Source organism: Variovorax sp. GW460-12-1-14-LB1, from assembly GCF_059423605.1.
Genome location: NZ_JBWKYF010000001.1, coordinates 109,757 through 221,555, shown reverse-complemented (window position 1 = coordinate 221,555; position 111,799 = coordinate 109,757). Strand labels below are relative to the sequence as shown.

Here is a 111,799-nt window from a genome sequence, read left to right as displayed (position 1 = left end):
AGCAGCGCCAGCACGTGGCGCAGGCCCGCGCCCACGGCGCGCAGCACGGCGAGCTCGCGGCGGCGTTCGTTCAGGCCCGCCATCACCACCGACACCAGCCCCGCGAGGCTCACGAGCGCGACCAGTGCCGACATCAGCAGCAGCGCGTTCTCGCCGATGCCGATCACGCTCCACAATTCGTCGAGCGCCACGCCGGGCAGGATGGCCATGAGCGGTTCGCCGGTGTAGGTGGAGATCCAGCGCTGCACGCCGAACACGGCGGCGCGGTTCTTCAGGCCCACGAGCGCGGCCGTCACGTTCTTGGGCGTGAGGTCGAACTTGCGCACCTGCTCGGCGGGAATCTTCACGCCCGGCATCGGCGCGCCGCCCACCCATTCGAGGTGGATGGCTTCCATGGCCGCCAGGCCGATGTGCACCGTGCGGTCGACCGGCGTGCCGGTGCGCGCGAGCACGCCCACCACGGTGAAGGGCTTGTCGGCATGCTCGGCCACGTTGAGTTCGCCGCTGCCGTGCGCCAGCGTGATCTTCTGGCCCACGTGGTAGCCCAGCTTGTCGGCCACCTCGGCGCCGACCACGGCATCGAACAGCGCGTCGAAGGGTTTGCCTTCGCGCAGCTTCAAGGTCTGGCGGTCGCCGTAGCGGAAGTGCGTGAAGTAATCGGGCGTGGTCGCGAGCACCGAGAAGCCGCGGTGCGAGTCGCCCAGGGACAGCGGCACCACCCAGTCGACGCCGGGGTGGGCCTGCAGTGCCTGCACGCTCTTCCACGAGATGTTGTTGGTGGCCGCGCCGATGCGGAACACCGAGTACAGCAGGAGCTGCGTGGAGCCGGTGCGCGCGCCCACGATGAGGTCGGTGCCCGAGACCGACGACGCGAAGTTCTCGCGCAGCTCGGTGCGGATGCGCTCGACGCCCAGCAGCAGGAAGGTCGACAGCGCGATTGAGAACACCGTCAGCGCGAGCGTGAAGCGGCGGTTCCAGGCGCTGCGCCATGCGATCGAAAAAAGTGCTCTCATGCGTCCACCGCCATCGCGCTCGATGCCGCACGGTTGATCTCCGGCAGCAGCACGTGCCGCGCGAAGCGTGGTGCGATGCGCTGGTCGTGGCTCACGAACACGAGCGCGCTGTGGTTCACGGCGCAGGCCGTGAGCAGCACGTCGAGAAAGGCTTCGCGCCGGTCTTCGTCGAGCGCGGAGGTGGGCTCGTCGGCGATGACGACCTCGGGCTGGCCGATGAGCGCGCGCGCCGCGGCCACGCGCTGCTGCTGGCCCACGGAGAGCTGCAGCGCCTGGCGCTTCGACAGCGCGCGGTCCAGGCCCATCTGGTCGAGCAGGTGCTCGGCCTCGTCGCGCGAGCTGCCGCTGCGCGCGGCCTGCGCCTCGCGCCGCGCCGAGAAGCGGCAGGGCAGCAGCACGTTGTCGAGCACGCTCAGGTAGGGCAGCAGGTTGAACTGCTGGAAGATGTAGCCCACGTGCGCCACGCGGGCGCGGTCGCGCTGCGTGCCCGAGAGCTTGGCCCAGTCGTGGCCCAGCAGCGTGACGCGGCCTTCGTCGGCCACCAGCACGCCGGCCAGCAGCGACAGCAGCGTGCTCTTGCCGCAGCCGCTCGGGCCGTGCAGGAACACGGATTCACCCGCCGTGATGCGCAGGGCCTCGATGTCGATGCAGGGTGTCTTCACGCCGGGCCAGGTGAAGCGCAGGGCTTCGGCGGCGAGCACGACGCGCAAGTGCGTGGTCTCGGCCTGCGGGAGGGTGCTCACGCTGTCACTTGCCCAGCGTCAGGCGGGAAGGCTGCGCGGCCTGCGCGCCGCTCGGGCGCTTCAGCTGGCGCTTGAACTGGCCTTGCGCGCTGGCGATCTGCACGTCGATCTGGCGTGCGCCCTTGAAGGCCGAGAACAGGTTCAGGTCGATGAACTTCGCGGCGGCGGCCTGGGTGCAGTTGAAGGAGAAAGAGGCGTCGAGGTCCGCGTGGCCGCTCGATTCGGCCGGGTCGGGGTTGCCCAGGCCGAGCGCGCCGGAGCGCAGGTCGACGGGGCCGAGCTTGCAGTTGGCGGCGGGGTCGATGGTGAAGAGCTTGTCGGCCGCGCGCAGCTGGGCGATGGCGGCTTCGACGGTCTTCTTCTCGGCGTCGGTCTTGGGGGCGCGTTCGAAGCCGACGATGTTGTCCAGCGGCGATTCCATGGCGATCACGATGGTGGGCCCGTCGATGGCCACGTCGAGCTTGAGCTGGCCGTGCACATGCGCGTGCTGTTGCTGGGCCTGTGCGGGAAGGATGGCGGCCGCGAACAGCGCGGCGGCGGTCAGTGCGAAGCCGGAGGACGTGCGTCGAAGTCGGGTGTGCAGGGTGTGCATCATGGTTCTGCGCCTTGCCGGGTCGGCAGCCCCGGCGTGTTGCTCCATTCGCTCCAGCTGCCGGCATAGAGCGCGGTCGTCCCGAACCCCGCGATCTGCATCGCGAGCAGGTTGGGCACGGCGCTCACGCCGCTGCCGCACTGGTGGACGACGGTCGCCGCATCGCGCCCCGCGAGCAGCGCTTCGAACTCGGCGCGCAGTTGCGCGGCGGGCTTGAACTTGCCATCGGGACCGATGTTGTCGGCGAAGGGCCGGTTCAGGGCCCCGGGGATGTGACCCGCGATCGGGTCCAGAGGTTCCACCTCGCCGCGGTAACGTGCACCGGCACGCGCGTCGATCAGGTTCTGGTCAGGCTGGCCGAGCCGGCGCACCACGGTGTCGGTGGTCACGAGCCTGGCGATCGGCTCGCCCTGTACGAAATTCGACTGGAAGCGCGCGGGCTCCTCGCGGTCGGTCACTTCGCCGCCCGCGGCCTGCCAGGCCTGCAGGCCGCCGTCGAGCACGGCCACGGCGTCGTGGCCCATCCACTTGAGCATCCACCACAGGCGCCCGCAGTAGTTGGCGCCGTTGCGGTCGTACACCACGGCCTGCATCGTGTTGGAGAAGCCCACGGACGAGAGCCAGGCCGCGAATTTCTCGCGGCTGGGCAGCGGATGGCGCCCGCCCGAGGCGGGCACGCCGTCGTCCTGCGCCACCACCACGTCGCCGCGCGCGCCGGGCAGGCCATGCTTGGCGCTGAGGTCGGTGTCCAGGTTGGCGTACTGCGCGCCCGGGATGTGCGCGGCGGCATACAGCTGCGCGCCGGCCTCGGGCTTCATGAGGTCGAAGCTGCAGTCGAACACCATGAGGGGCGAGTCGCCCTCGCGCAGTTGCCTGAGTTGTTCGACGGAGATGAGGGTGGTGTACATGGCGGAAGCTCCTTCGAAAAATGGTTCGGCGATGGGTGCCGTGGCTGCTGCGTTCAGTGTTCCTCGGCCGGCGCCTTCGGCACGGCCCGCTGGCGCAGCACGGTGGCCGCGATGCCGCTGGCGATGATCAGCGCCATGCCGGCCCAGCCGGCGGCGTCGATGCGGTCGTCGAACAGCACCACGCTGTAGAAGGCCGCGAACACGATGCCCGAATATTGCAGATTCGCCACCACCAGTGTGCCGGCCTGGGTCTTGGCGGTGGCGTAGGCGCGGGTCATGCACAGCTGTCCGAGGGCGGCCAGCAGGCCGATCGGCAGCAGCCACAGCGCATGCTGCCACGTCCACGAACTGCCGCCCGAAAACCCGGTCGCGGCCGTGGCGAAGGCGCCGGCCACGGCCGAGCCGACCGCGAAGTAGAAGACCGTGCGCAGCTCGGGCTCGCCGATGCGCGACAGCGCCACCACCTGCATGTAGGCAAAGGCGGCCGTGACGCCCGACAGCAGGCCCAGCATGCCCGCGAAGCCGTCGCCGCCGCCCACGGTGGGCTTGAGCATGAGCACCACGCCGGCAAAGCCCGCGAGCACCGTCATCACCAGCGGGCCCTGCAGCGGCGGGCGCTCGATGCGGCCGTCGCGCCCGGGCACCGGCACCCAGGCCAGCAGCGCGCCGCCGACCAGGAAGGCCGCGACCCACACGCTGCTCATGTAGTTGAGCGTGACGGCCGTGGCCAGCGGCATGTGGGCGATGGCGTAGAACCACGCGCCCAGCGACACCACGCCGATGGTGCTGCGCCAGGCGTGCATGCCGGGGTATTTGGTGGCCAGCGAGGTGCTGCGGTTGCGCGCCAGCAGCCAGAGAAACACGATGCCGATGAGGCCGCGCCCCAGGACCATCTCACCGCTGTTGAACCATTGCGAGGCCACCTTCACGACCACGCTCATGGTGGCGAACAGAAAGGCCCCGAGCACCATCCACAGCGCTTGCATCGATTGACATCCAGATCAGAAAAAAGAAAGCCCCGGCGGGTGCGGGGCGGGGCGGCGTTCAGGCGCGTGGTTGTTGCATCGCGTTGCGGTACCACTCGTGGAACTGCTGCATGCCGTCTTCCATGGGGCTCTGGTAGGGGCCGGTCTCGTTGTCGCCGCGCAGCATGAGCGCGCGGCGGCCGGCGTCCATGCGCTCGGCGATCTCGTCGTCCTCCACGCAGGTTTCCATGTAGGCGGCCTGCTGGGCCTCGACGAACTCGCGCTCGAAGGCGACGATTTCCTCGGGGTAGAAGAACTCGACCATGTTGAGCGTCTTGGTCGGGCTCACCGGGTGCAGCGTCGACACGGTGAGCACGTGCGGGTACCACTCGATCATCACGTGCGGGTAGTAGGTGAGCCAGATCGCGCCGTACTTCGGCGGCTTGCCGTCGCGGTACTTGAGCAGCTGCTCCTGCCACTTCTGGTAGACCGGGCTGCCCGCGCGGCCCAGGCGGTTGGCCACGCCAACGGTCTGCACCGAGAACTCGGGCTTGAACTCCCACCGCAGGTCGTCGCAGGTGACGAAGCTGCCCAGGCCGGGATGAAACGGGCCGACGTGGTAGTCCTCGAGGTAGACCTCGATGAAGGTCTTCCAGTTGTAGTTGCACTCGTGCAGCTCGACGCGGTCGAGCGCGTAGCCCGAGAAGTCGAGGTCGGCCTGCGGGCCCAGGCCTGCCATGTCGGCCGCCACGTCACGGCCGCTGCCGTCGGCGTTCTTCTCGAACAGAAGGCCGTTCCATTCGGTGAGCGGGTAGTTGTGCAGGTTCAGGCACGGGTCCTGGTCGAAATGCGGGGCGCCGATCAGCGTGCCGGTGGTGCGCGCGTCTTTGGCGGCGTAGGTCCAGCGGTGCAGCGGGCAGACGATGTTGCCGCCGGTCTGGGCGTCGAGCTGGCCCCGGCCCTGCAGGATCAGGGCCTGGCGGTGGCGGCAGACGTTCGAGATGAGCTCCACGCCCTTGGGCGTGTGGACCAGCGCGCGGCCCTGGTGTTCTTGCGGCAGGGTATGGAAGTCACCCGGCTCGGGCACGGCCAGTCGGTGCCCGACGTAGCGGGGCCCTCGCGCGAAAAGGTTCTGCATTTCGCGGGCGTACAGGGCCTCGTCGAAATACGCGGTAACTGGAAGTTGGCTCGCGGCCTGCTGCAGTTGAAGACTTAAATCAGACATGGAGGACCTGACCAAGCTCCCCACAGGGAGAAAAAAAGAAAAAACGGAAGGCGCCGTCTGCAAGGGTGACGGCCCGAAGAGGTGTGCCGGTGCGACCGGCGGGGGAAGCGAGGATTGTACCCGGGGGGCATTTTTGCGCCCGCCGGGTTTTGGCCTCGCATGGCCGGGCGTCATACAGGGTGTTGCAAAGGGTCGCGCGCGCGTGCGCGGGCTGCCCGGCGGTTCGTTGCGCCCCCGCCCTAAAATGTTCCGTTTCATCCACGATTCGTTGCATGCCCAAGGTGCCTTCTCCTTCCACGACCAGCCCGGCGGCCACGCCCGACACCGGGCCGTTGCCCGCCAGCTACGAAGCCGGGCTCCAGGAACTGGAACAACTGGTTGCAGAACTCGAATCGGGCCAGCTCCCGCTGGACCAGCTGCTGGGCAGCTACCAGCGCGGCGCCGCATTGCTCGGCTTCTGCCGCGACAAGCTGCAGGCGGTCGAGGACCAGATCAAGGTGCTCGACGCCGGCAGCCTCAAGCCCTGGACGGCCGAATGAGCGCCGTCCCGATGACTTCCACCGCCACCACTCCCTGGGACGCGAAGACGCTGGCCGGCTGGGCCGAGCCCCACTTGGCCACGGTCGAAGCGGCGCTGTCGCGCTGGGTCGGCGTCGATGCGCCGGTGCTGCTGGGCGACGCCATGCGCTATGCCGTGCTCGACGGCGGCAAGCGGCTGCGGCCGCTGCTGGTGCTCGCGGCCAATGAAGCGGTCGGCGGCAATGCCCACGCCGCGCTGCGTGCGGCCTGCGCCACCGAACTCATCCACGCCTATTCGCTGGTGCACGACGACCTGCCGTGCATGGACAACGACGTGCTGCGCCGCGGCAAGCCCACCGTGCACGTGAAGTTCGGCGAAGCCGATGCGCTGCTCGCGGGCGACGCGCTGCAGGCGCTGGCCTTCGAACTGCTCGCGCCCGAGGGCGACGAGGTGCCCGCGGCCATGCAGGCCCTGCTGTGCCGCCTGCTGGCGCGCGCCGCCGGCAGCCAGGGCATGGCCGGCGGCCAGGCCATCGACCTGGCCAGCGTCGGCATCGCACTGAACGAAACCCAGCTGCGCGAAATGCACCGCCTGAAGACCGGCGCGCTGCTGCAGGGCAGCGTCGAGATGGGCGCCGCCTGCGGCACCGTGTCGCCGGCCGCGCTGGCGGCGCTGCGCGACTACGGCGCCGCCATCGGCCTGGCGTTCCAGGTGGTCGACGACATCCTCGACGTCACCGCCGACTCGCAAACCCTGGGCAAGACCGCCGGCAAGGACGCCGCGGCCGACAAGCCCACCTACGTGTCGCTGCTCGGCCTGGACGGCGCGCGCGCGCAGGCGAGCCAGCTTCTTGCCGATGCCATCGCCGCGCTGAACAAGAGCGGCCTGCCCGACACTGCCGCATTGCGCGCCTTGGCCCACATGGTGGTCGACCGAGACCGCTGAGAAGAAAAAAGAACCCACCTCCATGGCTCCGCTGCTTCCCACTCTCCACGACCCTTCGCCGATCCGCCAGTACGACCGGGCCCAGCTCAAGCAGCTGTCCGACGAGGTGCGCGCCTGCGTGCTCGACAACGTCTCGCGCACCGGCGGCCACCTGAGCTCCAACCTCGGCACGGTCGAGCTGACGGTGGCGCTGCACCATGTGTTCAACACGCCGCACGACCGGCTGGTGTGGGATGTGGGTCACCAGACCTACCCGCACAAGATCCTCACGGGCCGGCGCGAGCGCATGCCCACGCTGCGCCAGCTCGGCGGCATCTCGGGCTTTCCGCAGCGCACCGAGAGCGAGTACGACACCTTCGGCACCGCCCACTCTTCGACCAGCATCTCGGCCGCGCTCGGCATGGCCATGGCCGCCAAGCAGAAGGGCGAGAAGCGCCATGCCGTGGCCATCATCGGCGACGGCGCGCTCACGGCCGGCATGGCCTTCGAGGCGCTCAACAACGCTGGCGTGTGCGACTGCAAGCTGCTGGTCATCCTGAACGACAACGACATGTCGATCAGCCCACCGGTGGGCGCGCTCAACCGCTACCTCGCGCAGCTCATGAGCGGCAACTTCTACGCCGCCGCCAAGAGCGTCGGCAAGAGCGTGCTGCGCAATGCGCCGCCGCTGTTCGAGCTGGCCAAGCGGCTGGAGCAGCATGCCAAGGGCATGGTCGTGCCGGCCACGCTGTTCGAGCAGTTCGGCTTCAACTACGTCGGCCCCATCGACGGCCACGACATCGACTCGCTGGTGCCCACGCTCGAGAACCTCAAGCACCTGGACGGCCCGCAGTTCCTGCACGTCGTCACGAAGAAGGGGCAGGGCTACAAGCTCGCCGAGGCCGACCCGGTGGCCTACCACGGCCCGGGCAAGTTCGATCCGCAGGTGGGCCTGGTCAAGTCGACCACGGCCGCCAAGCAGACCTTCACGCAGGTCTTCGGCCAGTGGCTGTGCGACACGGCCGCGCACGATGGCCGCCTCGTGGGCATCACGCCCGCGATGCGCGAAGGCTCGGGGCTCGTGGAGTTCGAGAAGCGCTTCCCCGACCGCTACTACGACGTCGGCATCGCCGAGCAGCACGCGGTCACCTTCGCGGCCGGCCTCGCCTGCGAGGGCCTCAAGCCCGTGGTCGCGATCTACTCGACCTTCCTGCAGCGCGCCTACGACCAGCTGATCCACGACGTGGCGATCCAGAACCTGCCCGTGGTGTTCGCGCTCGACCGCGCGGGCCTCGTGGGTGCCGACGGCGCCACGCACGCGGGCGCGTACGACATCCCGTTCCTGCGCTGCATTCCCAACATGAGCATCGCCTGCCCGGCCGACGAGCGCGAGTGCCGCCAGCTGCTGACGAGCGCCTACGAACAGAACCATCCGGTGGCCGTGCGCTACCCGCGCGGCGCGGGCGCCGGCACCACGCCGCACCTCACGCTCGACGCGCTGCCTTTCGGCAAGGGCGAGGTCCGCCGCGAAGGCCAGCGCATCGCCATCCTCGCGTTCGGCACCTTGCTGTACCCGGCGCTCACCGCGGCCGAGTCGCTCGATGCCACCGTGGTCAACATGCGCTGGGCCAAGCCGCTCGACGTCGAGTTGCTGTTGCAGGTGGCGGGCACGCACGACGCGCTCGTCACGCTTGAAGAGGGCGCCATCATGGGCGGTGCGGGCAGTGCGGTGGTCGAGGTCCTGCAGGCGGCCGGCGTGCAGAAGCCGGTGCTGCAGCTGGGCCTGCCCGACCGCTTCATCGAGCACGGCGATCCGGCCAAGCTGCTCGCATCGATCGGCCTCGATGCCGACGGCATTGCCGCCGCGATCAAGAAACGCTTCGTTTGACAAGAGGTCGCAGGGTAAACCCCCGCCGGCCACCTGTAAGCGCGTTTTTACAATCAAAAGGACTCACAAAAGTCCCTGACGCGGTCACAAGCCGCGTTTTGTTTTTTCCAAAGCACTCGGAGTGAATTCAATGGATCGTCGTTCCCTCATCAAAAACGCCGGCATCGCGGGCGTTCTGGCTGCCGGCATCGCGCCCGCGGTTCACGCGCAAGCCACCGTTCGCTGGCGTCTCGCATCGAGCTTTCCCAAGTCGCTGGACACCATCTTCGGCACCGCCGAGGTGTTCTCGAAGAGCGTGAGCGACATGACGGGCGGCAAGTTCCAGATCTCCGTGCACGCGGGCGGCGAGCTGATGCCCGCCTTCGGCGTGGTCGACGGCATCCAGAGCGGCGCGGTCGAAATGGCGCACACGGCGCCTTACTACTTCTACGGCAAGGACCCGACCTTCTGCCTGGGTTGCGCCGTGCCTTTCGGCATGAACACCCGCCAGCAGAACGCCTGGATGTACGAAGGCAACGGCCTGAAGCTGATGCGCGCCTTCTACGCCAAGTACAACATCATCAACCTGCCGGGCGGCAACACGGGCGCGCAGATGGGCGGCTGGTTCCGCAAGGAAATCAAGTCGGTCGCCGACCTGAAGGGCCTGAAGTTCCGCACCAACCCGTTCGCCGGCAAGGTGCTCGAGCCCTTCGGCGTGATCCCGCAATCGATTCCCGGCGCCGACCTGTACCCCGCGCTCGAAAAAGGCACGCTCGACGGCCTGGAGTGGGTCGGCCCGTACGACGACCAGAAGCTGGGCTTCAACAAGATCGCCCCGTTCTACTACTACCCCGGCTGGTGGGAAGGCGGCCCCGAGCTCGACTTCTACATCAACACCAAGGCATGGGAAAGCCTGTCGGCCGATTTCAAGGCCGTGGTCGAAGCGGCTGCCGCGCACGCCAACATCACGATGACGGCCAAGTACGACGCCAAGAACCCGATCGCGCTCAAGCAGCTCGTGGGCTCGGGTACCAAGCTGCGTCCGTTCTCGCAGGACGTGATGAACGCGGCCTTCAAGTCGGCCCAGCAGATCTACTCGGACCTGAACAACAGCAACCCCGAGTGGAAGAAGATCTACAGCGACTGGTCCAAGTTCCTGGCCGACCAGAACGCCTGGTTCCGCTACACCGAAGGCACCTTCGACCGCTTCATGCAACAGCAGAAGCTGTAAGGCACGCGGCGCCGCAACCCGGCGCTTCGCACCTCACAAGAAAAAAAGCCCCGCCGGTTTCGGCGGGGCTTTTTTCATTTGGACGCGGGGTCGGGTTCGGGAGAGGGCGGTGGCGCGGACGGCAGCGTGCGCATTGCCACCTGTTCGCCGAACGCGATCAGCACCTGCGGGTCGTAGGCATGGAACCAGGTGATGCCGCCGAAGCGCCGGCGCACCAGCAGGCGCGGCGCGATCACGCGCTCGAGCATGCGGATGTGCACCAGCTTGAGCTGCGCCACGTCCTGCGCGCTCACGCGCTTGTTCCACAGCCAGGTCTGCGTCAGCACGTCGCCTTCGAGGCGGGTGCGGCTGTAGACGATCCAGTAGCCGACCCAGATCACGCACAGGCCCGCCACACCGAAGACGAACAGGCTGGTGGCCGACCAGCTGGTGGTGCGCAGCGACGGCAGGCTCCACAGCGCGAAGGCGAAGAGATCGACCACCAGCACCACTGCCAGCGTGCGCAGCAGCGGCGGGAAGGCGGCGCTTTCGAGCGGGCCGCCTTCTGTCGTCGCGGGGTGGTCGTTCGGGGCGTCGCCGGGGCGGGCGTCGCTCACGGTTTGGAGGCTTCGCCCGCCGCCGGGGCCGCCGGCGCCGGCGTTTCCTCGGGCGTCTTCTGGTTGCCGAACGGGTCTTCCATGTTCACGCCGTTGTCGGTGGCGGGCGGCGCGTTCGGGTCGACCGGCATGTCGAGGTTGACCTTCTCGATGTCGACGACCTTTTCCTTCTCGAGGAACACGGTCACCGTCTGCGGGAAGAAGATCACGATGGCCACCAGCAGCAGCTGCATCACGACCCAGGGCACGGCGCCCAGGTAGATGTCGCGCGACTCCACCTTCTTGGGCAACGCCCCGTTCTTGAACAGGGTGTCGGCGATGCCCCGTAAATAGAACAGCGCGAAGCCGAAGGGCGGGTGCATGAACGAGGTCTGCATGTTCACGCACAGCAGCACGCCGAACCACACCATGTCGATGCCCAGCTTGTGGGCCACGGGGCCCAGCAGCGGCAGGATGATGAAGGCGATCTCGAAGAAGTCGAGGAAGAACGCCAGGAAGAACACGAAGATGTTGACCGCGATCAGGAAGCCGATCTGGCCGCCCGGCAGGCCCGAGAGCATGTGCTCGATCCACTTGGCGCCGTCCACGCCCTGGAACACCAGCGAGAACACGCGCGAGCCGATCAGGATGAACACCACCATCGCCGTGAGGCGCATGGTGCCTTCCATCGCGTCCTTCATCAGCGCCCAGTTCAGGCGCCGGTGAATGAGCGCCAGCACCAGCGCGCCCACCGCGCCCATGGCGCCGGCCTCGGTCGGCGTGGCGATGGCCTTGTCCATGAAGGGCAGGCCGCCCATCGAGCCGAGCACCGCGAAGATCAGGATGGCCGAGGGAATGATGCCGCGCAGGCACTTGCCCCACAGCGCCCAGCCGTGCAGCGTGCGCGCCGTGGCGGGCAGGCCGGGCACGTAGTGCGGGCGGATGCGCGAGACCAGGAAGGTGTAGATCGCAAAGATCACCACCTGCAGGATCGACGGGCCCCAGGCGCCCTTGTACATCTGGCCGACGTCGGTGCCGAGCTGGTCGGCCATGACGATCAGCACCAGCGAGGGCGGCACCAGCTGCGTGATGGTTCCCGAGGCGGCGAGCACGCCGGTCGAGTAACGCATGTTGTAGCCGTAGCGCATCATGACCGGCAGCGAGATCATCGCCATCGCGATCACCTGGCCGGCCACCGTGCCGGTGATGGCGCCGAGGATGAAGCCCACGATGATCACCGAGTAGCCCAGGCCGCCGCGGATCGGGCCGAAGAGCTGGCCCATCGAGTCGAGCATGTCCTCGGCGAGCCCGCATTTCTCTAACACCGCTCCCATGAGCGTGAAGAACGGAATGGCCAGCAGCGTCTCGTTCGACAGGATGCCGAACACGTTGAGCGGCAGGTTGGCCATGAAGCCGGCCGGGAACCAGCCCATCTCGATGGCGAAGAAGCCGCAGATCAGGCCGAGGGCCGAGAGCGAAAACGCGACCGGAAACCCGATCAGCATGATCACCACGAGCCCCGCGAACATGATCGGGGCGAAATTTTCCATGTGCATGATGTCTACTTGTCCTGCGGTGCGGGCGGTGTCGGGGCGGTCTGGCGAAGCGCGACGAACGCCATCACTGCACCGGCTTCTCGTAGTGCGTGTTCATCTCGATCAGTCCGCGCAGGTAGGCGATGCGCTTGATGATCTCGGCGACACCTTGCAGGAACATCGTGCAGAAACCCACGGGCATCAGCAGCGCGGCGGGCCAGCGGATCAGCCCGCCGATGTTGCCCGACATCTCGCCCGACACCCAGGTGTTCCAGAAGAACGGCCAGGTGAGGTAGGTCAGCAGGCCCATCACCGGCAGCAGGAAGAAGGTCAGGCCGAACAGGTCGACATACACCGGCCCGTGGCCTTTGAGCTTGCCGTAGATGATGTCCACGCGCACGTGCTCGTTGAAGCGCAGCACCACCGGCGCACCGAGCATCACGGTGGCGGCGAACAAGTACCACTGGATCTCGAGGAAGGCGTTGTTGCTGAAGTCGAAGCCGTACCGGACGAAGGCGTTGGCGGCCGAGATGAGCGACGCGGCCAGAACCGCATAGCCGGCAAATTTGCCGAGTTTTTCGCTGACCCAGTCCATGACGGCCGCGAATTTGAGGAATACAGACAAGGGGTGTCTCCCGCGAAGCCCAAGGTGAAGCGCCGGCCCCTGGTGGGGGCTGCGCGCAAAGCCCGCAATGGTATCTCGGTGAACCTTAGTATTGCCTTGACACAAACTCGGGTTTACCCGGAATCCGCGTCGCCAGAGGGCCTGTCGGGCGGTCGCCATAATGGCCCATGTCTTCGAGCCCGCCGCCTTCGACGCCCTTCGGTGCGGCGAGCCCGCCCCTGTCGATCGACTCGCCCGACATGCGCCGCGCCGGCCGCGACCTGCTCTCGCTGGCCCTCATCGACGCGCGCAACCACACGCTGCACCTGCTGTCCCTGTTCGAACAGGCGCTGGGCGAAGCCATGCGCGTGCCGCCGCAGCCGGGCGTGGTGCCGCCGGTCTGGCTGGCGGGCCACATCGGCTGGTTCGCCGAATGGTGGATCGGGCGCAACACCCAGCGCGCCTTCGGCATCGACTGCCCCGTGCGGCCCACGCGGCTGGCCGCCATCGACCCCGACGCCGACGACTGGTGGAACCCTGCCCAGGGCGCGGCCGATCGCTGCTGGTCGCCCGACCTGCCGGGCCTGGGCCAGACCAAGGCCTACCTGCTCGAAACCCTCGAGAGCACGCTCGAGCTGCTCGAGAACGCCGCCGAGACCGATGCCGGCCTGTACTTCTACCGGCTCGCGCTCTTCCATGAAGACCTGCGCGGCGAACAGCTCGTGGTGCTGGCGCAGACGCTGGGCCTGCCGCTGAACATCGAGCAGCCGCCCACCGCCGTCACGCGCGAGCCGCTGCTGCTGCCGGCCACGCGCTGGGAGCTCGGCCTGCCCGAGCACAGCGGCTTCCTGTTCGCGCAAGAGGGCGCAGCGCACCGCGTCGACGTGCCCGAGTTCGAGATCGACGCCCAGCCCGTCACCTGGGACCAGTACATCGAGTTCGTCGACGACGGCGGCTACGACCGCGAGGAACTGTGGCACAGCGACGGCTGGCGCTGGCTCGCCGCGCAGACCGAAGGCCGGCGCGGGCCGCGCCATGTGGAGCAGATCGGCGTGTCGCGCAACGGCACGGGTGGCTCGGTGCTGCAGCAGCGCTTCGGCGTCACCGTGCGCGCGGCCGGGCACCACAGCGCCGTGCACCTGAGCTGGTGGGAGGCCGACGCCTGGGCGCGCTGGGCCGGCCGGCGCATCGCGACCGAGATCGAATGGGAAATCGCCGCCCACACGGCCGCGCGGCGGGGCTTTCGCTGGGCCGACGTGCACGAGTGGACGGCAGGCACGCTGCAGCCCTGGCCGGGCTTCCGGGCCGATCCGTGGAGCGCCGGTGGCGAGTTCGATCCGGTGGCCGCCTTCGGCCGCGCGCGCGTGCTGCGCGGCGCCTCGTTCGCGACCCGTGCGCGCCTGCGTTCGCCGCGCCGCCGCGGCTTTGCGCTGCCCGACAGCGACGACGGCTTCTTCGGCTTCCGCACCTGCGCGCTGTAGCCGCCTTCAGGGCCGCTCGCCGCCGGCTTCCGACGACAGCGGCGGCGCCACTTCCTCCAGCGGCTTGCGCTCCGCATCGGCCGCATGGCGCAACGCCAGCAGCCCCGCGACGATGACCAGCACGGCGCCGATCAGGTAGCCCACCATCACCGCGCCGCGGCTGCCGGTCTCGATCAGCATCCCGAACAGCACCGGCGCCGCGAAGCCGCCCGCGCCCATGCCGATGGCGTAGAAGATCGCGATGGCCATGGCGCGCATCTCCAGCGGGAACACCTCGCTCACCGTCAGGTAGGCCGAGCTGGCCGCGGCCGACGCAAGAAAGAAAACTGCCGACCAGCACAGCGCCTGGCTGCGCGCGTCGAGCCAGCCCTGCATGAAGGCCCAGCCCGTGAGCGCCAGGCCCACGCCGGCCAGCACATAGGTCAGCGCGATCATCTTGCGTCGGCCCACGCTGTCGAACAGCGGACCCAGCAGCAGCGGCCCGAGCACGTTGCCCAGCGCGAACGGAAAGATGTACAGCGCCACGCGGCCTTCGGCCACGCCGTAGAAGCGCGTGAGCACCAGCGCGTAGGTGAAGAAGATCGCGTTGTAGAAAAAGGCCTGCGACACCATCAGCGCCGTCGCCACCACGCTGCGCGCCGGGTAGCGCCGCAGCAGCACGCGCGCCACCTCGCGCATCGGCGGGCTGTTCTGGCGCGCGGCGGTGTACACGACGTGGCCTTGCGCGGTGGGCAGCGGGCCGTGCTGCACTTCGACTTCGCGCTCAATGTCCGCGACGATGCGCTCGGCCTCATCCGCGCGTCCGTGCGCGATGAGCCAGCGCGGGCTCTCGGGCACATGGCGCCGCACCAGCAGGATGGCCACCGCCAGCACCGCGCCCAGCGCGAAGCCCGCGCGCCAGCCCCACACGGGGCCGATCACGCGCGCATCGAGCAGCACCAGGCTCAGCGCCGCACCGAGCGCCGCACCGATCCAGAAGCTGCCGTTGATCGCGAGGTTGACGCGCCCGCGCACGCGCGCCGGAATGAGTTCGTCGATGGCCGAGTTGATGGCCGCGTACTCGCCGCCGATGCCCAGCCCGGTGACGAAGCGGCACAGCGCAAAGAAGGCGAAGTTGGGGGAGAAGGCCGTGGCCAGCGTGCCCAGCGTGTAGACCACGAGCGTGAGCAGGAAGAGCTTCTTGCGACCGAGCCGGTCGGTGAGCCGACCGAAGACCAGCGCGCCGATCACCGCGCCCGCGATATAGATCGAGCCCGACCAGCCGATTTCTGAGGCCGTGAGTCCGAGCGTGTCGGGCCGCTCCAGCACCGCGCCGATGGAGCCCACCAGCGTGACCTCGAGGCCGTCGAGGATCCAGGCCACGCCCAGCGCGATCACCACGCGCCAGTGCCAGCGCGACCACGGCAGGCGGTCCAGGCGGGCAGGGATGTCGCTGCGCAGAACCGTCATGCGGGGCATTATGCGAAGCGCATCACCCCCGCGTTGTAGGACCGGCGCTGCAATGCGCCGGTCCGCTCACAGGTGCTTCAGGCCGCGACGGCCGCCGTCACCTGCCGGATGCCCATCGCTTTCAGCGTGTCGGCAATGGCCGCCACCGCGCCCGGAATGCCCGCGTCGCCGAAGTGCCCCATGCAGCCCACGCGGAAGGTCTCGACCTGCGTCAGCTTGCCGGGGTAGAGGATGTAGCCGCGCTTCTTCACCTCCTGGTAGAAGGTCTTGAAGTCGTAGTTGGCATCGTCGGGTGCGTGGAAGGTGACGATGATCGGTGCCTGGATGGCCGGGTCGAGAAAGGGCCGGAAGCCCAGCGTGGCGAGGCCGTCGACCAGCGCCTTGCAGTTGCGCGTGTAGCGCCCGCCACGCGCGGGCAGGCCGCCTTCCTCGATGTACTGCGCGATGGCGGTGTCGAGCGCGGCCACCACGTGCGTGGGCGGCGTGAAGCGCCACTGCGTGGTCTTCTCCATGTAGACCCACTGGTCGTACAGGTCCATGCTCAGCGAGTGGCAGTTGCCTTCGCACTTCTCGAGCGTGCTGCGCTTGATGACGACGAAGCCCATGCCCGGCACGCCTTCGAGGCACTTGCCCGAGGCGGCGACCACGGCATCGAAGGGCGTCTTGCGTGCGTCGATCTCCAGCGCGCCGAAGGAGCTCATCGCATCGATGATCAGGCCGCGCCCATGCTTGGCGACCACCAGCGCGATCTCGTGCAGCGGGTTGAGCACGCCGGCGCCGGTTTCGCAGTGCACCACCGCGACGTGCGTGATGCTCGGGTCGGCCGCGAGGGCGCGGTCGACGTCGGCGGGCGAGACCTGCTTCTCTTCGGTGTAGTCGATGGTGGTGAGCTTGCGGCCCAGCACCTTGCAGATCTTGGCCAGGCGCTGGCAGTAGGCGCCGTTGCTCGGCACCAGCACATGGCCGTTGCGCGGCACGATGGTGCCGATGACCGCTTCGACCGAGAAGGTGCCGCTGCCTTGCAGGGGCACGCATTCGTGCGTGCCCGTGCCGTGCACGATGTTGAGCACTTCCTTGCGGATGCGCGCCGTGATCTGGTTGAAGTCGGCGTCCCATGAACCCCAGTCGCGCAGCATCGCTTGGCGGGTGCGGTCCGAGGTGGTCAGGGGGCCGGGCGTGAGCAGGATGGGGTGGGCGGCTTGACTCATGGTGTCTCCAGGCAGGGAAAGGGAATGAGGGGCGAGAGGTAGGGTGTTCGTTCAGCCACGGGCGAGGTTGCGCCAGGCCTGCGTGCGTGCGAGCAGCACGCGGGTGAGCAGTGCGTAGGCGATGCATACCAGCGTCGAGGTGACGACGATCAGGCTGGCCAGCGCGGCGGCCGGGCCGATGTCGCCGGCGTCGTCCAGGTGCATGATCGCGACCGACGCGAGGATGGTCTCCGGCGTGTACAGGAAGATGGCGCACGACAGGCTGGCCATCGACACCACGAAGAAGTAGCGCCCGATGTCCAGGATGGCCGGCAGGCACACCGGCACCGTCACGCGCAGGAAGGTCTTGAAGAACGGCACCTTGAGCGAGGCCGACACGGCCTCGAACTCGTTGTCGATCTGCTTGAGCGCCGTCACCGCCGTGAGGTGGCTCGAGGTGTAGTAGTGCACCACCATCGAGATGACCAGGATCGCCATCGTCTGGTACAAAAAGTTCAGCGGGTTGGCCGGATGGTTGAAGAACATCACGTAGCCCAGGCCCAGCACCAGGCCCGGCACCGCCATCGACAGCACCGCCATCAGGTGCATGCCCTTGCGCATGAGGCCCAGGTTGCGTGTCTTCTCGATCAGGTAGGCGCCCACGAACACGATGAGCGAGCCGGCCACCGCGGTGACCATGGCCACGAGCAGGCTGTTGCCATAGGCGGCGGCCATGTCGCTTTCCACCAGCACGAAGTGGTAGTGCTTGAGCGTGAACGACAGGTCGTAGGGCCACAGCGAGATCGCCGAGGTGTAGATCGCCATGCCGATGGTGGCCAGCAGCAGGCTGCAGACCACGGTGCAGAACAGCGTGAGCAGCGCATCGGCCACCTTGCGGGGCTTGGGCGTGTAGGGCACCGAGCGCGCCGTGAGCTGCGCCTTCAGCTTGCGCCGCACCACGTAGTCGATCACGAAGGAAATGATCGACGGAATGAGCAGCAGCATGCCCACCACCGCGCCGATGGAGAAGTTGTGCTGCCCCACCACCTGCTTGAACACGTCGACCGACAGCACGTTGAAGTTGCCGCCGATGACCTTGGGCGCGCCGAAGTCGCTCACCACGTAGGTGAAGACCACGGTGGCCGCGCTGATCAGGCCGTACTTGCACGAGGGCAGGGTGATCGTCATGAACTGGCGCAGGGGCCGCGTGCGCAGGGCAGTGGCCGCTTCGTACAGCCGGCCGTCGGCCAGCGACAGCGCGGTGACCAGGATCATCAGCGCGTGCGGAAAGGTGTTGTAGACCTCGGCCAGGATGATCCCGGGCGCACCGTAGATCGAGGCGCCGCCCAGCAGGAACTTGAGCGCGCCCTGGTTGCCGAACCACTGCACGAACGAGATGGCCGACAGCAGCGAGGGCGCGAGCAGCGGAATGAGCGCGATGAGGCGGAACACCGCCTTCAGCGGCGCCGGCATGCGGCTGCGCGTGAGCGCATAGGCGAACACGAAGGCCGTGGGCACCGAGATCATCACCACCGCGGCCGACACCCACACCGAGTTCCAGGCCGCGCGCAGCAGGCTCGGCGTCTGGAAGTAGGTGATGAAGTGGGCCAGGCCGACGAATCGGCCGTTCTTGTCCTGCACCGCATGGGCCAGGATGGTCAGCAGCGGCGCGATGAGGAACACGAACAGCATCGCCATCACCACGAACAGGATGGCGCGCGCGATGGTCTCGTCGCGGCTCCAGCGCAGGGCGGGGCGTGCAGCGAGCACCGGGCGGGGATGTGCCAGCGTGTTCATGGCTTCGACGTGCGCGCGGCAAAGGCGCGGATGCGGTTGGCGCGCAGGGCGATGTCGATCGTGTTGCCCTCGCGGATGTCCAGGTCGTGCAGCTGGTTCAGCGAGAAGTGCAGGCCCAGCGTCTGGCCGTGCAGCGCGTCGGCCGTCACTTCGGCAATGCACAGGCCGCCCAGGAACTCGACCTTCGTGACCTTGGCCTGCAGGCGGTTGGGCGTGTCGTCGCGCAGGTGTTCCACCGCACGGTCTTCGGGCCGCAGGTACAGGTTGACCGCGTCGCCGGGCTCGAAGGCGCCGTCGCAGGCGTCGCATTGCAGTTCCATGTCGCCGACCTGGAAGCGCTGGTTGCCCAGCGCCATCGCGCGCAGCACATTCACCTTGCCCACGAAGTCGGCCACGAAGGGCGTGGCCGGCTGCTCGTAGATTTCCATCGGCGTGCCGACCTGCTCGATCACGCCGTGGTTCATCACCACGATGCGGTCGGCCATCGAGAGCGCTTCTTCCTGGTCGTGCGTGACCATGATGGTCGTGATGCCGACCTGCTTCTGCAGCCGGCGGATCTCGCCGCGCAGGCGAATGCGCTCCAGCGCGTCGAGCGCCGACAGCGGCTCGTCCAGCAACAGCAGGCCCGGCCGCGTGGCCAGCGCACGGGCCAGGGCCACGCGCTGTTGCTGGCCACCGGAGAGCTGGCTCGGGTACTTGGCGCCCGAGGTCGGCAGGCCGACCAGCTTCAGCAGCTCGTCGACGCGCGCCTTGATCTCGCCCCGCTTCGCACGGCTGTTGACGAGGCCGTAGCCCACGTTCTCGGCGATCGACAGGTTGGGAAAGAGCGCGTACGACTGGAACACGATGCCGTAGTCGCGCTTGTCCGGCGAGAGCCACGAGACGTCCTTGCCGTTCTGCAGGATCTGCCCGGCGGTCTGCGTCTCCAGGCCCGCGATGATGCGCAGCAGCGTGGTCTTGCCGCAGCCCGAGGGGCCCAGAAAGCACAGCATCTCGCCCGGGTTCACGCGCAGGTGCACGTCGCGCAGCGCGCTGAAGGTCTCGAAGTCCTTGCGAACGCCGACGATCTCGAGGGCCGCGGGCGGGGCCGAGGTGGGAGTCAACTGGCTGGCGATGAAGCGGGTGTCGGTCATGTCCATTTTTCGCACTCGTCGTTGGAGGGCGTCACCAGCTGCGGCGGCACCCTTGAATTGAAAACAGGGGGATGCCTTCGGGCTTATTTGGGCTCAGCCTTGCCCTCGTAGCGCTTGCTCCATTCAGCCAGGATGCGTTCGCGATTCTTCGCGGCCCAGTTCAGGTCGTTCTTGGCCAGCAGCTTCTCGTAGTTGTCCGGAATGCCTTCCAGCTTGGAGACCACACCCGGGTAGGCCACCACGGCCCACCAGCGCGCGCTGATCTGGTTGGCTTCCTTGCTCGCCATCCAGTCGGCAAAGCGCTTGCCCTGCGCCAGCTTCGTGCTGGTCTTCATGAGGCTGGTGGCCTCGATGTCCCAGCCCAGGCCTTCCTTGGGGAAGATCAGGTCGACCGGCGCGCCCGACTTCTTCACCTGGTGCGCGCGGAACTCGAACGAGATGCCGATGGGGAACTCGCCCGCGCCCGCCTGCTTGCAGGGCTTGGAGCCCGAGTGCACGTACTGCGCGATGTTCTGGTGCAGCGCGTCCATGTACTTCCAGCCTTCGGCGTCGCCCATGTTCTGCAGCCAGTACGACACGTCGAGGTAGCCCGTGCCGCTGGAGGCGGGGTGCGGCATCGAGATCGTGCCCTTGTAGACGGGCTTGGTCAGGTCCTTCCAGCTCTCGGGCTTGGGCAGGCCGAGCTTCTTGGCCTCGACCGTGTTGAAGCAGATGGTGGCGGCCCACACGTCCATGCCAACCCAGGCGGGCGGGCGCGCGGCGTCGGAGTACGCGGGGTTCAGCTCCTTGAAGCCCTTGGGCTCATAAGGCAGCAGCATGCCTTCCTGCTGCAGCAGCGCCAGGCTGCTGGCGGCCAGGCCGGCCACCACGTCGGCCTGCGGGTTGGCTTTTTCGGCCAGCAGCTTGGCGGTGACGATGCCGGTGGAGTCGCGCACCCACTTCACCTCGATGTCGGGGTTGGCCTTCTCGAACGCGTCCTTGTAGAGCTTCATGGCGTCGGTCTCGAGCGCCGTGTAGACCAGGAGCGGCGTCTTTTGCGCCCACGCACTGCCGGACATGAGGCCGAGGGCCGCAACACACAGGGCGGCCGTGAGACGGCGCGTGCTTTGTTTCATCGTCATCTGTTTCTCCTGAAAGGCTGGCTGTCACTGAAGAAGGGTGAGGGCTGGCGCCGGCGCGAGGGTGGGCAACGCCATCCGGTGTTTGCAATGTAGGTTGCTGATTGATGACTGTCAATAAAAAATTGTTGACAGTTGACGATCCTTCGGGAAAATACGCCCCATGGTCACCAGCAATCACTCCGCCGCCCTCGCGTTCCTCCAGTCCAGCTCGCTGCCGATGCTGATGCAGGAAGAAATCGAGCGTTTGATCATGACGGGCGAGCTCCCCGTGGGCAGCCGCATCAACGAGAGCGAGCTCTCGCAGCGCTTCAACACCAGCCGCGGCCCGATCCGCGAGGCGTTGCGTGCCCTGGAAGAAGCCGGCCTCGTGCGCAACGAGAAGAACCGCGGTGTCTTCGTGCGCGAGATCGCGTTCGAGGAAGCCGACGAGATCTACGAACTGCGCGAGGCGCTGGAAGAAATCATCGGCCGGCGCGTGGCCCTGGCCATCCAGCCCGACGCCGTGGAGCGCCTGCGCGCCATGGTCGACGCGATGCGCTCGGCGGCCCAGGCGCAGGACGTGGAGCAGTACGCGCAGCTCAACCTGCAGTTCCACGAGATCCTGCTCGACACCGCCGGCAGCAAGAAGCTCACCGAAACCTACAAGCGGCTCGTCAAGGAGCTGCACCTTTTCAGAATGCGCGCGCTCGACAGCGGCGGCGGCCTGCGGGTCTCGGCCGACGAGCACAGCCACATCGTCGACGCCATCGCCAGCGGCAACCCCGACACGGCAGGGCGCGCACTGCGCGAACACGTGGCCGGCAGCCGCGCACGCATGCACAAGGCCTTCGGCCGCATCGACGCCGATGCGGCCACTTCCAGCAACACCACCGCTACCCCGAACCACCCACCCCAAAAGGAAGTCTGAAATGACACCGGAGACACTTGAAGTCAATGCCAGGAGCTATCGCTGGATGGCGCGTCCGATCGTGGTCGTGTGCGTGGACGGCTGCGAGCCGGCCTACCTCGACGCGGCCATCGAAGCCGGCGTGGCGCCCTACATCGCCCGCATGCGCAAGGACGGTGCCGACCTGCTCGCCGACTGCGTCGTGCCCTCGTTCACCAACCCCAACAACCTGTCGATCGTGACCGGCGCACCGCCGGCCGTGCACGGCATCTGCGGCAACTACTTCTTCGACCGCGAGTTGGGCCAGGAAGTGATGATGAACGACCCCAAGTACCTGCGCGCCGGCACCGTGCTGGCTGCGTTTGCCGACGCGGGCGCGAAGCTCGCGGTGGTCACGGCCAAGGACAAGCTGCGCAAGCTGCTGGGTCACAAGATGAAGGGCATCTGCTTCTCGTCCGAGAAGTCGGACCAGGTGACGATGGAAGAGAACGGCATCGACAACGTGCTCGACATGGTCGGCATGCCCGTGCCTTCGGTGTACAGCGCGGAGCTGTCGGAGTTCGTGTTCGCCGCCGGCGTGAAGCTGATGGAGTCGCAGCGTCCCGACCTGATGTACCTGTCGACCACCGACTACGTGCAGCACAAGGCCGCACCGGGCAGCCCTGCCGCCAACGCGTTCTATCAAATGATGGACGGCTACCTCGCGCAGCTCGATGCGCTGGGCGCCACCATCGTGCTCACGGCCGACCACGGCATGAACGACAAGCACGGCGCGGACGGTTCGCCCAACGTGATCTACCTGCAGGACGTGCTCGACGGCTGGTACGGCGCCGAAAAGGCTCGCGTGATCCTGCCGATCACCGACCCCTACGTGGTGCACCACGGCGCGCTCGGTTCCTTCGCCACCGTGTACGCGCCCGATGAAGCCAGCGTGCCGGGCTGGATCGAACGCATCAAGGGCATCCCTGGCATGGAGCTCGTGCTCTCGCGCGCCGAGGCTGCCAAGCGCTTCGAGCTGCCGCCGGACCGCATCGGCGACATCGTGGTGGTGAGCGAGCAGAGCACCGTCATCGGCACCGCCGCCAGCCGCCACGACCTGTCGGCGCTCGAAGTGCCGCTGCGCTCGCACGGTGGTGTGTCCGAACAGAAGGTGCCGCTGATCTGCAACCGCCCGGTCGAAGGCATCGCCCCCGGCCGCCGGCTGCGCAACTTCGATGCGCTCGACCTCGCGCTGAACCACGCACGCTGAAGCCACACGGAGCAAGCACCCATGAGCCAAGCCATCCTGAAGCCAGGCACCGTCCACCGCGAAGCGCTGCGCATCGCGGGCGAAAGAGTCCACCGCGACCGCACCATCGAGGTCACCTACCCGTACACCGGCGAGGTGATCGCCACCGTGCCCAAGGCCACGCTGGACGACGTGCGCAACGCCCTGCGCATCGCCCGCGACTACAAGCCCACGCTCACGCGCTACGAGCGCTACAAGATCCTCATGCGCGCCGGCGAGATCATCGCTTCGCGCCTCGATGAGATGTCGCGCACCATCACCCTCGAATCGGGCCTGTCGCGCAAGGACTCGCTGTACGAAGTGGGCCGCGCCTCCGACGTGCTGCTGTTCGCCGCCAACCAGGCGCTGGTGGACGACGGCCAGGTGTTCTCCTGCGACCTCACGCACCACGGCAAGAGTCGCAAGGTCTACACGATGCGCGAGCCGCTCTTGGGCGCCATCACCGCCATCACGCCGTTCAACCATCCGCTGAACCAGGTGATCCACAAGGTGGCGCCGGCCATTGCGACCAACAACCGCATCGTCTTGAAACCCAGCGAGAAGACGCCGCTCACGGCCTTCCTGCTGGCCGACATCCTGTACGAAGCCGGCCTGCCGCCGCAGATGCTGTCGGTGCTCACGGGCGACCCGAAGGAGATCGCCGACGAGCTGCTGACCAATGCCGACGTCGACCTGGTCACCTTCACCGGCGGCGTGCCCATTGGCAAGTACATCGCGGGCAAGGCCACCTACAAGCGCCAGATCCTGGAGCTGGGCGGCAACGACCCGATCATCGTGATGGAAGACGCGGACATCGAAGAGGCGGCGACGCTGGCTGCCAACGGGTCTTACAAGAACTCGGGGCAGCGCTGCACGGCCGTGAAACGGATGCTGGTGCACGAAGCCGTGGCTGATCGCTTCGTCGAGCTGCTGGTGCAGAAGACCAAAGCGCTGAAGTACGGCGACCCGATGGACCCCGACACCGACATGGGCACCGTGATCGATGAGGCCGCTGCGAAGCAATTCGAAGCCGTGGTCAACGAAGCCATCGCAGCCGGCGCCAAGCTCCTGTACGGCAACGAGCGCCGCGGTGCGCTGTACTCGCCCACCGTGCTCGACCACGTCGACCCCGAGATGACCGTCGCCAAGCACGAGACCTTCGGCCCCGTGTCGCCGGTGATCCGCTTCAGGAACATCGACGAGGCGATCCGCATCTCCAATGGCACGGCCTACGGCCTGTCGTCCTCGATCTGCACCAACCGCCTGGACTACATCACGCGCTTCATCCGCGAGCTGAACGTGGGCAGTGTCAATGTGCGCGAGGTGCCGGGCTACCGCCTGGAGCTCACGCCCTTCGGCGGCATCAAGGACTCGGGCCTGGGCTACAAGGAAGGCGTGCTCGAGGCGATGAAGAGCTTCACCAACACCAAGACCTACTCGCTGCCCTGGTAACCATGAGCCTCAGCATCCCCGACATCGTCGGCCTCTTCGAGACCAAGGGCCATGCGCAGTACGACGGCGAGCCGGTCACGCAGCTCGAACATGCGCTGCAGTCCGCGCACCTGGCCGAGCAGGAGGGGGCGGACAGCGCGCTGATCGCCGCCGCCCTGCTGCACGACCTGGGCCACCTGCTGCACGACTTCGGCGGCACGCCGACGCAGCAGGGCCTGGACGACCTGCACCAGTACCGCTGCCTGCCGTTCCTGCGCGCGCTGTTCGGGCCGGCCACGCTGGAGCCGATCCGGTTGCATGTGGACGCCAAGCGCTTCCTGTGCGCGCGCGTGCCGGGCTACTTGGAGGCGCTGTCGCCCGACTCGAAGCGCAGCCTGCAACTGCAGGGCGGCGTCTTCGACGAGGCACAGGCCAAGGCTTTCGAGACGCTGCCGTATGCGATGGACGCAGTGCGCCTGCGGCAGTGGGACGACACGGCCAAGCTGGCCGATGCCGACATGCCCGGCCTCGCGCACTTCGTGCGCCACCTCGAGAGCAGTTCCGCCGAACACCGGCAAGCCCTCACCACCGCCTAAGGCACACGGATGCGCCCCTTCTGGATCGAACAAGCGCTCTTCAACGACGGCGATCTGGCCCCGGCGCTGCAAGGTGAAACCAGCGCCGACGTCTGCATCGTCGGCGGCGGCTTCACCGGTCTGTGGACGGCCATCCAGGCCAAGCTGCAGGCGCCCGCGCTGGACATCGTCATCCTCGAAAGCGACCTGTGCGGCGCCGGCGCCAGCGGGCGCAACGGCGGTTGCCTGCTCACCTGGTCGGCCAAGTTCCTGACCCTGCGGCGGCTGTTCGGCGAAGACGAGGCGGTGCGCCTCGTGAAGGCGTCGGAAGCGGCGGTAGGGCACATCGCCGACTTCTGCGCGGCGCACGGCATCGACGCCGAGCTGCGGCGCGACGGCACGCTCTACACCGCGACCTCGCAGGCGCAGATCGGCACGCTCGATCCGATGATGCAGGCGCTGGAGGCGCGCGGCATCCATTCGTACCACGCGCTGCCGCCCGACGAGGTGGCGCGGCGCTCGGGCTCGGCGCGCAACCTGGCCGGCGTGTACTCGCCGATCGCCGCCACCGTGCACCCGGGCAAGCTGGTGCGCGGGCTGCGGCGCGTGGCGCTGGCCATGGGCATCCGCATCCACGAGCGCACGCCGATGATTGACTTCAGCACCGACCAGCCTGTGCTGGTGCACACGCCCACCGGTCGCGTGCGCGCGAAGAAACTGGTGCTGGCGATGAACGCGTGGATGGCCAGCCGCTTCCCGCAGTTCGAGCGGACCATCGCCATCGTGTCGAGCGACATGATCATCACCGAGCGCTGCCCCGAGCTGCTGCAGCAGATCGGGCTGACCGACGGCGTGTCGGTGCTCGACTCGCGCACCTTCGTTTACTACTACCGCAGCACGGTCGACGGCCGCATCATGCTGGGCAAGGGCGGCAACACCTTCGCGTGGGGCGGGCGCATGGCCAAGGTGTTCGACGAGCGCTCGCCCTACGAGGGCGAGCTCACGCAGGCCCTGCATTCCTTCTTCCCGGCATTGCGCGACACGCCGATCACCGCGAGCTGGAACGGCCCGTCCGACCGCTCGGTGACGGGCTTTCCGTTCTTCGGCAAGCTCGACGGGGCGCCGCACATCTACTACGGCTTCGGCTACTCGGGCAATGGGGTGGGGCCGACCTACATGGGCGGGCAGATCCTGTCGTCGCTGGTGCTCGACCAGGACAACGCATGGACGCGCAGCCCGATCACGGGCGGGCCGCTGGGCTACTTTCCGCCGGAGCCGATGCGCTATGTGGGCTCGATCGTCGTGCGCAACGCGATCCGCCGCAAGGAACGCGCTGAGGATGAGGACCGCCAGCCGTGGCTGGTGGACCGCATGCTCAGCAAGCTCGCGAACGCCGCAGGCAAGGCTGATAAAGCCTGACCTGCGGAGACCGCATCAACGATTCGAGGGGAACGAGAACATCGTCCCTTCACGCACGCCGGCCGAAGGCCAACGCTGCGTGACGGTCTTGCGCTTGGTGTAGAAGCGCACGGCGTCGGGGCCGTAGGCGTGCAGGTCGCCGAACAGCGAGCGCTTCCAGCCGCCGAACGAGTGGTAGGCCACGGGCACCGGCAGCGGCACGTTGATGCCGACCATGCCGACCTGGATGTTGTCGCTGAACCAGCGCGCGGCCTCGCCGTCGCGCGTGAAGATGCAGGTGCCGTTGCCGTACTCGTGCGCGTCGATCAGGTCCATCGCCTCTTGCAGCGTCTTCACGCGCACCACGCCGAGCACCGGGCCGAAGATTTCTTCCTGGTAGATCGTCATGCCGGGCTTGACGTGATCGAACAGGCAGGCGCCCAGGTAGTAGCCGCCTTCGTGGCCTTCGACCTGGATGCCGCGGCCGTCGACCACCAGCTTGGCGCCGGCGGCCACGCCCGCGTCGACGAACGCCTTGACCTTCTCGAAATGCGGCTGGGTCACCAGCGGGCCCATGTCGTTGCCGTTGTCGGTGCCGGGGCCGACCTTCATCTTGGCGATCTCGACCTTCAGGCCCTCGACCACCGCGTCGGCCGTGGCGTCGCCCACGGCCACCACCAGCGGGATCGCCATGCAGCGCTCGCCGCACGAGCCGTAGGCCGCGCCCATGAGCGCGCTCACGGCGTTGCCGATGTCGGCGTCGGGCATCACCACCGCGTGGTTCTTGGCGCCGCCGAGCGCCTGCACGCGCTTGCCGTGGGCCGTGCCCGTGGTGTAGATGTATTCGGCGATGGGCGTGGAGCCCACGAAGCTCACGGCCTTCACGCGGCGGTCGGTCAGCAGCGTGTCGACCGCTTCCTTGTCGCCGTTGACCACGTTCAGCACGCCCGGTGGCAGGCCGGCCTGCAGCGCGAGTTCGGCCATGAACAGCGTGGAGGAGGGCGTGCGTTCCGAGGGCTTGAGCACGAAGGTGTTGCCGCAGGCCACGGCCATCGGCCACATCCACAGCGGCACCATGACGGGGAAGTTGAACGGCGTGATGCCAGCCGCCACGCCCATCGCCTGGAACTCGCTCCACGAGTCGATCGACGGGCCCACGTTCTTGCTGTGCTCGCCCTTGAGCAGCTCGGGCACGTAGCTGGCGTACTCGACGTTCTCGATGCCGCGCTGCAGCTCGCCGTGCGCGTCGGCCAGCACTTTGCCGTGCTCGGCGGTGATGAGGGCGGCGATGGTGTCGGCGTTTTCCTCGAGCAGCGTCTTCAGGCGGCTCATCACGCGGGCGCGCTTCAGCGGCGGCGTGTTGCGCCAGGCCGGGAAGGCGGCCTGCGCCGAGGCGATGGCCTGCTCGACCGTGAGCTTGTCGGCGAGCGCGACGCTCTTGGCCGACAGGCCGGTGGCGGGGTCGAACACCGGCTGCACGCGGCTGCCGCCGCCGACGTGCTTGCCGTCGATGAAGTGGCCGATGGTGGCGGTGACGTTCTTGTCGTGTTGCATGTCTTCAGGTCTCGAAAGGGGATCAGTTGGTTTCGGCCAGAGCGTCGGCGAGGGCATTGACCATGCGGTCGATCTCGGCCTTCTCGGCGATGAAGGGCGGTGCGAGCTGGATCGTGTCGCCGCCGTAGCGCACGTAGAAGCCCTTCTTCCAGCAGTTCATCGCGATCTCGTAGGGGCGGCGTGCGGGCTCGCCCGGCAGCGCGGCGATGGTGATGCCGGCGGCCAGGCCGTAGTTGCGGATGTCGGCGACGTGCTTGCTGCCCTTCAGGCTGTGCACGGCGTTCTCGAAGTGCGGGGCCAGCGTCTGCACGCGGCCGATCATGTCTTCCTTCTGCAGCACGTCGAGCGCCGCGATGCCGGCGGCGCAGGCCACGGGGTGCGCGCCGTAGGTGTAGCCGTGCGGGAACTCGAGCATGTACTCGGGGCCGCCGGCGGCCATGAAGGTGTCGTAGATGTCCTTGCTGGCCACCACGGCGCCCAGCGGCTGCGCGCCGTTGGTGACCTGCTTGGCGATGTTCATGATGTCGGGCGTGACGCCGAAGGCATCGGCGCCCGTGAGCGCGCCGCAGCGGCCGAACCCGGTGATCACTTCGTCGAAGATCAGCAGGATGTTGTTGGCCGTGCAGATGTCGCGCAGACGCTTCAGGTAGCCCTTGGGCGGAATCACCACGCCGGCTGAACCCGCGAAGGGCTCCACGATCACGGCCGCGATGGTCGAGGCGTCGTGCAGCGCGATCAGGTCGAGCAGGCGGTCGGCCAGCTCGGCGCCGCTTTCGGGCATGCCGCGCGAGAAGGCATTGCTGGCCAGCTGCGTGTGCGGCAGGTGGTCGGCCTCGACGCCCTGGCCGAACAGCTTGCGGTTGGCCGCGATGCCGCCCACCGAGATGCCGCCGTAGTTCACGCCGTGGTAGCCCTTCTCGCGGCCGATCAGGCGCGTCTTGCTCGCCTGGCCCTTGGTGCGCCAGTAGGCGCGCGCCATCTTCAGCGAGGTGTCGGCGGCTTCGGAGCCCGAGCCGGTGAAGAACACGTAGTCCAGGCCGGCGGGCGTCAGTTCCTTGATCTTGTTGGCCAGCTCGAACGAGAGCGGGTGGCCGAACTGGAAGGCGGGCGAGTAGTCGAGCTTGGCGATCTGGCGGCTCACTGCCTCGGTGATCTCGGGGCGGCCGTGGCCCAGGCCCGAGCACCACAGGCCCGACAGGCCGTCGAAGATCTTGCGGCCGTCGTTGTCGGTGAAGTAGGCGCCCTTGGCCTCCACGATGATCCGCGGATCGGCCTTGAAGTTGCGGTTGCCGGTGTAGGGCATCCAGTGCGCCTCGAGCCAGGCGGCGTCGGTGCGCGCGGTGGGCGTGGGTTCGATGGCGGGTGTGGCGAGGGTCATGGCGCATCCCGCGCAGGGCGGGCTCCGGGGGTGAAGGGATGCGCCGATTGTTCGCAACGCCTTCAGTGTGGAGAATGGCGCAATATCAATGTTCACTTGACGATCCATGCAAGTAAAGACCAAGGCCTCGCCCGCCGACGAAAACGCTGCCCAGGGCACCCGCAACCGCGCCGTGCTGGGGCAGCTCAGCGACATGGACCTGCGCCTGCTCAAGGTGTTCAAGAGCGTGGTCGACTGCGGCGGCATGGCGGCGGCCGAGCTGGAGCTGAACATCGGCACCTCGACCGTGAGCCGCCACGTGAAAGACCTGGAAACGCGCCTGGGCCTCGTGCTGTGCCGGCGCGGCCGGGCGGGCTTTGCGCTCACCGCCGAGGGCCAGCGCGTGTATGACGAGACGCTGCGCCTGCTGGCCTCGGTCGACGCCTTCCGCGGCAGCATCGACGACATCCACAACCGCATGGGCGGGCAGCTCGACGTGGCGCTGTTCGACAAGACCGCGACCAACCCGAAGGCGCGCATCGGCGAGGCCATTGCGCGCTTCACCGAGATCGCGCCCGAGGTGAACCTGGCGGTGCACGTGGGTTCCATCAACGCCATCGAGCAGGGCGTGCTGGAGGGCAACTTCCAGATCGGCATCATCCCGGCGCACCGCAGCTCGAAGAGCCTCGTCTACGCCGACCTGTTTGATGAAACCATGCTGCTGTACTGCGGCCAGGGGCATCCGCTGTTCGACAGCCCGCACGGCAAGCTCACGTGGTCGAAGCTGGGCGAGCACCATTTCGCGGGGCTGGGGTATCACTCGCCGAACATGGAGCTGAGTCATCGGGCGAGGTTGTCGCGCAAGGCGACCGGGTTCGACCAGGAGGCGATTGCGACGCTGATCCTGTCGGGGCGCTTTCTTGGGTTCTTGCCCGACCACTACGCGCAGGTGTTCGAGCAGCGCGGATTGATGAAGGCGGTGCTGCCGGCGCGCTTCAACTATGCGTGCCGGTTCGTGAGCCTGCTGCGGCGCTCGCCGAAGCCTTCGCGGGCGGTGCTGGCGTTTCAGGCGTGTCTGGAGCAGGCGCATGGCGGTGCGAAGATCTGAAGGCACCGAAACCACCCCAGATGACCGAAACACCACTGCGTATTCGCCCTGCACTTGCGTCGGAACACCGGGCACTCGAAGACTTGCAGCGGCGCGCATCGCTCGCGAACCCTGGCGATCGCGAGGCGATTCAGTCCGACCCGGACGCCATCGAACTGCCTCTCGCCCAGATCGTCGATGGCCGGGTGTTCGTGGCAGAGATCCATGGCGTGACGGCGGGGTTCGCTGTCGTGCTGCCCAACGATGACGGCAGTGCCGAACTCGATGGATTGTTCGTCGAGCCCGAGGCATGGCGTCGCGGCATCGGCAAGGCATTGGTCGCGCACTGTGTCGAGCTTTCCCGGCGCCAGGGTGCGTCGGCACTCCACGTCACCGGCAATCCGCACGCCGGGTCGTTCTACCTTCGATGCGGATTCGAGGCGAACGGCACTGTCGCCGTGCGCTTCGGCAGGGCCGAGCGGTTCCGCAAGGTCTTCTAGACCTTTGTGATGCTATCGCTGTCCGCTGGGCAGCAACAAGTGCTTCGCCCCGATGTGCGCTTCCATCTCATGCATATGGTGCTCCGCATCCACCATGTGCTCCACCATCAACCGCCGCACCTCGTCCGCATCTTCCTTGCGGTAGGCCGCCAGCAGCTGCGTGTGGTAGTCCACGTTGGTCTCGCCGAAGTGGTGGTGGTCCAGCGCCTTCTTGTAGACGACGAGGTCGCGCAGCAGGTCGTTGAGAAAGCGGCACATGAAGGACAGCACCGGATTGGGGCAGGCCTCGGCCAGCATCGTGTGAAAGGCCAGCTCGGCCTCGCGCTGCGTGCGCAGCTCGTCCTCGTTCGTGGGCTCGACGGTGCACAGGCGCACGTTGTCTTCGAGCCGCGCGAACTGCTCGGGCGTGAGCCGCCCGACCACGCTCACGGCCAGTTCGGGCTCCAGCGCCTTGCGCAGCTGGTAGATGTGGTGGCCGTCCAGGTGGTGAAAGTGCAGGAAGTTGCGCAGCGGCTCCGACGCATGGTCGACCGACACCTGCTGCAGGTACGCGCCGCCGCCCGGGCCGGTGCGGATCGAGATCAGCCCGCGCACCTCGAGCGCCTTCAGCGCCTCGCGCACTGTGCTCTTCGAATAGCCGAAGAGCTCGATCAGTTCCTTCTCGTTCGGTAGCCGGTCGCCGGGCTGTTTGCGCTCGGCAACGATCCATCGCTTGACGTCTTCGACGATGACGTCCGAGAGCTTTTGCCGCTTCGGAGGGTTGTGCCCCACTCTCATCAAAACGCTCCATCCATGCACATCGGGAGATGCGCGGGATGCGCAACAGCGCGCGATCTTAACGGCGTCATCGGCAGGGTCGGGTTGAGTTTGGGCACGGGGCTTGCTAACGGGTTTTTACCAACATATTAATCCTATTTATCCGCTTAAATTGCCGGCGATCGCAGGCACTGTGTTTTCTTCCCCACTTTCCACACCACGACCGGAGAACCCCATGCAACGCAGACAACTCCTTCAGCTGGCCGCCCTGTCGGCCGCCCCGGCTTCGCTCCTGATGAGCCGCTCGGTCTTCGCCCAGGCCACCGACGCGATCCGATTCGGTGCGCCGGTGCCCATGTCGGGTGCCTTCGCGGCCAACGGCAAGTTCGCCGACCTGGGCACCAAGCTGGCGATCGAGCAGTACGGCAAGGTGCTGAACCGGCCGCTGGCCTACACGGTGCTCGACACCGAGGGCAAGCCGGCCACGGCCGTGCGCAAGGTGCAGGAAGCCTCGCAGCAGCAGGGCGCGAAGTTCTTCGTCGGCGGCATCCTGTCGTCGGAAGCGCTGGCCATGGGCAAGGAGGCCGAGAAGGCCGGCGGCCTGTTCATCACCACCGCGGGCGCCGACGAAATCACGGGCAAGGACTGCAACCCCGCCACCTTCCGCTGGTCGGTGCCCACCTTCGGTGCCATCGAGCAGACGGTGCGCCCGCTGATCGCGTCCATGCCCAAGGCCAAGCGCTGGTACACGATCACGCCGCAATACGTCTTCGGCGACGGCCTCCTGAGCGCGGCCAAGACCATCTTCCAGGAGAAGGGCATCGAGCACGTGGGCAACAGCTACCACTCGCTCAACGACAAGGAGTTCAGCGGCTACCTCACCAACGCGATGGCCGCCAAGCCCGACGTGCTGCTGCTGCTGAACTTCGGCGCGCAGTCGTCCGCCGCGCTGCGCCAGGCGGTGAGCTTCGGCATGCACAAGAACATGACGATCCTCATGGCCTGGGCCTCGGGCCTGGAGCAGTTCGACGAGCTGGGCGCCGACCTGTGCGACGGCGTCTACTTCGGTGCGCAGTACTGGCACACGGTCGACACGCCGCTCAACAAGGACCTGGTGAAGCGCACCGCCGACAAGCTGAAGATCGTGCCCAACTACAGCCTGGCCGGCTCGTACATCTGCACCAAGATCCTCATCGACGGCATCGTCAAGGCCGGCACGGTCGACCCGAAGGCGGTGGTCGCGGCGCTCGAAGGCATGAAGTTCGACGGCCTCACGGGCGTGGAAGAAATCCGCAAGGCCGACCACCAGGTCATCAAGGACTACTACTTGCTCAAGGGCAAGGCGAAGTCGAAGATGGCCAACCCGGCCGACTACGTGGACGTCGTCAGTTCCGGCAAGTCCTTCCTGCCCGTCGACAAGACCGGCTGCAAGCTGGCCTGACGCCGCCCGGCTTCGCGCCGCGCCCGCGCCGTTTTTGGGCGCGGGCAGGGCGCGTGCCGCCTGCACGTTTGCCACCCCCACGACACCTATGTCCGTCTACCTGCTCCAGACCATCAACGGAATCGGCATCGGCATGCTGTATTTCCTGCTGGCCGTTGGCTTGTCCATCGTGTTCGGCCTGCTGCGCTTCGTGAACTTCGCGCACGGCGCTTTCTACCTGCTGGGCGCCTACCTGTGCTTCCAGGCCATGCAGTGGGGGCTCAATTTCTGGGCCGCGCTCGTGCTGGTGCCGCTGTTCGTCGGCGCGCTCGGCTGGCTGGCCGAGAAGCTGCTGCTGCGCCGCGTGTACGCCAAGCCGCACGAGTTCCACATCCTCGTGACCGTGGGCCTGGCGCTCGCGGTGCAGGAGATCGTCATCGTGTTCTGGGGCCCGCTGGGCAACAGCGTGCCCACGCCCGACCTGCTGCAGGGCGTGGTGATGTGGGGCAGCTTCGTCTACCCGAAGTACCGGCTCTTCGTGATCGGTTTCACCGCCGTGCTTGCGGTGGGGCTGTGGTGGGTGCTCGAGGGCACGCGCCTGGGCAGCGCGGTGCGTGCGGGCAGCGAATCGACCGAGATGGTCTCGCTGCTGGGCATCAACGTGTTCCGCGTGTTCAGCCTGGTGTTCGCGCTCGGCGCGGCCACGGCGGCGCTGGCCGGCGTGCTCGCTGCGCCCATCCGCGGGGCCGAGCCCTTCATGGGCGTCGAGGCGCTGGGCGTGGCCTTCGTGGTCGTGGTGATCGGCGGGCTCGGCAGCTTCAGCGGGGCGCTGGTCGGCGGCGTGCTGATCGGCATCGTGCAAAGCCTCATGAGCACCATCTGGCCGCCGGGGGCGAGCCTGATGATCTACATCGCGATGGGCGCCGTGCTGCTGCTGCGCCCGCATGGCCTGCTCGGCCGCAGAGGATGAACGCGCCATGCCAAAGAAATACACCTTCCTGCTGGCGCTGATCGTCGCGCTCGCGCTGCCGCCGTTCATGCGCTCGGGCTCGCTCGCGAGCGAAGTGCTCATCTACGCGCTTGCGGCCCTGGGCTGCAACCTGCTGCTGGGCTACACGGGGTTGCTCTCGTTCGGTCAGGGCATCTTCTTCGGGCTGGGCAGCTACACCATCGCGATCCTGCTCACGCGGCTGCAACTGCCGATGCCACTCGCCTTGCTCGCCGCCATCGGCATGGGCGCGCTGGGCGCAGCGGTGGTCGGCTGGGTCGCCATCCGCCAGCGCGGCACCTACTTCGTGATGCTCACGCTGGCCTTCGCGCAGATGTTCTATTTCATCGCCTACACGGCCTCGGGGCTCACGGGCGGCGACAACGGCCTGCTCGACGTGCCGCGCCCGGCCTTCATGGACACGCCGTGGAAGTACTACGCCTTCGTGGCGGTGATCTTCCTGGCCGCGTTCGCGCTGCTGCTGAAGGTGACAGACTCGGTCTTCGGCCGCACGCTGCTCGCCATCCGCGACAACGAGGACCGCGCCGCCGCCGTGGGCTACGACCTCAAGCGCTTCAAGCTGTTGGCCTTCGTGATCTCGGGCGCCGTCACCGGCCTGGCCGGCGGCCTGCACGCGATGATGACCGGCATCGCGCCGCTGTCGAACGCCGAGTACCACACGAGCGAGATGATCCTGGTCATCACCGTCATCGGCGGCACCGGCAACCTCTTCGCCTCGGTGCTGGGCTCGGCCTTCTACGTGCTGCTGGCCGACTGGCTTTCTACGTTGTGGCCGCGCTGGCTGCTGCTGCTGGGCCTGCTGCTGATCGGCGTGAGCATCGGCATGCAACGTGGGCTCTGGGGCCTGGGTGAAAGCGCCTGGCGACGGGTGTTCCGCAAGACGGCGGCCGCGACCGAGGCGCCGCTGGCACAGGGAGAAAAAGCATGAGCGACATCCTCATCGAAGCCATCGGCGTCACCAAGCACTACGGCAAGTTCGCCGCGCTCGGCGGGGTCGACCTGAAGATCAGGCGCAACACCGTGCACTCGGTGATCGGGCCCAACGGCGCGGGCAAGACCACGCTGTTCCACATGCTCACGGGCACCGGCACCACCACGGGCGGGCGCATCCTGTTCGACGGCCACGACGTGACGCGCGAGCCCGACCACCAGCGCGTGCAGCGCGGCATGGCGCGCTCGTTCCAGGTCACGAGCCTGTTCCCCAGCCTGTCGGTGCGCGAGAACCTGCGCGTGGCGGCGCAGGGCATCGCGCCGCGCCAGGCCATGAACTGCTGGCGCGCACCCATCGGCGAGCGTGCCTGCGCCGACACGGTGGCCGAGGTGCTCGCGCGCGTCGGTCTCGAACGGCTGGCCGACACGCCCGCCAGCGTGCTCTCGCACGGCCAGCAGCGCCGCCTCGAAGTGGGCATGGCGCTGGCTGCGAAGCCCAAGGCCATCTTCCTGGACGAGCCGACCTCGGGCATGGGCATCGACGACCTCGACGACATGAAGCATCTCATCCGTGGCCTGCGCGACGCGCACACCGTGGTGCTGATCGAGCACAACATGAACATCGTGATGGACATCTCCGACACCGTGACCGTCATGCAGCTGGGCCGCGTGCTGGCCGAGGGGCTGCCGGGCGACATCCGTTCGGACGCGCGCGTGCGCACGGCCTACCTGGGCAACATGATCACGGGAGGCAAGGCATGAGCAACATCCTCGAAGTCGAAGGCCTGCACGCGCACTACGGCAAGAGCCATGTGCTGCAGGGCGTGTCGCTCACGGTGGGCGAGGCCGAACTGGTCACGCTGCTGGGCCGCAACGGCGCGGGCAAGTCGACCACGCTCAAGAGCATTGCCGGCGCCGTCACGCCCACGAAAGGGCGCGTGCGCTTCCAGGGCGCGGACATCGCGGGCCAGCCGCCGCACCGCATCGCCACGCGCGGCGTGTGCCTGGTGCCGGAGCACCGCGGCATCTTCAAGCTGCTCACGGTGGAAGAGAACCTGCTGCTCGGCCTGCGGCGCGATTCGCCCTGGCAGCTGGCCGACATCTACCGCATCTTTCCGCGCCTGAAGGAGCGCCGGCGCAACGGTGGCGGGCAGCTGTCGGGCGGCGAGCAGCAGATGCTGGCCATCGGCCGCGCGCTCATGAACCACCCGCGCCTGCTGATCCTCGACGAGCCCGTGGAAGGCCTGGCGCCGGTGATCGTGGAAGAGATCGTCGCGCAACTCAAGACCATCAAGGCCGCGGGCGTGGCCATCCTGCTGGTCGAGCAGAACCTCGAGGTCTGCGTGCAGCTGGCCGATCGCCACTACATCGTGGAGCAGGGCGTGATCGTGCACGAGGCCGGCAACGCGGCCTTCATGGCCGACCACGACGTGAAAGACCGCTATCTGGGTGTTGGCCTTGCCTGAACCCACCCTTCATTCGTCGCAAAAAACCATGAACACAACGAACGAACTTTCCACCGCGCCCGACGTGCGCGCCCTGCGCGTGAACGGCCAGCGCCTCTGGGACTCGCTGATGCAGCTCGCGCAGCTCGGTGCCACCGAGAAGGGCGGCGTGTGTCGCATCGCGCTCACCGACCTGGACCGCCAGGGCCGCGACCTCTTCACGCGCTGGGCGCGCGAGGCCGGCTGCGAGGTGCGCGTGGACGCCATCGGCAACATCTTTGCGCGCCGCGCGGGCCGCAACAACGCGCTGCCACCCATCACCACCGGCAGCCACATCGACACGCAGCCCACGGGCGGCAAGTTCGACGGCAACTACGGCGTGCTCGCGGGGCTCGAGGTGCTGCGCGCGCTGAACGATGCGGGCATCGAAACCGAGGCTCCGCTCGAAGTGGCGGTGTGGACCAACGAGGAAGGCTCGCGCTTCGTGCCCGTGATGATGGGCTCGGGCGTGTTCGCCGGCGCCTTCACGCTGGAGCATGCGCTTGCGCAGCGCGACACCGAAGGCGTGAGCGTGGCCGAGGCGCTGTCCGCCATCGGTTACGCGGGCGCCGTGCCCGCCTCGGCGGTGGCGTCGCCGGTCGGCGCTTACTTCGAGGCGCACATCGAACAGGGCCCGGTGCTCGAAGCCAATGAGCGCGTCATCGGCGTGGTCGAGGGTGCGCTGGGCCAGCGCTGGTATGACGTGGTGGTGCAGGGCATGGAAGCCCACGCCGGCCCCACGCCGATGGAGCTGCGCAAGGACGCGCTGCTGGCCGCCGCCGAACTCGTGGTCGAGGTGAACCGCATCGCGCTCGCGCACGCGCCGCACGGGCGCGGCACGGTCGGCTGGATCGACAACTACCCGAACTCGCGCAACGTGATCCCGGGCCGCGTGAAGCTCAGCGTCGACCTGCGCGCGGCCGACGACGTGGTGCTGTCGGCCATGGACGCGGCACTGAAAGAAGCCGTGCAGCGCATCGCCACCAAAGGCAAGGTCGAGGCGACGGCCGAGCAGGTCGTGTACTTCCCGCCGCAGCCGTTCACGCCCGCGCTGGTGACGGCCGTGCGCGAGGCCGCGCAGGACCAGGGCATGACGTGGATGAACGTGATCAGCGGCGCCGGCCACGACGCGGTGTACCTCGCGCGCGTGTGCCCCGCGGCGATGATCTTCGTGCCCTGCCTGGACGGCATCAGCCACAACGAGATCGAGGACGCGCAGCCCGATCACCTCGAAGCCGGCTGCAACGTGCTGCTGCAGGCGATGCTGCAGAGCGCGGGAGTGGCCGCGTGAAAGCGGCGCTTCGCCGCGTCGGCCTTCACTGCGTGCTGGCGATGGGCCTGGTCGCGGCGTCGACGGCGGCCCTGGCGGCCGGAGAACCGATCTTGGTCGGCCAGTCCGCGGTGCTCACCGGCCCGTTCACGCCGAACAGCCTCGCGTTCATGGAAGGCCAGACGCTGTTCCTCGACCAGCTGAACAAGGCGGGCGGCGTCGGTGGCCGGCCCGTCAAGATGATCACCTACGACGACGCCTACATCCCCGAGAAGGCCGCGGCCAACGCCGAGAAGCTGCTCGGCACGGACCGCGTCGTCTGCCTGTTCGCCACCATGGGCACGGGCATCGGCGCGGCCATGGTGCCGGTGGCGGCGAAGTACGACAGCTTCATCTTCGGCGGGCTGACCGGCGCGGCGGTGCTGCGCGGGCCGAAGGTGCCGATCTACCACGTGCGGGAGTCGTATGCCGACGAGGTCTCGCGTGTGATGAACCATCTGACGACCATCGGCGTGACGCGCATCGCCATCGTCTCCAGCGACGACGCCTACGGCAAGGGCATCGAGAAGGACGCGGTGGCCGCGCTCGAGAAGAACAGGCAGCCGGCCCTGCTGTCGCTGCGCTTCGATCCAAAGGAAAAGGACCATCCCGCCATCGCGCAGCAGGTCATCGCGAGCGGGGCGCAGGCGGTGTACGTCATCGCGGCGGGCACGCCGGCGATCAACATCATCCGCTCGCTGGTGGCCGCGCCCATCCATCCGCAGATCTACACGAACTCGGTGGCGAGCTCGTTCCTTCTGTACAAGGAACTCGGCGATAAGAGCCGCGGCATCGTGCTGTCGCAGGTGGTGCCGCCGTTTTGGAAGACACGCTTTCCCATCGTCGACGAATACCAGCGCGCGAGGAAGGCCGCGGGCAGCGAAGGCGAAGGCTCCTACCTGGGGCTGGAGGGCTACATCACGGCCAAGGCCTTTGCGGAATCGCTGCAGCGCGTGAAGGGGCCGATCACCACCGAATCGCTGCGCCGCAGCATCGAGAACTCGCCGCCCATGAACCTGAATGGCTTCACGGTCGCGTTCCGTCCCGACAACCGCAACGGCTCCAGCTTCGGCGACATCACCATGCTGGGCAGCGCCGGAAAGTTTGCCCAATGAAAGTCCTGATCGCACGTCTCAACCACGAGACCAACACCTTCTCGCCCGTGCCCACGCCGCTCGCGGCCTTCGGGCCCGACGGCCCGACCTTCGGTGCGCAGGCCTACGCCGACAACGAGGGCATGCGCACCGCGATGTCGGCCTTCATCGACCTGGCCGAAGCGGCCGGTGCGCAACTCGTCACGCCGGTGTCGGCTTCGGCCAACCCGAGCGGTCCGGTCGATGCGCAGGCCTACACCACGCTCACGCAATGCATCGTCGATGCGGCGCCGGGCTGCGACGCCATCCTGCTCGACCTGCACGGCGCGATGGTGGCGCAGAACAGCACCGACGGCGAAGGCGACCTGCTGGTGCGCCTGCGCGCCGCCGCGCCCGGCGTGCCCATCGGCGTGGCGCTGGACCTGCATGCCAACGTGACGCCCGCGATGGTGGAGAACGCCGACGTGATCGTCGGCTTCAAGACCTACCCGCACGTCGACATGTACGAGACCGGCGAGCACGCCGGCCGCCTGCTGTTCGACCTGCTGGCCGGGCGCAGCCAGCCGCACATGCGCTGGCGGCAGCTGCCGCTGATGGCGCACACGCTGCGCAGCGCCTCGTTCACCGGCGCGATGCAGCGGGCCATCGAGGCGGCGCGCGCGGCGGAAGCCTCCGAGTCGCTGGCGGTGTCGATCCTCGCCGGCTTCTCGCTGTCGGACATCACGGCGCCGTGCATGAGCGTGATCGTGGTCGATGCGCAATCGCCCGCGCGCGCGCAGGCCACGGCCGACCGCATCGCGGCGCAGATGTGGGCCGAGCGCGAAGCCTTCATCTACCGCAGCGAGCCGCTGGCCGAATCGGTCGCGCGCGCGAAGCTCATCGCCGGCGGCGCCACGCGCCCGGTGCTGCTGCTCGACCACGGCGACAACTGCATGTCGGGCGGCAGCTGCGACACCATGGACGTGCTGCAGGAAGCGCTGGCGCAGGGCCTGGACGGCATCGGCGTCGGGCCGCTGTGCGACCCCGAGGCGGTGGCCGCGCTGGTCGCGGCGGGCGAGGGCGCCGAAGTGACGGTGGCGCTGGGCAACAAGGTGTCGCTGGAAGGCATCGGCCTCGCGAAGACGCCCGTCCAGCTGACCGGCGTCGTGCGAACGGTCAGCGACGGCGAGTACGTGATCACCGGCCCCACCTATACCGGCCAGCGCAGCAGCATGGGCCGCACCGTGCTGTTCGACATCGGCGCGGCGCGCATCGTCGTCACCGAGCGCACGCAGGAGCCGTGGGACATCGGCGTGTTCGAGTGCGCCGGGCTCGACCCACGCAAGGAGCGCTTCCTGCTGCTGAAGTCGCGCATGTACTGCCGGCCGGTGTTCGAGCCGCTGTCGGCGGCGCTGGTGGAGTGCGACAGTCCGGGCGTGACCAGCTCGGACTACAGCCTGTTCCCGTTCAGCCAGGTGCGCCGGCCGGTGTTTCCGCTCGATGCGAACGCGGCGATGGACGCGCCGGCATAACCTGCCACGTCATCGACGCGCGGCGCGTGCCCCGCGACCATTCCTTCACCCCGCGCTGTTGCGGGTCGAACCCTCGAAAGGAACAGTCGCCATGAACACCGCCGCCCACGACGCCCATGCCATCGCCACGGGCTACATCGCCGTCTGGAACGAGACCGACGCCGCGCGCCGCGCCGCGCTCATCGACGCCGGCTGGACCGCCGACGCCCGCTATGTCGACCCGATGGCGCAGGCCAGCGGCCACGAGCAGATCAGCGCGCTGGTCGGCGCGGTGCACCAGCGCTACCCGGGCTTTCGCTTCCATCTGCTGGGCAAGGCCGAGGCGCACGGCGACAACCTGCGCTTCTCGTGGACCCTGGGCCCGAGCGGTGCCGACGACCTGATCCAGGGCACTGACTTCGCCCAGCTCGATGCGGGCAAGCTGCGCGCGGTGACGGGTTTTCTCGACCGCGTGCCCGTGGGCGCCTGAAAGGGTGGGGTCAGTCGCCCGCCGGCCGACCGCGCCAGAGCTTGCGGTAGACCGTGGCGCGGCTGATGCCCAGCGTGCGCGCCGCCTCGGCCACGTTGCCGCGCGCGTCGGTCACCGCCTTGCGGATCAGGGCGGTTTCCACGTCGCGCAGGCGGGGGCGGCCATCGGTGGCGTCGCCGGGCATGCCCGGGACGCCGCCATGCTCGCTGCCGCCGCGCTGGGCCCGCACCTGCACCCGCAGGCCCGACCACAGCGGCACCTCGAGCATGGCGTCGCCGCGCCGGGCGGCGTCGAACATCATGTGCAGCGGCAGCGCGAACAGGTCGTTGAAATGCAGGCCGCCGGCGTGGCAGACCAGCGGCTGGTGCAGCATCTGCCGCGCCGCCGCGTTGGCGCCGGTGACATGGCCGGCGGCGTCGATGCACAGCAGGCCCTCGGTGGCCTCGCTGCTCGGGCAGCCGGGCCAGAGCAGGCGCAGCAGCAGCTCGCAGGGCTCGCGCTGCACCAGCAGGTTCTCGATGCTGCGCGCCGACAGCGTGGCCAGGTGGCGCAGCTCGGGCCGCTCGACCACCTGCACGCCCGTGAGGTCGAGCATGCCGATGCAGTCGCCCCGGGGCCCGAAGAGCGGGGCGCCGGCGCAGCTGTACACACTGGTGTCGTCAAAAAAGTGCTCACCCCGGTGCAGCCACACCGATTCCTGCTCGGCCAGCGCCGTGCCGATGGCGCTGGTGCCGATGGCGCTTTCGGACAGGTCGACGCCGATGCGCCCGATGTCGCGCGCATAGCGGGCGGCGGGGTCGGTGCCGTCGGGCAAGGTACCCACGTCGACCACGATGCCGCGGGCGTCGGTCAGGATGGCGAAATAGCGGGTGTCGGCGATGGCGCGCGAGAGCCGTTCGATCACCGGACGCGCCGCCGTGACCAGGGCCCGGTTGCATTCCGTGACCTCGCGGCTGGCGGTGCGGCTCACGGGCTCGAAGCTCACGCGCTGCTGGGGCCGGCGGCCGGCCTCCAGGCAGCGCTGCCAGGAGCGCGTGATGCCCGGGTCGACCCGCACGCTGCCGCGCGGGCGGGGGCCGTCGCCGTCGATCAGCTCGCGGCGCGCCTGCGCAATGGCCAGCGAGCGCTCAGCAGGAGGGGGGACGGCGGAAGCGGACATCATCGTGAAAGTTCTTCTTCGCGCGGGGAGGGCTGCTTTTGCGGGCCGGCCGGTTGGCAAGCTGTTTCATTTTGAGAATTTCCCGCGCTCTGTGCAAGTGTCAAGGGTTTTTGCCTAGGATAGTGCGAAAGGGCGGCATCCAAGATGCCTCGCTGAACCAGCCATCACCTTTCACGGAGACAGCCACATGCAGGTCGCTTTCAAGGTCAACGGCCGGCCGGTCACGGTCGACGCCCCACCCAACACCTTCCTTGTGCACGCGATCCGCGAGCACCTCCACCTCACCGGCACCCACGTCGGCTGCGACACCGCCCAGTGCGGCGCCTGCACGGTCCACCTGAACGGTCGCGCGGTCAAGTCGTGCAACATCCTGGTCGCGCAGGCGGCCGGCGCCGACGTCACCACCATCGAGGGCGTGGCCGCCGCCGACGGCACCATGCACCCCATGCAGGCGGCCTTCAAGGAATGCCACGGCCTGCAGTGCGGTTTCTGCACCCCGGGCATGGTCATGAGCGCCATCGACCTGTGCACCCACCACCCCAAGTCGAGCGAATCGGAGATCCGCGAGCTGCTCGAGGGCAACCTGTGCCGGTGCACGGGCTACCAGAACATCGTCAAGGCCGTGAAGATGGGCGGCGAGGCCATGGCATCGGGCAATCCGGTGCCGACCCAGCAAACCACGGTCACGGCCTGAGGAGAGCGACATGGGCGCTTCCGACTTCTCCAACCTGCCGCACATCGGCGAGGCATTGCGGCGCAAGGAAGACTATCGCTTCCTGACCGGCGCGGGCAACTACACCGACGACATCACGCTGGCCAACCAGAGCCATGCGGTCTTCGTGCGCTCGCCGCACGCGCATGCCGTCATCAAGTCGATCGACATCGCCGAGGCCTCGAAGATGCCCGGCGTGGTCGGCATCTTCAGCGGCAAGGACATCGAAGGAAAGATGGGCGGGCTGCCCTGCGGCTGGCTCATCAACAACCCCGACGGCACCCCGATGAAGGAGCCGATGCACCCGATCCTGGCGATCAACAAGGTGCGCTACGTGGGTGACCACGTCGCCATGGTGGTGGCCGAGACGGTCGAGCAGGCCAAGAACGCGGCCGAAGCCGTGGTGGTCGACTACGACGTGCTGCCCGCCCTGGTGAGCGTGGCCGACGCCGCGAAGAAAACCGGCAGCACCACGCTGCACGACGAAGCGCCCGACAACCAGTGCTACAAGTGGGTGTTGGGCGACAAGGCGGCGGTCGACAACGTGTTCACCACGGCGGCGCACGTCACCAAGCTCGACCTCGTCAACAACCGCCTGATTCCCAACCCGATCGAGCCGCGCGTGGCCATCGGCAGCTACAGCCGCGGCACCGACGACTACACGCTCTACGTGTCGAACCAGAACCCGCACGTCGAGCGCCTCCTGATGACGGCCTTCGTGCTGGGCCTGCCCGAGCACAAGGTGCGCGTGATCGCGCCCGACGTGGGCGGCGGCTTCGGCTCCAAGATCTTCCTGTACGCCGAAGACGTGTGCCTGACCTGGGCCGCCAAGCAGCTCAACCGCAACATCAAGTGGACGGCGGAGCGCTCGGAGTGCTTCCTGTCGGATGCGCACGGTCGCGACCACGTGAGCCACGCCGAGATGGCGATGGACAAGGACGGCAAGTTCCTCGCGATGCGCGTGCACACCGACGCCAACCTGGGCGCCTACCTGTCGACCTTCTCGACCGCGGTGCCGACCATCCTGTACGCCACGCTGCTGGCGGGCCAGTACACGACGCCGCAGATCTACGTCGAGGTCGATGCCTGGTTCACCAACACCTCGCCGGTCGATGCGTACCGCGGGGCCGGGCGGCCCGAGGCCACCTACCTGCTGGAGCGCCTGGTGTCGCGCTGCGCCTGGGAAATGAACCTGGGCCAGGACGAGATCCGCAAGCGCAACTTCATCACCAGCTTCCCGTACCAGACGCCCGTGGCGCTGCAGTACGACACCGGCGACTTCCATGCCTGCATGGACAAGGCGCGGGTGCTGGCCGAGGTCGACGGTTATGCCGCGCGCAAGGCGGCGACCGAAGCCAAGGGCAAGCTGCGCGGCATGGGTTATTCGAGCTACATCGAGGCCTGCGGCATCGCGCCGTCGAACATCGCGGGGGCGCTCGGCGCACGCGCGGGCCTGTTCGAATGCGGCGAGATCCGCGTGCACCCGACCGGCAGCGTGACGGTGTTCACCGGCTCGCACAGCCACGGGCAAGGCCATGAAACCACCTTCGCGCAGGTCGTGGCCGCGCGCCTGGGCATTCCGGTCGAGAACGTCGACGTGGTGCACGGCGACACCGGTCGCGTGCCCTTCGGCATGGGCACCTACGGCTCGCGCTCCATTTCGGTGGGCGGCGCGGCCATCATGAAGGCGCTCGACAAGATCGAGACCAAGGCCAAGAAGATCGCCGCGCACCTCATGGAGGCGAGCGACGCCGACATCGAGTTCGCCAATGGCGAGTTCACGGTCAAGGGCACCGACAAGAAGATCCCGTTCGGCCAGGTGGCGCTCACGGCCTACGTGCCGCACAACTACCCGCTCGACAAGCTCGAGCCGGGCCTGAACGAAACCGCCTTCTACGACCCGACCAACTTCACCTTCCCGGGCGGCACCTACATCTGCGAGGTCGAGATCGACAAAGAGACCGGCGAAGTGAAGGTCGACCGCTTCACCGCGGTGGACGACTTCGGCACCATCATCAACCCGATGATCGTCGAGGGTCAGGTGCACGGCGGGCTGGTGCAGGGCATCGGCCAGGCGCTGCTCGAGAACTGCGTCTACGACAACGAAACCGGCCAGCTGCTCACCGGCAGCTTCATGGACTACGCCATGCCGCGCGCCGGCGACTTCCCGCAGTTCAAGCTCGACACCGTCTGCACCCCCTGCACGCACAACCCGCTGGGCACCAAGGGCTGCGGCGAGGCGGGCGCCATCGGGTCGCCGCCGGCCGTCATCAACGCCGTGCTCGACGCGCTGGCGCCGCTGGGCGTCAAGGATTTCGACATGCCCGCTTCGTCCAGCCGCGTCTGGGAAGCGATGCAGGCCGCCGCCAAGCCCTGAACGACACAAGAAATAACAGAGAAGGAATCACCCCATGTATGCCTTCACACTCGAACGGCCCGCCAGCGTGGCGGACGCCGCCCGGCTCATCGCCGCGGGCGGCAAGCCACTGGCCGGCGGACAGACCCTGCTGGCCTCGATGAAGCTGCGGCTCTCGGCGCCCGAGCAGCTCGTCGACCTCGGCGGCATCAAGGAACTCACCGGCATCAAGAAGGATGGCGGCGCGATCACCCTCGGCGCCATGTCGCGCCACCTCGACGTGGCGAACAACGCCGACGTGAAGGCCGCGTACCCCGCGCTGGCCGACCTCGCGTCGCGCATCGGCGACCGGCAGGTGCGCGCGATGGGCACCGTCGGCGGCTCGGTGGCCAACAACGACCCGGCGGCGTGCTACCCGAGCGCGGTGCTGGCCTCGGGCGCGACCATCGTCACCTCGAAGCGCGAGATTGCGGCCGACGACTTCTTCCAGGGCCTGTTCACCACGGCGCTCGAAGAAGACGAGCTGATCGTCGCCATCCGCTTCCCGATTCCGAAGCGCGCGGTGTACGAGAAGCTGCGCCAGAAGGCCTCGAACTTCCCGCTGGTCGGCATCTTCCTGGCGCAGTACGACAGCGGCGTGCGCGTGGCCGTCACCGGCGCGGGCAACGGCGTGTTCCGTCATGCCGGGCTCGAAGATGCGCTCAACAAGAGCTTCACCGCAGCGGCGGCTGCCGCCGTGAAGATCGACGCGAGCGACCTGAACAGCGACCTGCATGCCTCGGCCGCCTACCGCGCGAACCTGATCAGCGTGCTGACGCAGCGCGCCGTGACCAAAGCACTCGGCTGAAGCAGCCAGGCGCCGCCGCCCACCGGAAGGCGCGACGCCCTCGCGTCTTCCGCTACGCTTGCCCATGATCTTCCCGACCATCGACGCCCTTTCCGACGGCTTGCGGCAGGCCGGCTACTTTGCCGACCGCCGCCTGGCCACCGCGGTGTTCCTCGCGCTCAAGCTGCAGCGCCCGCTGCTGCTCGAAGGCGAGCCGGGCGTCGGCAAGACCGAGCTGGCCAAGGCGCTGTCGACGGCCCTGAACCGTGAGTTGCTGCGCCTGCAGTGCTACGACGGCATGGAGCAGCGCGAGGCGCTCTATGAATGGAACTACGCCGCGCAGCTGCTGCACATGCGTGCGGCCGAAGCCACGGGGGCTGCACGCGACGTGGAGGCCGAGGTCTACCAGCCGCACTACCTGATCCGCCGCCCGCTGCTGCAGGCGCTGCAGACGCCGGCGCCCGGCTCGGTGCTGCTGATCGACGAGGTCGACCGCGCCGACGAGCCCTTCGAAGCCTTCCTGCTCGAGTACCTGGGCGAGTACCAGGTCAGCATTCCCGAGCTGGGCACCGTGCGCGCCGTGGTGCCGCCCGTCACCTTGCTCACCAGCAACCGCACGCGCGAGCTGAACGATGCCGTGAAGCGGCGCTGCCTCTACCACTGGCTCGATTACCCCGAGCGCGAGCGCGAGCTCGCCATCGTGCGCGCGCAGGTGCCGCAGGCCGGCGAGGTGCTGTCGGCGCAGGTGGCGGCCTTTGTCGCGCGGCTGCGTTCGGCGCCGTTCGTCAACGCCTTCCAGCGCGCGCCCGGCATCGCCGAAAGCGTGGAGTGGGCGCGGGCGCTCATCGCGCTCGACACCGTCGAACTCGACCCCGAAGTGGTCGTCGACACCGCCGGCATCCTGTTCAAGCAGCGCGACGACGTGGCGGCGCTGACGCACGAGCTGGCCTCCGACCTGCTGAGGCCCGAGGAACCGCTCGCCACCTGAGAAGGTGTGAACGAACCCGCCATGGCCGGCATCCAGCAACTCGGCGACGTCCGCAGCGGCAAGCTGGCGGGCAACATCGCCGCCTTCGGCCGCGCACTGCGCCGCGCCGGCGTGCGCACCGACGCCATGCGCATCGCACTCGCGACCGAGGCGGTCACCCTGGTCGGTGTCGAAGACAAGCTCGACCTGGGCGCCGCCATGGAAGCCGTGATGGTCAGCCGCGAGCAGGACCGGCTGGTGTTCCGTGAACTCTTCGATGCGTGGTTCCGCGACCCCGAGCTGGCCAACAAGCTGCTCGCCCAGATGCTGCCCAGCGCCGAGGGCAAGGCCGAGCCCTCCAAGCGCCGCCCGCGCGTGCGCGAGGCACTGAGCCCGCCGCGCGATGCCGTGAAGCCCGCAGCACCGACCAAGCCCGACGAAGAGATCAAGTTCGACGCCGCCATGACGGCCAGTGACCGCCAGCGGCTGCAGCATGCGGACTTCAACGCGCTGGGCGCGGCCGAGTACCGGTTGGTCGAGCGACTGGCGCGCGACATCACGCTGCCGGTACCCCGGCTGCCCACGCGCCGCCTGCGCCCGGCCGGCGACGCGGGCAGCGCGCACGCCCGCATGCACTGGCCCGGCGTGCTGCACGAGGCGGCCCGTACTGGCGGCGAGATCCTGCGCTTGCCCCGTCTGGCACGGCGCGAACAGCCCCTGCCGCTGCTGGTGCTGGTCGACGTGTCGGGCTCGATGGAGCGCTATGCGCGCCTGCTGCTGGCCTTTCTGCATGCCGCCACGCGGCGCGCCGGCCGGCGCGACGTGTTCGCCTTCGGCACGCGGCTGACCGACCTCACGCCGGCCTTCCGGCTGGCCGACACCGACGCCATGCTGGGCGCCGCCAGCCTGGCCATCGACGACTTCGCGGGCGGCACGCGGCTGGGCGGCTCGCTGGCCGAGCTGCACCAGTCGCATGCGCGCCGGCTCATCGGCCGGCGCACGCTGGTGCTGGTGATCAGCGACGGCCTCGACACGGGCGAGCCCGCCTTGCTCGAGACCGAGCTGCAGTGGCTGAAGCGCCATTCGCGCCGGCTGCTGTGGCTCAACCCGCTGCTGCGCTTCGAGGGCTACGCCCCTCTGGCGCGTGGGGCTGCCGTGCTGCACCGCCATGCGGACGCGATGCTGGCGGTCCACAATCTGAATGCACTCGAACAGCTGGCCGCCAGCCTGGCTGCGCTGATGCGCGCCAGCCGATAGCGCGGATCTCAGGAAGGAACAAAGGAAACCCACCATGGAAATGCTCGGAAACCGCCGCCTCGGCGTCACCCAACAACAGGCCTGGGACGCGCTCAACGATCCCGAGACGCTCAAGAAGTGCATCCCCGGCTGCGACAAGTTCGAGCTCACGGGCGACAACACCTACAGCGTGGCGTTGGCCGTGAAGATCGGCCCGGTGTCGGCCAAGTTCAGCGGCAAGGTGATGCTGTCGGACATCGTCGCGCCCGACGGCTACAAGCTCACCTTCGAGGGGCAGGGCGGCGTGGCGGGGTTTGCCAAGGGCTCGTCGAGCGTGTCGCTCAAGCCGGTGGCCGGCGCATCGGACGCAGCGCCTGTCGCGGCCGTGGCCGACAGCGCACCCGTCGCCGAAGCCGCCCCCGTGGCTCCGACTCCTGCCGGCTGCGAACTCGACTACACCGTGCAGGCCCAGGTCGGCGGCAAGATCGCCCAGCTCGGCCAGCGCCTGATCGACGGCGCGGCCAAGTCCACCGCCGACGATTTCTTCAAGCGCTTCGAGGCCGAGATGCAAAGCCGCTACGGCCCGCCGCCCGCACCGCCCGCGGAAGCGGCGGCCGAGGCGCCCGCCGAGAAGGCCGGCGTGATGTCGGGCCTCATGAAGAAGATGGGCTTCGGCAAGAAGGACGGCGAGGACGCCAAGGACGCCGCTACCCCGGGCGACGCCGCCTGACGCACAAGGTCCTGCCATGGAAAACCTCGACGTCATGGTGCTGCGCACGCTGCGCGACTGGCGGCGTGCCGGCAAGCGCGCGCTGCTGACCACCGTGGTGCGCACCTGGGGCTCGTCGCCGCGGCCCGTGGGCTCGATCATGGCGCTGGCCGAGGACGGCGCGGTGGTCGGCTCGGTCTCGGGCGGCTGCATCGAGGACGACCTGATCGCGCGCTACAGCCACGCCCACGGCAAGGGCGAAGACGTGCCGCTGGGCGCGCCGCCCGCGCTGGTCAAGTACGGCATCACGGCCGACGAGGCACACCGCTTCGGCTTGCCCTGTGGCGGCACGCTCGAGCTGTTGCTCGAATACGCGCCCGACGCCGACGCGCTCGACATGCTGGTCGCCGAACTCGAACGCGGCAAGCTCATGCGCCGCACGGTGACGCTGGCCACCGGCGCGGTGCGGCTGGCCGAGGCGACCGCGCCCGACGAGCTCACGGTGAACGACACCGAGCTCACCAACACCTTCGGCCCCGAGTACCGCATGCTGCTGATCGGCGCCGGCCAGCTCGCCGAGTACCTGGCGACCATGGCCAAGTTCAGCGGCTTCGCCGTGACGCTGTGCGACCCGCGCGCCGAGTACCGCACCGCGTGGACGCTGTCCGGCGTGACGATCACCACCGAGATGCCTGACGACGCCGTGCTGGCCTTCAAGCCCGACCGCCGCAGCTGCGTGGTCGCGCTCACGCACGACCCCAAGCTGGACGACCTCGCGCTGCTCGAAGCGCTGCAAAGCGAGGCCTTCTACGTAGGCGCCATCGGTTCGCGCCGCAATGCCGATGCGCGGCGTGACCGCATGATCGAACACTTCGACCAGACGGCCGAGTCGCTCGCACGTCTGCGCGGGCCCATCGGCATCTTCATCGGCAGCAAGACGCCGCCGGAGATCGCGGTGAGCGTGATGGCGGAAATCCTGGCGGTGAAGAACGCGGTGACCTTGCCGCGCGAAGTGGAAGTGGCGCGCGCCAAGGAAATCCAGCAGCTGCAGCCCAGCTGAGTTGAACCGACCTGCTGCGCGGGGCTCAGTCCACGCCCAGCAGGTCGTAGATGCGGCGCACGTACTCGCCGAACTCCGGACTGGTCTTCACGTGCAGCTTGCGCGGCTCGGGCAGATTGATGCGAAAGAAGTCGGCCATGCGTGCCGGCCCGGCCGTGAGCACGGCGCAGTGCGAGCCCAGGAACACCGCCTCCTGGATGCTGTGCGTGACCACGATGAAGGTCTTGCGGCTGCGCTCCCAGATGCGCAGCATCTCCAGGTTCATCTTCTCGCGCGTGAGCGCATCGAGCGCGCCGAAGGGTTCGTCCATGAGCACCAGCTTCGGGTCGTGGATGAGCGCGCGTGCGATGGCGGCGCGCTGCTGCATGCCGCCCGAGAGTTCGTAGGGCAGCTTGTCGGCGAAGCCCGTGAGGCCGACCATGTCGAGCAGCTCGTGCGCGCGCGCTTTGGCGGCCTTGCGGTCCAGCCCGAGGATGTCGGCGGGCAGCAGCACGTTCTCGAGAATGGTGCGCCACTTCAGCAGCAGCGGCTGCTGGAACACCATGCCGACGTCGCGGCCCGGATTGAAGCCCGTGCCACCGGGGCCGCCGATTTCGAGCGTGCCGCCGTCGTGGCCGTGCAGGCCCGACAGGATCTTCAGCAGCGTCGACTTGCCGCAGCCCGAGGGACCGACCAGCGAGATCATGTCGCCCGCATGCACGTCCATCGTGACGTCGGAGACGGCGAGGAATTCTTCGTTGCGCTTGCGGTAGACCTTGCGCAGCTGCCGCATGCGGATCAGCGGCATCGACTCCTGCGGTTGCAGCACGGCGCTCATGCGAGCCACCGCGCCAGGTTGTCGCGCACGAAGGCGTCGTCGGCCAGGTCGCCGTGCTGGCGGTAGACGCGGTCGATTTCCGCCGACTGGCCCTTGCCCAAGCCTTCTTCCGGATCGAGGCACCAGATGCCTTCGAGCAGGCCCTGGCGCCGCAGCACCTCGTGGCAGCCCGCGATGCAGCCGTGGAAGTTGTTCGCCACGTCGAAGAAGGCGGCGTTGCAGTCGGTCACGCGCGAGTCGAGCGCGAGCAGGGCGGGGCTCAGCGCGCCGCCGCTGGCGGCCAGCTCGGCCTTGATCTGCTGCAGCTGGTGCACCGCGCTCGACGTCCACACCGACCAGTGGCCCAGCAGGCCGCCGCGAAAGCGCACCTGCACGGGCGCGCCGTCGCGCATCGCGGCAAAGGGCAGCGCGAGGTCGAGCACGATGTGGTCGTCATTGCCGGTGTAGAGGAACACGCGCTTCTCGGCACGCGCATCGACCAGCCCGCGCACCACGTCGATGCTGCGGTAGCGGTTGAAGGGCGCGACCTTGATCGCCAGCGCGTTGGGAATGAGCGCGAAGCGGCGCCAGAAGTCGCTCGACAGGATCGGGCCGCCGACCACGGTCTGCAGGTAGAAACCGATCAGCGGGATCTCCTGCGCCACCGCCTCGCAGTGGGCGATGAGCGCGTCTTCCGACGCGCCGGCCAGCGCCGCCAGGCTCAGCAGCCCCGCGTGATAGCCCAGCGAGACGGCGGTGCGCGCCTCTGCCTGCGCCTGCGCGGTCGGGCCGCACAGGCCGGCGATCATCGCCATCGGGCGGTCGTTCCAGGCCAGGCGGTCCTGCATCGCGGCCTCGAGCACGGTGGCGTACAGGCCGCGCTCGCGGATCGCGAACTGCGTGGTGTGCACGCCCACCGCGAGGCCGCCCACGCCGGCATCGACGTAGTAGCGCGTGAGCGCGCGCTGGCGCTGGCGGTCGAACTGGCGATCGGCGTCGAGCGCGAGCGGGTGCGCCGGGATGACGGTGCCTTGCGACAGCAGCGCAAGCACGTCGGCGGGAAGGTCGGAGCGGTTCAGTGGCATGGGCGAAGGTCCTCAGGCGAACTCGGGGCCGGCGATGGCGTGGATGAAGGCGGGGTGTCCGGTGGGCGGCTGCACGCCCTCGCGCGTGGCCAGTGCCATGCGTGCGAAGCCGCGCTGCGGTGTGAAGCCGGCAGCGCGCAGTGCGGTGGTCATGGCCTTGCGGTCGTCGGGCACGTCGATGTAGATGCGTCCGTCGATGCTGCGTGCGGCCTGCGTCAGCAGCGCGGCGGCCGTGGCCTCGTCGGACGACAGCAACGGTCCGATGTGGTGCGCGGTGCGGCCTGCACGCACGAGGCCGAAGCCCAGGCCGTTGCGCACGCAGCGGCTGTCGTCGCGCCCGAGCAGGTCGGCGAGCACGGCGGGGCGCGCGAAGCCCAGCGCCTGCGCGTCGAGCGCCGCCAGGTTGTCGAGAGCCGGTTTGTCCGTGGCAAGCGATGCGGTGGCGGGCGCGGGCTCGCGCTGCCAGCGCGTGAGCCGCCACAGCGGCGTGAAGCCGAAGCTCGCGTAGAGCGGCTCGCCCTGCGGCGTGGCGTCGAGCATCGCGACGAGGCCGGCGGCTTTCACTTGCTCAAGGCAGCGCGCGAACACCGCGCGGCCCAGGCCTTGCCCGCGTGCGGCCGGCATCACGAGGATCATGCTGATCCAGGCCACGTCGTCCATCGGCAGCACTGCGCCGCTGGCGACGAGCTGGCCCTCGCCATCGCGCACGCCATGCAACGTGCCGAGCCGCTCGAACAGCCGCCAGTCGTGCGCGGTCTGGTTCCAGCCGCTCGCGGCGACCAGCGCGTCGAGCATCGGGGCGATGCCGGGCGTGATCGATGCAAGGGTGTCGACGGCGGGCATGGTCATGGGCTCAGTACTTGCCGTCGCGCGATTCGAATTTCGTTGGCTTGCCGTACTGACGCTGCTCGCGCGAGATCCAGTCAGCCACCCAACGGATCTGCTGCGCCAGCGGCACGCGCGGGTAGCCGAAGAGGCGCTCGGCCTCGCCGGTGTTCATGAGCCAGGCGGTCGGGGCCTCTTGCCCCGCGATCGTCACGGGCTTGCCGAACTGGCGTGCGAACTCTTCAGCAAGCCAGCGGATCGACGTGGTCTCGGGCCCGCTCACGTTGAGCGGCGAGGTCGGCACGGTGGCCGCCGCGAGGCAGCGCAGCGCCTGCGCGTTCGCGTCGCCCTGCCAGATCACGTTGACGTGGCCCATGGTCACGTCGACCGGCTCGCCGCGCCACACCTTGAGCGCCACGTCGGCCAGCACGCCGTAGCGCAGGTCGATGGCGTAGCTCAGGCGGAACAGGCGCCCCGGCGTGCCGTGGCGCTGCGAGAAGTACTCGAACATGCGCTCGCGGCCTACGCACGAGTTGGCGTACTCGCCGGGCGGGTTGGGCGCGTCGCTCTCGCTCGCGCCCTGGCTGGTCACGGGCACGAAGGGGTACACGCAGGCGGTCGAGAAGGCGACGATGCGCGAGGCATGGAAGTGCTCGGCCACCAGCGCCGGCACGTGCGCGTTCATGGCCCAGGTCAGCGGGTTGTCGGCGTCGGCGCCGAACTTGCGCCCGGCCATGAACACCACGTTGGCGCACGGCGGCAGCGCGGCGATGGCGGCGCGGTCGAGCAGGTCGCAGGCGATGGTCTCGATGCCGTGCGCCTCGAGCGCTTCGCGCACGCCGGCTTCGCTGAAGCGGGCGACGGCGATCACGCGGCGACCGGGCATGGCGTTCTTCGCGAGGCGGGCCAGCGTGGGGCCCATCTTGCCGCCCACGCCGAGGATCATCAGGTCGCCGTCGAGGCGGGCCATGTCGCGCACGAGGTCGCGCGAGGGCGTGGCCAGGTAGTCTTCAAGCGCGGCTTCGCTCTCGAAGCGCTCGGGAAAGGGCAGGTCGTCGAGGACAGGCGTGGAGGTCATTGGATTCTTGCGTCCTGGGTGATGAAGAGGCGCTCCAGCAGAAGCACCAGCAGATAGAGCAGCACGCCCAGGCCCGTGATGAGCAGCACGGCCATGAAGACCGCGGGCGTGTCCAGCGAGGCCTGGACCTGGATCATCAGATAGCCCAGGCCTCGTTCCGAGGCGATGAACTCGCCCACCACCGCGCCCGCCACGGCGAGGATGGTGGCGACCTTCATGCCCGAGAACACGTACGGCAGCGAGCCCGGCAGCTGGATGTAGCGAAACAGCTGCCAGCGCGAACCCTTGAGCGCGCGCACGAGGTCGAGCAGCTCGGGCTCGGTCTCGTTCAGGCCGCGGATGGTGGTCAGCAGGATCGGGAAGAAGCACAGGCTGAACGTGATCAGGATGTTCGGCCCGATGCCGTAGCTGAACCACACGATCACCAGCGGCCCCATCGCCACCTTCGGGATCATGTTGAGCGTGACCAGCAGCGGGAACACCAGCAGCATCAGCCGCTTGCTGGTGATGAAGAGCAGCGCGCAAAGAATGCCGAGCACCAGCCCCAGCGCGTAGCCGCCGAACACTTCGAGCGCGGTGACGCCGGTGTTCTTGAGCCAGCTGTAGTTCGGGTTGGCCAGCGTGGCCAGCACCTTCGAGGGCGCCGGCAGGATGAAGGGCTGGATCGCGAAGACCCGCACCGCCAGCTCCCACAGCGCGATGCCCGCCAGATGCACCGCGACCACGAGGGCCCAGCGCTGCCATTCGGGGCGCTCGCCCGACAGGGGCGTGGAAGCGAGGGGCGCCAGCGCGCCGTCGGGTGCCGTCATGTCTGTTCCTGGGTCAGGGAAGAAGCAATGCGGCGAATCATAGGAGTCGCCACGACCCGAGTCAACCAACTAGTTGATAATTTTCATGCGGCAGCCTTGTCGGGGCGCAAGGCGTTGAGCGCGAACTCGATCACGTGCCGGCGCCGCTGCAGCAGCGCGCCGCGCGCGTCGAGCGGCTTGCCGAAGATGGCCGACAGCGTGTGGTTGTTGGAGAAGAAGAAATACGAGATGCCGGCGATCGAGATGTAGAGGTTGATCGCGTCGAAGTCGGGCCGGAACACGCCCGCGGCCACGCCGCGCTCGAGCGTGGCCTCCAGCATCTCGATGAAGGGCGAGTGCATCTTCTGCAGCCGCTCCGACTCGCGCAGGTGCGCGCCGTGGTTGCGGTTCTCGTCGGCCAGCAGCGCGATGAACTCGGGGTGCTCGGCCAGGTAGTCGAACGAGAAGGCCACCAGCTGCTTCATGGCTTCGAGCGGCTCGAGCGCGTCGAGCGTGAGCTTCTGTTCCTTCTCGCGGATCTCGGCGTAGACCGATTCGAGTGCGACCAGGTACAGCCCCTGCTTGCTGTCGAAGTAGTGGTACACGAGCTGCTTGTTGACGCCGGCGTTGGCGGCGATCTCGTCGACGCGCGCGCCTGCGAAGCCCTTGGTGGCGAACTCGGCCACCGCGGCAGAGATGAGTGCCTGCTTGGCGGCGACGGGGTCGCGCTCGCGTTTCGTGGAAACGGTGCTGCGGGCGGTGCGGGTAGGGCTGGTGGCGGTCATGGTGTTTTGATTCTCCCGGCAGTGGCTACGCGGTCTGGATGATCTGGATTGCTTGTCAACCAAACAGTTGGTAATATAAATTTCAGGACCTGTTTTTACCTTCTTTTGGAGTGATCCGCATGAAAAAGCTGTTGTCGGCCGCCGGCGCCACCGCCCTGCTGATGGCCTCGGCCCCTGCCGCGTTCGCGGCCGATGCCATGAGCCTGATGCTCAACTGGACACCCACGGCCGATCATGCGCCGATCTATTTCGCGAAGGCCAAGGGCTGGTACACCGAGGCGGGCATCGACCTGAACATCGAGGCCGGCAAGGGCTCGGCCGTGTCGGCGCAGCGCGTGGGCACCGGCGGCAGCGAACTGGGCATTTCCGACCTGCCCACCACGATCCAGGCCAAGGGCAAGGGCGCCGACGTGAAGGCCGTGATGGTCATCTACGCCAACAGCCCGCAGGGCTTCTACTGGCTCAAGTCCTCGGGCATCAACGGGCCCAAGGACTTCGCGGGCCGCAAGATCGGCAACCCGCCCGGCGACGCCGCGCGCCTCATGTGGCCGGCCTTCGCCAAGAAGGTGGGGCTCGACCCGGTCAGCGTGACCTTCGTCAACGTGAGCCCGCAGGCCAAGGTGGCGGCGCTGAAGAGCAAGTCGGTCGACATCATCAGCGACTTCTACAACGAGCACGACCTGAAGGCGCGCGAGTTCGGCGCCGACCTGGGCTTTCAGCCGTGGCGCGACGCGGGCGTGAACGTGTACGGCAACTCGCTGATCGTGAACGGCCCGTACCTCGCGAAGAACCCGGGCCAGGTGAAGAAGTTCGTGGCCGTGACCCAGCGCGCCTACGACGCCTGCGTGAAGAGCTTCGAGCCCTGCCTGCAGGCGCTGCAGGCCAGCGTGAGCGGCCTCACGCCCGACAACCAGCGCGACCAGTGGAATCGCATCAAGCAGCTGATGCGCGACGACACCACCACCAAGGTGGCGCTCGGTGCCTTCGACGGTGCGCGCGTGAAGGCCGACTACGAACTCGTGTCTTCGCTGATCGGCATCGACAAGGCCTACGACCCCGCGACGCTCTTTACCAACGAGTTCCTCGACAAGGGCGTGCGCATGGCGCCCAACTGATGGGAAGACGCCGCTTCAGCGCGACTCGGAGGAGGGCGGCACCTTCGTGTTGCCCTTCTGCCGTTCGCGGAAGAGGGCGGCGCGCATCAGAAAGATGGTGGTGATCGGCGCCGTCAGCACGATGAACAGCACGATCAGCACCGCGTGCAGGAACAGGCTGAAGCCCTGCACCGAGAAGTAGGCGATGGTGGCCACCGTCAGGCACCAGGCGCCCACCGTGGCGCCCAGCGTGGGCGCATGGATGCGCCGGAAAAACGTGGGCATGCGCACCAGGCCGAAGGAGCCGATGGCCGCGAAGGCCGCGCCGAGCACCGCGAACACGGCGGTGATGATCTCGGCCCAAAGAGGAAGTGCCGTGGCGCTCATTCGATCACCTCCCCGCGCAGCAAGAACTTGGCGATCGAGGTCGATCCCACGAAGCCGAACAGCGCCACCAGCATCGCCGCCTCGAAGTACACGCTGCTCGCGTAGTTGATGCCCAGCACCAGCATCATCAGCATGCCGTTGATGTACAGGCAGTCGAGCGCCATCACGCGGTCCTGCGCGGACGGGCCGGCCAGCAGGCGAAAGAGCGCGCACAGCATCGCCACGGCCAGCAGGAAGAGCGCGGCCTTCAGGGCCCAGAAGAGAACAGGCGTCATGATTCGAAAATCTCCATCAGCGGACGTTCGTAGCGGGTCTTGATCAGGGCGATGAAGGCCGCCTCGTCCTCGAGGTCGAACACGTGGATCAGCAGCGTGGTGCGGTCGAACGACACCTCGCCCCAGGCCGTGCCGGGCGTGAGGCACATGATCATCGCGAGCACGGCGAGGCCGTTGGGGTCGCGCATGTCCAGCGGAATCTGCACGAAGCGCGCCGAGATGTCGGCGGTGCGGCGCGTGAGCAGCAGCCGCGCCACGTCGTACGCCGACTTCAGCATGTCGAAGGTGACGAGGAACGACAGCCGCAGCGCCACGCCGGGCCGGCGCATGCGCACGGTGGCGGGGCGCAGGCCCTTGGTGATCAGCGGCACGGCAATGGCGAGCAGCGCGGCCGACAGCAGCGTGGCCGCTTCGAGCGACTGGTTGAGCAGCAGCCAGATGACGAACAGCGCGAACGACAGCGGCGGGGACGGCATCAGGCGCTTCATGGCTTCGCCTCCGCTTTCGCGGGCACCGGGTTGGGCACCTGCTTGGCGCCGAGCACGGCGTTGCGGTACGCGGTGGGCGTGCGCAGGCCGCCGGCGGTGGCTTGCGCGTGCTGCATCACGGGCTCGGCCCAGACCGTCAGCGCCACGCAGGCTGCGAGCAGGGCGGCCACCGGCAGCACCTCGAGCGCGGGCAGCGAGGGCATGGTGGCGTGGGGCTGCGTCCAGAAATGGCGGATGCCGGTGCGGCTCAGCGCGATCAGCGAGAGAAAGCCCGAGACGATCAGCAGGCCCAGGAAGGTCCAGCCGGCCGAGGCCACTGCCCTGCCGTCGAGCAGGCCCGAGAGCATCGCGAACTTGCCGACAAAGCCCGACAGCGGCGGCAGGCCCGCCAGCAGCAGGGTACAGAGCATGAAGCTCAGGCCCAGGAAGGCCACGCCGGCCGGGATGGCGCGGCCGTAGAGCGCCTGGGCGTCGTCGTCGAGGTTCACGTCGTCGAGCGCGCGCAGGTCTTCGGCCAGGAAGGGTGCGTTGCCCGCCGCCTCGTGCGGCGCGACGCTCATGCCCGCGTTGCGCCAGCGCTCGATCATGTCGATCAGCAGGAAGAAGGCCGCCACCGCGAGCGTCGAGCTCAGCATGTAGTACAGCGCGCCCGCCCACACGGCGGGGTCGCCCAGCCCCACGGCGGCCAGCAGCGTGCCCGCCGACACCAGCACGCTGAAGCCCGCGAGGTTCGACAGCCGCTGCGTGCCGACGATGCCGATGGCGCCGACGAACAGCGTCGCCAGCCCCACGCCCACCAGTGCAGCCTGCCCGAAGGCGGCCGAGGCGCCGGTGTCGGGCGCGAACAGCACGGTCCACAGGCGCAGCACGGTGTACACGCCGAGCTTGGTCAGGAGCGCAAACACCGCGCCCACCGGCGACACGGCCGCGCTGTAGGCCGGCACCAGCCAGAAGTTGAGCGGCCACGCGCCCGCCTTGGCAAAGAACGCGGTGGCCAGGATGGCCGCGGCCGCGTGCACCAGGCCGCGGTCGCCCGGCGCCAGCTCGGCGATGCGCGCACCCAGGTCGGCCATGTTGAGCGTGCCGGTCACGCCGTACAGGATGGCCGCGCCGATCAGGAACAGCGACGAGGCCGCGAGGTTGATCGCGATGTAGTGCAGCCCGGCGCGCACGCGCAACCGGCCCGAGCCGTGCAGCAGCAGGCCGTACGAGGCGGCCAGCATCACCTCGAAGAACACGAACAGGTTGAACAGGTCGCCCGTGAGGAAGGCGCCGTTCAGGCCCATGAGCTGCAGCTGCAGCAGCGGATGAAAGTGCACGCCCGCGCGGTCCCAGCGCGAGGTGGAATAGATCGAGGCCGCGAAGGCCACCACGCCCGTGAGCGCGACCATCATGGTCGAGAGCCGGTCGGCCACCAGCGTGATGCCGAAGGGCGCGCGCCAGTTGCCCGGCAGGTACACGCCGATGGAGCCCGGGCCGCCACCGGTGTCGGCCGCGTTCACCCAGCGCAGCAGCGCCAGCGCGGCCAGCAGGCCGACCAGGCCCGAGACCACGCTGAGGAAGGACTTGGTGCGCCGGTGGTTCTCGTTCATCAGCAGCATCAGCGCCGCCGTGAGCATGGGCACGAGGATCGGCACTGCCACCAGGTGCGGCATGCTGAACTCGAGGAAGCGGTCGAGCAGGTGCAGGAGGTCGTTCATTCGACGGCCTCCCGCTCTTCACCGTCCACGTGGTCGGTGCCCGACAGGCCACGCGAGGCGAGCATCACGACGAGGAACAGCGCCGTCATCGCGAAGCCGATCACGATGGCCGTGAGCACCAGCGCCTGCGGCATCGGGTCGGCCGTGTTGGCCAGCGTGGCCTTGAAGCCTTCGACCAGCACCGGCTCGCTGTCGACCTTGAGCCGGCCCATGCTGAAGATGAACAGGTTGACCGCGTACGAGATGAGCGTGAGGCCCATGATGACCTGGAAGGTGCGCGGACGCAGCAGCAGGTACACGCCCGAGCCAGTGAGCACGCCGATGGCGATGGCCAGCACGATTTCCATCAGCGGGCCCCTCCGGTGGCGGCGGCAGCCTCTTCGGCTTCGGCGGCCGCGCGGGCCTGCGCTTCTTTCTCTTCTTGTTCGTCGGCCCAGCGGTGGCTTCGGATGGACTGGTGGGCCAGCGCGGTCAGGATCAGCATGGTGGCGCCGAGCACCAGCGCGAACACGCCGATGTCGAAGAAGAGGGCACTGGGCACGTGCATGTCGCCCAGCAGCGGCACGTGCACGTGCGCGGTGTGCGTGGTCAGGAACGGGTAGCCGAACACGATCGCGCCGCCGCCGGTGGCCAGCGCGAACAGCAGGCCGATGGCGATCCAGCGGCGCGGGTAGATGCGCAGGTGTTCTTCGACCCACTCGGTGCCCGAGACGATGAACTGCAGCACCAGCGCGACCGACATCACCAGCCCCGCGACGAAGCCGCCGCCGGGCGCGTTGTGGCCGCGCATGAAGAAGTACACCGACACCAGCACGGCCACCGGCAGCACGAGGCGCACCAGCACGGCCGGCACCATCAGGTAGCCGATGGCGGAGTCGGTGGCGCGGCGCGGGTTCAGCAGGTCGCTGCTGCCGTCGTCGACCTGCAGCCGTTGCTGAATGGGCAGCGCCATCGATTCGATCGCCGGGCGGAAGCGCCGCAGCAGCGCATACACGGTGAGCGCCACGATGCCCAGCACCGTGATCTCGCCGAAGGTGTCGAAGCCGCGGAAGTCGACCAGCATCACGTTGACCACGTTGGTGCCGCCGCCTTCGGTGAGCGCGCGCTCGAGGAAGAAGGGCGAGATGCTCTGCGGGAAGGTGCGCGTCATCATCGCCCAGGCCAGTGCCGCCATGCCGCAGCCGGCGATGGTGGCCACCAGCAGGTCGCGCCCGCGGCGGCCCCAGGGGCGCAGCCGCATGCGCGCGGGCTGCACCACGTCCTTGCTGCGCATCGGCAGCCAGCGCAGGCCCAGCAGGATGAGCACGGTGGTCACGGCCTCGACCACCAGCTGCGTCAGCGCCAGGTCGGGCGCCGAGAACCAGATGTAGGTGACGCACGAGACCAGCCCGGCGCCCGCGGCCAGCATCAGCGCCGCGAGCCGGTGGAACTTGGCCTGCCAAGCGGCGGCCACGGCGCAGGTGCAGCCGATGAGCCAGGTCATCGCGAACATCGGCGAGAAGGGCAGCAGCTCGCGCGTGCCACGGTCGGCCGGCGTGGCCCACAGCGACGCCGCGGCGCCGGCCACGGCCACCACCACCAGCCACAGCAGCTGCCACTGCAGGCGGCGCGTGCCGAAGAGGCGGCGGCTGCGCCGGCCGGTTTCGCTCAGCAGTGCGATCAGGTGTTCGAAGATGACCTGCCCGTCGAAGCGGTGCAGCAGCGGCGTGTGCTCCAGGCGCCCGCTGCCCAGCGGGCGACGCAGCAGCAGGTAGAGCACGGCGCCGCCTGCCAGTGCGACGAAGCTCATCATCAGCGGCAGGTTGAAGCCGTGCCACACGGCCAGGCTGTAGACGGGCAGCGTGCCGCCGACCACCGGCGTGGCCGCGGCCGCGAGCATCGGGCCGACCGACCAGGCCGGCGCCACGCCCACCACCAAGCACACCAGCACCAGCAGCTCGACCGGCACGCGCATCCAGTGCGGCGGCTCGTGCGGGGGCTTGGGCACGTCGGGGCCGCAGGGCGGGCCGAAGAACACGTCGAACACGAAGCGCGCCGAATACGCCACGCTGAAGATGCCCGCGAGCGTGGCGATGACCGGCAGGCTGAAGTCGATCCAGGGCGTGGCCTGGATGAAGACGGTCTCGGCGAAGAACATCTCCTTCGAGAGGAAACCGTTGAGCAGCGGCACGCCGGCCATCGAGGCGCTGGCGATGATGGCCAGCGTGCCCGTGATGGGCATGAGGCGCATCAGGCCGCTGAGCTTGCGGATGTCGCGCGTGCCGGTCTCGTGGTCGATGATGCCGGCCGCCATGAACAGCGAGGCCTTGAAGGTCGCGTGGTTCATGACGTGGAAGACGGCCGCCACCGCCGCCAGCGGGCTGTTCAGGCCCAGCAGCAGCGTGATGAGGCCCAGGTGCGAGATGGTCGAGTAGGCCAGCAGCGCCTTCAGGTCGCGCTGGAACATGGCCGCGAAGCCGCCCAGCAGCAGCGTGATCGCGCCCGCGCCACCGACCATCCAGAACCACTGCTCGGTGCCCGAGAGCACGGGCCACAGCCGCGCCATCAGGAACACGCCCAGCTTCACCATGGTGGCCGAGTGCAGGTAGGCCGACACCGGCGTGGGCGCGGCCATGGCGCGCGGCAGCCAGAAGTGGAACGGGAACTGCGCGCTCTTGGTGAACGCGCCGAGCAGGATCAGCACCAGCGCCACCGGGTACAGCGCGTGCGCGCGGATGATGTCGCCCGAGGCCAGCACGATGTCGAGCTCGTAGCTGCCGACGATGCGGCCCAGCACGAGCACGCCGGCCAAGAGGCACAGCCCGCCCGCGCCGGTGACGGTGAGCGCCATGCGCGCGCCGCGCCGCGCGTCGCGCCGGTGGTGCCAGTAGCCGATGAGCAGGAAGGAGAAGAGGCTGGTGAGCTCCCAGAACAGCACCATCTGGATCAGGTTGCCCGAGAGCACCACGCCCATCATCGCGCCCATGAACGCGAGGAAGAACGAGAAGAAGCGCGGCACCGGGTCGGAGGCCGACATGTAGTAGCGCGCATAGAGCACCACCAACGCGCCGATGCCCAGCACCAGCATGCAGAACAGCCACGCGAAGCCGTCGAGGCGGAACACGAGGTTCAGGCCGAGGGCGGGCAGCCACTCGATCTCCTGGCGCAGCACGTTGCCGTGCGCGATCTGCGGAAAGAGCCAGGCGACCTGGATCGCGCAGCCCAATGCGACGAGCCCTGCGAGGGTCGACTCCCGGTTGCGCGCGTTGGACGGCATCAACGCGGCCAGCACGCTGGCAAGAAAGGGGAGTGCGACGAGAAGGGCGAGGGGCATCGGGGGTCGATTCTATCGACCGACCCTCTGGAGAGCCCCTGTCTATAACCGCAGGAGCACGGGCAGTTTTTTCGCTGTCACGCAGCCAGCACGAGCTGCACGCTGCGGATGCCCAGCCAGGTCAGCACCAGCGAGCCGCACAGGTGCAGCAGGCCGGTGCCCAGCGCCAGCAGCGGCCGTCCGCCGAGCAGCAGTGCGACCACTTCGGCCGAGAAGCTCGAGAAGGTCGTGAGCCCGCCGAGGAAGCCGGTGATGAGCAGCAGCCGCCACACCGGGTCGAGCTGCGGCAGCGCCTGGAAGACGGCCACCGCCACGCCGACGAGGTAGCCGCCCACGAGGTTGGCGGCCAGCGTGCCGTAGGGCACGGGGCCGCCGGTGTTGAGCCACAGGCCCAGGCCCCAGCGGGCGAGGGCGCCGCACGAGGCGCCCACGCAGATCGCTAGAACCGGCAGTAGAGGCGGCATCCGTTCCCTTGTCGTCGTCGCACTGTCATTTCTCCTTGCCCATCACCAGGTCGGGCAGGATCGTGACGATACCCGGGAACAGCGTGATCAGCGCGATGCACAGCACGAGGCAGAAGAAGAACGGAATGGCCGCCCTGGCGATCACGTTGCTGTCCTTGCCTGTCATGTTCTGCAGCACGAACAGGTTGAAGCCCACCGGCGGCGTGACCTCGGCGATCTCGACCAGCAGCACCACGAAGATGCCGAACCAGACGAGGTCGAAGCCTGCCTTCTGGATCATCGGCAGCACCACCGCGCTGGTCAGCACGATCATCGAGATGCCGTCCAGCGCCGTGCCCAGCACCAGGTACACCACCACCAGCGCGCCGATCAGCGCATAGGGCGACAGGTGCATGCTGTCGACCCACTCGGCCAGCTCGCGCGGGATGCCGGTGAAGGCCATGGTCTTGGTCAGGAACGCAGCCCCGGCCAGGATGAACATGATCATGCAGCTGGTGCGCGTGGCGCCCATGATCCCGTCCTTGAAGTTCTGCCAGGTCAGGCTCTTGCCGTAGGCCGCGATGGCCAGCGAGCCCAGCACGCCGAAGGCCGCGCACTCGGTGGCCGTGGCCCAACCGGCCACCAGCACCCAGACGATGAACACGATCAGCAGCGCGCAGGGAATGAGGTTGCCCGACAGCCGGATCTTCTCCATGAAGGTGGTCGGCGGATCGGCCGGCGGCACCTGGTCGGGGTGGCGCAGGCTCCACCAGCCGATGTAGCCCGAGAACAGCAGCATCAGCAAAAAGCCCGGCAGGAAGCCCGCCAGGAAGATGCGGATGATCGAGGCGTCGGCCGCCACCGCGTACACCACCATGGTGATCGACGGCGGAATCAGGATGCCCAGCGTGCCGGCCGTGGCCAGCGAGCCGATGGCCAGCTTCTCGTTGTAGCCGCGGCGCTTGAGCTCGGGCAGCGCCACCTTGGCGATGGTCGCGCAGGTGGCGGCCGAGGAGCCCGAGACCGAGCCGAACACGCCGCAGCCGAGGATGGTGGTGTGCATGAGCCGACCGGGCACGCGGTTCAGCCACGGCCGCAGGCCTTCGAACATCTCCTCGCTGAGCTTGGTTCTGAAGAGGATCTCACCCATCCAGATGAACAGCGGCAGCGCCGCCAGCTCCCAGCTCGCGTTGCTCTCCCAGAAGGCCGAGAACAGGTTCTTGCCGGGCAGCGTGTTGGTGAAGAAGGCCTGGCCGACCCAGCCGACGATGGCCAGGGTCATGGCGATCCAGACGCCGCCGGCGAGCAGCAACAGCATGATGCCGAGCAGCAGCGCGCCCATCAGAAGGGTTTCGAGCATCGGTGTCTTTGTTGTTGTCGTTGTCGTTCAGACGTCGGAAGAGAAGTCGCCCGCCGCGTGGCGCTCCTCGACGGCGCGCTGGTAGCTGGGTTTTTCGCCGCGCACCACGCCGACGAGCTCGTCGACCATGGCGATCAAGAGCAGCCAGCAGCCGATCACGAAGCTCGATTGCGGAATCCAGATCGGGATCACGAGCAGGCCCGTGGCCATTTCCTTGAACTCGTAGCTCTCGTACGTGAAGCTGGTGGCCCAGTAGGTCAGGTAGGCCACCGACACGGCGGCGATCAGCAGGCAGGCCACGTCGAGCACGCGGCGCACCTTGGGCGGCACGGCATCGAGCAGCAGCGTGACGCGCACGAAGTCGCCGTGGCGAAAGGCGTGCGCCATCGCGAAGAAGGCCGCCGCCGCGCACAGCCAGGCCACCGCGTCGTTGAGCCCGCTCACGTGCCAGTTCATCTGGCGGCCTACGCCCGCCACGATCATCAGCACGAAGATCAGAAACACGCAGAATGCGCCGAGCGCGCCGGCACCGTTGTACAGGCGGTCGAGGAAGCGCCTCACGGCTTACTTCTTCTTGTAGGCGTCGACGATCGCCGCGCCGTCGGTACCGGCCGCCTTGAGCCAGTCGGCCTGCATGATGCCGCCGACCTGGCGCATGTCGGTGTCCAGCTTGGGCGAGGGCTTGTGGATCTTCATGCCGCGCTCGGCCAGGAGGCGCTTGTACTCGTCGTTCTTCTCCTGCGCGACCTTCCAGCCGCGTGCCTCGGCATCGGCTGCGGCCTTGGTCACGGCGGCCTTGCCGGCGGCGTCGAGTGCATCGAAGGCCTTGGCGTTCACGAGGATCGCGTTCTTCGGAATCCAGGCCTGCGTGTCGTAGAAGTTTTTGATGTGCTCGAAGGTCTTGGTGTCGTAGCCGGTGGAGCCCGAGCTCATGTAGCTCTCGATCACGCCGGTCGCCATGGCGGCGCTCAGTTCAGCCTGCTGGATCTGCACGGGCTGCGCGCCGATGAGCTCGGCGATCTTGGCCGTGGCCGGGCTGTAGGCGCGCCACTTGATGCCGCGCAGGTCGGCCACCGAGCCGATCTCCTTCTTGGTGTAGATGCCCTGCGGCGCCCAGGGCACCACGAACAGCACCTTGATGCCTTGGGCGGCCAGCAGCTTGTCCATCGCGGGCTTGGAGGCGTCGTAGAGCTTGCGGGCCTCGGGATAGGTCGTCGCCAGGAAGGGCACGCCGTCCAGTGCGTAGATCGGGTTCTCGTTGGCGTAGTTGGCCAGCAGGATCTCACCGGCCTGGGCCTGGCCGCTTTGCACGGCGCGCTTGATCTCGGGCGCCTTGAACAGCGACGCGTTGGCGTGCACCGTGATCTTCAGCTTGCCGCCGGTGGCCGCGTCCACGTCCTTCGCGAACTGCGTGATGTTCTCGGTGTGGTAGTTGGTCGCGGGGTAGGCGGTGGGCAGGTCCCACTTGGTTTGCGCGAAGGCGGCGGCGCCAAGGGTGAGGCCCGCCAGGGCAATGCCGAACTTGTGATTCATGGACGCGCTCCGGAATGTAGTCAAAGCTGAATGAAAGAAAAGCATACGTGCAAATTCCGGGCCATTCGCTGAGGCATTTCCCTGCCATGTGGTGTCGATGCGGCACCCGGCGCGGGCATGAAAAAACCGCCTCGGGGGCGGTTTCTTCGGTTCAGGTTGGCGTCACTGCTTGGCGGGTTTCGCCTCGGCCACCTTGCCGGCCTTGCTTGCCTTGGCCGGGGCCGCCGCGCCGTTGAAGCTCTGGCCGTTGACCGTCAGGCCCTCGGCCGACAGCTTGGCCGCGCTCTTTTCCTTCACGCCCTTCACGCGCTGCATGAGGTCGGGCCAGTCCTTGAACTCGCCTTCCTTGCGCGCGTCGAGGATGCGCTTGGACAGCGACGGGCCGACGCCCTTGAGGCCGTCGAGGTCGGCGGCGCTGCCCTTGTTGGCGTCGACGGCAGCGAACGAGACGGCCGCGAAGCACATGGCGAGCGTGGCGATGACTTTCTTGAACATGGTGAAAACTCCCTCTTCAATCGTTGGTATGGCTATGCCGACAGGAATATCGGCTTCGGCTCAACGAGAGGGCGCGCGCGGCAGTTGACGTGAAAACGGGGCCAGAGGCCCCGTGTGACGATTGTTCTGAACCGTGGTCAGAGTTCTTCCACGCGCCGCGGTGGATAGCTGTCCCAGGCCTGGCAGCCGGGGCAGTGCCAGAAGTACTGGTGCGCCTCGAAGCCGCAGGCCGCGCAGCGGTAGCGCATGAGCGGACGGGTCGCCTGGTCGAGCGCGCGTTGCACCTGCGGGTGGAACTGCTCGTGCTCGAAGCGCTCGCCGGCGAGCCAGCGCGACGCCGCGACCAGCGAGGGCTGGTGTGCGAGGTGGGCGATGTAGCTGTCGCGCGGCGTAGGGGCGGGTGCTTCTTCGGCGGGCGCGTCCGATGCCGTGCGGGCCGGCGTGCCGCCGAGCGCGATCAGCGCCTCGAGCACGTCGATCGACGGCGACTCGGCATAGCGCCGCTGCAGCAACGCCAGCGCCTCGCCTTCGCGCTGCGCGGCCACGGCGGCTTTCTGCAGCGATGCGGCATACAGCGGCAGCGCCAGCGGTGCCGTGTCGCTGAGCCCTTCGAGCGTGTCGAAGGCCGCGGCGGCTTCGCCGTTGCGCAGCTGCAGGGTGGCGGTGTCGATGGCCGGGCGCGGTGCCTGCGGCGCCAGGGCGCGGGCCTGCGTGAGCAGGTCGCCGGCGCCCTGCAGGTCACCGGCCGCGACGCGTTCGTTGGCCTGCTCGCACAGGTGGTGGGCGCGGCGCGTGCTGTAGCTGGCCTGGTCGGACTCGTCGAGCTTTTGTGCCACGTCGGCGGCCTGCGCCCATTCGCGCGAGCGTTCGTAGATGGCCAACAGCGCGAGGCGGGCCTCGTTCTCGTAGCGCGTACCTTCGAGCTTCTGCAGCGCCGCTTCGGCGCGGTCGAGCAGGCCGGCGCGCAGGAAGTCTTGCGCCAGCGCATGCTGGGCGCGCTCGCGGTCGGCACGGCTCAGGTCGCCGCGGCCCAGCAGGTGCTCGTGCACGCGCACCGCGCGCTGGTACTCGCCGCGGCGGCGGAACAGGTTGCCGAGCGCGAAGTGCAGCTCCTGCGTATCGGGGTCGTTCTGCACGGCCTCGATGAAGGCGTCGATGGCCTGGTCCTGCTGCTCGTTGAGCAGGAAGTTCAGGCCGCGAAAGTAGGCCTTGGGCGCCTGCCGGTTCTCGAGCTTGAGCTGGCGGATGTCGAAGCGCGATGCGAGCCAGCCCAGCACGAAGGCGACGGGCAGGCCGATCAGCAGCCAGCTGGGATCAAAGTCCATGTTGACGTACGGCGGGAAGGTCGGTGGCGGAGATGGACGGCGTTGCCGCGGAGGCGGTCGCAGTGGCCAGCGGTGCGGGCGAGGGGGCTTCGGTGGTCGCAGGCACTTGCGCCGCGGCGGAGCGGTGTTTCCACCAGCCGGGCAGCATGCCCAGCGCGCCGACCACGAGCCCGCCGGCAAAGGCCGCGAGCACGACGAGCACCAGCGGCGCGCGCCAGTGGGTTCCGAAGAAGAAGTAGACGGTCGCGTCGTGCTGGTTGTTCAGCGCGAAGGCGAAGAGCGTAAAAAAAATGGCTGCCTTGAGCAGCCACAGGAGGTACTTCATAGCTGTTCCCGTTGCCGGGAGCATTCTACGTTTGCATTCATTTGCATCAGGCCTTGCGGCCGGCGGCTTCCTTGCCTGCATCGAGCTCGGCGGTCTTCGCGTCGACGGCCTCGCGCAGTGCCTTGCCCGGCTTGAAGTGCGGCACGCGCTTCTCGGGAATCTGCACGCTCTCGCCCGAACGCGGGTTGCGGCCGATGCGCGGCGGACGGCGGTTGACCGAGAAGCTGCCGAAGCCACGGATCTCGATGCGATGGCCGCGCACCAGCGCGTCGCTCATGGCGTCCAGGATGGTCTTGACGGCGTATTCGGCATCGCGGTGCGTGAGCTGCGCGAAACGGGCTGCGAGTTCTTCGACGAGGTCTGAGCGGGTCATAGGCCAAACATAAACGAAAAACGTGGACGAAAAAAAAGACAGAGCGGCCCCGGGGGCCTGCCTCTGTCTTCGGACTCAGCTTACTTGTTGTCGCTGTTGTCGAGCTTGGCGCGCAGCAGGGCGCCCAGGCTGGTCGTGCCCGCGTTTTCGCGTGCCGACTGCTGGCTCAGGCTGGCCATGGCGCCTTGTTCGTCGACCATGTCCTTCTGCTTGATCGACAGCTGGATGTTGCGGGTCTTGCGATCCACATTCACCACGATGGCCGTGACCTCGTCGCCTTCCTTGAGCACGTTGCGGGCATCTTCGACGCGGTCGCGCGAGATTTCCGAAGCACGCAGGTAGCCGATGATGTCTTCGCCGAGGTCGATTTCAGCGCCACGGGCGTCCACGGTCTTGACCTTGCCGGTCACGATCTGGCCCTTGTCGTTCACGGTGGTGAACGTGGTGAACGGATCGCTGTCGAGCTGCTTGATGCCCAGCGAGATGCGTTCGCGGTCGACGTCGACAGCCAGCACGATCGCTTCGACTTCCTGGCCCTTCTTGTAGTTGCGAACGGCGGTTTCGCCGGTTTCGTTCCACGAGAGGTCCGAGAGGTGAACCAGGCCGTCGATGCCGGCAGCCAGACCCACGAACACGCCGAAGTCGGTGATCGACTTGATCGGGCCCTTGACGCGGTCGCCGCGCTTCGTGTTCTGAGCGAACTCTTGCCACGGGTTGGCCTTGCACTGCTTCATGCCCAGGCTGATGCGGCGCTTGTCTTCGTCGATTTCCAGGACCATGACTTCGACTTCGTCGCCCAGCGAGACGATCTTGTTCGGAGCGATGTTCTTGTTGGTCCAGTCCATTTCGGAGACGTGCACCAGGCCTTCGATGCCGGGTTCGAGTTCGACGAACGCGCCGTAGTCGGCAATGTTCGTGACCTTGCCGAACAGGCGGGTCGATTGCGGGTAGCGGCGCGAAACGCCCATCCACGGGTCGTCACCCATTTGCTTGAGACCCAGCGAGACACGGTTCTTTTCGGTGTCGAACTTGAGGATCTTGGCGGTGATTTCCTGGCCGGCCTGAACGACTTCGCTCGGGTGGCGAACACGGCGCCATGCCATGTCGGTGATGTGCAGCAGGCCGTCGATGCCGCCGAGGTCCACGAACGCACCGTATTCGGTGATGTTCTTGACCACGCCGCGCACGACTGCGCCTTCCTTCAGGGTTTCCATCAGCTTGGCGCGTTCTTCGCCCATGCTGGCTTCGACCACGGCACGGCGCGACAGCACGACGTTGTTGCGCTTGCGATCGAGCTTGATGACCTTGAATTCGAGGGTCTTGTTTTCGTACGGGGTCAGGTCCTTGATCGGACGCGTGTCGATCAGCGAGCCCGGCAGGAATGCGCGGATGCCGTTGACCAGGACGGTGAGACCGCCCTTGACCTTGCCGCTGGTGGTGCCGGTGACGAAGTCGCCCGATTCCAGGGCCTTCTCGAGGGCGAGCCACGAAGCCAGACGCTTGGCGGTGTCGCGCGAGAGGATGGTGTCGCCGTAGCCGTTTTCAACGCTGCCGATGGCAACGGAAACGAAATCGCCGGCCTGGACTTCGAGTTCGCCCTTGTCGTTCTTGAACTCTTCGATCGGCACATACGCTTCGGACTTCAGACCGGCGTTGACGACGACGTGGTTGTGTTCGACACGCACGACTTCGGCGGTGATGACCTCGCCGCTGCGCATTTCGGAACGCTTCAGGGACTCTTCGAATAGGTCGGCAAAAGATTCAGACATTTATGGTTCCTTCCGTCAGGCAGGGTTGGCAGGCGCTCTTGCGAAATTGCGTGCGGCTGCTGGAGGTCTGTAGACGGCGGTTAGGTTGTGGGCGTGAGCCCGGTTGGTTGAACAACCAGCAGGCCGGTGCGCTGTCGCGCGGAAGGAGCCTGCTGGAGCGGTAGGCGCCACCCGGAACACCCGGGAGACGCAAGCCTTTCAAGCGGACTTGAAAGGCTGCACTTCAATCCGCTCAAGCGGACTTGAACGGTTGAATTTCTTGCCACCAGTTCAACACCGTGTCGATCGAGCGTTCGATGGACAGCTGGGAGTTGTCGAGGTGGCGAGCGTCCTGCGCCGGCTTCAGAGGTGCAACGCTGCGGGAAGAGTCCCGGGCGTCACGTGCTTCCAAGTCGGAGCGAAGACTGTCGAGTGTAGTCGAAATACCCTTTGAAATCAACTGCTTATGCCGCCGTTCGGCGCGCTGGGCGGCACCCGCCGTGAGGAACACCTTGAGCGCTGCGTCGGGGAAGATCACGGTGCCCATGTCGCGCCCGTCGGCCACCAGGCCGGGCAGGCGGCGAAAGCGGTGCTGCAGGTCCTGCAGCGCCTCGCGCACGGCCGGCAGCGCGGAGACGCGCGAGGCGTCCATGCCGGCGGCTTCGGTGCGGATGTCGTCGCTCACGTCTTCGCCGGCCAGCAGCACCTTGCCCTCGGTGAACTGCAGGGGCAGGGCGGCGGCGAGGGCGGCGATCTGCGCTTCGTTCGCGGCGTTGGCCTCCAGGCCGGCGCGGCGGGCGGCAAGCCCGGTCACGCGGTAGAGCGAGCCCGAATCGAGGTAGTGGTAGCCCAGCAGGCGCCCCACCTCGGCGGCCAACGTGCCCTTGCCCGAGGCGGTCGGGCCGTCGATGCAGATCACGGGCACATCGGCGGCCTCGGCCACAGAGAACAGGGTTTCGAAGTAGTCGGGGAAGGTCTTGGCGACGCAGTGCGGCTCGAGGATGCGCACCGGCACGCCGGCCGGGTTGAAGGCCGCGAGCGAGAAGCACATGGCGACCCGGTGGTCGTCGTAGGTGCGGATGCTGGCGGGCCGCCAGCCGGCGGCGGGCAGGGGGTGGACGCGGATGAAGTCGGGGCCGGCCTCAACCGTCGCGCCGAGCTTTTGCAGCTCGTTCGCCATGGCGTCGATGCGGTCGGTTTCCTTCACGCGCCAGCTTGCGATGTTGCGCAGCGTGGTGGGGCCGTCGGCGTACAGCGCCATGACGGCCAGCGTCATGGCGGCGTCGGGGATGTGGTTCGCGTCGAGGTCGATGGCCTTCAGGGGCCAGGCGCCGCGGCGGATTTCGAGCCAGTTCGGGCCGCTGTCGACCCGTGCGCCCATCTGTTGGGCGGCGTCGATGAAGCGGATGTCGCCCTGGATCGAGGCTGCACCGACGCCTTCGATGCGGATGCCGTTTTGCCCCGAAACGCCCGTCGCAATAGCACCGAGTGCTATGAAATAGCTAGCAGAAGAGGCGTCCGCCTCGACGTGGATCTCGCCCGGCGAGCTGTAGCGGCTGCCGGCGGGGATGGTGAAGCGCTCCCAGCCGTCGCGCTGCACCGTGATGCCGAAGCGCGCCAGCAGGTTCAGCGTGATCTCGATGTAGGGCTTGGAGATCAGCTCGCCGACCACCTCGATCACGATGTCGTCGGCCGCCGCCAGTGGCAGCGCCAGCAGCAGGGCGGTCAGGAACTGGCTGGACACGTCGCCGCGCACGCGGATCGGTGCGCCGAGCGCCAGTTCGTCATGGGACACCGGGTGGATGCGCAGCGGCGGGTAGCCGGGGTTGCCGAGGTAGTCGATGCGGCAGCCGAGTTGCGTGAGGGCGTCGACCAGGTCGCCGATCGGGCGCTCGTGCATGCGCGGCACGCCGCTGAGTTCGAATTCGCCGCCGAGCAGCGACAGCGCCGCCGTCAGCGGACGCATGGCCGTGCCGGCGTTGCCCAGGAACAGCGGCAGCAGCGTCGCACCCAGCGAAGGCGGCAGCTGGCCGCCCAGGCCCGTGATGCGTAGCGAGGCGCCAGCCGGCTCGATGCCGCAGCCCAGCGCGCGCAGGGCGTCGAGCATCACGCGCGTGTCGTCGGAATCGAGCAGGTCGTGGATCGTGGTGGTGCCGCTGGCGAGCGCAGCCAGCAGCAGCACGCGGTTGGAGATGCTCTTGGAGCCCGGCAGCCGGACCGTGCCGGCGGCGCCCGCGAGGGGGGGGAGGTCGAGGAAGGCGGTCGAGAACATGTCAGCTGTCCTGCTGGGCCAGAGCGTCGGTGCTCGAATTCGGCCGCCAGGCGGCGCGCGCCTTGCTGGCAGCGGCGATGGATTGCTCCAGCCCCTGCAGGTCGCCGGCGGTCATCAGCGCCTCGAGGTCTTCCAGCGCCTTGCGGAAGGCCTGCGACTGCTGCAGCACCTGCTCGCGGTTGGCGAGCAGCACGTCGCGCCACATGACAGGGTCGCTGGCGGCGATGCGCGAGAAGTCGCGAAAGCCCGGCCCCGCCAGGCTCAGGAAGCGGTCGCCCTGCGGCTGGCCGGTGAGTGCGTTGGTGTAAGCAAAGGCCAGCAGGTGCGGCAGGTGGCTCACGGCGGCGAAGGCGGCGTCGTGCTCTTCGTGCGTCATGGTGACGACGTTGGCGCCGATGCCGCTCCACACCTGCGAGGCGCGCTGCACGTTGGAGCGCAGCGTGGTCTTGACGGGGGTCAGCACGACCTGGCGGCCGGTGAAGAGCGAGGCTTCGGCATGCTCGATGCCGGAGACTTCCTTGCCGGCGATCGGATGGGCCGGCACGAAGTTCGCGAACTGCTTTTGCAGGCCGTTGCGCGCGGCCTCGATCACGTCGCCCTTGGTCGAGCCGACGTCCATCACCAGCGTGTCGGCCGAGATGCCGTGGCGGATCGCCTTGAAGGTGGCTTCCGAGGCGGCCACCGGCACGGCCAGCAGCACGATGTCGGCACCCGACACCGCCAGCAGCGCCGAGGGCGCCGCCACGTCGATCACGCCGAGCTGGCGCGCCCGCTCGGTGGTGGAGGGCGACTTGCTGTAGCCCACCACGCGTTTCACCAGCTTCGCGCGCTTGAGCGCGAGCGCAAAGGAGCCGCCCATGAGGCCGCAGCCGATCAATCCCAGTTGCTCGAACATCGCGTCGGTCCGTTCGGCTCAGGCTTTGATCGGGTAGGCGCCGAGCACCTTGTAGAAGGCGCAGAGGCCGCGCAGTTCGGCCAGCGCCGCGGCCACGTTGGGCTGCGAAGGGTGGCCGTCGAGGTCGATGTAGAAGTAGTACTCCCACTGGCCGGTGCGTGCGGGGCGCGACTCGAAGCGCGTCATCGAGACGTTGTTGGCCTTGAGAGGCACCAGCAGGTCGTGCACCGCGCCGGGGCGGTTGGGCACCGAGACGATCAGGCTCGTGCAGTCCTTGCCCGAGGCCGGCGGCATGGCCAGCGTCTGCGGCAGGCAGATCACCGAGAAGCGGGTGCGGTTGTACGAATCGTCCTGGATGGCGTGCGCCACGATGTGCAGGCCGAAGCGGGTGGCGGCGCGTTCGCCGGCCAATGCGGCCCAGGCCGGGTTGGTGGCCGCGAGGCGCGCGCCCTCGGCGTTGCTCGACACGGCGCGCCGCTCGGCGTTGGGCAGGTGCTTGGACAGCCAGGTCTGGCACTGCGCCAGTGCCTGCGGGTGGGCCAGCACGGCCTCGACGCCTTCGAGCGAATTGCTGCTGCGCATCAGGTGGTGGCGCACCAGCAGGCTGACTTCGCCGACGACATGGGTGGGCGAGTGCAGGAACAGGTCGAGCGAGCGCGTGACCACGCCTTCGGTGGAGTTCTCGACGCCGACCACGCCGTACTGGGCGCTGCCCGCGGCGGTGGCGTGGAACACCTCGTCGAAGCTGGCGCAGTAGATCAGGTCGGCGGCGCCGCCGAAGTACTCGATGGCGGCCTGTTCGCAGAAGGTGCCCTCGGGGCCGAGCACGGCCACGCGCTGGGGCGACTCGAGGGCCAGGCAGGCCGACATGATCTCGCGCCAGATGGCTGCGACATGGAGGTCCTTGAGCGGACCGCCATTGCTTTTCTGCATCTTGTCGATGACCGCGGCGACGCGGTCGGGGCGGAAGAAGGGCGTGCCTTCGCGCTTCTTGACCTCGCCGACCAGCTCGGCCACATGGGCGCGCTCATTGAGCAGGCTCAGCAGCCGTTGGTCGAGGGAGTCGATCTGCACGCGCAGACCGGCCAGGCTTTCGGAATTGTCGGGGGTGGTGGGTGGTGTGGGGGCAGAGGCGGTCATCGGTGCGAGCAACAGGGCATGCGCCTACGCATGCGATCGCTCGAATTCTCTCATGTAGGCCACCAAGGCCTGCACCCCTGCCAACGGCATGGCGTTGTAGATGCTCGCGCGCATGCCACCGACCGACTTGTGGCCCTTGAGTTGCAGCAGCCCGGCTTCGCGCGCGCCGGCCAGGAAGGCCTCGTTGCGCCCTTCGTCGGCCAGGAAGAACGGCACGTTCATGCGCGAACGGCAGTTGGCGTCGATGCGGTTGGCGTAGAAGTCGGAGCCGTCGATGAAGTCGTACAGCAGCTTCGCCTTCTCGACATTGCGCTGCTCCATGGCGGCGATGCCGGTGAGCGCGCCCTCGGTCTGCTGCAGCAGCCACTGGAACGTGAGCCCCGCCATGTAGATGCCCCAGGTCGGCGGGGTGTTGTACATGGAGTGGTTGTCGGCCACGGTCTTGTAGTTAAACGCGCTCGGGCAGATCTCGAGCGCGTGGCCCAGCAGGTCGTCGCGCACGACCACGATGGTCAGGCCGGCGGGGCCGAGGTTCTTCTGGGCGCCGCCGAAGGCCAGGCCGACGCGGGTCCAGTCGACGCTGCGCGAAGCCACGTGGGAAGAAAAATCGATGACCAGCGGCGCCTTGCTGCCGAGCGCGGCCAGGTCGGGTAGTTGCTGGAACTCGATGCCGTTGATGGTCTCGTTGCTGCACACGTGCACGTACGAGGCATCGGCGGACAGCTGCCAGCTGGCGGGATCGGGCAGCTGTGTGTGCTGGTTGTCGGCGTTGCTGGCCGCCACGCGGGCGGTGCAATAGCGCTGCGCTTCCTTGTGCGACTTGGCGCTCCAGCTGCCGGTGACGACGAAGTCGGCAACGCCGCCGCGCGACAGGTTCAGCGGCACGATGGCGTTTTCGCCAAGGCCGCCACCCTGCATGAACAGGATGTGAAAGTGCGAGGGGATGGCCAGCAGCGTGCGGATGTCGGCTTCGGCCTGGGTGCAGATGGCCCCGAATTCCTTGCCGCGATGGCTCATCTCCATCACGCTCATGCCGCTGCCCTGCCAATCGAGCATCTCGGAAGCGGCGCGTTGCAGCACCGCCTCCGGCATGGCAGCCGGACCGGCCGAAAAGTTGTAGGGGCGCTTGCCGGCCGGCGTCTGCTGCTGGGTCACGTTGCTTTACTTCTTGGCGGGAGCCTTGGCGGCGGGCGCCTTGGCGGGAGCTGCTGCACCGTCGGTCGGAGCACCGAGGGCCTTGGCGACGTTGGTGTCGAGTGCGCGCATCTTGGGTTCGATGGTGGCGCGGGTTTCGGTCACCAGCTTTTCCGTCAGGGCGGTCTGCATCTTCGGGTTCAGTTCCTGGTACTTCTTGCTCAGGGGCGAGTTGATCCAGGCCAGCAGCTGCTTGAGTTCGTCTTCGCTGAAGTTCTGCTCGAGGATGGGCGTGAGGGCGCCAGGGGCGATCTGCACGGCCTTGTCGCGCACCAGCGGGTAGGCGTCGTCGAAGTACTTCTTCAGCTCGGCGTCGGCGGCCTTGGCGGCGGATTCGCGCTTGGCTTCGGGCACCTGGGTCTGCAGGTACTGCGAACCGGCTTGCGCGATGGGGGCGCTCGACTGCTCGATCAGGCCGCGTGCCAGCGACTCGATGCCGGGGCGCTGGATCTCGATGAACTGCTTGATCAGCGTGGCCTTGTCCTGGGCCATGGCGGCCATGGACGAGCCGGCGAGGGCAGCGGTCAGGAGTGCGAGCTTGAGTTGTTTTTTCACTGAGGATTCTCCGTTGAAGATGTGGAAGTGTCGTCTGCGTCCGGCTCACCTTCGCCGTTCGCGTCGTTTTCGACGATGCGTTGAAGCCCGCTGAGTTTGGCGCCTTCGTCGAGCCCGATCAGCGTGACGCCTTGCGTCGCCCGACCCAGTTCGCGAATCTCGGCCACACGGGTGCGCACGAGCACACCCTTGTCGGTGATGAGCATGATCTCATCGTCCGCATGAACGAGCGTGGCGGCAACGACCTTGCCGTTGCGCTCACTCTGTTGAATCGCGATCATGCCTTTGGTTCCGCGACCATGACGCGTGTATTCGGTAATGCTTGTGCGTTTTCCGTAACCATTTTCGGTGGCGGTGAGCACGCTCTGCTGCTCGTCCTCGGCCACCAACATGGCGATCACGCCCTGGCCGGGCTCCAGCGACATGCCGCGCACGCCGCGGGCGTTGCGGCCCAGCGGGCGGACGTCTTCCTCGTCGAAGCGCACGGCCTTGCCGTTGTCGCTGAAGAGCATCACGTCGTGCTTGCCGTCGGTCAGCGCCGCGCCGATGAGGTAGTCGCCTTCATCGAGGTTCACGGCAATGATGCCGCCCTTGCGCGGGTTGCTGAATTCGTCGAGCGCCGTCTTCTTGACCGTGCCCATCGAGGTCGCCATGAACACGTACTGGTCGGCCGGGAAGTTGCGCTTCTCGCCGGTGAGGGCGAGCGCGACGTTGATCTTCTCGCCTTCCTGCAGCGGGAACATGTTGACGATGGGGCGTCCGCGCGAACCGCGCGAACCCGCCGGCACTTCCCACACCTTGAGCCAGTACAGCCGGCCGCGGTTGGAGAAGCACAGGATGTAGTCGTGCGTGTTGGCGATGAAGAGCTGATCGATCCAGTCGTCGTCCTTGGTGGACGTGGCCTGCTTGCCACGCCCGCCGCGCTTTTGCGCGCGGTACTCGCCCAGTGGCTGGCTCTTGATGTAGCCGCTGTGCGAGAGCGTGACCACCATGTCGGTCGGCGTGATCAGGTCTTCGGTCGAGAGGTCGTAGGCACTGTGCTCGACCAGACTGCGGCGGGCGCCGATCTTCGACTGGCCGAACTCCTGCTTGATCTCGCCGAGTTCGTCGCCAATGATGATCGAGACGCGCTCGGGCTTGGCCAGGATGTCGAGCAGGTCGTCGATCTCGGCCATGACGTCCTTGTACTCGGCAACGATCTTGTCCTGCTCCAGGCCGGTCAGGCGCTGCAGGCGCATCTGCAGGATTTCCTGCGCTTGCGTTTCCGACAGGCGGTACAGGCCGTCGCCGCCCATGCCGTACTCGCGCTCGAGGCCTTCGGGGCGGTAGTCGTCGGCGTTGATCACGCCGCCGTCGGCGCGCGAACGCGTGAGCATTTCGCGCACCAGCTTGCTGTCCCAGCTGCGGGTCATGAGCTCGGCCTTGGCGACCGGCGGGGTGGGCGACTCGCGGATGATGCGGATGAACTCGTCGATGTTGGCCAGCGCCACCGCCAGGCCTTCGAGCACGTGGCCGCGTTCGCGGGCCTTGCGCAGCGTGAAGACGGTGCGGCGCGTGACCACTTCGCGGCGGTGCTGCAGGAAGACCTCGATCAGGTCCTTCAGGTTGCACAGCTTGGGCTGGCCGTCGACCAGCGCCACCATGTTGATGCCGAAGGTGTCCTGCAGCTGGGTCTGCTTGTAGAGGTTGTTGAGCACCACCTCGGGCACTTCGCCGCGCTTGAGCTCGATCACCAGGCGCATGCCCGACTTGTCGGATTCGTCCTGGATGTGGCTGATGCCTTCGATCTTCTTCTCGTGCACCAGCTCGGCCATGCGCTCCTGCAGCGTCTTCTTGTTGACCTGGTAGGGGAGCTCGTCGACGATGATCGCCTGGCGCTGGCCACGGTCGATGTCCTCGAAGTGGCACTTGGCGCGCATCACGACCTTGCCGCGGCCGGTGCGGTAGCCGTCCTTCACGCCGTTGATGCCGTAGATGATGCCGGCGGTGGGGAAGTCGGGCGCCGGCACGATTTCCATCAGCTCGTCGATGCTCGCCTGCGGATTGCGCAGCAGATACAGGCAGGCATCCACCACTTCATTCAGGTTGTGCGGCGGGATATTGGTGGCCATGCCGACCGCAATACCGCCGGAGCCATTGACCAGCAAATTCGGCAGCTGGCTGGGCAAAACTTTCGGTTCTTTTTCGGAGCCGTCGTAATTGTCCTGAAAGTCGACAGTTTCCTTGTCGATATCGGCCAGCATTTCGTGCGCAATTTTGGCCAGCCGGATTTCCGTATAACGCATTGCGGCGGCGTTGTCGCCGTCGACCGACCCGAAGTTGCCCTGGCCGTCGACCAGCATGTGGCGCATCGAGAAGTCCTGGGCCAGCCGGACGATGGTGTCGTAGACCGACTGGTCGCCGTGCGGGTGGTACTTACCGATCACGTCACCGACGATACGGGCCGACTTCTTGTAGGGCCGGTTCCAGTCGTTGTTGAGCTCGTGCATCGCGTACAGCACGCGCCGGTGCACCGGCTTGAGGCCGTCGCGGGCGTCGGGAAGCGCCCGGCCGACGATCACGCTCATGGCGTAATCGAGGTAGCTGCTGCGCATTTCCTCTTCGAGACTGATGGGCAGGGTTTCTTTGGCGAAGGAGGTCATGAGCAAGAGGCTGGCGGCAGGAAGGCGAAATTTTACGCTGTGAGGGGTGTCGCACCGCCGCAACACAAGGGCTCTATTCCGCCTCCGTCCTACGCTTCAGGGGCGTCCAGCGGCCTGTTTGCCAAAGACCCTATGGCACAATCGTCTCAACGTTTTGGGTGGTGGTCACTTAAAGCGTCCTTGATTCGCAGCGCGGCTGCGGCTTTTTCCCCAAGAGGAGAACCATGAAGAAACTGAATAAAGTGGCGATGATGTTTGCAGTCGCTGCGCTCGCCACTGCCGCCGGCGCGCAGACCCGTGTCACCGCTGCGAACGGCGGTCCTACGATCGACAACTGGCAAAACGGCACCGGCGAACTGGTCTGGAAGAACGGCACGAACGAACTGTGCTGGCGCGATGCCAACTGGACGCCCGCAACGGCTGCCGCCGGTTGCGACGGCGCTCTGGTTCCGGCTGCTCCGGCTGCTGTGGCTCCCACGCCTGGCGCTCCGGTCGCTCCGCCTGCCGCACAAGTCGCTGCTTCGAAGGTCACCTTCGCTGCTGACGCCTTCTTCGACTTCGACAAGTCGGTGCTGAAGCCCGAAGGTCGCGCCAAGCTTACCGACCTGGTCGAGAAGATCCGTGGCGTGAACCTCGAAGTCATCATCGCTGTGGGTCACACCGACTCCATCGGTACCGACGCCTACAACCAGCGTCTGTCGGTGCGTCGCGCCGAAGCCGTCAAGGCCTTCCTGGTCTCGAAGGGCATCGAACGCAACCGCGTCTACACCGAAGGCAAGGGCGAGAAGCAGCCTGTGGCTGACAACCGCACCAAGGAAGGCCGCGCCAAGAACCGTCGCGTGGAAATCGAAGTGGTTGGCACCCGCGCCAACTGATCGATCGATTCCGTCGACGAATGAAAACCCCGCCTCGGCGGGGTTTTTTTATGCCTGCCGTATTTGCGGCCGTGCCCGATGCAGGCCCATTGCTTTCGAGCCGGGCTTTGCTCGCTTCATAATTGCCCCATGACAGAAAACGTGAATGCAGACCCGGCCGAACTGGCCAAGTTTTCGGAACTCGCACACCGGTGGTGGGATTTGGAGAGCGAATTCCGCCCGCTGCACGAAATCAATCCATTGCGGCTGGAATGGATTGACGGTATTGCGCCTATTTCGGGCCAGCGCGTGGTCGATATCGGCTGCGGCGGCGGCATCCTGGCCGATTCGATGGCGCGCAAGGGCGCCGACGTGCTGGGCGTCGACCTCGCGACCAAGGCGCTCAAGGTCGCTCAACTGCACGCCCTCGAAGCCGGGACGCGCGGCGTCAAGTACCGCGAAGTCAGTGCCGAGGCGCTGGCAGCCGAGCAGCCCGGCAGCTTCGATGTGGTCACCTGCATGGAAATGCTGGAGCACGTGCCCGATCCGGCATCGGTGATCCAGGCCTGCGCCACGCTGGTGAAGCCGGGCGGCTGGGTGTTCTTCTCGACCATCAACCGCAACCTGAAATCCTTCATGCTGGCGATCGTGGGCGCCGAGTACGTCCTGGGCATGCTGCCGCGCGGCACGCACGAGTACCCCAAGCTGATCCGTCCCAGCGAACTGGCCGGCTACTGCCGCGCTGCCCGCCTGGACCTGCGCCACACCCGGGGCATGGAATACAACCCGCTGACCCGCCGCTATTGGCTCAGCGCCGACACCAGCGTCAACTACCTCTTCGCGACCCAGAAGCCGGCGCTGCCGGAGGCGCAGGGATGATGAAGATCGGGAGCACGACCACACAGGCCATCCTGTTCGACCTCGACGGCACGCTGATCGACAGCGCGCCCGACCTGGGCGCGGCGGCCGACAAGATGCGCACCGACCGCGGCCTAGCGCCTTACCCGCTGGAGCGCTACCGCCCGATGGCCGGCGCCGGCGCGCGCGGCATGCTCGGCATCGCCTTCGGCATCACGCCCGAGGCGCCGGAGTTCGACGCTCTGCGCGAGGAGTTCTACGTCGGCTACGAGCGCCGCATGCTGCTCAACACCCTGGTGTTCGACGGCGTGGCGCCGCTGATCGAGGCGATCCGCGAGCGCGGCCTGCGCTGGGGCGTGGTCACCAACAAGTCGGCCCGCTTCACCGAACCGCTGACGGCTGCGATGCCGCTCTTCGCGAGCGCGGGCGCGATCGTGAGCGGCGACACCACACCATTCGCCAAGCCGCACCCCGAGCCGCTGCACGAGGCGGCGCGCCGTCTCGGCGTGGCGCCCGAGGCCTGCATCTACGTGGGAGACGACGAGCGCGACATCATCGCGGGCCGCGCCGCGGGCATGGGAACCGTGGCCGCGACCTACGGCTACATGGGTTCGCAGGCCGATGCGGCGCTCTGGGAGGCCGATGCTTCAATCTCTTCACCCCTTGAGCTCTTGAAGTTACTCAATAGTGCCTAAAATGGGTCACTTGGGGCTGCACTGGTTTCGACGTGGGTTCGGAGTCGCAGCGGGGCATGTCGAGCTGAATGCGCTCGTAAAACAGATTCAAACAAACTAACTGCAAACGACGAACGTTTCGCACTCGCTGCTTAATTGCCAGTGAGCTTTGCAACAGCAGGCCGATGGGCTGGGCAAGGGGGTGACAGAGCAATCTGAATCCTCCCGGCTGCAAAGATAATTACATGGGCTGGCTCCGATCCGGGTACCTTGGGTCGGGGCGAGAAAATAGGGTGCTGGCGTCCGGTTTAGCGTGTGACTGCGCGGCTCCGGAAGCGAGACTTAAATCAGATCACTACACATGTAGAACTGCGCGATGAAGGCTTGCGGACGGGGGTTCAAATCCCCCCAGCTCCACCATCACACTGTCCAAAGGCGTCCATCGGCATCCGATGGACGCCTTTTTTCTTTGAAAATCAACAACTTACTGTCCAAATGAGTGTGATGCAGTCCGACTGCATCCAGAGGGAAGTGGGGGTGCGGGTGGGGGTATGGTGAGGAAAAAACCGTAAAATTTCCTCTCTATACCCCCTAAACCGCCTCAATCCCCGCTGGGAGCACGTTTGGCCCTCTGGTCCCCAGGTCGTACCCCCGCTTGTTTCGGAGTTCTGTGCCCCATGTTGACCGATGTCCGATGCCGCAACGCCACGTGTCCGCCTGATCGTAAACAGGCGCGCTTTGCCGATGCGGGCGGGCTGTATCTCCAAGTTAGCCCGCAGGGCTCAAAGCGCTGGTTTCTGAAGTACCGGGTCGATGGGAAGGAAAAGCAGCTGGCGCTCGGCAGTTATCCGACTGTCACACTGACGGCTGCCCGTCAAGCCCGAGATGCGGCCAAGATGCAGAGAGCTGCTGGCGTGGATCCCATCCAGGCTCGCAAACTCGAGAAGCTCAAGGGGTGGTGTGAAGGAGGGGACACGTTCAAGGCCGTCGCTCTGGAATGGCACTACAAGCAGGTTGGCAATTGGAGTCCGGGCCACGCCGAGCGGATGAAGCGACAGCTTGAGCGAGACCTTTTTCCCTGGCTGGGGGACCGGCGCATGGATGAGATCGAGTCCATGGAACTGCTGGCCGTATTGCAGAAGATCGAGGAGCGGGGTGCCAACGAGACGGCCGACCGCGCGCTGATGTTGGCGCGGCAGGTATACGCGTACTGGTTGCCCACGGCTGACAAACGGCAGCGCAATATCACCGAAGGACTCCAAAAGCGTCTCACGCCGTACCGCGGCACGCACTTTCCGGCCATTGTGGAGCCGCAGCGATTCGGTGAACTACTACGCGGCATGCACGCCTACAAGGGCGGGCCGGTGGTGCGCACGGCCCTATTGTTGGCACCGATTCTGTATCAGCGCCCCATTAACCTGCGCACGATGGAATGGGCTGAACTGGACATGGACATGGCAATATGGACTATCCCCAGCGCCAAGATGAAGCGCGGGGTGAAGGAGAAAGAGCAAGGCGAGCCCCACATCGTGCCCATGCCCATACAGGCTGTTGATCTGTTGCGTCAACTCCAGCCATTGACCGGGCGCGGCCGCTACGTTTTTCCGGGCCAGCGCGACCATGACCGACCCATGTCCGACAACTCGGTACGCACGGCTCTCTATGCCCTGGGCGTCGGTAAGGAGCAGAGTTGGCACGGCTTCAGAGCCAGCGCCCGAACCATGATGGTTGATCAGCTCGACCTGGATCCTCTGGCGATTGAAGCGAACCTCGCGCACGCCGTAAAGGATTCCAATGGTCGTAGCTACAACCGCACGCAATACTTGGCGAAGCGGTTCCAGCAAATTCAACACTGGGCAGACTACCTGGACGGCTTGCGCGACGGAGCTGTCGTGGTGCCCTTCAAATCGCGTGCTGCCTGAATACTGGCATGAGCGAGTTCTCAAGAGCCCTGCAATGCAGGGGCCTGCGGCCGGGTGTGCAGGAGGCCCTTTGTCGTGACCGCTGACTCGGCCCCTCCGCTGACTCGCACTGCCTCAAGCCCTGTGAAACTCCGGCAGCACGCAGCTGCCGATTTCCTCGAGCGCCTCGGCCACAGGTCTTTGGCAGCGCCGCAGGTGCAGCCCGATATGCTGAATGCCGGCTTCGCGCATGGCCTCGAGTTCGGCGATCAAGCCTTGGCGTCCCGTCATCACACCGAAGTGATGCCGCGTGATGGGCGCATCGACCTGAGCCAACAGGTCGATGTGAATGAAGCTCGCATAGGGCTTGCCGGGACCCGCGGCCGCATGCCATGCCTGCGTGCGCGGCAGATGCTCTTGCGGCGTACGCGGATAGGCCAGCAAGCCGTCCATGTGTGCACCGGCCCATTCCAGTGACTGTTGTCCCAGGCCCGCGACCAAAAGGGACAGTGGCCGGGCCGGGCGGGGAAGTACCTGCAGCCCTTCGTCCCAACTGTCGGATGTCCAGCGACGCAGCATCTCGACCTGGCTGCGAAATGCATCGCCGCGTGTGTCGAACGCCCGGTCGAAAACCGGGTACTCCACAGGGCGGTCGCCACTGGCCACGCCCAGCAGCAGGCGACCGTTGCTCAACTGGTCCGCGGTGGCCGCGGCCTTCATCGTGAGCACTGGCTCGCGCAGCGGCAGCACGACGGCGGCTGTGCCGAGCAGGATGTCGCGCGTCATGCCGGCCAGAAAACCGAGGTAGGTGAACACCTCGAACACCTGCGCCGCATCGCCGAACTTCGGGTCGTACAGCGGCACGTCGCGCACCCAGAGCGCGCGAAAGCCCAGCCGGTCGGCCAGTTGGGCGAGCATCGCGTGCTGCGCGATGTCGGGCTCCCCACGCAGCCGGCCCGCGCCTTGCCGTGCGATCTCGCCCGAAGCGCACCAGTCGTTGTCCAGCGGCAGTTCGAGCCCGATGCTGAAGCCGCCGGCCAGCAGGCGCCCCAGCGCGGTGGTCACGCGGCCTCCGCGTAGGTCGGGTAGTCGGTGTAGCCCTTGCCGTCGCCGCCATAGAAGGTCGCGTGCGCGTCGTAGTTGACCGGTGTGAGCGCGTGGCCCTGCGCAATGCGCGTCACGAAGTCGGGGTTGGTAATGAAGGGCTGGCCGAACGCGACCAGGTCGGCCAGGCCCTGCCGCAGAATTTCCTGCGCGCTTTCCTTGGTGTACTTGCCGGCCACCATGATCGGGTTGCGGTACAGCGCGCGCGCCTCCTTGCGGTAGGCCAGCGGCATTGGCGTGTAGCGCGAGATGTTCTCCGAGAAATGAATGTAGGCCAGGTCCATCGGCGCCAGCGCCTGCAGTGCCTTCAGCGTGACGGCGGGAATCTCCGGGTCTTCGTCGGCGTAGCCCTCGGTCACGAAAGGCGACACGCGAATGCCCACGCGGTCCGCGCCCACCTCGGCGGCCACGGCCTGCGTCACCTCGCGCAGCAGGCGGATGCGCTTGTCCTGCGTGCCGCCATACGCGTCGTCGCGCTGGTTGCTGTGCAGCCGCATGAACTGGTCGATCAGGTAGCCGTGCGCCGCATGCAGTTCCACGCCGTCGAAGCCGGCCGCAATGGCGTTGCGCGCCGCGGTGACGAAGTCGCCGATGGTGTCCTCGATGTCAGCGAGCGTCATGGCGCGCGGCACGCCGGTCTCGATCATTCCGAAGCCGCCTTCGGGCAGCGGGCCGTAGACCTTGTCCGGGTGCTTCACCGCCGAGGCCGACACCGGCGTGTGCCCCGAGATCGACGCGTGCGAGCGTCGGCCCACGTGCCACAGCTGCACGAAGATGCGGCCGTTGCGGCGGTGCACCGCGTCGGTCACCTTCTTCCAGCCCGCCACTTGCGCGGGCGAGTAGATGCCGGGCGTCAGCGAATAGCCGCGGCCCACTTCGGAGATCGGCGTGCCCTCGCTCACGATCAGGCCGGCGCCCGCGCGCTGGGCGTAGTAGGTGGCCATCAGTTCGTTGGGCACGTCGCCCGGCTGGTCCGCGCGCGAGCGGGTCATGGGGGCCATGACGACCCGGTTGGCCAGTTGCAGGCGGCCGAATTGGTGGGGGGTGAACAGCATGCGTGTCTCCGTGAATGGTCGATGCTTCGACTCTAGGAAGACGCGGGCCTGTGAACTAGACTCACAAACGGAATAACAGTTGTGAAATAACTTCGCATGGCCCGCCAAGAGATCAACCGTTCCGGCGAGATGGAAGTCTTCGTGCAGGTGGTCGACTCGCAGAGCTTTTCCGCCGCGGCCCGGCGCCTGTCGCTCACGCCGTCGGCGGTGAGCAAGCTGGTCGCACGGCTCGAAGCGCGGCTGGGCGCGCGCCTGCTGGTGCGCTCCACGCGCGGGCTGCACCTCACGCCCGAGGGGGCGAGCTTTCATGCGCGCGCACGCGGCATCCTCGACGCCATGGCCGAGGCCGAGCGCGAGGTGTCGCAGGCCGCCACGCCGCGCGGGCGCGTGCGCATCAACACCAACGTGCCTTTCGGCCGGCGCTGCCTGTTGCCGCTGATGGCGGAATTTCTTGCGCGCTGTCCGGAGATCTTCATCGACCTCGTGCTGACCGATCAGGTCGTGAACGTGCGAGAGGAAAAGACCGACATCGCCATCCGCACCGGCCCGCTGAAGGACTCGGGCCTGGTCAGCCGCGAGCTGGGCCAGAGCCGCTTCGCGGTGGTCGCCTCGCCGGCGTACCTTCAGCGCCGCGAAGCGCCCGCGCATCCGGCCGACCTGGCCCGGCACAACTGCCTGGGCTTCGGCTTCATCCGCCACACGCAGGTCTGGCCCTTCGTCGATGCCGACGGTGCACGCCTGTCGGTGATGCCGCGCGGCAACATGCATGTGAGCGACGGCGAGACCATGCGCGAGCTGGCGCTCGAAGGCGTGGGCCTGGCGCGGCTCGCGCGCTTCCACGTGGGCCGCGACATCGCCGAAGGGCGGCTCGTGCCGCTGCTGGAGCCCTTCAACCCCGGCGACACCGACCCGGTGCACGCCGTCTTCATCGGCCCCGGCAAGGAACTGCCGGCCCGCGTGCGCGCCGTGCTCGACTTCCTGTACGAGCGCGTGGTGCTCGACGAATAGCGCCGCCGGCGCCTTTTGTTTCAGCTGCGCGCGTTCTTCAGCACCAGCGGCGTGCCGGCCAGGAACGCGTCGACACGAAAGCCGATGGCACGGTCCAGGTCCTTGGGAATCGGCTGCTCGTACACCCACTTGCGCACGCCGATGTAGAACACGCTCGAGTGCATGGCCCACACCAGCTCCAGCTCGTCTTCTTCCTCCTGCGGCGTCTTCGGGTCGGGAATGTCGAAGCTGTGCCGCATCTCCGCGGCAATGACCTTGAAGTGCCGCTCGCGCAGCCGGCTCAGGTACTTCTGGTTGATGCCGCCGCGCGTCAGCCCGGCGAACATGAAGATGCGCACCCACTCGCTGCGCAGGATGAAGCGCGCGTAGTCCCGCAGGTAGCGCTTCAGGCGGTCGGCCAGCGGCACGGCGCGGTCGGCCAGCCACTCTTCCCACTCGGGGTTCCAGCGCCGCACGAAGATTTCTTCGTACACGCGATCGACCAGCGCCTCCTTGGTCGGGAAGTAGCGGTACAGCAGCGGCTGCGTGATGCCCAGCTCCTTGGCGAGGTCGCGCGTGCTGGCCTCGAAGCCGTGGCTTGCATAGAAGGCAATCGCGTTCTGCACGATCTGGTGTTCCCGGTCTTCCGGCGCGAGACGCCGCCGCGCGACCGGTGCGGCCGCCTCGTCGGCAGCGGGTGCGGTGCTCGTCATGCGCATGGGCTTCCTGCTTTCATTTGATATTTTAATTATCGACTGAACATTAAAAGAGCGGAGGGAAGGGGCTCGCCGGGCCAGCGATACAGCTCCCGTTGCCGTGCATGTTAGGGGATCGCCAGGCGGCGGCACTGTTTCGCGACTCTTCCTATGGGAACGGGGCAATAAAAGGCTTGTGGCAGCCCATTGAAAGCAGCGGAAACATTGCGCCGATTTCTGTTTCGCTCAACGCAACCTAGGGAAAACGAGAGGACGAAGCTGGATTCTTGCGATCTACTATTTATCAATCGATCATTTAAAAGGATTCGGAAATGCCCATCTCGCGGCTCGGTCACTACTCGGTGCGGACATCGCAGCTCGCCGCGTCCGTGCAGTTCTATACGCGGGTCCTCGGCCTGCGCGAAGGCTTTCGCCCGGCCTTCGATTTCCCGGGTGCGTGGCTCTACAACGGCGACGACGAAGCCGACTTCGGCGTGGTCCATCTCATCGGCGTGGACGAGCGCAACCCCTCGGGCCTGCGCGACTACCTCGGCGACAGGGCCACGGCCAGCGGCACCGGCTCGCTCGATCACCTCGCATTCATCGCCACCGGCGTGGCCGAGTTCCGCCGGGGCCTGTCGCGCGAAGGCATTGCCTTTCGCGAGCGCACCGTGCCCGGCCTGCGCCTGCACCAGGTGTTCTTCGAAGACCCCTCGGGGGTCACGATCGAAATGAATTTCCCCGCGCACGAGGTCGCCTAGAACCCCGGCGCCCGCACTGCGCACTGCTGCATTCCCGCTTCTGCCTTTCAACAAAACCGGAGACAAACCATGAACCCCACCTTCCGCCACACCCTTCGCCGCAACCTTCGCCACGTCCTGCCCCTGATGGCTTTCGCCGCCGTGGCCTCCGCCGTCTCGGTGTCGAACGCCGCCGAGACCTTCCTGCCCGCCTGCTACAAGCCGGCCGCCGGCGTCAGCACCACGGTGAGCTACCCCGCGCGCAAGGGCCCGTACCGCGTGGCGCTGGTCAACGGCCACACCGGCATTCCATGGCGCATGCAGATGATCCAGCAGACCCGCGCCTGGGCCGCGCGGCCCGACGTGGCCAAGGACATCAAGGAACTGAAGGTGGTCAGCACCGGTGCCGACGTGGCCAGCCAGATCGCCGCCATCGACAACTTCATCCAGGCCGGCTACGACGCCATCGCCTTCATCGCGGTCAACCCCAAGGCCTTCGACGCGGTGATCCGCCGCGCAAAGAAGGCGGGCACCGTGCTCGTGTCTTTCGACAACCCGGTCGACAGCCCCGACGTGCTGCGCATCACGCCCGAGTGGGTCGAGTTCGAGGGCGACATCAAGACCCAGGCCGTGGTCGACCTGATGCCCGTGAAGAAGGGCAAGCTGCTCGAAGTGCGCGGCCTGCCCGGCAACTCCACCGACCGCGACCGCCATGCGGGCGTGCGCAAGGTGCTCGACAAGTACAAAGACATCTCGGTGGTCGAGGTCACCGGCAACTGGGACACCGGCACCGTGCAGAAGGTGGTGGCCGATGCCATCGCGGTCAACGGCAAGTTCGATGCGGTGGTCTGCCAGCACGGCTGCCGTGGCGTCACCAGCGCCATGAAGGCGGCCAACCATGCGCCGGTGCCGGTGGGCGGCGACGCGGAAAACGGCTTCGTCAAGGCGCTGATCGACCAGAAGATTCCCGGCATCTCGGTGTCCACCTCGCCGGGGCAGGGCCCGGTGGCCATGCGCGCGGCCATCGCGCTGCTGCAGGGGCAGACGCTGCCGTCGCTGGTGAACCTGCCCACGCCGAACGTGCTCACGAAGGACATGAAGCCCGGCGTCAACTACTTCCCCGACCTGCCCGACAGCTACGAAACGGTGTCCAGCTACGGCGCCTGCGGCATCAGCTTCACGCCCGACGAGATCAACAAGTTCAACCCGGACAACAACTGAGCCGGCGCACGCCCGCAAAGCCTGGAGATCCAGAGTGAACAACGACTATCTGCAACTGGTCGGCGTGAGCAAGCGCTACGGAGGCATCGCGGCGCTCAGCGACGTGTCCTTCAGCGCCGCGCGCGGGTCGATCCACGCCATCCTCGGCGAGAACGGGGCGGGCAAGAGCACGCTCATGAAGACGCTGGCCGGCGTGGTGCGGCCCGACGCCGGCGTGGTGCGGCTCGATGGCCGCGAACTGCGCATGACGGGCCCCGCGCAGGCGCTGGACGAAGGCATCGTCTGCATCTTCCAGGAACTGTCGCTGGTGCCGCACCTGAGCGTGGCCGCCAACATCTGCCTGGCCAACCCGCCGCGCAACCGGCTCGGGCTGATCGATCCGCAGCGCCAGAACCAGATGGCGCGCGAGGCCCTGGCGCGCATCGGCTGCGACCGGCAGATCGACCTGCGCGAGCGCTGCATCGACCTGCCGCTGTCGCAGCGGCAGATCGTGGAAATAGCCAAGGCCGTGGTGCGCCGCCCGCGCGTGCTGATCCTCGACGAAGCCACCTCGGCGCTCACCGCGGAAGACGTGGAGAAGGTCATGCGCCTCCTGCGCACGTTGCGCGAAGAGGGCACTTGCGTGCTCTTCATCTCGCACCGCATGCACGAGGTCGATGCGCTGGCCGACACCTGCTCGGTGTTTCGCAACGGCGAGCACGTCAGCACCTTTCCCGCGGGCACCAAGCCGCATGAAGAAATCGTGCGGCTCATGATCGGTCGGCCGATCGCCCAGGTGTATCCGCCCAAGCCCGAGCCGCTGCCCGCGTCGGTGCGGCCCTACCTGCAGGTGAGCGGACTGCGCTCGGGCGCGCAGCTCAAGGGCGTCGAGCTTTCCGTGCGGCCTGGCGAGATCGTCGGCCTCGGCGGGCTCGACGGACAGGGCCAGCGCGAACTCATGCTGGCGCTGGCGGGCCTGCTGCGCGACGTGCGCGGCGACATCCGCATCGGCGAGCAGACCGCGCCGCCCGACGGCCCGCGCGGCGGCAGGCGCGAGGCTTACCGCATGGCGCTGATTCCGGAAGACCGCAAGACCGAAGGCCTGATGCTGGGCCAGTCGGTGCACGACAACCTCGGCGTTTCCGCGCTCGGGCGCATCAGCCGCTGGGGCGTGGTCGACCATGCCGCCGAGCAGGCGCTGGTTTCCGGGCTGGTGAAGACGCTGCAGATCAAGGCGCCCGACACCCGCGTGGCCGTGTCCACGCTGTCGGGCGGCAACCAGCAGAAGGTGGTGCTGGCCAAGTGGCTCGCCACGCAGCCCCGGCTGCTGTTGCTGATGGACCCGACGCGCGGCGTCGACGTCGGCACCAAGCAGGAAATCTACCGCCTGTTCCGCGACTTGGCCGCCAATGGCCTGGCCATTCTTTTCTATTCCACCGACTGCGACGAACTCATCGGCCTGTGCGACCGCGTGCTCGTGATGTACGACGGCCAGGTCCGTGCGTCGCTCGCGGGCGCAACGCTCACCGAAGAACAGATCCTCATGAACGCGATGAACCTCGGGCGCAAGGACGACGCGCCCGCCAACGACAGCCGGGTGCACGCCACGGCCTGGGAGTGCGCCGCATGAAATCCGCCTCGCTCCATCTGCGCCACCACGCGCGCACGCTGCTGGCGCTGGGCCTGCTGGCGGTGCTGCTGGTCGCCTTTCTGTCGATTCACCCGCGCGGCGCATCGGCGGCGGTGCTCACAGCCTGGTCCAACCAGGGCGTGGCACTGGCCTTGGTGGCCATCGGGCAGACGCTGGTGGTGCTCACCAGCGGCATCGACATTTCCATCGGCGCGATCATGGCGCTCAGCAACTGCGTGGCCTCGGTGCTGGTGCAGGGCGATCCGGTGCAGGTCGCGCTGGGCGTGGCCGCGGTGCTGCTGGTGGGCACGCTGTGCGGTGTGGTGAACGGCATGGTCATCGTCTATGCGCGCATCCAGCCCATCGTCGCGACGCTGGCCACCGGCACCATCTACACCGGCGTTGCGCTGCTGGTGCGGCCCACGCCCGGCGGCGAGGTCGATGCGGGCCTGAGCGACGCCATGACCGGCACGCTGGGCGACCTCTTGCCCACCTCGCTCGTCGTGCTGGCGCTGGTGGTGCTGCTGGTGTGGGAGCCGCTGCGGCGCTCGCTCACCGGGCGCACGCTGTTCGCGCTCGGCTCGGCGGAGCAGGCAGCCTACATGTCGGGCCTGTCGGTCGACCGGGCCAAGATCGTGGCGTATGCCACGGCGGGCCTGTTCGCCGGAATGGGCGGGCTCTTCCTGGGCTTCCAGACGGCCAGTGGCGACGCCGCCATCGGCCTGCCGTACACGCTCAACTCGGTGGCCGCCGTGGTGCTCGGCGGTGCCGCGCTCAGCGGCGGCGTGGCCAGCGTGCTGGGCACTATCGCCGGCGCCTTCATGCTGCGCACCATCGGCAGCCTGATGTTCTTCACCGGCGTGCCGCCGCTCGCGCAGCCGCTGTTCGAGGGGCTGGTGCTGATCTGCGCCGTCGCGCTGGGCGCCGCGCGCCTGCTGCGCATCCGCAACCGACTGGAGATCTTCCGATGAGCACGCTCGCACTTCGCTCCCACCTGCGCACCCAACTGAAGACCCCGACCGGCGCCGTGCTGCTGGCGCTCGCGGCCCTGCTGCTGCTGGGCGGGGCGCTCAACAGCCAGTTCTTCTCGCCCACCTACCTGCTGCTGCAGTTGCAGAGCGGCGCCTTCCTCGGCGTGATCGCGGCCGGCGCGACGCTGGTCATCCTGCTGGGGCACATCGACCTGTCGGTGCCCTGGACGCTGACCGTCGCGGCCACCGTGGGCACGGCCGTGGCGCGCGCCCAGGGCGGCGCGTGGGCCGAACTCGGGCCGCTGGCCGGCATTGCCGCCGGCGCGCTCATCGGGCTGCTGAACGGCCTGGGCGTGGCCTACCTGCGCATTCCCTCGCTGATCTGGACGCTGGCGGTCAACACCATCCTGCTGGGCGCGGTGGCGTTCTATGCGGGCAACACCGTCATATCGAGCGAGCCCTCGCCCGTCATGGCCGCGCTGGGCGCCGGGCGCAGTTTCGGCGTGCTGCCCAACGCGGTTCTGGTGTGGGTGGCGGTGTCGGTGCTCGTGGTGTGGGTGCTGCGCCGAACGCTGATGGGGCGCTACATCTATGCGGTGGGCACGCGTGAGGTGGCTGCCCACATGTCGGGCATCGACACGCGCCGCGTGATCCTCGGCGCCTTCGTTGCCTCCGGCGTGTGCAGCGCCATCGCGGGGCTGCTGCTGGCGGGCTATGCGGGGCAGTCGTACCAGCGCATGGGCGACCCCTTCCTGTTGCCGGGCGTCGCGGCGGTGGTGGTCGGCGGCACCAGCATCCTGGGCGGACGCGGGCGCTACGGCGGCACCGTGGCCGGCGTGTTGCTGATCACGCTCATGAGCAGCATGCTGTCGCTCATGCACGTGCCCGAGGCCGTGAAGCAGATCTGCTACGGGCTCGTCATCGTCGTGATGGTCGGTCTCTACAGCCGCAGGCAGGGCGCCTGAGGCCCGAGACCCGAGTTCCAGCGCTGCATTCACATCCAAAGGAAACGTCATGTTCGACAAACGCGCACTCATCGTCGGCGTCACCGGCATCGTCGGCAACAACCTCGCACGCCAGTTGCTGGCCGAAGGCGGCTGGGAGGTGCATGGCATCTCGCGCAAGCCGCCGCTCGGCCTGTCGCGCGTGAAGCATGTCGCGGTCGACGTGCTCGACGCCGAGGCCACGCGCCATGCGCTGGCCGACACCCGGCCCACGCACGTCTTCTTCTGCACCTGGACACGCATGTCCAACGAGGCCGACAACTGCCGCGTCAACGGCGCCATGGTGCGCCACGTGCTCGACGCCGTGAGCGGCCCCGGGCAGGCGTCGGTGCGGCACGTGGCGCTGGTCACCGGCACCAAGAACTACCTCGGTCCGTTCGACATGTACGCGCGTAACCAGCCCGAGACCCCGTTCCGCGAAGACCAGCCGCGCCTGCCCATCGACAACTTCTACTACGTGCAGGAAGACGTGGTGTTCGAGTTCGCGGGGCGCCACGGCTGGTCGTGGAGCGTGCACCGGCCGCACACCATCGTGGGCTATGCCGTGGGCAACGCCATGAACATCGGCGTCACGCTCGCGGTGTACGCCTCGGTCTGCAAGGCGCACGGCAGGCCCTTTCTTTTTCCCGGCTCGCCGACGCAGCACGCGGGCCTCACCGACGTCACCGATGCGCGCCTGCTGGCGAAGCATCTGGCGTGGGCCGCCACCACGCCCGCCGCGCGCAACGAGGCCTTCAACGTGGCCAACGGCGACGTGTTCCGCTGGAAGCGGCTGTGGGGCGTGATCGGCGGCCATTTCGGGCTTGAGGCCGCGCCGTACCCGGGCGAGCAGGTGCCGCTGCAGCAGCAGATGGCCGACATGGCGCCGCTGTGGAATGGCCTGGTGCAGGCGCATCGGCTGCAGCCGCACGGCATCGACGAACTGGCCTCGGCCTGGCACACCGACCTCGACCTGGGCCGCCCCATGGAGTGCGTCAACGACATGAACAAGAGCCGGCGCCTCGGCTTCGTGGGCTTCCAGGACACCGAGCGGTCGTTCCTCGACCTGTTCGACCAGCTGCGCCACGAACGAATCATTCCCTGAACACAGACAACGAACGGAGAACAACACCATGGACAAAGGCTTGAAGGATCGCGTCGCAATCGTCACGGGCGCCGGGGCCGGCATCGGCTTCGAGACCACGCGGCAATTCCTGGAGGCTGGCGCGCGCGTGGTCGCGGCCGACCTCGACACCTCGGCGCTGGAGGCACTGGCCAGCGACCGCCTGCACCCGGTGAAGGCCGACATGCGCGACGCCGATGCGGCCGAACGGCTCACCCGCGAAGCTCTGCAGCGCTTCGGGCAGATCGACATCCTCTTCAACAACGCGGGCGTGGCCACCGCGCGCGACGGCTTCCTGAAGATCAGCGACGAAGACTGGCAAGCCACCTTCAACCTGAACCTGATGGGCTACGTGCGCATGAGCCGTGCGGTGCTGCCGCACATGCTCGAGCGCAAGCGCGGTGCGCTGGTGCACTGCGCGTCCGAGACCGGGCGCATTCCGCATCCGCTGCTGCCCGACTACAGCGTGTCGAAGGCCGCGATCCTGATGCTCTCGAAAATTCTTGCGACCGAGTTCACCGGCCAGGGCGTGCGCTCGAACGTGGTGTCGCCGGCGCACGTGCGCACCGCGCTGTGGGACCGGCCGGGCGGCTTTCTCGATTCGCTGGCGGCCAAGTACGGTTCCGGCCGCGAGGAAGCCGTCGACATCTTCCTGAAGACCGCGAACATTCCTTCGGGCCGGCTCGGTCGTCCTGAAGACGTGGCGGCGGCGGTGCTGTTCCTCGCTTCCGACCAGGCCGACTTCATCACCGGCGTGGAGCTGGCGGTGAACGGCGGCGTGACCAAGTTCGTGTGAGGGGCGCGCACATGCAACGTTTCGAACAGCGGGTGGTGCTGGTCACCGGCGCGGGCTCGGGCATCGGTGCCGCGGTTGCGCTGCGCCTGGCGCAAGAGGGTGCATCGGTGATCGTGGCGGACCGCGACCTGTCGGCGGCCACGGCCGTCGCGGCCTCGCTGGAAGCCGAGGGGCGTGGGGGCTTTGCCATAGGCCTCGACGTGACGAACAGCGACGACATTGCCAGCGCCATCGAGCGCGTGCGTGCGCGCCACGGCCACCTCGATGCGCTCGTCAACAACGCAGGCATCCACCACGGCGGCAGCTTCGAAGACACCGACATGGCGGACTGGCGCCGGTTGATGGCGGTCAATGTCGAAGGCACGATGAGCCTGTCCCTGGCCGCGTTGCCGTTGCTCAAGGCGGCGGGCCGGCCCACGGCCATCGTCAACCTGTCGTCCATCTCCGGGCTGGGCGGCGACTTCGGGCAGGCCGCCTATGCCACCAGCAAGGGGGCCGTCACGCACCTCACGCGCAGCATGGCGCTCGACCTTGCCAAGTTCGGCATGCGCGTGAATGCGGTGTGCCCCGGCTCGGTAAGAACGCCGACGTTCGACGCTGCCATTGCGAAGCTCGACCCCGCGAAGGTCGAGGAAGCCTTTGCCAGGGCCTACCCGATGGGGCGCATCGCGGAGCCGGCCGAGATTGCCGCCGCCGTCGCGTTCCTCGCTTCGGACGATGCCTCGTTCGTCAACGGCGTGAACCTGCCGGTCGACGGCGGACTCACGGCCCACAACGGCGCGCCGCGTTTCGACGGCTGAAGCCGGGCCGTCCTCTTTTTTTCCTCCTCACGACTTTCACCCACGACAACAGGACTTCCCATGGACCTCGGACTTGAAGGCGCACGCGCACTCGTCACCGCATCGACCGGTGGCATCGGCCGCGAAATCGCTCGCACGCTGGCCCGCGAAGGCGCCACCGTCTACATCAACGGCCGCACCGCGCAGGCGGTCGATGCGGCCATTGCCGACCTGCGCGCGCGCGCGCCGGGCGCGCGGCTCGAAGGGCTGGTGGCCGACAACGGCGGCGCGCAGGGTTGCGCCGAAACCATCGCGCTGCTGCCCGAACTCGACATCCTGGTGAACAACCTCGGCATCTACGAGGCCGTGCCCTTCACGCAGACCACCGATGCGCAGTGGCTCGAAAGCTTCGACGTGAATGTGATGAGCGGCGTGCGGCTTGGCCGCCACTACATCCAGGGCATGCTCGCGCGCGGCAAGGGCCGCATCGTGTTCCTGTCGAGCGAGGCCGCCATTGCGCCCGCGCCGGAACTGCCGCACTACAGCGCCTCGAAGTCGATGACGCTGGCGGTCTCGCGCACGCTGGCGGAGCTGACCAAGGGCACCGCCGTCACGGTCAATGCCGTCGTACCGGGTTCGACGCGCACCGAAGGCGTTCGGGTCTTCGTGCAGGGCCTGTTCCCCGAGCTTTCGTACGAAGAGGCCGAGCGTCGTTTCGTCGCGGAGAACCGCAGCACCTCGATCATCGCGCGGCTCATCGATCCCGCCGAGGTGGCCGACCTCGTGGCCTTCGTGTGCAGCCAGCGCGCGAGCGCCATCAACGGCGCCGCGCTGCGCGTGGACGGCGGCATCGTCCGCTCGATCTACTGATGAGCGGCACGCCTTCCTACAAGGCACTGCCGTACGCACCGTTCGACGGCCTGCTCGACTTTCGCGGCAAGACCGCGGTGGTGACGGGCGGCGGCGACGGCATCGGCCTTGCCATCGCGCGGCGCTTTGCCGAGGCGGGCGCGCGCGTGGTCGTCGGCGACCTGCAGGCGGGCCGCACCGGCGAGCTCGTCGCCGAAGGGCTCGACGTGCGCCACGTGCCCACGGACGTGACCGTGCAGGAGCAGGTCGACGGCCTGCTCGATGCGGCAATGGCCGCGCACGGCCGCATCGACGTCTTCGTGAACAACGCGGGCATCTATCCGCTGCGCCCGGTCGATGACGTCGACGGCGCCTTCTGGGACCGCATGTTCGCGGTGAACTGCAAGGCAATGTTCTTCGGCGCGCAGGCGGCCAGCCGCCGCATGAAGGCGCAGGGGCAGGGCGGCGCCATCGTCAACCTGTCGTCGATCTGCGGCCACAAGCCCATGCCCAACCACTGCGCCTATGACGCGTCGAAGGGCGCCGTGCTGGCGATGACGCGCAACCTCGCGCTTGCACTGGCACCGCACGGCATCCGCGTGAACTCCGTGTCGCCGGGGCTCACGGCCACGCCCGGCAACCTGAAGCCGGAGTTGTTCCGCCAGCTGCAGGACAGCGGCGTGCTCGACAACATTCCGCTGCGTCGCCGGGCCGAGCCTTTCGAGATTGCCAGCACCGTGCTGTTCCTGGCCTCGCCGATGGCGAGCTACGTGACGGGCACCGACCTGCTGGTGGACGGCGGCTGGTTCCTGCACGGCACCTGAACCGCGCCGCGCATTTTTTCTTCCTTTCTTTCTTCTTCTCTTCACTCTTGTTCAACGACACATGAAAACCAAAGCCGCCGTCGCCTGGAAATCCGGAGCCCCGCTGACCATTGAAACCGTCGACCTCGACGGTCCCCGTTTCGGCGAAGTGCTGGTCGAGATCAAGGCCACCGGCATCTGCCACACCGACTACTACACGCTCTCGGGCGCCGACCCCGAAGGCATCTTCCCCGCCATCCTGGGCCATGAAGGCGCGGGCATCGTGGTCGACGTCGGCCCCGGCGTCACCACCCTGAAAAAGGGCGACCACGTCATCCCGCTGTACACGCCCGAATGCCGCCAGTGCAAGTTCTGCCTGAGCCGCAAGACCAACCTGTGCCAGCTCATCCGCGGCACGCAGGGCAAGGGCCAGATGCCCGACGGCACCTCGCGCTTCAGCCTGGACGGCCAGCCCATTGCCCACTACATGGGCACCAGCACATTCAGCAACTACACCGTCGCGCCAGAAATCTCACTGGCCAAGATCCGCGAAGACGCCCCCTTCGACAAGGTCTGCTACATCGGCTGTGGCGTCACCACCGGCATCGGCGCGGTGATCTTCACGGCCAAGGTCGAAGCCGGCGCCAACGTGGTGGTGTTCGGCCTCGGCGGCATCGGCCTGAATGTCATTCAAGGCGCCAAGATGGTGGGCGCCGACAAGATCATCGGCATCGATTTGAACCCCGAGCGCGAAGCCATGGCCCGCAAGTTCGGCATGACGCACTTCATCAACCCGAAGGACACCGAGAACGTCGTCGATGCCATCGTGCAGCTGACCGACGGCGGCGCCGACTACAGCTTCGAGTGCATCGGCAACACCAAGGTGATGCGCCAGGCACTGGAATGCACGCACAAGGGCTGGGGCCGCAGCATCATCATCGGCGTGGCCGAGGCGGGTGCGGAAATCAGCACGCGCCCGTTCCAGCTGGTCACGGGCCGCAAGTGGGAGGGCTCGGCCTTCGGCGGTGCGCGCGGGCGCACCGACGTGCCGAAGATCGTCGACTGGTACATGGAAGGCAAGATCAACATCGACGACCTGATCACGCACACCATGCCGCTGGAGGACATCAACAAGGGCTTCGACCTGATGAAGCGCGGCGAGTCGATTCGCGGCGTGGTGCTCTACTGATGCCGGCACCGTTTCGAACGCTGGCCGAGCATCGATGCTTCGGCGGCATGCAGCGTTTTCTCGAACACGATGCACGCGAAATCAGGCTCCCGATGCGCCTGTCGGTGTTCCTTCCGCCGCAGGCCGCGCTCGCCAAGGTGCCCGCGCTGCTCTACCTCGCGGGGCTGACCTGCAACGAAGAAACCTTCGCGGTGAAGGCCGGCGCCCAGCGGCTGGCCGCCGAGTTCGGCATCGCGCTGATCGCACCTGACACCAGCCCGCGCGGCGCAGGCGTTGCCGGCGAAGCCGACGATTGGGACTTCGGCGTCGGCGCGGGCTTCTATCTGGATGCCACGCAGGCACCGTGGTCGGCGCACTGGCGCATGGAGAGCTACCTCGTGCGCGAGCTGCTGCCCCTGCTCGGCGAGTGCCTGCCCATCGATGCGCGACGGCTCGGCATCTTCGGCCACTCGATGGGCGGGCACGGCGCGCTCACGCTCGCGTTGCGGCACCCGGGGTTGTTCAGGTCGGTCTCGGCCTTCGCGCCGGTGTGCGCGCCCACGCAATGCCCTTGGGGCCGCAAGGCGTTCACGGGCTACCTCGGCGCCGATGCCGATACCGAGGCCTGGCAAGACCACGACGCCAGCAGCCTGATGCAGCGGCAACGGGCCGTGCCGTACCCCGGGGGCATCCTGATCGACCAGGGGCTGGAAGACAAATTCCTGGCCGGGCAGTTGCATCCCCACCTGTTCGAAGCCGCCTGCGGCGCGGCAGGACAGCCACTCACCTTGCGCCGGCACATCGGCTACGACCATGGCTACTACTTCGTGCAGAGCTTCATGGCCGACCACCTGAAGCATCACCAACGCATTCTTTTTCAACCCTCCTGACCTTCAACGAAAGAAGACACCATGCCCAAGCTTTACGACTGCGACATTTCCGGCAGCTGCTACAAGATCCGCCTGTTCCTGAACATCCTCGATGTGCCGTACGACGCGGTGCCAGTCGATTTCGTAAACAAGGAACACAAGACCGCACCCTACCTGGCGCTCAACCCGTTCGGCGAGATCCCGATCTTCGAAGACGGCGAACTGCGCCTGCGCGATGCGCAGGCCATCCTGATCTACATCGCGCGCAAGTACGACAAGTCGGGCAACTGGTTCCCCGAAGACGCTCGCTCACAGGGCCAGATCGCGCAATGGTTGTCGACTGGCGGCGGTGAAGTCATGAACGCGGCGGGCGCGCGTCTGGTGAAGGTGCTGAACTACCCGCTCGACCTGGCCAAGCTGCATGCCGGCGCGAATCGTGTGTTCGGCATCATGGACGCACACCTGGCAAGCAGGGAGTTCCTGGAACTCGGCCATCCGACCATCGCGGACATCGCCTGCTTTCCGTACACGGCGCTGGCGGGCGAAGGCGGCATCGACCTGATCCCCTACCCGAATGTACTGACCTGGGTCGAACGCATGAAGCAGTTGCCCGGGTTCGTTCCGATGCCTGGTATCACAAGGACTTGATCACTGGCGGACATGGCTTCTACCTTGTCGCCCCAAAATCTCGGGCGCTTGTCGGAGCCACGGCGCGCCTTGTCGGATGCCCGACGCAGCCGGCATCGCGCGCGGGGCCCCTGACCCCGTCACAGACCGTTCTTCGCCCGAAAAATACAGAGGCTCCACCCATCGGACGCGACCAATCCGAAACTTCCATCGGGCTGCGAGCTGCGCCCGTGTCGCGCGACCTTCTTGCGCGTTATCACACGGCCTCCAGCGATTGCCGGCATTCGAAGGACGGCGCGAATGCGTACTACTGGCCAGTAGCAGGTTCTAGCTCTCGACTCACGCATCACAGAACAGGGGCGACTACAGTCGCGCGCCAGCCTGCTGGCGAGTTGGCGCCGTGGGTGGGGCAGCTTGGCGTCTTCATGCGTGTGGGATTGACGCCCGGAGTGCTTGAGAGTGCGTCAGCCGTAGTGGGACAGGAATATGTCTACCGACGTTTCTGCGACCTGCTTTTGCTGGGCTGGCGTGCGACGATCGATGGCGTGCAGTTCATCGGCCACGCCAGCTCAGCATTACTCGGGACGCGGCTTGTTCGATGGCAACAGGACCTTGTGGGCCTCCTGGGTCATCGTCGATGGTGCCATCGGCGGCAGCACGGAGCACGATCTTCGGCTGTTCTTCAGCGGCGATACCGGCTACTTCGACGGCTTCAAGGAGATCCGATCGTTGGTGTCGCTGATCCAACTCAGCAAGCTCTGCCTGTCCATTTGGCGGAAAGATATATGATGTTCTTCGTTGCCCTGGCGAACCGCGAATCTCATCCATGTCGATCCTGCTACAGCTCTCCAGCGAAAACCTGTCTTCCCGTGTTTACGGGCGCATCCGTTCGGCCCTGATGGATGGCGAATTCGCGCCTGGAGAACGATTGCGCATCAAGGATTTGTCCTCGCAGCTCGGGACTAGCATCACGCCTGTTCGCGAAGCCATCTTCAAGCTGGTGAGCGAACGCGCCTTGGAAATGCGTGCCGCTACAGCCATCCACGTTCCGATACTGGGCCCCGATGACCTACGTCAGATTCAGCTCATGCGACTGGCTCTGGAGGGGGCGGCTGCGGAGAGAGCGTGCACGCTTATGACACCTGCTGACCTGGACCGGCTCGCGAAGATCCAGGAAGAGTTTGTCATCGCTGCCGCCAAAGATGCGGCGCTGGCTGCCAAGCTGAACACCGACTTCCATTTCGGGTTGCTGCGTGCAGCACAGATGCCGCTGGTCACCGCGACGGTCGAGAACTTCTGGGTCATGATGGGGCCGTTGCTTCGGACCTTCCACAACGAGATGCCGCGGCGCGAGATCAGCAGCCGCAACCACAAGCATTACCAGGTGCTGCGCGCATTGCGCAAGCGTGACCCTCAGGCGGCGCGCGTGGCGATCCAGGACGACATCCGTTGGAGCGACGTGATCATCGCCTGGCTCGAAAAGCAAAACGCAGCCTGACCCCTCATCAGCGCATGCGAAGCGACGGCGCTTCGCATAACGGCTTCTCTCTTTTTGAACAAAGATATATCATGCATCCTTGAGGCGGCGCGCAGATGTGACGCCTTGAGCGCCGCCGTTGTGGCGAGCGTTTACGACAAGGAGATATGTCATGAATACATCATTGAAGAATTCGGACGCCGAGCGTCGCAAGGTGGCTGTGGTGACTGGCGGAGGCACGGGCATCGGCCTAGCATGTGCCCGGCATTTCGCGGCCATGGGCTGGCGCGTGATCGCGCTGGGCATGGATCGTGAAGACGCCGATGCCCCGGGCGTCGAGTTCTCGAAGCTCGACATCACCGACGAGGTCGCCGTGCAGCAAGCGGTGCAGGGCCTCGATGGCATCGACGCGCTGGTCAATGCAGCGGGCCTGATCCGGCACGAAGGGCGCGAATGGGGATCCGAAGGCTTCCGGCAGGTGCTGGAGGTGAACCTTGTGGGCACCCAACTCGTGACCATGGCCTGCAAGGACGGGCTGGCGAAGCGTCAGGGCGCGGTCGTGAACTTCGCGTCGATGTTCAGCTGGTTCGGCTCGCGTAACAACCCCTCGTACGCGGCCAGCAAGGGCGCGGTGGTGGCGCTCACGCGCTCACACGCGATGGCCTTCGCCGACCTCGGCATCCGCGTGAACGCGGTGGCGCCGGGCTGGATCGACACCCGGCTGGCCAGCGGCGCCATCCACAATCCTGACCGGGCGCCCGGCATCCTCGCGCGCATCCCGGCCAAGCGCTGGGGCACGGCGGACGAAGTGGCCGAAGTGGTGGGCTTCCTGAGCACCGCGCCTTCGCGCTACGTGACCGGCGCGCTGGTTCCGGTCGACGGCGGCTTCCACATCGGTTGAGAAAGCAAAAGACCGAGGCTGCGGCGCGCATCCGCCGCCGGCCTCGGCCTTCTTCGGGGCCTCAGACCTCCAGCAGGATCTTCCCGATGTGCTCCGAGGACTCCATCAACGCGTGGGCCTCCGCCGCCTGGGCGATCGGAAACACGCGATGCACCACCGGCGCGACCTGCTGGCTGCTCAGCAGCGGCCAGACCTGTTCCTGCAGTTCGTCGGCGATGCGCGCCTTGTCCGCCAAGCTGCGCGGGCGCAGCGTGGAGCCGGTGAAGTGCAGGCGCTTGACCATCAGCGGGGTCCAGTCGAGCTCAACCTTGGAGGCCTCGAGGAAGGAGATTTGGACCAGCCGGCCCTCGACCGCCAGGGCCTGGAGGTTGCGCGCGATGTAGCGGCCGCCGACCATGTCCAGCACCACGTTCACGCCCTGGCCGCCCGTTGCATCGAGCGCGACGGCGACGAAGTCCTGCTCGCGGTAGTTGATCGCGAAGGCCGCGCCGGCTTCGCGGCATGCCGCCGCCTTGGCCGCGCTGCCCGCGGTGCTCAGCACCGTGGCGCCGAAGGCCTTGGCCAGCTGGATGGCGGTGAGCCCAATGCCCGAGGAGCCGCCGTGGACCAGCACGCTCTCGCCGGCGCGCAGCCCCGCGCGCTGGAACACGTTGGTCCAGACGGTGAAGTAGTTCTCCGGCAGCGCGCCCGCCTGCATCAGCGACAGGCCCTGCGGCACGGGCAACACCTGCCCCTGCGGCGCGACGACGTACTGCGCATAGCCGCCGCCGTTGGTCAGCGCGCAGACCGCGTCGCCGACTTTCCAGCGTTCGACGCCTGCGCCCAGCGCGACTACTTCGCCCGACACCTCGAGGCCGAGGATCTGGGAGGCGCCGGGCGGCGGCGCATAGAGGCCGGCGCGCTGCAGCGCCTCCGGCCGGTTGACGCCTGCGTACGCGACGCGGATCAGCACCTCGCCGGGCGCAGGCGTGGGCCGCTTGCCGCTGGCCATCTTCAGCACCTCCGGACCGCCACCTGCGCCGTGGTCGACGTAGTCCATCAGGTACAGCGCGCTCATGCCGCGACTCCGGTGCGCACCGATTCGGTGGTGCCGCCGGCCAGCGCCGCGCGTGCCACGGCCTCGATGCCCGGGCCGTCGAGCCGGTAGTGCGCATAGAGGTGCGTGGGCGGCGCGATCAGGCTGTACTCGTCGTGGATGCCGTGGCGCACTAGGCGTGCGCCTGTGACCTCGTCGGCCAGCACCTCGGCGACTGCGGCTCCGAGGCCGCCGAGCACGTTGTGCTCCTCGACCGTCACCAGCAGCTTCGAGCGGGCAGCGGCCTTCCGCACGGCCTCGCGGTCCAGCGGCTTGATCGTCGCCATGTCCAGCACGCCGACCGAATGGCCCGCGGCGCGCAGCGCCTGAGCCGCGTCGAGCGCACCCTTGACGGCCATGCCGCAGGCGATCAGCGTGATGTCTGTGCCTTGGCCGTGCTCGATGGCTTTGCCGATGACGAAGGGCGTGCCCTTCTCGTAGACCTCGGGCTCGCGGCCGCGACCGATGCGGAAGTAGATCGGCTCGGGCCAGTGCACCGAGGCCTTGATCGCAGCCGCGAACTGCGGGCCGTCCGCGGGCGAGATCACCGTCAGGCCCGCGATTGCGCGCGTTGTCGAGATGTCCTCGGTCGCGTGGTGCGAGGTGCCGTAGAAGCCCAGCGAGATGCCGGTGTGGTGGCCGACCAGGCGCACCGGCAGCTTGCTGTAGGCCACGTCCATGCGGATCTGCTCGCAGCACAGCAGGCCGAGGAAGGACGCAAAGGTCGCGACGAAGGGCATGTAGCCAGTGGTCGCGAGCCCGGCGGCGGCCGTCACCATGTTCTGCTCAGAGATGCCGAACTGCGTGAAGCGTTCGGGAAAGCGGGTGGCGAACTTGTTGAGGCCGTTCGAGTACTGCAGGTCGGCCGAGCCGGCCACCACCGGGTGGCCTTCCTCCGCTAGCTCGATAAGCGCGTCGGAGAAATAGTTGAGGCCCGGGGTGATGGCGTTGAGGGCGCGGTATTGCCAGGATTCGGTGCTGAGAAGTTTGCTCATTTTCAGATGTCCTTGTTCATGATCTCGGCCACGGCGGCCTCTGCATCGATGGGGGCGAGGTAGCCCAGGTGCCAGCCCGGCTCGGTCTCCATGTAGGAGACGCCGCGGCCCTTGATGGTTTTGGCGATCACGCAGGCAGGTCGGTCGCGCTGCATGTCGGCGCGCAGGCGGCGCAGCAATGCGGTGAGCGCGCCCAGGTCATGGCCGTCGACCTCGTGCGTCTCCCAGCCGAAGGAGCGCCACTTCTCGGCCAGCGACTCGACGCCGATCACGTCGTCTACCTTGCCGTCGAGCTGGTAGCCGTTGCGGTCCACGATGCCGATCAGGCGCGACAGCTTGTGATGTGCGGCGAAGAGGGCGGCCTCCCAGACCTGGCCCTCCTGCATCTCGCCGTCACCCACCATCGCGAACACCGCGAAGTCCTTGCCCTGCATGCGGCCGCCCAGCGCCATGCCGGCGCCGGCGGACATCGCATGGCCGATCGAGCCCGAGCTGAAGTCGATGCCCGGCACCTTGGTCATGTCGGGGTGGTCGCCCAGCGGGCTGCCCAGGCGCGTGTAGTCGTCCAGCGAGGCCTTCGGGATGAAGCCCTTCTCCGCCAGGATCGGGAAAAGGCCGACGGCTGCGTGGCCCTTGCCCATGAGGAAGCGGTCGCGGTCGGCCCATTGCGGCTCGCTCTGGCGCAGCTGCATCACGTCGTAGTAGAGCGACGAGAAGATCTCGGCGCAGGAGAACACCGAGCTGTAGTGTCCGACCTTCGCGATCTCGATCAGGCGGATGGTCTCGAGGCGCACGAAGCGCGCCTTTTCCCGCAGCAGTGCGATCTGCTCGGGGGTGGGCGTGAAGTCCGCGCAGGGCGCGGCGGTCGATGAAGTTGGGGTCATGAGTCTTCCTTTTGTGGACTTAAATATATGATATATCTTCTTTCGAGAGAAAGGCGGGTGCCTTCTTTTCGTCCCCGCTCAAAGCCCGAGATAGCTGGCGCGCAGATGCGGGTTGTGCAGCAGTTCCGCGCCGGTGCCGGTGAGCGCGACGGCGCCGTTCTCGAGCACGTAGCCGCGGTCCGCGATCTTCAGCACCATCTGCACGTTCTGCTCGATCACCAGCACGGCCAGGCCGCGGTCGCGGATGCGCACGATGCTGTCGAACAGCCGCTGCACCATGATCGGCGCTAGGCCCAGCGAGGGCTCGTCGAGTGCCAGTACCTTGGGCCGCGCCATCAGCGCGCGGCCTACCGCCACCATCTGCTGCTGGCCCCCCGACATGGTGCCGGCCAGCTGGCTGCGCCGCTCGGCCAGGATGGGGAACAGCTCGAACACTTCCTCCAGCGTGCGCTGGCGCACCGCCTTGGCATGCGCGCTGCTGGCGCCCAGGAGCAGGTTCTCCAGCACCGACATCTCGGTGAACAGCTGCTTGCCCTCGGGCGACTGGACGAAGCCCAGGGTCACGATGTCGTGTGGCTTGCGGCCGACCAGCGATTCGCCCGCGAGCTGGATCTCGCCGCGCGTGGCGCGCAGCAGCCCGGACACGGTGCGTAGGAAGGTGGTCTTGCCGGCCCCGTTGGCGCCGATCAGCGCGGTGATGCTGCCCGGTGCCAGTTCGAGGTCGACGCCGCGCAGCACCTGCTGCTCGCCGTAGCCGGACCAGACGTTCCGGGCGCTAAATATCGTTGCCGGCATAGCCTTCTCCAAAGTAAGCGGTAAGCACGCGCGGATCGTTGACCACGTCGGCAGGCTTGCCGTCCGCGATCAGCGTGCCCTGGTCCATCACGATCACGCGGTCGGACAGACCCATGATCACCTTCATCACGTGCTCGACGATGAGCACCGAAATCCCCTGTTCGCGCACCTTGTGCACCAGTCGCACCATCTCGCCGGCCTCGCTCGGCGTCGCGCCGGCCACGACCTCGTCCATCAGCAGCAGGCGCGGCCCGGTGGCCAGCGCGCGGCCCAGTTCGAGCTTGCGCTTGTCGAAGGCCGTGAGGTCGCCCGCGTCGTGGTCGGCCCGCGAGGACATGCCGAGGAAGTCGAGCATGCGCTCGGCCTCGGCCCGTGCCTTCGAGCGTGTGGGGTGGCGCGCGAAGGCGCCCACCATCACGTTCTCGAGCGCCGTCAGGCCGCCGAAGGGTCGCGAGATCTGGAAGGTGCGGGCGATGCCCGCATGGCAGATCTGGTTCGGGTTCATGCCGGCGATGTTGCGGCCCTCGAAGCGCACCTGGCCCTCGTCGAGCGGGTGGAAGCCCGCAATCAGGTTGAAGGCCGTCGTCTTGCCGGCGCCGTTGGGGCCTAGCAGGCCGAGGATCTCGCCCTGCCGCAGGCTGAACGAGACGTCGCGCACCGCGTGCACCCCACCGAAGCGCTTCTGCAGGCCCTGGACCTCGAGCATGGCGTTGCCGAGCGTGCTCATGAACGCACCTCCTGGACGTCGCCAATGGCCGGGGCCGGGTCGGCCTTGCGCAGGCCGCGCCGCGTGAGCCAGCGCTGCAGCGGCGCGATCACGCCCTTCGGGAAGTAGAGCACCGCCACCATCAGGATGGCGCCGTAGATCACCAGGTGCAGGCCGGGGAAGCGGCCACCGAACCAAGCGCGCGTGATCTCAGCGATCGGGTGTAGCAGCAGCGCGCCCAGCACGGGTCCGAGCACGGTGCCCTGTCCGCCGACGATCGCCATCAGCGCGGTGTCGATCGAGAACTCCATGCCGAGGTTGCGCTCGGGATTGATGTAGCGGAAGAACTGCGCGTAGAACGCACCGCCCAGGCCGGTCATGAAGGCGCTGATCGCGAGCGCGGTCAGCGAGCAGCGCGTGCCGTTGACGCCCAGCGCGGCCGCGCCGTTGGGATCGCCGCGCACCGCCTTGAGGTAGTAGCCCAGGCGCGAGCGCTCGAGCACGATCGTGGCCAGGAGCATGATCACGAGCATCGCGAGCGCGATGTAGTAGTAGGGCACCTTGCCGTCGAACTGGAACACCTGCCAGCCGAGGTCGCTGGGCGGCACCACCAGGCCCTGCGCGCCCTTGAGCGGGATGCCCATGAACTCGTCGGTGTTCTCCAGCCAGATGCGCACGATCTCCGCGAAGGCGATGGTCGTCAGCGTGAAGTAGGGGCCGCGCAGCTTGAAGTTCGGATAGCCGAGGATCACGGCCAGGATGGCCGCGAGCAGGCCCCCGGCCAGCATGCCGAACCAGGGCGACCAGCCGAGCTGTGTGTAGAGCAGCACGGTCGCGTAGCCGGCCAGGCCGGCGAAGACGGCGTGGCCCAGCGAGAGCTGGCCGACGTAGCCGCAGACGAAGTTCCAGGCCGACGCCATGTAGGCGAAGTACAGGATCATGGTCAGCGAGTGCAGCAGGTAGGCCTCCTGCACGAAGAAGGGCAGCACCAGCGCGATCGCCAGCAGGGGAAGGCCTAGGACCGCGGTGATGGAGCGGCGGGAAGTAGACATGGAATTCTTTCAGATCTTGCGGCCGAGCAGGCCGTTGGGCCTGAACAGCAGCACGGCGATGAACAGGCCGAACGAAAAGATGGCGGCCGAGGTCGCGGTCACGTATTGCGAGGCCACCGACTCGAACACGCCGAGCAGCAGCCCGCCGAGGATCGAGCCCGGGATGGAGCCGATGCCGCCCAGCACCACGACCAGGAAGGACTTGACGCCGAACATCTGACCGACCGTGGGCGTGATCGACAGGAAGGGCGTGAGCAGCGCGCCGAACAGCCCCAGGATCGCGGCGCCGATCCCGAAGGTGTGGTTGTAGACGCGCTGGATGTCCACGCCGCTCAAGGCGGCCGCCTCCCGGTTCTGCGCGGTGGCGCGGATCGCGCGGCCGCTGTCGGTGTGGCGCAGGGCCCACCAGAGCACCGCCGCGACCAGCACGCCCGCGGCGCAGCCGATCAGCCGCGGGATGTTGACCGGCAGGCCGGCGATCAGCAGAGAGCCGCTGGCGAACTCAACGTTGGCCGAGCGCACGTCCGGGCCGAAGCCCATCAGCACCAAGTTGTCGAGCACCAGGTAGAGGCCGGTGGTCAGCAGCAGCGCGCCGAGCGGCTCGACCACCAGCGTGGACTCGCGCCGGATCAGCGGGGCGATCACGACGGATTGCGTGAAGTAGCCCAGCAGGTAGAGAAAAGGCACGGTGACCACGACGGAGGCATAAGGGTGCCAGCCGAACGCAGCCCAAAGGCCCCAGCTTGCGTACATGGCCACCATGAGGAAGGAGCCGTGCGCGAAGTTGATGACGCGCAGCACGCCGAAGATCAGGCTGAGCCCGAGCGCGATGCCGCCGTAGATGCCGCCCAGCAGGAGGCCGTTGACGACGGCGTAGAGAAGAATTAGGGGGTCCATAGGAGCTTTCGAAGCCCGCCGGGCCGTGGCCCGGGGAGCGAGGAGGTGCGAAACGCGAAGCCACCAGGCACCGGGCCCAGCGGACGAACAGGCGCGTTGGCTCGCGCGGGGCTCAGCGACGTTCGGGCAGCGGCCAGACCGGGGTGACGCCAGCCAGCCGGTTCGCAGCGGGCCAGACCGTGCGGCGCTCGCCGCCATGGTTCTGCGAGATCACGCCGTGGGCGAAGGTGTTCTGGCCGTTCTCGTCGAACTTGATGCGCTCGTAGCCGGTGATCAGCGCGGGGCCGCTGGTGATGTCGGTCGCGGCCAGCGCGGCGCGCAGCTTCTCGCGGTCCGCGGTGCCGGCACGCTCGAGCGCGTCTTTGACGATGTAGACGTTCGACACGCCCTGGCCCCCGTAGGCGTTGATGCTGTAGCCGATCGCGGCCGTGAAGCGTTTGTCGGCGTCGATCGACGCGGCGTCCTTGGTGGCACGCATGATGTCGATCTGGAAGTCCTCCTGCACGAACATGTTCTCCACGGTCTTGGGCGACACGGCCTTGTAGAAGTTCGGGTCCTCCGAACCGCCCCCGACCGAATGCACACCGTAGGGCACGTAGACACCGCCTTCGTTGAACTGGCGCGTGAACAGGATGTGGTCGGGCGTGTAGGCCACCACGATCAGCGCCTCTGGCTTGGTGGCGCGGATTTTCAGCAATTGGGCCGAGAAGTCCGACTGGTTCGGCGGGTAGGACTCGTCGAGCGAGATCTGGTAGCCGCGTTCCTTGGCCAGCTTCTTGACGTTGGCCGAATGCGAGCGGCCCCAGTCGGTGCCCTCGTAGAACAGGCCGATGGTCTTCGGCCCCTTGCCGGTCTCCTTCTTGAGCATGTCGATGGCGTCGAGCTGCTCGCGGGCGTCGTAGGTGGCCTTGTTGTTCGGGCGAAACACGTACTTGAAGTTGCGCTCGGTGATCTCGTCCTTGACCGCGCCCGTCACCAGCCAGGGCGTCTTGTAGCGCTCGGCGAGTTCGGTCGCGGGAAAGGTCACGCCACTGTTGTAGGCGCCGACCACCATCGCGACGTTCTCGCGCGTGATGAGGCGCTCGGTCTCGGCCACGCCGACGTCGGGCTTCGACTGGCTGTCGGCGAAGACGGGCACCAGCTTCGCGCCGCCCATCGACTTGACACCGCCGGCCGCGTTGATCTGCGCGACCGCGACCTCCGCGCCGACTTTGGTCTGGTTGCCGATGGTGGCCGCGCCGCCGGACAGCGGCAGCACGAAGCCGATCTTCACGTCCTTGGCCTGGGCCGAAGCGAGGGTGCACAGGCCGCCCAGGGTCATGGCGGTCGCCGCCATGACCAATGCGCGGAACGCGCCCGGTTTCGAGGTTTGCATGGAATGTCTCCTGTTGGATGGGGGAATGGGATGAAATCGAAGCGGACTCAGCCGCGCGGCGCGAGGATGAACTCGGCCAGCAGTTGGACCTGTGTCTGAACCATGTGGATGCCGCGGTGCACGCGCAGCCCCAGGTCCGAAGCACGCTGGAGCAGCGCGGTGGTGTCGGGCTGCATCACGACCTCTGCGACCACGGTCGTCGCGCCGAGCGTGGCCGGGTCGAAGGGCAAGGCGTCGCCCGCATGCAGGCCCAGCGCGGTGCCGTTGATCGCGAGGTCGAGCGCCGAGGGGTCGGCGAGCGTGGAGTGCACCGCGACGTTCGGATAGAGCGCTGCCAGCTCGCGTGCGAGCGCCTCGGCCTTCGCGGGGGTCCGGTTGACCAAATGCAGATGGGCCAGGCCCTGGCTGCACAGCTCGTGCGCGATCGCGGTGCCCGCGCCGCCGGCGCCGAACAGGGCCGCACGCCGCCCGCGCACGTCGATGCCCTGCGAGACGAGACCCGCGACGAAACCGACGCCGTCGTACATGCGACCGACGAAGCGGCCGTTGGCGCCGCGGCGTGCGACGTTGCACACGCCCATGTGGCGCGCCGCGCCCTCGAGCGAATCGACCAGCGAGGCGACCGGCGCCTTGTGCGGGATGGTGACCACCACGCCCGCGAGGTTCTCGATGTTGCGCAGGCTCTGCCAGGTCGACTGCAGGTGCGCGGGCGGCACCTTGAGCGCGAACATCACCGCGTTCAGCCCATGGGCCACGCAGTAGCTGTTGAAAAGCGCCGGCGTGCGCACATGCTCCGAGGGATAAGCCAGCAGCGGCACCAGCCGCGTGTGGCCGTCGATGGATGGATGGGCGGCGGAGGGAGGGAGGTCTGGGGCGTGCACGGCGTGCCTTTCTAACGTTGAGATGTATGATATATCCTGCGTCATGTGTCATATCTGGGGTTTACCCAGGCCATCATTAATTAAGGAGACAACTCGATGACCACATCCCCCGCCACCGCTTCCGTCGGTGCTCCGCGTCTGCGCGTTTTCGGTGCGCCGCTGCGCTACATCCAGGGGCCGGGTGCGCTCGATTCGGTGGGTGCCCAAGCCGCGCTGACGGGCCGGGTCGCCCTGCTGGTGGCGGACCGCGTGGTGCTGCAACTGGTGGAGGACAAGGTGCGCGCCTCCTGCGAGGCTGCCGGCGTGCGGCTGGAGGTCGCGCTGTTCTCGGGCGAGGTGACGCCGCCCGAAATCGATCGCCTCTGCGCCCAGGTCCGGGCGCTCGCGCCTACCGCCGTCATCGCCGCGGGCGGCGGCAAGGGCATCGACATCGGCAAGGCCGTGGCCCACGCGCTGGGCGCCGAAGTCGTCAGCGTGCCGACGGTGGCCTCCAACGATGCGCCGACCAGCAAGATCTACGTGGTCTACGACGACTCGCACCGCCTGCTCGCGGTCGAGCACATGGACCGCAACCCCAGTGCGGTGATCGTCGACACCGAACTGATCGCGCGTGCGCCGGCGCGCCTGCTACTGGCGGGCATCGGCGACGCGATCTCGAAGACCTTCGAGGTCGAGCAATGCCAGCGCGCAGGCGGCGCCAACATCTACGGCGGCGCGGGCACGTTGGCTGCGAGCGCGCTGGCGGCGCTGTGCTACGACATGTTGCGCGCGAACGCACCCGCCGCGCTGCGGGCGGTCGAGCGCCAGCAGCCGGATGCCGCACTGGAGAACTGCGTGGAGGCGGCGGTACTGCTGTCGGGCATGTGCTTCGAGAACGGTGGCCTGTCGATCGCCCATGCCATGACGCGCGGCCTGACTGCGGTGCGGGGTGCGCGAGATGCGCTGCACGGGCTGCAAGTGGCTTACGGCCTGCTGGTCCAACTGGTGCTGGAGGAGCGCGATCCGGCCTTCGTGCAGGAACTGGTCGGCTTCTACCGCAGCATCGGTCTGCCGACCGCGCTCGCGGACCTCGGCGTGACCGCGCCGACCGAGGCCGAGATCCAGCAGATCGCCGAACTCACCATGACCGCACCGCACGTGCGCAATTTCCAGCGCCCACTGGATGCGGCGCAGATCGCCGCCGCGATCCATGGCATCGAGGCGGAGCAGGCGATCGCGGCCGCGGCCTGAAGCGAACGCAGGGAGGCGG

Annotated in this window: 107 protein-coding genes, 1 other RNA gene and 1 pseudogene (1 of these 109 only partly in view); 52 read left to right on the top strand and 57 right to left on the bottom strand. The window is 67.6% G+C overall.

Annotated features, from left to right (window positions below):
- The 6 genes in view from AC07Y4_RS01080 to AC07Y4_RS01055 are tightly spaced (at most 58 nt apart) and all read right to left on the bottom strand, a layout consistent with a single transcriptional unit that may run on beyond the window.
- Positions 1-1,013, bottom strand: partial view of an ABC transporter permease gene (locus tag AC07Y4_RS01080; protein ID WP_307694440.1) — the 5' portion only. Its footprint begins 250 nt before the window's first position; 1,013 of the gene's 1,263 nt are visible here — the first part of the coding sequence; the start codon lies at positions 1,011-1,013; the stop codon falls past the left edge of the window.
- Positions 1,010-1,756 carry an ABC transporter ATP-binding protein gene (locus tag AC07Y4_RS01075; RefSeq protein ID WP_487850169.1) on the bottom strand — a complete coding sequence of 249 codons (747 nt, stop codon included), beginning with the start codon at positions 1,754-1,756 and terminating at the stop codon, positions 1,010-1,012. Before AC07Y4_RS01075 ends, AC07Y4_RS01080 begins: the two co-directional genes overlap by 4 nt.
- A gap of 4 nt (positions 1,757-1,760) precedes the next feature.
- The gene (locus tag AC07Y4_RS01070) at positions 1,761-2,351 is read right to left on the bottom strand and encodes a DUF2796 domain-containing protein (RefSeq protein ID WP_487850170.1); all 591 of its coding nucleotides are present in this window, start codon (positions 2,349-2,351) and stop codon (positions 1,761-1,763) included.
- On the bottom strand, positions 2,348-3,256 hold the full coding sequence (locus AC07Y4_RS01065) for a sulfurtransferase (RefSeq protein ID WP_062468825.1): 909 nt from the start codon (positions 3,254-3,256) through the stop codon (positions 2,348-2,350). Before AC07Y4_RS01065 ends, AC07Y4_RS01070 begins: the two co-directional genes overlap by 4 nt.
- Before the next feature lie 53 nt (positions 3,257-3,309).
- On the bottom strand, positions 3,310-4,242 hold the full coding sequence (locus tag AC07Y4_RS01060) for a DMT family transporter (protein ID WP_487850171.1): 933 nt from the start codon (positions 4,240-4,242) through the stop codon (positions 3,310-3,312).
- Positions 4,243-4,300: 58 nt separating this feature from the next.
- On the bottom strand, positions 4,301-5,446 hold the full coding sequence (locus AC07Y4_RS01055; RefSeq protein ID WP_095744298.1) for an aromatic ring-hydroxylating oxygenase subunit alpha: 1,146 nt from the start codon (positions 5,444-5,446) through the stop codon (positions 4,301-4,303).
- A gap of 272 nt (positions 5,447-5,718) precedes the next feature.
- On the opposite strand from AC07Y4_RS01055, the gene xseB reads away from it, so the two are divergent.
- From xseB to AC07Y4_RS01035, 4 genes are all read left to right on the top strand, one after another.
- Positions 5,719-5,985 (top strand): exodeoxyribonuclease VII small subunit, encoded by a 267-nt coding sequence (gene xseB / locus AC07Y4_RS01050; RefSeq protein WP_062468817.1) that lies wholly within the window; start codon positions 5,719-5,721, stop codon positions 5,983-5,985.
- An 11-nt stretch (positions 5,986-5,996) separates the two neighbouring features.
- The gene (locus tag AC07Y4_RS01045) at positions 5,997-6,911 is read left to right on the top strand and encodes a polyprenyl synthetase family protein (RefSeq protein WP_354347507.1); all 915 of its coding nucleotides are present in this window, start codon (positions 5,997-5,999) and stop codon (positions 6,909-6,911) included.
- A gap of 22 nt (positions 6,912-6,933) precedes the next feature.
- On the top strand, positions 6,934-8,778 hold the full coding sequence (dxs, locus tag AC07Y4_RS01040; protein WP_495274101.1) for a 1-deoxy-D-xylulose-5-phosphate synthase: 1,845 nt from the start codon (positions 6,934-6,936) through the stop codon (positions 8,776-8,778).
- 130 nt (positions 8,779-8,908) lie between these two features.
- Positions 8,909-9,988: a TRAP transporter substrate-binding protein gene (locus tag AC07Y4_RS01035; protein ID WP_062468808.1), complete on the top strand. Its 1,080-nt coding sequence runs from the start codon at positions 8,909-8,911 to the stop codon at positions 9,986-9,988.
- Positions 9,989-10,062: 74 nt separating this feature from the next.
- Here the strand turns inward: AC07Y4_RS01035 and AC07Y4_RS01030 are convergent, their stop codons facing one another.
- The 3 genes from AC07Y4_RS01030 to AC07Y4_RS01020 form a co-directional block, all read right to left on the bottom strand.
- A complete protein-coding gene (locus AC07Y4_RS01030; RefSeq protein WP_369631961.1) occupies positions 10,063-10,584 on the bottom strand; it encodes a hypothetical protein in 522 nt (173 codons plus the stop codon).
- The gene (locus tag AC07Y4_RS01025; RefSeq protein ID WP_070061822.1) at positions 10,581-12,119 is read right to left on the bottom strand and encodes a TRAP transporter large permease; all 1,539 of its coding nucleotides are present in this window, start codon (positions 12,117-12,119) and stop codon (positions 10,581-10,583) included. Before AC07Y4_RS01025 ends, AC07Y4_RS01030 begins: the two co-directional genes overlap by 4 nt.
- Positions 12,120-12,183: 64 nt before the next feature.
- Positions 12,184-12,723 (bottom strand): TRAP transporter small permease subunit, encoded by a 540-nt coding sequence (locus tag AC07Y4_RS01020; RefSeq protein ID WP_070061823.1) that lies wholly within the window; start codon positions 12,721-12,723, stop codon positions 12,184-12,186.
- A gap of 167 nt (positions 12,724-12,890) precedes the next feature.
- On the opposite strand from AC07Y4_RS01020, the gene AC07Y4_RS01015 reads away from it, so the two are divergent.
- Positions 12,891-14,183: an SUMF1/EgtB/PvdO family nonheme iron enzyme gene (locus AC07Y4_RS01015; RefSeq protein ID WP_487850172.1), complete on the top strand. Its 1,293-nt coding sequence runs from the start codon at positions 12,891-12,893 to the stop codon at positions 14,181-14,183.
- Between the two features lie 6 nt (positions 14,184-14,189).
- On the opposite strand, the gene AC07Y4_RS01010 is transcribed toward AC07Y4_RS01015, so the two are convergent.
- The 5 genes from AC07Y4_RS01010 to AC07Y4_RS00990 form a co-directional block, all read right to left on the bottom strand.
- Positions 14,190-15,632, bottom strand: coding sequence for an MFS transporter (locus tag AC07Y4_RS01010; protein WP_487850173.1), 1,443 nt, complete (start codon positions 15,630-15,632; stop codon positions 14,190-14,192).
- Between the two features lie 77 nt (positions 15,633-15,709).
- Positions 15,710-16,840 carry a 2-aminoethylphosphonate--pyruvate transaminase gene (locus tag AC07Y4_RS01005; RefSeq protein WP_487850174.1) on the bottom strand — a complete coding sequence of 377 codons (1,131 nt, stop codon included), beginning with the start codon at positions 16,838-16,840 and terminating at the stop codon, positions 15,710-15,712.
- A 51-nt stretch (positions 16,841-16,891) separates the two neighbouring features.
- A complete protein-coding gene (locus AC07Y4_RS01000) occupies positions 16,892-18,616 on the bottom strand; it encodes a putative 2-aminoethylphosphonate ABC transporter permease subunit (RefSeq protein ID WP_369644200.1) in 1,725 nt (574 codons plus the stop codon).
- Complete coding sequence (locus AC07Y4_RS00995) at positions 18,613-19,755, bottom strand: putative 2-aminoethylphosphonate ABC transporter ATP-binding protein (protein ID WP_487850175.1); 1,143 nt, start codon at positions 19,753-19,755, stop codon at positions 18,613-18,615. Before AC07Y4_RS00995 ends, AC07Y4_RS01000 begins: the two co-directional genes overlap by 4 nt.
- A 77-nt stretch (positions 19,756-19,832) precedes the next feature.
- Positions 19,833-20,870 carry a putative 2-aminoethylphosphonate ABC transporter substrate-binding protein gene (locus AC07Y4_RS00990; protein ID WP_159277872.1) on the bottom strand — a complete coding sequence of 346 codons (1,038 nt, stop codon included), beginning with the start codon at positions 20,868-20,870 and terminating at the stop codon, positions 19,833-19,835.
- Positions 20,871-21,030: 160 nt separating this feature from the next.
- On the opposite strand from AC07Y4_RS00990, the gene AC07Y4_RS00985 reads away from it, so the two are divergent.
- From AC07Y4_RS00985 to AC07Y4_RS00965, 5 genes are read left to right on the top strand one after another with little or no spacing between them, the layout of a single operon-like run.
- Entirely contained in the window at positions 21,031-21,777 is a 747-nt protein-coding gene (locus AC07Y4_RS00985) for a phosphonate utilization associated transcriptional regulator (RefSeq protein WP_070061830.1), read from the top strand.
- Position 21,778: 1 nt separating this feature from the next.
- Positions 21,779-23,005 carry a phosphonoacetate hydrolase gene (phnA, locus tag AC07Y4_RS00980; protein ID WP_062468779.1) on the top strand — a complete coding sequence of 409 codons (1,227 nt, stop codon included), beginning with the start codon at positions 21,779-21,781 and terminating at the stop codon, positions 23,003-23,005.
- Positions 23,006-23,026: 21 nt separating this feature from the next.
- Entirely contained in the window at positions 23,027-24,475 is a 1,449-nt protein-coding gene (gene phnY, locus AC07Y4_RS00975) for a phosphonoacetaldehyde dehydrogenase (RefSeq protein ID WP_487850176.1), read from the top strand.
- A gap of 2 nt (positions 24,476-24,477) precedes the next feature.
- Positions 24,478-25,050 carry a phosphonate degradation HD-domain oxygenase gene (locus tag AC07Y4_RS00970; RefSeq protein WP_487850177.1) on the top strand — a complete coding sequence of 191 codons (573 nt, stop codon included), beginning with the start codon at positions 24,478-24,480 and terminating at the stop codon, positions 25,048-25,050.
- A gap of 9 nt (positions 25,051-25,059) precedes the next feature.
- A complete protein-coding gene (locus AC07Y4_RS00965) occupies positions 25,060-26,448 on the top strand; it encodes an FAD-dependent oxidoreductase (RefSeq protein ID WP_487850178.1) in 1,389 nt (462 codons plus the stop codon).
- Between the two features lie 15 nt (positions 26,449-26,463).
- Here AC07Y4_RS00965 and AC07Y4_RS00960 read toward each other — a convergent pair whose 3' ends face one another.
- Both AC07Y4_RS00960 and aptA read right to left on the bottom strand, forming a co-directional pair.
- Positions 26,464-27,981 (bottom strand): CoA-acylating methylmalonate-semialdehyde dehydrogenase, encoded by a 1,518-nt coding sequence (locus AC07Y4_RS00960; protein WP_095744313.1) that lies wholly within the window; start codon positions 27,979-27,981, stop codon positions 26,464-26,466.
- 22 nt (positions 27,982-28,003) lie between these two features.
- Positions 28,004-29,359, bottom strand: a complete 1,356-nt coding sequence (aptA, locus tag AC07Y4_RS00955) for an omega-aminotransferase AptA (protein ID WP_487850179.1) — start codon at positions 29,357-29,359, stop codon at positions 28,004-28,006.
- Positions 29,360-29,465: 106 nt separating this feature from the next.
- Here aptA and AC07Y4_RS00950 point away from each other — a divergent pair, with 106 nt between their 5' ends.
- Complete coding sequence (locus AC07Y4_RS00950) at positions 29,466-30,446, top strand: LysR family transcriptional regulator (RefSeq protein WP_487850180.1); 981 nt, start codon at positions 29,466-29,468, stop codon at positions 30,444-30,446.
- A gap of 20 nt (positions 30,447-30,466) precedes the next feature.
- A complete protein-coding gene (locus tag AC07Y4_RS00945; RefSeq protein WP_153286170.1) occupies positions 30,467-30,925 on the top strand; it encodes a GNAT family N-acetyltransferase in 459 nt (152 codons plus the stop codon).
- Between the two features lie 12 nt (positions 30,926-30,937).
- Here the strand turns inward: AC07Y4_RS00945 and AC07Y4_RS00940 are convergent, their stop codons facing one another.
- Positions 30,938-31,702 (bottom strand): FadR/GntR family transcriptional regulator, encoded by a 765-nt coding sequence (locus tag AC07Y4_RS00940; RefSeq protein WP_062468755.1) that lies wholly within the window; start codon positions 31,700-31,702, stop codon positions 30,938-30,940.
- A gap of 214 nt (positions 31,703-31,916) precedes the next feature.
- Between AC07Y4_RS00940 and AC07Y4_RS00935 the strand changes: the two genes are divergently transcribed.
- The 9 genes from AC07Y4_RS00935 (at position 31,917) to AC07Y4_RS00895 (ending at position 40,907) form a co-directional block, all read left to right on the top strand.
- Positions 31,917-33,122 carry an ABC transporter substrate-binding protein gene (locus AC07Y4_RS00935; RefSeq protein WP_070063979.1) on the top strand — a complete coding sequence of 402 codons (1,206 nt, stop codon included), beginning with the start codon at positions 31,917-31,919 and terminating at the stop codon, positions 33,120-33,122.
- Between the two features lie 88 nt (positions 33,123-33,210).
- On the top strand, positions 33,211-34,071 hold the full coding sequence (locus AC07Y4_RS00930; RefSeq protein WP_487850181.1) for a branched-chain amino acid ABC transporter permease: 861 nt from the start codon (positions 33,211-33,213) through the stop codon (positions 34,069-34,071).
- 7 nt (positions 34,072-34,078) lie between these two features.
- Positions 34,079-35,038, top strand: a complete 960-nt coding sequence (locus AC07Y4_RS00925; protein WP_495274100.1) for a branched-chain amino acid ABC transporter permease — start codon at positions 34,079-34,081, stop codon at positions 35,036-35,038.
- Entirely contained in the window at positions 35,035-35,802 is a 768-nt protein-coding gene (locus AC07Y4_RS00920) for an ABC transporter ATP-binding protein (RefSeq protein ID WP_307694425.1), read from the top strand. The genes AC07Y4_RS00925 and AC07Y4_RS00920 overlap by 4 nt, the downstream gene beginning before the upstream one ends.
- Entirely contained in the window at positions 35,799-36,506 is a 708-nt protein-coding gene (locus AC07Y4_RS00915) for an ABC transporter ATP-binding protein (protein WP_070063982.1), read from the top strand. Before AC07Y4_RS00920 ends, AC07Y4_RS00915 begins: the two co-directional genes overlap by 4 nt.
- Before the next feature lie 28 nt (positions 36,507-36,534).
- Positions 36,535-37,815 (top strand): Zn-dependent hydrolase, encoded by a 1,281-nt coding sequence (locus tag AC07Y4_RS00910; protein WP_487850182.1) that lies wholly within the window; start codon positions 36,535-36,537, stop codon positions 37,813-37,815.
- Positions 37,812-38,948 carry an ABC transporter substrate-binding protein gene (locus AC07Y4_RS00905; RefSeq protein ID WP_487850183.1) on the top strand — a complete coding sequence of 379 codons (1,137 nt, stop codon included), beginning with the start codon at positions 37,812-37,814 and terminating at the stop codon, positions 38,946-38,948. The genes AC07Y4_RS00910 and AC07Y4_RS00905 overlap by 4 nt, the downstream gene beginning before the upstream one ends.
- Complete coding sequence (locus tag AC07Y4_RS00900) at positions 38,945-40,438, top strand: M81 family metallopeptidase (protein WP_495274099.1); 1,494 nt, start codon at positions 38,945-38,947, stop codon at positions 40,436-40,438. Before AC07Y4_RS00905 ends, AC07Y4_RS00900 begins: the two co-directional genes overlap by 4 nt.
- A 91-nt stretch (positions 40,439-40,529) precedes the next feature.
- Positions 40,530-40,907 carry a nuclear transport factor 2 family protein gene (locus tag AC07Y4_RS00895; RefSeq protein ID WP_487850185.1) on the top strand — a complete coding sequence of 126 codons (378 nt, stop codon included), beginning with the start codon at positions 40,530-40,532 and terminating at the stop codon, positions 40,905-40,907.
- A 10-nt stretch (positions 40,908-40,917) separates the two neighbouring features.
- Here the strand turns inward: AC07Y4_RS00895 and AC07Y4_RS00890 are convergent, their stop codons facing one another.
- Positions 40,918-42,066, bottom strand: a complete 1,149-nt coding sequence (locus AC07Y4_RS00890; RefSeq protein WP_307584985.1) for a helix-turn-helix domain-containing protein — start codon at positions 42,064-42,066, stop codon at positions 40,918-40,920.
- 187 nt (positions 42,067-42,253) lie between these two features.
- Between AC07Y4_RS00890 and AC07Y4_RS00885 the strand changes: the two genes are divergently transcribed.
- From AC07Y4_RS00885 to AC07Y4_RS00855, 7 genes are all read left to right on the top strand, one after another.
- Complete coding sequence (locus tag AC07Y4_RS00885; protein ID WP_062468730.1) at positions 42,254-42,760, top strand: (2Fe-2S)-binding protein; 507 nt, start codon at positions 42,254-42,256, stop codon at positions 42,758-42,760.
- A gap of 10 nt (positions 42,761-42,770) precedes the next feature.
- Entirely contained in the window at positions 42,771-45,155 is a 2,385-nt protein-coding gene (locus AC07Y4_RS00880; protein WP_487850186.1) for a xanthine dehydrogenase family protein molybdopterin-binding subunit, read from the top strand.
- A gap of 34 nt (positions 45,156-45,189) precedes the next feature.
- Positions 45,190-45,981, top strand: coding sequence for an FAD binding domain-containing protein (locus AC07Y4_RS00875; protein WP_159274620.1), 792 nt, complete (start codon positions 45,190-45,192; stop codon positions 45,979-45,981).
- A 64-nt stretch (positions 45,982-46,045) separates the two neighbouring features.
- Positions 46,046-46,948 carry an AAA family ATPase gene (locus tag AC07Y4_RS00870; RefSeq protein ID WP_487850187.1) on the top strand — a complete coding sequence of 301 codons (903 nt, stop codon included), beginning with the start codon at positions 46,046-46,048 and terminating at the stop codon, positions 46,946-46,948.
- A 21-nt stretch (positions 46,949-46,969) separates the two neighbouring features.
- A complete protein-coding gene (locus tag AC07Y4_RS00865) occupies positions 46,970-48,184 on the top strand; it encodes a vWA domain-containing protein (protein WP_487850203.1) in 1,215 nt (404 codons plus the stop codon).
- Between the two features lie 34 nt (positions 48,185-48,218).
- Positions 48,219-48,893 carry an SRPBCC family protein gene (locus AC07Y4_RS00860; RefSeq protein WP_487850188.1) on the top strand — a complete coding sequence of 225 codons (675 nt, stop codon included), beginning with the start codon at positions 48,219-48,221 and terminating at the stop codon, positions 48,891-48,893.
- Positions 48,894-48,909: 16 nt separating this feature from the next.
- On the top strand, positions 48,910-49,932 hold the full coding sequence (locus tag AC07Y4_RS00855) for an XdhC family protein (protein ID WP_487850189.1): 1,023 nt from the start codon (positions 48,910-48,912) through the stop codon (positions 49,930-49,932).
- A 25-nt stretch (positions 49,933-49,957) separates the two neighbouring features.
- Here AC07Y4_RS00855 and AC07Y4_RS00850 read toward each other — a convergent pair whose 3' ends face one another.
- The 6 genes from AC07Y4_RS00850 to AC07Y4_RS00825 all read right to left on the bottom strand — a co-directional run bounded on the left by AC07Y4_RS00850 (position 49,958) and on the right by AC07Y4_RS00825 (position 55,289).
- The gene (locus AC07Y4_RS00850; RefSeq protein WP_487850190.1) at positions 49,958-50,749 is read right to left on the bottom strand and encodes an ABC transporter ATP-binding protein; all 792 of its coding nucleotides are present in this window, start codon (positions 50,747-50,749) and stop codon (positions 49,958-49,960) included.
- Positions 50,746-51,813, bottom strand: coding sequence for a dihydrodipicolinate synthase family protein (locus tag AC07Y4_RS00845; protein ID WP_487850191.1), 1,068 nt, complete (start codon positions 51,811-51,813; stop codon positions 50,746-50,748). The genes AC07Y4_RS00850 and AC07Y4_RS00845 overlap by 4 nt, the downstream gene beginning before the upstream one ends.
- Positions 51,814-51,825: 12 nt before the next feature.
- Positions 51,826-52,662, bottom strand: a complete 837-nt coding sequence (locus AC07Y4_RS00840) for a GNAT family N-acetyltransferase (RefSeq protein ID WP_487850192.1) — start codon at positions 52,660-52,662, stop codon at positions 51,826-51,828.
- A 4-nt stretch (positions 52,663-52,666) separates the two neighbouring features.
- Positions 52,667-53,716, bottom strand: coding sequence for an NAD-dependent epimerase/dehydratase family protein (locus AC07Y4_RS00835; RefSeq protein WP_487850193.1), 1,050 nt, complete (start codon positions 53,714-53,716; stop codon positions 52,667-52,669).
- Positions 53,713-54,525: an ABC transporter permease gene (locus AC07Y4_RS00830; protein ID WP_095946875.1), complete on the bottom strand. Its 813-nt coding sequence runs from the start codon at positions 54,523-54,525 to the stop codon at positions 53,713-53,715. The genes AC07Y4_RS00835 and AC07Y4_RS00830 overlap by 4 nt, the downstream gene beginning before the upstream one ends.
- Positions 54,526-54,608: 83 nt before the next feature.
- Positions 54,609-55,289, bottom strand: coding sequence for a TetR family transcriptional regulator (locus AC07Y4_RS00825; protein WP_487850194.1), 681 nt, complete (start codon positions 55,287-55,289; stop codon positions 54,609-54,611).
- A gap of 119 nt (positions 55,290-55,408) precedes the next feature.
- Between AC07Y4_RS00825 and AC07Y4_RS00820 the strand changes: the two genes are divergently transcribed.
- Positions 55,409-56,404, top strand: a complete 996-nt coding sequence (locus AC07Y4_RS00820; protein ID WP_487850195.1) for an ABC transporter substrate-binding protein — start codon at positions 55,409-55,411, stop codon at positions 56,402-56,404.
- Positions 56,405-56,419: 15 nt separating this feature from the next.
- Here the strand turns inward: AC07Y4_RS00820 and mnhG are convergent, their stop codons facing one another.
- From mnhG to gyrA, 21 genes are all read right to left on the bottom strand, one after another.
- Positions 56,420-56,770: a monovalent cation/H(+) antiporter subunit G gene (gene mnhG, locus AC07Y4_RS00815; protein WP_062468694.1), complete on the bottom strand. Its 351-nt coding sequence runs from the start codon at positions 56,768-56,770 to the stop codon at positions 56,420-56,422.
- Complete coding sequence (locus tag AC07Y4_RS00810; RefSeq protein WP_062468691.1) at positions 56,767-57,045, bottom strand: K+/H+ antiporter subunit F; 279 nt, start codon at positions 57,043-57,045, stop codon at positions 56,767-56,769. The genes mnhG and AC07Y4_RS00810 overlap by 4 nt, the downstream gene beginning before the upstream one ends.
- Positions 57,042-57,533, bottom strand: a complete 492-nt coding sequence (locus AC07Y4_RS00805) for a Na+/H+ antiporter subunit E (protein ID WP_062468688.1) — start codon at positions 57,531-57,533, stop codon at positions 57,042-57,044. Before AC07Y4_RS00805 ends, AC07Y4_RS00810 begins: the two co-directional genes overlap by 4 nt.
- Positions 57,530-59,233 (bottom strand): monovalent cation/H+ antiporter subunit D, encoded by a 1,704-nt coding sequence (locus AC07Y4_RS00800; RefSeq protein ID WP_095744335.1) that lies wholly within the window; start codon positions 59,231-59,233, stop codon positions 57,530-57,532. The genes AC07Y4_RS00805 and AC07Y4_RS00800 overlap by 4 nt, the downstream gene beginning before the upstream one ends.
- On the bottom strand, positions 59,230-59,580 hold the full coding sequence (locus AC07Y4_RS00795) for a Na+/H+ antiporter subunit C (protein WP_056582686.1): 351 nt from the start codon (positions 59,578-59,580) through the stop codon (positions 59,230-59,232). The genes AC07Y4_RS00800 and AC07Y4_RS00795 overlap by 4 nt, the downstream gene beginning before the upstream one ends.
- Entirely contained in the window at positions 59,580-62,546 is a 2,967-nt protein-coding gene (locus tag AC07Y4_RS00790; RefSeq protein ID WP_487850196.1) for a monovalent cation/H+ antiporter subunit A, read from the bottom strand. The genes AC07Y4_RS00795 and AC07Y4_RS00790 overlap by 1 nt, the downstream gene beginning before the upstream one ends.
- A gap of 77 nt (positions 62,547-62,623) precedes the next feature.
- Entirely contained in the window at positions 62,624-63,010 is a 387-nt protein-coding gene (gene crcB / locus AC07Y4_RS00785) for a fluoride efflux transporter CrcB (protein WP_070063999.1), read from the bottom strand.
- Between the two features lie 25 nt (positions 63,011-63,035).
- Positions 63,036-64,349 (bottom strand): TRAP transporter large permease, encoded by a 1,314-nt coding sequence (locus AC07Y4_RS00780; RefSeq protein WP_175497132.1) that lies wholly within the window; start codon positions 64,347-64,349, stop codon positions 63,036-63,038.
- Positions 64,350-64,376: 27 nt separating this feature from the next.
- Positions 64,377-64,910: a TRAP transporter small permease gene (locus AC07Y4_RS00775; protein ID WP_095744336.1), complete on the bottom strand. Its 534-nt coding sequence runs from the start codon at positions 64,908-64,910 to the stop codon at positions 64,377-64,379.
- 3 nt (positions 64,911-64,913) lie between these two features.
- A complete protein-coding gene (locus AC07Y4_RS00770) occupies positions 64,914-65,882 on the bottom strand; it encodes a TRAP transporter substrate-binding protein (RefSeq protein WP_487850197.1) in 969 nt (322 codons plus the stop codon).
- A gap of 162 nt (positions 65,883-66,044) precedes the next feature.
- On the bottom strand, positions 66,045-66,377 hold the full coding sequence (locus tag AC07Y4_RS00765) for a ComEA family DNA-binding protein (protein WP_159277835.1): 333 nt from the start codon (positions 66,375-66,377) through the stop codon (positions 66,045-66,047).
- A gap of 137 nt (positions 66,378-66,514) precedes the next feature.
- The gene (gene lapB, locus AC07Y4_RS00760; protein WP_447742346.1) at positions 66,515-67,702 is read right to left on the bottom strand and encodes a lipopolysaccharide assembly protein LapB; all 1,188 of its coding nucleotides are present in this window, start codon (positions 67,700-67,702) and stop codon (positions 66,515-66,517) included.
- Positions 67,692-68,027 carry a LapA family protein gene (locus AC07Y4_RS00755; RefSeq protein WP_487850198.1) on the bottom strand — a complete coding sequence of 112 codons (336 nt, stop codon included), beginning with the start codon at positions 68,025-68,027 and terminating at the stop codon, positions 67,692-67,694. Before AC07Y4_RS00755 ends, lapB begins: the two co-directional genes overlap by 11 nt.
- A 46-nt stretch (positions 68,028-68,073) precedes the next feature.
- A complete protein-coding gene (locus tag AC07Y4_RS00750; RefSeq protein WP_056582668.1) occupies positions 68,074-68,400 on the bottom strand; it encodes an integration host factor subunit beta in 327 nt (108 codons plus the stop codon).
- A gap of 80 nt (positions 68,401-68,480) precedes the next feature.
- Positions 68,481-70,169, bottom strand: a complete 1,689-nt coding sequence (gene rpsA / locus AC07Y4_RS00745; protein ID WP_062468664.1) for a 30S ribosomal protein S1 — start codon at positions 70,167-70,169, stop codon at positions 68,481-68,483.
- A gap of 232 nt (positions 70,170-70,401) precedes the next feature.
- Positions 70,402-72,420 (bottom strand): bifunctional 3-phosphoshikimate 1-carboxyvinyltransferase/cytidylate kinase, encoded by a 2,019-nt coding sequence (locus tag AC07Y4_RS00740; protein ID WP_487850199.1) that lies wholly within the window; start codon positions 72,418-72,420, stop codon positions 70,402-70,404.
- Between the two features lies 1 nt (position 72,421).
- Positions 72,422-73,315 carry a prephenate dehydrogenase gene (locus AC07Y4_RS00735; protein ID WP_095946882.1) on the bottom strand — a complete coding sequence of 298 codons (894 nt, stop codon included), beginning with the start codon at positions 73,313-73,315 and terminating at the stop codon, positions 72,422-72,424.
- Positions 73,316-73,333: 18 nt separating this feature from the next.
- Positions 73,334-74,455 carry a prephenate dehydratase gene (gene pheA / locus AC07Y4_RS00730; RefSeq protein ID WP_062468655.1) on the bottom strand — a complete coding sequence of 374 codons (1,122 nt, stop codon included), beginning with the start codon at positions 74,453-74,455 and terminating at the stop codon, positions 73,334-73,336.
- A 24-nt stretch (positions 74,456-74,479) separates the two neighbouring features.
- Positions 74,480-75,610, bottom strand: coding sequence for a 3-phosphoserine/phosphohydroxythreonine transaminase (gene serC, locus AC07Y4_RS00725; RefSeq protein ID WP_487850200.1), 1,131 nt, complete (start codon positions 75,608-75,610; stop codon positions 74,480-74,482).
- Positions 75,611-75,616: 6 nt separating this feature from the next.
- Positions 75,617-76,204: a DUF2059 domain-containing protein gene (locus AC07Y4_RS00720; protein WP_235926701.1), complete on the bottom strand. Its 588-nt coding sequence runs from the start codon at positions 76,202-76,204 to the stop codon at positions 75,617-75,619.
- Positions 76,201-78,846 carry a DNA gyrase subunit A gene (gene gyrA, locus AC07Y4_RS00715; RefSeq protein WP_062468652.1) on the bottom strand — a complete coding sequence of 882 codons (2,646 nt, stop codon included), beginning with the start codon at positions 78,844-78,846 and terminating at the stop codon, positions 76,201-76,203. The genes AC07Y4_RS00720 and gyrA overlap by 4 nt, the downstream gene beginning before the upstream one ends.
- 224 nt (positions 78,847-79,070) lie before the next feature.
- Here gyrA and ompA point away from each other — a divergent pair, with 224 nt between their 5' ends.
- The 5 genes from ompA to AC07Y4_RS00690 all read left to right on the top strand — a co-directional run bounded on the left by ompA (position 79,071) and on the right by AC07Y4_RS00690 (position 83,154).
- On the top strand, positions 79,071-79,721 hold the full coding sequence (gene ompA / locus AC07Y4_RS00710) for an outer membrane protein OmpA (RefSeq protein ID WP_062468651.1): 651 nt from the start codon (positions 79,071-79,073) through the stop codon (positions 79,719-79,721).
- A gap of 129 nt (positions 79,722-79,850) precedes the next feature.
- Positions 79,851-80,579: a bifunctional 2-polyprenyl-6-hydroxyphenol methylase/3-demethylubiquinol 3-O-methyltransferase UbiG gene (ubiG, locus tag AC07Y4_RS00705; RefSeq protein ID WP_095946884.1), complete on the top strand. Its 729-nt coding sequence runs from the start codon at positions 79,851-79,853 to the stop codon at positions 80,577-80,579.
- Entirely contained in the window at positions 80,579-81,253 is a 675-nt protein-coding gene (locus AC07Y4_RS00700; RefSeq protein ID WP_172438237.1) for an HAD family hydrolase, read from the top strand. Before ubiG ends, AC07Y4_RS00700 begins: the two co-directional genes overlap by 1 nt.
- A 12-nt stretch (positions 81,254-81,265) precedes the next feature.
- Positions 81,266-81,652, top strand: a transfer-messenger RNA (tmRNA) gene (gene ssrA / locus AC07Y4_RS00695).
- A gap of 257 nt (positions 81,653-81,909) precedes the next feature.
- Positions 81,910-83,154 carry a tyrosine-type recombinase/integrase gene (locus tag AC07Y4_RS00690; RefSeq protein WP_495274098.1) on the top strand — a complete coding sequence of 415 codons (1,245 nt, stop codon included), beginning with the start codon at positions 81,910-81,912 and terminating at the stop codon, positions 83,152-83,154.
- Positions 83,155-83,268: 114 nt separating this feature from the next.
- Here AC07Y4_RS00690 and AC07Y4_RS00685 read toward each other — a convergent pair whose 3' ends face one another.
- Complete coding sequence (locus AC07Y4_RS00685) at positions 83,269-84,198, bottom strand: TIGR03571 family LLM class oxidoreductase (RefSeq protein ID WP_495274097.1); 930 nt, start codon at positions 84,196-84,198, stop codon at positions 83,269-83,271.
- Positions 84,195-85,292, bottom strand: a complete 1,098-nt coding sequence (locus tag AC07Y4_RS00680; protein WP_495274096.1) for an alkene reductase — start codon at positions 85,290-85,292, stop codon at positions 84,195-84,197. Before AC07Y4_RS00680 ends, AC07Y4_RS00685 begins: the two co-directional genes overlap by 4 nt.
- A gap of 96 nt (positions 85,293-85,388) precedes the next feature.
- On the opposite strand from AC07Y4_RS00680, the gene AC07Y4_RS00675 reads away from it, so the two are divergent.
- The gene (locus AC07Y4_RS00675) at positions 85,389-86,300 is read left to right on the top strand and encodes a LysR family transcriptional regulator (protein ID WP_495274095.1); all 912 of its coding nucleotides are present in this window, start codon (positions 85,389-85,391) and stop codon (positions 86,298-86,300) included.
- Between the two features lie 20 nt (positions 86,301-86,320).
- Here AC07Y4_RS00675 and AC07Y4_RS00670 read toward each other — a convergent pair whose 3' ends face one another.
- Entirely contained in the window at positions 86,321-86,992 is a 672-nt protein-coding gene (locus tag AC07Y4_RS00670) for a TetR/AcrR family transcriptional regulator (protein WP_260397171.1), read from the bottom strand.
- A 314-nt stretch (positions 86,993-87,306) separates the two neighbouring features.
- Between AC07Y4_RS00670 and AC07Y4_RS00665 the strand changes: the two genes are divergently transcribed.
- The 16 genes and pseudogenes from AC07Y4_RS00665 (at position 87,307) to AC07Y4_RS00590 (ending at position 101,890) form a co-directional block, all read left to right on the top strand.
- On the top strand, positions 87,307-87,735 hold the full coding sequence (locus AC07Y4_RS00665) for a VOC family protein (RefSeq protein ID WP_495274094.1): 429 nt from the start codon (positions 87,307-87,309) through the stop codon (positions 87,733-87,735).
- Between the two features lie 69 nt (positions 87,736-87,804).
- Positions 87,805-88,935: a sugar ABC transporter substrate-binding protein gene (locus AC07Y4_RS00660; RefSeq protein ID WP_495274093.1), complete on the top strand. Its 1,131-nt coding sequence runs from the start codon at positions 87,805-87,807 to the stop codon at positions 88,933-88,935.
- 34 nt (positions 88,936-88,969) lie between these two features.
- Positions 88,970-90,544 (top strand): sugar ABC transporter ATP-binding protein, encoded by a 1,575-nt coding sequence (locus AC07Y4_RS00655; protein WP_495274092.1) that lies wholly within the window; start codon positions 88,970-88,972, stop codon positions 90,542-90,544.
- The gene (locus AC07Y4_RS00650; protein ID WP_495274091.1) at positions 90,541-91,515 is read left to right on the top strand and encodes an ABC transporter permease; all 975 of its coding nucleotides are present in this window, start codon (positions 90,541-90,543) and stop codon (positions 91,513-91,515) included. The genes AC07Y4_RS00655 and AC07Y4_RS00650 overlap by 4 nt, the downstream gene beginning before the upstream one ends.
- A complete protein-coding gene (locus AC07Y4_RS00645; RefSeq protein WP_495274090.1) occupies positions 91,512-92,480 on the top strand; it encodes an ABC transporter permease in 969 nt (322 codons plus the stop codon). The genes AC07Y4_RS00650 and AC07Y4_RS00645 overlap by 4 nt, the downstream gene beginning before the upstream one ends.
- A gap of 49 nt (positions 92,481-92,529) precedes the next feature.
- Positions 92,530-93,603: an SDR family oxidoreductase gene (locus AC07Y4_RS00640; protein WP_495274089.1), complete on the top strand. Its 1,074-nt coding sequence runs from the start codon at positions 92,530-92,532 to the stop codon at positions 93,601-93,603.
- Positions 93,604-93,631: 28 nt separating this feature from the next.
- Positions 93,632-94,417 carry an SDR family NAD(P)-dependent oxidoreductase gene (locus AC07Y4_RS00635; protein WP_124461944.1) on the top strand — a complete coding sequence of 262 codons (786 nt, stop codon included), beginning with the start codon at positions 93,632-93,634 and terminating at the stop codon, positions 94,415-94,417.
- A gap of 11 nt (positions 94,418-94,428) precedes the next feature.
- On the top strand, positions 94,429-95,217 hold the full coding sequence (budC, locus tag AC07Y4_RS00630; RefSeq protein ID WP_495274088.1) for a meso-2,3-butanediol dehydrogenase: 789 nt from the start codon (positions 94,429-94,431) through the stop codon (positions 95,215-95,217).
- Between the two features lie 60 nt (positions 95,218-95,277).
- Positions 95,278-96,066, top strand: a complete 789-nt coding sequence (locus AC07Y4_RS00625) for an SDR family NAD(P)-dependent oxidoreductase (RefSeq protein WP_495274087.1) — start codon at positions 95,278-95,280, stop codon at positions 96,064-96,066.
- Positions 96,066-96,869, top strand: a complete 804-nt coding sequence (locus AC07Y4_RS00620; RefSeq protein ID WP_495274086.1) for an SDR family NAD(P)-dependent oxidoreductase — start codon at positions 96,066-96,068, stop codon at positions 96,867-96,869. The genes AC07Y4_RS00625 and AC07Y4_RS00620 overlap by 1 nt, the downstream gene beginning before the upstream one ends.
- Positions 96,870-96,930: 61 nt before the next feature.
- Complete coding sequence (locus AC07Y4_RS00615) at positions 96,931-98,037, top strand: S-(hydroxymethyl)glutathione dehydrogenase/class III alcohol dehydrogenase (RefSeq protein WP_495274085.1); 1,107 nt, start codon at positions 96,931-96,933, stop codon at positions 98,035-98,037.
- Complete coding sequence (gene fghA / locus AC07Y4_RS00610; protein WP_495274084.1) at positions 98,037-98,906, top strand: S-formylglutathione hydrolase; 870 nt, start codon at positions 98,037-98,039, stop codon at positions 98,904-98,906. Before AC07Y4_RS00615 ends, fghA begins: the two co-directional genes overlap by 1 nt.
- A 21-nt stretch (positions 98,907-98,927) precedes the next feature.
- A complete protein-coding gene (locus tag AC07Y4_RS00605) occupies positions 98,928-99,533 on the top strand; it encodes a glutathione S-transferase family protein (protein ID WP_495274083.1) in 606 nt (201 codons plus the stop codon).
- A 534-nt stretch (positions 99,534-100,067) separates the two neighbouring features.
- Positions 100,068-100,235, top strand: a pseudogene (locus tag AC07Y4_RS00600) (MBL fold metallo-hydrolase); the annotation flags it as partial.
- A gap of 103 nt (positions 100,236-100,338) precedes the next feature.
- On the top strand, positions 100,339-101,010 hold the full coding sequence (locus tag AC07Y4_RS00595; RefSeq protein ID WP_354398546.1) for a GntR family transcriptional regulator: 672 nt from the start codon (positions 100,339-100,341) through the stop codon (positions 101,008-101,010).
- Between the two features lie 151 nt (positions 101,011-101,161).
- Positions 101,162-101,890: an SDR family NAD(P)-dependent oxidoreductase gene (locus AC07Y4_RS00590; protein ID WP_495274082.1), complete on the top strand. Its 729-nt coding sequence runs from the start codon at positions 101,162-101,164 to the stop codon at positions 101,888-101,890.
- Between the two features lie 61 nt (positions 101,891-101,951).
- On the opposite strand, the gene AC07Y4_RS00585 is transcribed toward AC07Y4_RS00590, so the two are convergent.
- The 9 genes from AC07Y4_RS00585 to AC07Y4_RS00545 form a co-directional block, all read right to left on the bottom strand.
- On the bottom strand, positions 101,952-102,929 hold the full coding sequence (locus tag AC07Y4_RS00585; RefSeq protein ID WP_495274104.1) for an NAD(P)H-quinone oxidoreductase: 978 nt from the start codon (positions 102,927-102,929) through the stop codon (positions 101,952-101,954).
- 14 nt (positions 102,930-102,943) lie between these two features.
- Positions 102,944-103,960, bottom strand: a complete 1,017-nt coding sequence (locus tag AC07Y4_RS00580; RefSeq protein ID WP_495274081.1) for a transketolase family protein — start codon at positions 103,958-103,960, stop codon at positions 102,944-102,946.
- 2 nt (positions 103,961-103,962) lie between these two features.
- On the bottom strand, positions 103,963-104,778 hold the full coding sequence (locus AC07Y4_RS00575; protein ID WP_495274103.1) for a transketolase: 816 nt from the start codon (positions 104,776-104,778) through the stop codon (positions 103,963-103,965).
- A gap of 144 nt (positions 104,779-104,922) precedes the next feature.
- The gene (locus tag AC07Y4_RS00570) at positions 104,923-105,639 is read right to left on the bottom strand and encodes an ABC transporter ATP-binding protein (protein WP_495274080.1); all 717 of its coding nucleotides are present in this window, start codon (positions 105,637-105,639) and stop codon (positions 104,923-104,925) included.
- A complete protein-coding gene (locus tag AC07Y4_RS00565) occupies positions 105,620-106,366 on the bottom strand; it encodes an ABC transporter ATP-binding protein (RefSeq protein WP_495274079.1) in 747 nt (248 codons plus the stop codon). The genes AC07Y4_RS00570 and AC07Y4_RS00565 overlap by 20 nt, the downstream gene beginning before the upstream one ends.
- Entirely contained in the window at positions 106,363-107,397 is a 1,035-nt protein-coding gene (locus AC07Y4_RS00560) for a branched-chain amino acid ABC transporter permease (RefSeq protein ID WP_495274078.1), read from the bottom strand. Before AC07Y4_RS00560 ends, AC07Y4_RS00565 begins: the two co-directional genes overlap by 4 nt.
- A gap of 9 nt (positions 107,398-107,406) precedes the next feature.
- Positions 107,407-108,294 (bottom strand): branched-chain amino acid ABC transporter permease, encoded by an 888-nt coding sequence (locus AC07Y4_RS00555; protein WP_495274077.1) that lies wholly within the window; start codon positions 108,292-108,294, stop codon positions 107,407-107,409.
- Between the two features lie 112 nt (positions 108,295-108,406).
- A complete protein-coding gene (locus AC07Y4_RS00550) occupies positions 108,407-109,669 on the bottom strand; it encodes an ABC transporter substrate-binding protein (protein WP_495274076.1) in 1,263 nt (420 codons plus the stop codon).
- 47 nt (positions 109,670-109,716) lie between these two features.
- A complete protein-coding gene (locus tag AC07Y4_RS00545; RefSeq protein ID WP_495274075.1) occupies positions 109,717-110,550 on the bottom strand; it encodes a shikimate dehydrogenase family protein in 834 nt (277 codons plus the stop codon).
- 96 nt (positions 110,551-110,646) lie between these two features.
- Between AC07Y4_RS00545 and AC07Y4_RS00540 the strand changes: the two genes are divergently transcribed.
- Entirely contained in the window at positions 110,647-111,780 is a 1,134-nt protein-coding gene (locus AC07Y4_RS00540; protein ID WP_495274074.1) for a glycerol dehydrogenase, read from the top strand.
- Positions 111,781-111,799: the final 19 nt, after the last annotated feature.

Coding starts and splice junctions, on each gene's coding strand:
- AC07Y4_RS01070 (WP_487850170.1), bottom strand. CDS start 2,351: ATGATGCACACCCTGCACACCCGACTTCGACGCACGTCCTCCGGCTTC.
- AC07Y4_RS01065 (WP_062468825.1), bottom strand. CDS start 3,256: ATGTACACCACCCTCATCTCCGTCGAACAACTCAGGCAACTGCGCGAG.
- AC07Y4_RS01060 (WP_487850171.1), bottom strand. CDS start 4,242: ATGCAAGCGCTGTGGATGGTGCTCGGGGCCTTTCTGTTCGCCACCATG.
- AC07Y4_RS01055 (WP_095744298.1), bottom strand. CDS start 5,446: ATGTCTGATTTAAGTCTTCAACTGCAGCAGGCCGCGAGCCAACTTCCA.
- xseB (WP_062468817.1), top strand. CDS start 5,719: ATGCCCAAGGTGCCTTCTCCTTCCACGACCAGCCCGGCGGCCACGCCC.
- AC07Y4_RS01045 (WP_354347507.1), top strand. CDS start 5,997: ATGACTTCCACCGCCACCACTCCCTGGGACGCGAAGACGCTGGCCGGC.
- dxs (WP_495274101.1), top strand. CDS start 6,934: ATGGCTCCGCTGCTTCCCACTCTCCACGACCCTTCGCCGATCCGCCAG.
- AC07Y4_RS01035 (WP_062468808.1), top strand. CDS start 8,909: ATGGATCGTCGTTCCCTCATCAAAAACGCCGGCATCGCGGGCGTTCTG.
- AC07Y4_RS01025 (WP_070061822.1), bottom strand. CDS start 12,119: ATGCACATGGAAAATTTCGCCCCGATCATGTTCGCGGGGCTCGTGGTG.
- AC07Y4_RS01015 (WP_487850172.1), top strand. CDS start 12,891: ATGTCTTCGAGCCCGCCGCCTTCGACGCCCTTCGGTGCGGCGAGCCCG.
- AC07Y4_RS01010 (WP_487850173.1), bottom strand. CDS start 15,632: ATGACGGTTCTGCGCAGCGACATCCCTGCCCGCCTGGACCGCCTGCCG.
- AC07Y4_RS01005 (WP_487850174.1), bottom strand. CDS start 16,840: ATGAGTCAAGCCGCCCACCCCATCCTGCTCACGCCCGGCCCCCTGACC.
- AC07Y4_RS01000 (WP_369644200.1), bottom strand. CDS start 18,616: ATGAACACGCTGGCACATCCCCGCCCGGTGCTCGCTGCACGCCCCGCC.
- AC07Y4_RS00995 (WP_487850175.1), bottom strand. CDS start 19,755: ATGGACATGACCGACACCCGCTTCATCGCCAGCCAGTTGACTCCCACC.
- AC07Y4_RS00990 (WP_159277872.1), bottom strand. CDS start 20,870: ATGACGATGAAACAAAGCACGCGCCGTCTCACGGCCGCCCTGTGTGTT.
- AC07Y4_RS00985 (WP_070061830.1), top strand. CDS start 21,031: ATGGTCACCAGCAATCACTCCGCCGCCCTCGCGTTCCTCCAGTCCAGC.
- phnA (WP_062468779.1), top strand. CDS start 21,779: ATGACACCGGAGACACTTGAAGTCAATGCCAGGAGCTATCGCTGGATG.
- phnY (WP_487850176.1), top strand. CDS start 23,027: ATGAGCCAAGCCATCCTGAAGCCAGGCACCGTCCACCGCGAAGCGCTG.
- AC07Y4_RS00970 (WP_487850177.1), top strand. CDS start 24,478: ATGAGCCTCAGCATCCCCGACATCGTCGGCCTCTTCGAGACCAAGGGC.
- AC07Y4_RS00965 (WP_487850178.1), top strand. CDS start 25,060: ATGCGCCCCTTCTGGATCGAACAAGCGCTCTTCAACGACGGCGATCTG.
- AC07Y4_RS00960 (WP_095744313.1), bottom strand. CDS start 27,981: ATGCAACACGACAAGAACGTCACCGCCACCATCGGCCACTTCATCGAC.
- aptA (WP_487850179.1), bottom strand. CDS start 29,359: ATGACCCTCGCCACACCCGCCATCGAACCCACGCCCACCGCGCGCACC.
- AC07Y4_RS00950 (WP_487850180.1), top strand. CDS start 29,466: ATGCAAGTAAAGACCAAGGCCTCGCCCGCCGACGAAAACGCTGCCCAG.
- AC07Y4_RS00945 (WP_153286170.1), top strand. CDS start 30,467: ATGACCGAAACACCACTGCGTATTCGCCCTGCACTTGCGTCGGAACAC.
- AC07Y4_RS00940 (WP_062468755.1), bottom strand. CDS start 31,702: ATGAGAGTGGGGCACAACCCTCCGAAGCGGCAAAAGCTCTCGGACGTC.
- AC07Y4_RS00935 (WP_070063979.1), top strand. CDS start 31,917: ATGCAACGCAGACAACTCCTTCAGCTGGCCGCCCTGTCGGCCGCCCCG.
- AC07Y4_RS00930 (WP_487850181.1), top strand. CDS start 33,211: ATGTCCGTCTACCTGCTCCAGACCATCAACGGAATCGGCATCGGCATG.
- AC07Y4_RS00925 (WP_495274100.1), top strand. CDS start 34,079: ATGCCAAAGAAATACACCTTCCTGCTGGCGCTGATCGTCGCGCTCGCG.
- AC07Y4_RS00920 (WP_307694425.1), top strand. CDS start 35,035: ATGAGCGACATCCTCATCGAAGCCATCGGCGTCACCAAGCACTACGGC.
- AC07Y4_RS00915 (WP_070063982.1), top strand. CDS start 35,799: ATGAGCAACATCCTCGAAGTCGAAGGCCTGCACGCGCACTACGGCAAG.
- AC07Y4_RS00910 (WP_487850182.1), top strand. CDS start 36,535: ATGAACACAACGAACGAACTTTCCACCGCGCCCGACGTGCGCGCCCTG.
- AC07Y4_RS00900 (WP_495274099.1), top strand. CDS start 38,945: ATGAAAGTCCTGATCGCACGTCTCAACCACGAGACCAACACCTTCTCG.
- AC07Y4_RS00895 (WP_487850185.1), top strand. CDS start 40,530: ATGAACACCGCCGCCCACGACGCCCATGCCATCGCCACGGGCTACATC.
- AC07Y4_RS00890 (WP_307584985.1), bottom strand. CDS start 42,066: ATGTCCGCTTCCGCCGTCCCCCCTCCTGCTGAGCGCTCGCTGGCCATT.
- AC07Y4_RS00885 (WP_062468730.1), top strand. CDS start 42,254: ATGCAGGTCGCTTTCAAGGTCAACGGCCGGCCGGTCACGGTCGACGCC.
- AC07Y4_RS00880 (WP_487850186.1), top strand. CDS start 42,771: ATGGGCGCTTCCGACTTCTCCAACCTGCCGCACATCGGCGAGGCATTG.
- AC07Y4_RS00875 (WP_159274620.1), top strand. CDS start 45,190: ATGTATGCCTTCACACTCGAACGGCCCGCCAGCGTGGCGGACGCCGCC.
- AC07Y4_RS00870 (WP_487850187.1), top strand. CDS start 46,046: ATGATCTTCCCGACCATCGACGCCCTTTCCGACGGCTTGCGGCAGGCC.
- AC07Y4_RS00865 (WP_487850203.1), top strand. CDS start 46,970: ATGGCCGGCATCCAGCAACTCGGCGACGTCCGCAGCGGCAAGCTGGCG.
- AC07Y4_RS00860 (WP_487850188.1), top strand. CDS start 48,219: ATGGAAATGCTCGGAAACCGCCGCCTCGGCGTCACCCAACAACAGGCC.
- AC07Y4_RS00855 (WP_487850189.1), top strand. CDS start 48,910: ATGGAAAACCTCGACGTCATGGTGCTGCGCACGCTGCGCGACTGGCGG.
- AC07Y4_RS00850 (WP_487850190.1), bottom strand. CDS start 50,749: ATGAGCGCCGTGCTGCAACCGCAGGAGTCGATGCCGCTGATCCGCATG.
- AC07Y4_RS00845 (WP_487850191.1), bottom strand. CDS start 51,813: ATGCCACTGAACCGCTCCGACCTTCCCGCCGACGTGCTTGCGCTGCTG.
- AC07Y4_RS00840 (WP_487850192.1), bottom strand. CDS start 52,662: ATGACCATGCCCGCCGTCGACACCCTTGCATCGATCACGCCCGGCATC.
- AC07Y4_RS00835 (WP_487850193.1), bottom strand. CDS start 53,716: ATGACCTCCACGCCTGTCCTCGACGACCTGCCCTTTCCCGAGCGCTTC.
- AC07Y4_RS00830 (WP_095946875.1), bottom strand. CDS start 54,525: ATGACGGCACCCGACGGCGCGCTGGCGCCCCTCGCTTCCACGCCCCTG.
- AC07Y4_RS00825 (WP_487850194.1), bottom strand. CDS start 55,289: ATGACCGCCACCAGCCCTACCCGCACCGCCCGCAGCACCGTTTCCACG.
- AC07Y4_RS00820 (WP_487850195.1), top strand. CDS start 55,409: ATGAAAAAGCTGTTGTCGGCCGCCGGCGCCACCGCCCTGCTGATGGCC.
- mnhG (WP_062468694.1), bottom strand. CDS start 56,770: ATGAGCGCCACGGCACTTCCTCTTTGGGCCGAGATCATCACCGCCGTG.
- AC07Y4_RS00810 (WP_062468691.1), bottom strand. CDS start 57,045: ATGACGCCTGTTCTCTTCTGGGCCCTGAAGGCCGCGCTCTTCCTGCTG.
- AC07Y4_RS00805 (WP_062468688.1), bottom strand. CDS start 57,533: ATGAAGCGCCTGATGCCGTCCCCGCCGCTGTCGTTCGCGCTGTTCGTC.
- AC07Y4_RS00800 (WP_095744335.1), bottom strand. CDS start 59,233: ATGAACGACCTCCTGCACCTGCTCGACCGCTTCCTCGAGTTCAGCATG.
- AC07Y4_RS00795 (WP_056582686.1), bottom strand. CDS start 59,580: ATGGAAATCGTGCTGGCCATCGCCATCGGCGTGCTCACTGGCTCGGGC.
- AC07Y4_RS00790 (WP_487850196.1), bottom strand. CDS start 62,546: ATGCCCCTCGCCCTTCTCGTCGCACTCCCCTTTCTTGCCAGCGTGCTG.
- crcB (WP_070063999.1), bottom strand. CDS start 63,010: ATGCCGCCTCTACTGCCGGTTCTAGCGATCTGCGTGGGCGCCTCGTGC.
- AC07Y4_RS00780 (WP_175497132.1), bottom strand. CDS start 64,349: ATGCTCGAAACCCTTCTGATGGGCGCGCTGCTGCTCGGCATCATGCTG.
- AC07Y4_RS00770 (WP_487850197.1), bottom strand. CDS start 65,882: ATGAATCACAAGTTCGGCATTGCCCTGGCGGGCCTCACCCTTGGCGCC.
- AC07Y4_RS00765 (WP_159277835.1), bottom strand. CDS start 66,377: ATGTTCAAGAAAGTCATCGCCACGCTCGCCATGTGCTTCGCGGCCGTC.
- lapB (WP_447742346.1), bottom strand. CDS start 67,702: ATGGACTTTGATCCCAGCTGGCTGCTGATCGGCCTGCCCGTCGCCTTC.
- AC07Y4_RS00755 (WP_487850198.1), bottom strand. CDS start 68,027: ATGAAGTACCTCCTGTGGCTGCTCAAGGCAGCCATTTTTTTTACGCTC.
- AC07Y4_RS00750 (WP_056582668.1), bottom strand. CDS start 68,400: ATGACCCGCTCAGACCTCGTCGAAGAACTCGCAGCCCGTTTCGCGCAG.
- rpsA (WP_062468664.1), bottom strand. CDS start 70,169: ATGTCTGAATCTTTTGCCGACCTATTCGAAGAGTCCCTGAAGCGTTCC.
- AC07Y4_RS00740 (WP_487850199.1), bottom strand. CDS start 72,420: ATGTTCTCGACCGCCTTCCTCGACCTCCCCCCCCTCGCGGGCGCCGCC.
- AC07Y4_RS00735 (WP_095946882.1), bottom strand. CDS start 73,315: ATGTTCGAGCAACTGGGATTGATCGGCTGCGGCCTCATGGGCGGCTCC.
- pheA (WP_062468655.1), bottom strand. CDS start 74,455: ATGACCGCCTCTGCCCCCACACCACCCACCACCCCCGACAATTCCGAA.
- gyrA (WP_062468652.1), bottom strand. CDS start 78,846: ATGACCTCCTTCGCCAAAGAAACCCTGCCCATCAGTCTCGAAGAGGAA.
- ompA (WP_062468651.1), top strand. CDS start 79,071: ATGAAGAAACTGAATAAAGTGGCGATGATGTTTGCAGTCGCTGCGCTC.
- ubiG (WP_095946884.1), top strand. CDS start 79,851: ATGACAGAAAACGTGAATGCAGACCCGGCCGAACTGGCCAAGTTTTCG.
- AC07Y4_RS00700 (WP_172438237.1), top strand. CDS start 80,579: ATGAAGATCGGGAGCACGACCACACAGGCCATCCTGTTCGACCTCGAC.
- AC07Y4_RS00690 (WP_495274098.1), top strand. CDS start 81,910: ATGTTGACCGATGTCCGATGCCGCAACGCCACGTGTCCGCCTGATCGT.
- AC07Y4_RS00680 (WP_495274096.1), bottom strand. CDS start 85,292: ATGCTGTTCACCCCCCACCAATTCGGCCGCCTGCAACTGGCCAACCGG.
- AC07Y4_RS00675 (WP_495274095.1), top strand. CDS start 85,389: ATGGCCCGCCAAGAGATCAACCGTTCCGGCGAGATGGAAGTCTTCGTG.
- AC07Y4_RS00670 (WP_260397171.1), bottom strand. CDS start 86,992: ATGACGAGCACCGCACCCGCTGCCGACGAGGCGGCCGCACCGGTCGCG.
- AC07Y4_RS00665 (WP_495274094.1), top strand. CDS start 87,307: ATGCCCATCTCGCGGCTCGGTCACTACTCGGTGCGGACATCGCAGCTC.
- AC07Y4_RS00660 (WP_495274093.1), top strand. CDS start 87,805: ATGAACCCCACCTTCCGCCACACCCTTCGCCGCAACCTTCGCCACGTC.
- AC07Y4_RS00650 (WP_495274091.1), top strand. CDS start 90,541: ATGAAATCCGCCTCGCTCCATCTGCGCCACCACGCGCGCACGCTGCTG.
- AC07Y4_RS00645 (WP_495274090.1), top strand. CDS start 91,512: ATGAGCACGCTCGCACTTCGCTCCCACCTGCGCACCCAACTGAAGACC.
- AC07Y4_RS00640 (WP_495274089.1), top strand. CDS start 92,530: ATGTTCGACAAACGCGCACTCATCGTCGGCGTCACCGGCATCGTCGGC.
- AC07Y4_RS00635 (WP_124461944.1), top strand. CDS start 93,632: ATGGACAAAGGCTTGAAGGATCGCGTCGCAATCGTCACGGGCGCCGGG.
- budC (WP_495274088.1), top strand. CDS start 94,429: ATGCAACGTTTCGAACAGCGGGTGGTGCTGGTCACCGGCGCGGGCTCG.
- AC07Y4_RS00625 (WP_495274087.1), top strand. CDS start 95,278: ATGGACCTCGGACTTGAAGGCGCACGCGCACTCGTCACCGCATCGACC.
- AC07Y4_RS00620 (WP_495274086.1), top strand. CDS start 96,066: ATGAGCGGCACGCCTTCCTACAAGGCACTGCCGTACGCACCGTTCGAC.
- AC07Y4_RS00615 (WP_495274085.1), top strand. CDS start 96,931: ATGAAAACCAAAGCCGCCGTCGCCTGGAAATCCGGAGCCCCGCTGACC.
- fghA (WP_495274084.1), top strand. CDS start 98,037: ATGCCGGCACCGTTTCGAACGCTGGCCGAGCATCGATGCTTCGGCGGC.
- AC07Y4_RS00605 (WP_495274083.1), top strand. CDS start 98,928: ATGCCCAAGCTTTACGACTGCGACATTTCCGGCAGCTGCTACAAGATC.
- AC07Y4_RS00595 (WP_354398546.1), top strand. CDS start 100,339: ATGTCGATCCTGCTACAGCTCTCCAGCGAAAACCTGTCTTCCCGTGTT.
- AC07Y4_RS00590 (WP_495274082.1), top strand. CDS start 101,162: ATGAATACATCATTGAAGAATTCGGACGCCGAGCGTCGCAAGGTGGCT.
- AC07Y4_RS00585 (WP_495274104.1), bottom strand. CDS start 102,929: ATGGACTACGTCGACCACGGCGCAGGTGGCGGTCCGGAGGTGCTGAAG.
- AC07Y4_RS00580 (WP_495274081.1), bottom strand. CDS start 103,960: ATGAGCAAACTTCTCAGCACCGAATCCTGGCAATACCGCGCCCTCAAC.
- AC07Y4_RS00570 (WP_495274080.1), bottom strand. CDS start 105,639: ATGCCGGCAACGATATTTAGCGCCCGGAACGTCTGGTCCGGCTACGGC.
- AC07Y4_RS00565 (WP_495274079.1), bottom strand. CDS start 106,366: ATGAGCACGCTCGGCAACGCCATGCTCGAGGTCCAGGGCCTGCAGAAG.
- AC07Y4_RS00560 (WP_495274078.1), bottom strand. CDS start 107,397: ATGTCTACTTCCCGCCGCTCCATCACCGCGGTCCTAGGCCTTCCCCTG.
- AC07Y4_RS00555 (WP_495274077.1), bottom strand. CDS start 108,294: ATGGACCCCCTAATTCTTCTCTACGCCGTCGTCAACGGCCTCCTGCTG.
- AC07Y4_RS00550 (WP_495274076.1), bottom strand. CDS start 109,669: ATGCAAACCTCGAAACCGGGCGCGTTCCGCGCATTGGTCATGGCGGCG.
- AC07Y4_RS00540 (WP_495274074.1), top strand. CDS start 110,647: ATGACCACATCCCCCGCCACCGCTTCCGTCGGTGCTCCGCGTCTGCGC.